At 73.4% G+C, this 114,618-nt stretch carries 98 protein-coding genes, 1 tRNA gene and 4 pseudogenes (1 of these 103 only partly in view); 53 read left to right on the top strand and 50 right to left on the bottom strand.

Going from position 1 to position 114,618, the window contains the following annotated elements:
* Positions 1-128: 128 nt before the first annotated feature.
* Together AC2RP6_RS36990 and AC2RP6_RS36985 are read right to left on the bottom strand one after the other, a co-directional pair.
* Positions 129-1,187, bottom strand: coding sequence for a tetratricopeptide repeat protein (locus tag AC2RP6_RS36990; RefSeq protein ID WP_486450191.1), 1,059 nt, complete (start codon positions 1,185-1,187; stop codon positions 129-131).
* 766 nt (positions 1,188-1,953) lie between these two features.
* Positions 1,954-2,412, bottom strand: a pseudogene (locus AC2RP6_RS36985) (AAA family ATPase); the annotation flags it as partial.
* 705 nt (positions 2,413-3,117) lie between these two features.
* Here AC2RP6_RS36985 and AC2RP6_RS36980 point away from each other — a divergent pair.
* On the top strand, positions 3,118-10,443 hold the full coding sequence (locus AC2RP6_RS36980; RefSeq protein ID WP_486450190.1) for a LamG domain-containing protein: 7,326 nt from the start codon (positions 3,118-3,120) through the stop codon (positions 10,441-10,443).
* A 302-nt stretch (positions 10,444-10,745) separates the two neighbouring features.
* Here AC2RP6_RS36980 and AC2RP6_RS36975 read toward each other — a convergent pair whose 3' ends face one another.
* On the bottom strand, positions 10,746-11,408 hold the full coding sequence (locus tag AC2RP6_RS36975; RefSeq protein WP_486450189.1) for a hypothetical protein: 663 nt from the start codon (positions 11,406-11,408) through the stop codon (positions 10,746-10,748).
* 244 nt (positions 11,409-11,652) lie between these two features.
* On the opposite strand from AC2RP6_RS36975, the gene AC2RP6_RS36970 reads away from it, so the two are divergent.
* A complete protein-coding gene (locus tag AC2RP6_RS36970) occupies positions 11,653-11,976 on the top strand; it encodes a DUF6191 domain-containing protein (RefSeq protein WP_486450188.1) in 324 nt (107 codons plus the stop codon).
* Positions 11,977-12,047: 71 nt separating this feature from the next.
* Positions 12,048-12,485, top strand: coding sequence for a DUF3995 domain-containing protein (locus tag AC2RP6_RS36965; protein WP_486450187.1), 438 nt, complete (start codon positions 12,048-12,050; stop codon positions 12,483-12,485).
* A 54-nt stretch (positions 12,486-12,539) separates the two neighbouring features.
* On the opposite strand, the gene AC2RP6_RS36960 is transcribed toward AC2RP6_RS36965, so the two are convergent.
* Positions 12,540-13,622 (bottom strand): DnaJ-like cysteine-rich domain-containing protein, encoded by a 1,083-nt coding sequence (locus AC2RP6_RS36960; RefSeq protein ID WP_486450186.1) that lies wholly within the window; start codon positions 13,620-13,622, stop codon positions 12,540-12,542.
* Between the two features lie 639 nt (positions 13,623-14,261).
* On the opposite strand from AC2RP6_RS36960, the gene AC2RP6_RS36955 reads away from it, so the two are divergent.
* The 4 genes from AC2RP6_RS36955 to AC2RP6_RS36940 all read left to right on the top strand — a co-directional run bounded on the left by AC2RP6_RS36955 (position 14,262) and on the right by AC2RP6_RS36940 (position 16,387).
* Positions 14,262-14,558, top strand: a complete 297-nt coding sequence (locus tag AC2RP6_RS36955; RefSeq protein ID WP_486450185.1) for a hypothetical protein — start codon at positions 14,262-14,264, stop codon at positions 14,556-14,558.
* Between the two features lie 1,020 nt (positions 14,559-15,578).
* The gene (locus tag AC2RP6_RS36950) at positions 15,579-15,806 is read left to right on the top strand and encodes a response regulator transcription factor (protein ID WP_486450184.1); all 228 of its coding nucleotides are present in this window, start codon (positions 15,579-15,581) and stop codon (positions 15,804-15,806) included.
* Between the two features lie 79 nt (positions 15,807-15,885).
* On the top strand, positions 15,886-16,140 hold the full coding sequence (locus tag AC2RP6_RS36945) for a DUF6400 family protein (protein WP_486450183.1): 255 nt from the start codon (positions 15,886-15,888) through the stop codon (positions 16,138-16,140).
* Positions 16,141-16,234: 94 nt separating this feature from the next.
* Positions 16,235-16,387 (top strand): hypothetical protein, encoded by a 153-nt coding sequence (locus tag AC2RP6_RS36940; protein WP_486450182.1) that lies wholly within the window; start codon positions 16,235-16,237, stop codon positions 16,385-16,387.
* An 11-nt stretch (positions 16,388-16,398) separates the two neighbouring features.
* Here the strand turns inward: AC2RP6_RS36940 and AC2RP6_RS36935 are convergent, their stop codons facing one another.
* On the bottom strand, positions 16,399-17,034 hold the full coding sequence (locus tag AC2RP6_RS36935; RefSeq protein WP_486450181.1) for a MerR family transcriptional regulator: 636 nt from the start codon (positions 17,032-17,034) through the stop codon (positions 16,399-16,401).
* 173 nt (positions 17,035-17,207) lie between these two features.
* Here AC2RP6_RS36935 and AC2RP6_RS36930 point away from each other — a divergent pair, with 173 nt between their 5' ends.
* Positions 17,208-18,569 (top strand): YhgE/Pip domain-containing protein, encoded by a 1,362-nt coding sequence (locus AC2RP6_RS36930; RefSeq protein ID WP_486450180.1) that lies wholly within the window; start codon positions 17,208-17,210, stop codon positions 18,567-18,569.
* A 90-nt stretch (positions 18,570-18,659) separates the two neighbouring features.
* Positions 18,660-20,822 (top strand): protein kinase domain-containing protein, encoded by a 2,163-nt coding sequence (locus AC2RP6_RS36925; protein WP_486450179.1) that lies wholly within the window; start codon positions 18,660-18,662, stop codon positions 20,820-20,822.
* A 51-nt stretch (positions 20,823-20,873) separates the two neighbouring features.
* Here AC2RP6_RS36925 and AC2RP6_RS36920 read toward each other — a convergent pair whose 3' ends face one another.
* Positions 20,874-21,365, bottom strand: a complete 492-nt coding sequence (locus AC2RP6_RS36920) for a DoxX family membrane protein (RefSeq protein ID WP_486450178.1) — start codon at positions 21,363-21,365, stop codon at positions 20,874-20,876.
* Between the two features lie 149 nt (positions 21,366-21,514).
* A complete protein-coding gene (locus AC2RP6_RS36915; RefSeq protein ID WP_486450578.1) occupies positions 21,515-21,823 on the bottom strand; it encodes a hypothetical protein in 309 nt (102 codons plus the stop codon).
* 204 nt (positions 21,824-22,027) lie between these two features.
* On the opposite strand from AC2RP6_RS36915, the gene AC2RP6_RS36910 reads away from it, so the two are divergent.
* Positions 22,028-22,297, top strand: coding sequence for a WhiB family transcriptional regulator (locus AC2RP6_RS36910; RefSeq protein ID WP_486450177.1), 270 nt, complete (start codon positions 22,028-22,030; stop codon positions 22,295-22,297).
* Positions 22,298-22,339: 42 nt separating this feature from the next.
* On the opposite strand, the pseudogene AC2RP6_RS36905 reads toward AC2RP6_RS36910, so the two are convergent.
* Positions 22,340-22,648: pseudogene (locus AC2RP6_RS36905) on the bottom strand (hypothetical protein); the annotation flags it as partial.
* Here AC2RP6_RS36905 and AC2RP6_RS36900 point away from each other — a divergent pair.
* The gene (locus AC2RP6_RS36900; protein WP_486450176.1) at positions 22,532-23,236 is read left to right on the top strand and encodes a 4'-phosphopantetheinyl transferase family protein; all 705 of its coding nucleotides are present in this window, start codon (positions 22,532-22,534) and stop codon (positions 23,234-23,236) included. The pseudogene AC2RP6_RS36905 and the gene AC2RP6_RS36900 sit on opposite strands and share 117 nt — an antisense overlap.
* A gap of 52 nt (positions 23,237-23,288) precedes the next feature.
* Here AC2RP6_RS36900 and AC2RP6_RS36895 read toward each other — a convergent pair whose 3' ends face one another.
* Positions 23,289-25,019: a BCCT family transporter gene (locus AC2RP6_RS36895; protein ID WP_486450577.1), complete on the bottom strand. Its 1,731-nt coding sequence runs from the start codon at positions 25,017-25,019 to the stop codon at positions 23,289-23,291.
* 255 nt (positions 25,020-25,274) lie between these two features.
* Positions 25,275-26,813, bottom strand: coding sequence for a hypothetical protein (locus AC2RP6_RS36890; protein WP_486450175.1), 1,539 nt, complete (start codon positions 26,811-26,813; stop codon positions 25,275-25,277).
* Between the two features lie 763 nt (positions 26,814-27,576).
* Here AC2RP6_RS36890 and AC2RP6_RS36885 point away from each other — a divergent pair.
* On the top strand, positions 27,577-29,148 hold the full coding sequence (locus AC2RP6_RS36885; RefSeq protein WP_486450174.1) for a S8 family peptidase: 1,572 nt from the start codon (positions 27,577-27,579) through the stop codon (positions 29,146-29,148).
* 363 nt (positions 29,149-29,511) lie between these two features.
* Here AC2RP6_RS36885 and AC2RP6_RS36880 read toward each other — a convergent pair.
* Both AC2RP6_RS36880 and AC2RP6_RS36875 read right to left on the bottom strand, forming a co-directional pair.
* Positions 29,512-30,497: pseudogene (locus AC2RP6_RS36880) on the bottom strand (sigma-70 family RNA polymerase sigma factor).
* 50 nt (positions 30,498-30,547) lie between these two features.
* On the bottom strand, positions 30,548-30,841 hold the full coding sequence (locus AC2RP6_RS36875) for a hypothetical protein (protein WP_486450173.1): 294 nt from the start codon (positions 30,839-30,841) through the stop codon (positions 30,548-30,550).
* A gap of 368 nt (positions 30,842-31,209) precedes the next feature.
* Between AC2RP6_RS36875 and AC2RP6_RS36870 the strand changes: the two genes are divergently transcribed.
* Complete coding sequence (locus AC2RP6_RS36870) at positions 31,210-31,629, top strand: SRPBCC family protein (RefSeq protein WP_486450172.1); 420 nt, start codon at positions 31,210-31,212, stop codon at positions 31,627-31,629.
* A 726-nt stretch (positions 31,630-32,355) separates the two neighbouring features.
* On the opposite strand, the gene AC2RP6_RS36865 is transcribed toward AC2RP6_RS36870, so the two are convergent.
* From AC2RP6_RS36865 to AC2RP6_RS36845, 5 genes are all read right to left on the bottom strand, one after another.
* Complete coding sequence (locus AC2RP6_RS36865; RefSeq protein WP_486450171.1) at positions 32,356-32,553, bottom strand: hypothetical protein; 198 nt, start codon at positions 32,551-32,553, stop codon at positions 32,356-32,358.
* A gap of 1,066 nt (positions 32,554-33,619) precedes the next feature.
* Positions 33,620-35,560, bottom strand: coding sequence for a hypothetical protein (locus AC2RP6_RS36860; RefSeq protein ID WP_486450170.1), 1,941 nt, complete (start codon positions 35,558-35,560; stop codon positions 33,620-33,622).
* A 118-nt stretch (positions 35,561-35,678) separates the two neighbouring features.
* Positions 35,679-36,101, bottom strand: a complete 423-nt coding sequence (locus tag AC2RP6_RS36855) for an STAS domain-containing protein (RefSeq protein ID WP_486450169.1) — start codon at positions 36,099-36,101, stop codon at positions 35,679-35,681.
* On the bottom strand, positions 36,098-37,108 hold the full coding sequence (locus AC2RP6_RS36850; protein WP_486450576.1) for a cobalamin B12-binding domain-containing protein: 1,011 nt from the start codon (positions 37,106-37,108) through the stop codon (positions 36,098-36,100). Before AC2RP6_RS36850 ends, AC2RP6_RS36855 begins: the two co-directional genes overlap by 4 nt.
* 134 nt (positions 37,109-37,242) lie before the next feature.
* Positions 37,243-38,829, bottom strand: coding sequence for a PP2C family protein-serine/threonine phosphatase (locus AC2RP6_RS36845; RefSeq protein WP_486450168.1), 1,587 nt, complete (start codon positions 38,827-38,829; stop codon positions 37,243-37,245).
* A gap of 310 nt (positions 38,830-39,139) precedes the next feature.
* Between AC2RP6_RS36845 and AC2RP6_RS36840 the strand changes: the two genes are divergently transcribed.
* The 5 genes from AC2RP6_RS36840 to AC2RP6_RS36820 all read left to right on the top strand — a co-directional run bounded on the left by AC2RP6_RS36840 (position 39,140) and on the right by AC2RP6_RS36820 (position 43,851).
* Positions 39,140-39,484: an STAS domain-containing protein gene (locus AC2RP6_RS36840; protein WP_486450167.1), complete on the top strand. Its 345-nt coding sequence runs from the start codon at positions 39,140-39,142 to the stop codon at positions 39,482-39,484.
* A 67-nt stretch (positions 39,485-39,551) separates the two neighbouring features.
* Entirely contained in the window at positions 39,552-39,983 is a 432-nt protein-coding gene (locus tag AC2RP6_RS36835) for an ATP-binding protein (RefSeq protein WP_486450166.1), read from the top strand.
* 240 nt (positions 39,984-40,223) lie between these two features.
* A complete protein-coding gene (locus AC2RP6_RS36830) occupies positions 40,224-41,987 on the top strand; it encodes a bifunctional phosphatase PAP2/diacylglycerol kinase family protein (RefSeq protein ID WP_486450165.1) in 1,764 nt (587 codons plus the stop codon).
* Positions 41,988-42,018: 31 nt separating this feature from the next.
* Positions 42,019-42,972: a YihY/virulence factor BrkB family protein gene (locus tag AC2RP6_RS36825; protein WP_486450164.1), complete on the top strand. Its 954-nt coding sequence runs from the start codon at positions 42,019-42,021 to the stop codon at positions 42,970-42,972.
* Between the two features lie 48 nt (positions 42,973-43,020).
* Complete coding sequence (locus AC2RP6_RS36820) at positions 43,021-43,851, top strand: phosphatase PAP2 family protein (RefSeq protein WP_486450163.1); 831 nt, start codon at positions 43,021-43,023, stop codon at positions 43,849-43,851.
* A 124-nt stretch (positions 43,852-43,975) separates the two neighbouring features.
* Here AC2RP6_RS36820 and AC2RP6_RS36815 read toward each other — a convergent pair whose 3' ends face one another.
* Positions 43,976-44,476 carry a MarR family winged helix-turn-helix transcriptional regulator gene (locus AC2RP6_RS36815; RefSeq protein ID WP_486450162.1) on the bottom strand — a complete coding sequence of 167 codons (501 nt, stop codon included), beginning with the start codon at positions 44,474-44,476 and terminating at the stop codon, positions 43,976-43,978.
* A 101-nt stretch (positions 44,477-44,577) separates the two neighbouring features.
* Here AC2RP6_RS36815 and AC2RP6_RS36810 point away from each other — a divergent pair, with 101 nt between their 5' ends.
* The 9 genes from AC2RP6_RS36810 (at position 44,578) to AC2RP6_RS36770 (ending at position 53,033) form a co-directional block, all read left to right on the top strand.
* Positions 44,578-45,792, top strand: coding sequence for a PP2C family protein-serine/threonine phosphatase (locus AC2RP6_RS36810; RefSeq protein ID WP_486450161.1), 1,215 nt, complete (start codon positions 44,578-44,580; stop codon positions 45,790-45,792).
* A gap of 52 nt (positions 45,793-45,844) precedes the next feature.
* A complete protein-coding gene (locus tag AC2RP6_RS36805; RefSeq protein ID WP_486450160.1) occupies positions 45,845-46,369 on the top strand; it encodes a MarR family winged helix-turn-helix transcriptional regulator in 525 nt (174 codons plus the stop codon).
* 202 nt (positions 46,370-46,571) lie between these two features.
* Positions 46,572-47,864: a PP2C family protein-serine/threonine phosphatase gene (locus tag AC2RP6_RS36800; RefSeq protein ID WP_486450159.1), complete on the top strand. Its 1,293-nt coding sequence runs from the start codon at positions 46,572-46,574 to the stop codon at positions 47,862-47,864.
* A 104-nt stretch (positions 47,865-47,968) separates the two neighbouring features.
* Positions 47,969-49,531, top strand: a complete 1,563-nt coding sequence (locus AC2RP6_RS36795; protein ID WP_486450575.1) for a sensor histidine kinase — start codon at positions 47,969-47,971, stop codon at positions 49,529-49,531.
* Positions 49,528-49,986 carry a response regulator gene (locus AC2RP6_RS36790; protein WP_486450158.1) on the top strand — a complete coding sequence of 153 codons (459 nt, stop codon included), beginning with the start codon at positions 49,528-49,530 and terminating at the stop codon, positions 49,984-49,986. The genes AC2RP6_RS36795 and AC2RP6_RS36790 overlap by 4 nt, the downstream gene beginning before the upstream one ends.
* Positions 49,987-50,065: 79 nt before the next feature.
* Complete coding sequence (locus tag AC2RP6_RS36785; RefSeq protein WP_486450574.1) at positions 50,066-50,428, top strand: STAS domain-containing protein; 363 nt, start codon at positions 50,066-50,068, stop codon at positions 50,426-50,428.
* Between the two features lie 26 nt (positions 50,429-50,454).
* Positions 50,455-50,925: an ATP-binding protein gene (locus AC2RP6_RS36780; protein ID WP_486450157.1), complete on the top strand. Its 471-nt coding sequence runs from the start codon at positions 50,455-50,457 to the stop codon at positions 50,923-50,925.
* A gap of 132 nt (positions 50,926-51,057) precedes the next feature.
* A complete protein-coding gene (locus AC2RP6_RS36775; RefSeq protein ID WP_486450156.1) occupies positions 51,058-51,828 on the top strand; it encodes a restriction endonuclease in 771 nt (256 codons plus the stop codon).
* Entirely contained in the window at positions 51,825-53,033 is a 1,209-nt protein-coding gene (locus tag AC2RP6_RS36770; protein WP_486450155.1) for a phospholipase D-like domain-containing protein, read from the top strand. Before AC2RP6_RS36775 ends, AC2RP6_RS36770 begins: the two co-directional genes overlap by 4 nt.
* Before the next feature lie 383 nt (positions 53,034-53,416).
* Here the strand turns inward: AC2RP6_RS36770 and AC2RP6_RS36765 are convergent, their stop codons facing one another.
* The 6 genes from AC2RP6_RS36765 to AC2RP6_RS36740 form a co-directional block, all read right to left on the bottom strand.
* Entirely contained in the window at positions 53,417-54,286 is an 870-nt protein-coding gene (locus AC2RP6_RS36765) for an ABC transporter permease (protein WP_486450154.1), read from the bottom strand.
* Entirely contained in the window at positions 54,283-55,338 is a 1,056-nt protein-coding gene (locus AC2RP6_RS36760; RefSeq protein ID WP_486450153.1) for an ATP-binding cassette domain-containing protein, read from the bottom strand. Before AC2RP6_RS36760 ends, AC2RP6_RS36765 begins: the two co-directional genes overlap by 4 nt.
* A gap of 162 nt (positions 55,339-55,500) precedes the next feature.
* Positions 55,501-55,656 (bottom strand): VenA family class IV lanthipeptide, encoded by a 156-nt coding sequence (locus AC2RP6_RS36755; RefSeq protein WP_167350579.1) that lies wholly within the window; start codon positions 55,654-55,656, stop codon positions 55,501-55,503.
* Between the two features lie 60 nt (positions 55,657-55,716).
* Entirely contained in the window at positions 55,717-58,377 is a 2,661-nt protein-coding gene (lanL, locus tag AC2RP6_RS36750; protein WP_486450152.1) for a class IV lanthionine synthetase LanL, read from the bottom strand.
* Positions 58,378-59,090: 713 nt separating this feature from the next.
* Positions 59,091-60,149 carry a DUF1152 domain-containing protein gene (locus tag AC2RP6_RS36745; protein ID WP_486450151.1) on the bottom strand — a complete coding sequence of 353 codons (1,059 nt, stop codon included), beginning with the start codon at positions 60,147-60,149 and terminating at the stop codon, positions 59,091-59,093.
* Positions 60,146-61,597: a coproporphyrinogen-III oxidase family protein gene (locus tag AC2RP6_RS36740; protein WP_486450150.1), complete on the bottom strand. Its 1,452-nt coding sequence runs from the start codon at positions 61,595-61,597 to the stop codon at positions 60,146-60,148. The genes AC2RP6_RS36745 and AC2RP6_RS36740 overlap by 4 nt, the downstream gene beginning before the upstream one ends.
* A gap of 256 nt (positions 61,598-61,853) precedes the next feature.
* Here AC2RP6_RS36740 and AC2RP6_RS36735 point away from each other — a divergent pair, with 256 nt between their 5' ends.
* From AC2RP6_RS36735 to AC2RP6_RS36700, 8 genes are all read left to right on the top strand, one after another.
* Positions 61,854-63,074: an ATP-grasp domain-containing protein gene (locus tag AC2RP6_RS36735; RefSeq protein WP_486450149.1), complete on the top strand. Its 1,221-nt coding sequence runs from the start codon at positions 61,854-61,856 to the stop codon at positions 63,072-63,074.
* A gap of 5 nt (positions 63,075-63,079) precedes the next feature.
* Entirely contained in the window at positions 63,080-64,402 is a 1,323-nt protein-coding gene (locus AC2RP6_RS36730; protein WP_486450148.1) for an ATP-grasp domain-containing protein, read from the top strand.
* The gene (locus AC2RP6_RS36725; RefSeq protein ID WP_486450147.1) at positions 64,399-65,655 is read left to right on the top strand and encodes an MFS transporter; all 1,257 of its coding nucleotides are present in this window, start codon (positions 64,399-64,401) and stop codon (positions 65,653-65,655) included. The genes AC2RP6_RS36730 and AC2RP6_RS36725 overlap by 4 nt, the downstream gene beginning before the upstream one ends.
* Positions 65,652-66,668, top strand: a complete 1,017-nt coding sequence (locus AC2RP6_RS36720; RefSeq protein WP_486450146.1) for a peptidogalycan biosysnthesis protein — start codon at positions 65,652-65,654, stop codon at positions 66,666-66,668. Before AC2RP6_RS36725 ends, AC2RP6_RS36720 begins: the two co-directional genes overlap by 4 nt.
* Before the next feature lie 51 nt (positions 66,669-66,719).
* Entirely contained in the window at positions 66,720-67,583 is an 864-nt protein-coding gene (locus AC2RP6_RS36715) for an MBL fold metallo-hydrolase (RefSeq protein ID WP_486450145.1), read from the top strand.
* A gap of 209 nt (positions 67,584-67,792) precedes the next feature.
* Entirely contained in the window at positions 67,793-68,326 is a 534-nt protein-coding gene (locus tag AC2RP6_RS36710) for a DUF4383 domain-containing protein (protein ID WP_486450144.1), read from the top strand.
* A gap of 3 nt (positions 68,327-68,329) precedes the next feature.
* A complete protein-coding gene (locus AC2RP6_RS36705) occupies positions 68,330-69,028 on the top strand; it encodes an SDR family NAD(P)-dependent oxidoreductase (RefSeq protein WP_486450143.1) in 699 nt (232 codons plus the stop codon).
* Between the two features lie 28 nt (positions 69,029-69,056).
* A complete protein-coding gene (locus AC2RP6_RS36700; protein WP_486450142.1) occupies positions 69,057-70,118 on the top strand; it encodes a MerR family transcriptional regulator in 1,062 nt (353 codons plus the stop codon).
* 172 nt (positions 70,119-70,290) lie between these two features.
* On the opposite strand, the gene AC2RP6_RS36695 is transcribed toward AC2RP6_RS36700, so the two are convergent.
* Complete coding sequence (locus AC2RP6_RS36695; protein ID WP_486450141.1) at positions 70,291-71,379, bottom strand: mechanosensitive ion channel family protein; 1,089 nt, start codon at positions 71,377-71,379, stop codon at positions 70,291-70,293.
* 195 nt (positions 71,380-71,574) lie between these two features.
* Positions 71,575-72,852, bottom strand: coding sequence for a pyroglutamyl peptidase (locus AC2RP6_RS36690; RefSeq protein WP_486450140.1), 1,278 nt, complete (start codon positions 72,850-72,852; stop codon positions 71,575-71,577).
* Positions 72,853-73,038: 186 nt separating this feature from the next.
* On the opposite strand from AC2RP6_RS36690, the pseudogene AC2RP6_RS36685 reads away from it, so the two are divergent.
* From AC2RP6_RS36685 to AC2RP6_RS36665, 5 genes and pseudogenes are all read left to right on the top strand, one after another.
* A pseudogene (locus AC2RP6_RS36685) lies at positions 73,039-73,111 on the top strand.
* An 88-nt stretch (positions 73,112-73,199) separates the two neighbouring features.
* A complete protein-coding gene (locus AC2RP6_RS36680; RefSeq protein ID WP_486450139.1) occupies positions 73,200-74,339 on the top strand; it encodes a leucine-rich repeat domain-containing protein in 1,140 nt (379 codons plus the stop codon).
* A complete protein-coding gene (locus AC2RP6_RS36675) occupies positions 74,336-76,096 on the top strand; it encodes an ankyrin repeat domain-containing protein (RefSeq protein WP_486450138.1) in 1,761 nt (586 codons plus the stop codon). The genes AC2RP6_RS36680 and AC2RP6_RS36675 overlap by 4 nt, the downstream gene beginning before the upstream one ends.
* Entirely contained in the window at positions 76,093-77,292 is a 1,200-nt protein-coding gene (locus AC2RP6_RS36670) for an AAA family ATPase (RefSeq protein ID WP_486450137.1), read from the top strand. Before AC2RP6_RS36675 ends, AC2RP6_RS36670 begins: the two co-directional genes overlap by 4 nt.
* A gap of 15 nt (positions 77,293-77,307) precedes the next feature.
* The gene (locus tag AC2RP6_RS36665) at positions 77,308-78,498 is read left to right on the top strand and encodes a vWA domain-containing protein (RefSeq protein WP_486450136.1); all 1,191 of its coding nucleotides are present in this window, start codon (positions 77,308-77,310) and stop codon (positions 78,496-78,498) included.
* A gap of 4 nt (positions 78,499-78,502) precedes the next feature.
* Here the strand turns inward: AC2RP6_RS36665 and AC2RP6_RS36660 are convergent, their stop codons facing one another.
* Positions 78,503-79,234 carry an alpha/beta fold hydrolase gene (locus AC2RP6_RS36660; RefSeq protein ID WP_486450135.1) on the bottom strand — a complete coding sequence of 244 codons (732 nt, stop codon included), beginning with the start codon at positions 79,232-79,234 and terminating at the stop codon, positions 78,503-78,505.
* A gap of 43 nt (positions 79,235-79,277) precedes the next feature.
* Positions 79,278-80,177 carry a hypothetical protein gene (locus AC2RP6_RS36655; protein WP_486450134.1) on the bottom strand — a complete coding sequence of 300 codons (900 nt, stop codon included), beginning with the start codon at positions 80,175-80,177 and terminating at the stop codon, positions 79,278-79,280.
* A gap of 832 nt (positions 80,178-81,009) precedes the next feature.
* Here AC2RP6_RS36655 and AC2RP6_RS36650 point away from each other — a divergent pair.
* The 3 genes from AC2RP6_RS36650 to AC2RP6_RS36640 are packed head-to-tail and all read left to right on the top strand — an operon-like array spanning position 81,010 to position 83,479.
* Positions 81,010-81,738, top strand: coding sequence for a VanZ family protein (locus AC2RP6_RS36650; RefSeq protein ID WP_486450133.1), 729 nt, complete (start codon positions 81,010-81,012; stop codon positions 81,736-81,738).
* 9 nt (positions 81,739-81,747) lie between these two features.
* Positions 81,748-82,407, top strand: a complete 660-nt coding sequence (locus AC2RP6_RS36645) for a response regulator transcription factor (RefSeq protein WP_486450132.1) — start codon at positions 81,748-81,750, stop codon at positions 82,405-82,407.
* Positions 82,400-83,479 (top strand): sensor histidine kinase, encoded by a 1,080-nt coding sequence (locus AC2RP6_RS36640; RefSeq protein WP_486450131.1) that lies wholly within the window; start codon positions 82,400-82,402, stop codon positions 83,477-83,479. Before AC2RP6_RS36645 ends, AC2RP6_RS36640 begins: the two co-directional genes overlap by 8 nt.
* Before the next feature lie 36 nt (positions 83,480-83,515).
* Here the strand turns inward: AC2RP6_RS36640 and AC2RP6_RS36635 are convergent, their stop codons facing one another.
* On the bottom strand, positions 83,516-83,923 hold the full coding sequence (locus tag AC2RP6_RS36635) for a PPOX class F420-dependent oxidoreductase (protein WP_486450130.1): 408 nt from the start codon (positions 83,921-83,923) through the stop codon (positions 83,516-83,518).
* A gap of 363 nt (positions 83,924-84,286) precedes the next feature.
* On the opposite strand from AC2RP6_RS36635, the gene AC2RP6_RS36630 reads away from it, so the two are divergent.
* Positions 84,287-85,504 (top strand): sensor histidine kinase, encoded by a 1,218-nt coding sequence (locus tag AC2RP6_RS36630; RefSeq protein ID WP_486450129.1) that lies wholly within the window; start codon positions 84,287-84,289, stop codon positions 85,502-85,504.
* A gap of 34 nt (positions 85,505-85,538) precedes the next feature.
* Entirely contained in the window at positions 85,539-86,231 is a 693-nt protein-coding gene (locus tag AC2RP6_RS36625; RefSeq protein ID WP_486450128.1) for a response regulator, read from the top strand.
* 96 nt (positions 86,232-86,327) lie between these two features.
* Here the strand turns inward: AC2RP6_RS36625 and AC2RP6_RS36620 are convergent, their stop codons facing one another.
* The 8 genes from AC2RP6_RS36620 to AC2RP6_RS36585 all read right to left on the bottom strand — a co-directional run bounded on the left by AC2RP6_RS36620 (position 86,328) and on the right by AC2RP6_RS36585 (position 92,401).
* Positions 86,328-86,711 carry a peptidoglycan-binding domain-containing protein gene (locus tag AC2RP6_RS36620; RefSeq protein WP_486450127.1) on the bottom strand — a complete coding sequence of 128 codons (384 nt, stop codon included), beginning with the start codon at positions 86,709-86,711 and terminating at the stop codon, positions 86,328-86,330.
* A gap of 461 nt (positions 86,712-87,172) precedes the next feature.
* On the bottom strand, positions 87,173-88,459 hold the full coding sequence (locus AC2RP6_RS36615; protein ID WP_486450126.1) for an MFS transporter: 1,287 nt from the start codon (positions 88,457-88,459) through the stop codon (positions 87,173-87,175).
* 228 nt (positions 88,460-88,687) lie between these two features.
* Positions 88,688-89,173 carry a hypothetical protein gene (locus AC2RP6_RS36610; protein WP_486450125.1) on the bottom strand — a complete coding sequence of 162 codons (486 nt, stop codon included), beginning with the start codon at positions 89,171-89,173 and terminating at the stop codon, positions 88,688-88,690.
* A gap of 204 nt (positions 89,174-89,377) precedes the next feature.
* Positions 89,378-89,809, bottom strand: coding sequence for a GNAT family N-acetyltransferase (locus AC2RP6_RS36605; protein ID WP_486450124.1), 432 nt, complete (start codon positions 89,807-89,809; stop codon positions 89,378-89,380).
* A 155-nt stretch (positions 89,810-89,964) separates the two neighbouring features.
* A complete protein-coding gene (locus AC2RP6_RS36600) occupies positions 89,965-90,612 on the bottom strand; it encodes a glyoxalase (protein ID WP_486450123.1) in 648 nt (215 codons plus the stop codon).
* A gap of 98 nt (positions 90,613-90,710) precedes the next feature.
* Positions 90,711-91,091 (bottom strand): toxin Doc, encoded by a 381-nt coding sequence (locus AC2RP6_RS36595; protein WP_486450122.1) that lies wholly within the window; start codon positions 91,089-91,091, stop codon positions 90,711-90,713.
* A 2-nt stretch (positions 91,092-91,093) separates the two neighbouring features.
* Entirely contained in the window at positions 91,094-91,339 is a 246-nt protein-coding gene (locus AC2RP6_RS36590; protein ID WP_486450121.1) for an antitoxin MazE7, read from the bottom strand.
* A 27-nt stretch (positions 91,340-91,366) separates the two neighbouring features.
* Positions 91,367-92,401 carry an ABC transporter permease gene (locus AC2RP6_RS36585; RefSeq protein ID WP_486450120.1) on the bottom strand — a complete coding sequence of 345 codons (1,035 nt, stop codon included), beginning with the start codon at positions 92,399-92,401 and terminating at the stop codon, positions 91,367-91,369.
* A 107-nt stretch (positions 92,402-92,508) separates the two neighbouring features.
* Between AC2RP6_RS36585 and AC2RP6_RS36580 the strand changes: the two genes are divergently transcribed.
* Positions 92,509-93,156: a TetR/AcrR family transcriptional regulator gene (locus AC2RP6_RS36580; protein WP_486450119.1), complete on the top strand. Its 648-nt coding sequence runs from the start codon at positions 92,509-92,511 to the stop codon at positions 93,154-93,156.
* Here AC2RP6_RS36580 and AC2RP6_RS36575 read toward each other — a convergent pair.
* From AC2RP6_RS36575 to AC2RP6_RS36560, 4 genes are all read right to left on the bottom strand, one after another.
* Positions 93,143-94,042 carry a CDP-diacylglycerol diphosphatase gene (locus AC2RP6_RS36575; RefSeq protein WP_486450118.1) on the bottom strand — a complete coding sequence of 300 codons (900 nt, stop codon included), beginning with the start codon at positions 94,040-94,042 and terminating at the stop codon, positions 93,143-93,145. The genes AC2RP6_RS36580 and AC2RP6_RS36575 overlap by 14 nt on opposite strands.
* A 256-nt stretch (positions 94,043-94,298) precedes the next feature.
* Positions 94,299-94,943, bottom strand: a complete 645-nt coding sequence (locus AC2RP6_RS36570) for a LuxR C-terminal-related transcriptional regulator (protein WP_486450117.1) — start codon at positions 94,941-94,943, stop codon at positions 94,299-94,301.
* The gene (locus AC2RP6_RS36565) at positions 94,895-96,223 is read right to left on the bottom strand and encodes a sensor histidine kinase (protein WP_486450116.1); all 1,329 of its coding nucleotides are present in this window, start codon (positions 96,221-96,223) and stop codon (positions 94,895-94,897) included. Before AC2RP6_RS36565 ends, AC2RP6_RS36570 begins: the two co-directional genes overlap by 49 nt.
* A 1-nt stretch (position 96,224) precedes the next feature.
* The gene (locus AC2RP6_RS36560) at positions 96,225-97,043 is read right to left on the bottom strand and encodes a CPBP family intramembrane glutamic endopeptidase (RefSeq protein ID WP_486450115.1); all 819 of its coding nucleotides are present in this window, start codon (positions 97,041-97,043) and stop codon (positions 96,225-96,227) included.
* Between the two features lie 357 nt (positions 97,044-97,400).
* Between AC2RP6_RS36560 and AC2RP6_RS36555 the strand changes: the two genes are divergently transcribed.
* Positions 97,401-97,547 (top strand): hypothetical protein, encoded by a 147-nt coding sequence (locus AC2RP6_RS36555; RefSeq protein WP_486450114.1) that lies wholly within the window; start codon positions 97,401-97,403, stop codon positions 97,545-97,547.
* Positions 97,548-97,590: 43 nt separating this feature from the next.
* Here AC2RP6_RS36555 and AC2RP6_RS36550 read toward each other — a convergent pair whose 3' ends face one another.
* Positions 97,591-98,028: a DUF5959 family protein gene (locus tag AC2RP6_RS36550; protein ID WP_486450113.1), complete on the bottom strand. Its 438-nt coding sequence runs from the start codon at positions 98,026-98,028 to the stop codon at positions 97,591-97,593.
* 156 nt (positions 98,029-98,184) lie between these two features.
* Between AC2RP6_RS36550 and AC2RP6_RS36545 the strand changes: the two genes are divergently transcribed.
* Positions 98,185-98,538 carry a DUF6332 family protein gene (locus AC2RP6_RS36545; RefSeq protein WP_486450112.1) on the top strand — a complete coding sequence of 118 codons (354 nt, stop codon included), beginning with the start codon at positions 98,185-98,187 and terminating at the stop codon, positions 98,536-98,538.
* Here AC2RP6_RS36545 and AC2RP6_RS36540 read toward each other — a convergent pair.
* From AC2RP6_RS36540 to AC2RP6_RS36530, 3 genes are all read right to left on the bottom strand, one after another.
* Positions 98,449-99,918, bottom strand: coding sequence for a DUF7824 domain-containing protein (locus AC2RP6_RS36540; protein ID WP_486450111.1), 1,470 nt, complete (start codon positions 99,916-99,918; stop codon positions 98,449-98,451). The two genes, AC2RP6_RS36545 and AC2RP6_RS36540, sit on opposite strands and share 90 nt — an antisense overlap.
* Positions 99,919-99,992: 74 nt before the next feature.
* On the bottom strand, positions 99,993-101,699 hold the full coding sequence (locus AC2RP6_RS36535) for a PKD domain-containing protein (RefSeq protein WP_486450110.1): 1,707 nt from the start codon (positions 101,697-101,699) through the stop codon (positions 99,993-99,995).
* A gap of 745 nt (positions 101,700-102,444) precedes the next feature.
* On the bottom strand, positions 102,445-103,614 hold the full coding sequence (locus AC2RP6_RS36530; protein ID WP_486450109.1) for a hypothetical protein: 1,170 nt from the start codon (positions 103,612-103,614) through the stop codon (positions 102,445-102,447).
* Positions 103,615-103,911: 297 nt separating this feature from the next.
* Between AC2RP6_RS36530 and AC2RP6_RS36525 the strand changes: the two genes are divergently transcribed.
* A complete protein-coding gene (locus tag AC2RP6_RS36525) occupies positions 103,912-105,423 on the top strand; it encodes an MFS transporter (protein WP_486450108.1) in 1,512 nt (503 codons plus the stop codon).
* Positions 105,424-105,465: 42 nt separating this feature from the next.
* Complete coding sequence (locus AC2RP6_RS36520; protein WP_486450107.1) at positions 105,466-106,242, top strand: TetR/AcrR family transcriptional regulator; 777 nt, start codon at positions 105,466-105,468, stop codon at positions 106,240-106,242.
* 59 nt (positions 106,243-106,301) lie between these two features.
* On the opposite strand, the gene AC2RP6_RS36515 is transcribed toward AC2RP6_RS36520, so the two are convergent.
* The 5 genes from AC2RP6_RS36515 to AC2RP6_RS36495 all read right to left on the bottom strand — a co-directional run bounded on the left by AC2RP6_RS36515 (position 106,302) and on the right by AC2RP6_RS36495 (position 111,280).
* Positions 106,302-106,421, bottom strand: a tRNA-OTHER gene (locus AC2RP6_RS36515).
* A 134-nt stretch (positions 106,422-106,555) separates the two neighbouring features.
* Positions 106,556-107,515: a ligand-gated ion channel gene (locus tag AC2RP6_RS36510; protein WP_486450106.1), complete on the bottom strand. Its 960-nt coding sequence runs from the start codon at positions 107,513-107,515 to the stop codon at positions 106,556-106,558.
* A 234-nt stretch (positions 107,516-107,749) separates the two neighbouring features.
* The gene (locus AC2RP6_RS36505) at positions 107,750-109,309 is read right to left on the bottom strand and encodes an FAD-dependent oxidoreductase (RefSeq protein ID WP_486450105.1); all 1,560 of its coding nucleotides are present in this window, start codon (positions 109,307-109,309) and stop codon (positions 107,750-107,752) included.
* Positions 109,306-110,025 carry a class I SAM-dependent methyltransferase gene (locus AC2RP6_RS36500; protein WP_486450104.1) on the bottom strand — a complete coding sequence of 240 codons (720 nt, stop codon included), beginning with the start codon at positions 110,023-110,025 and terminating at the stop codon, positions 109,306-109,308. The genes AC2RP6_RS36505 and AC2RP6_RS36500 overlap by 4 nt, the downstream gene beginning before the upstream one ends.
* Positions 110,026-110,074: 49 nt before the next feature.
* A complete protein-coding gene (locus AC2RP6_RS36495) occupies positions 110,075-111,280 on the bottom strand; it encodes a lycopene cyclase family protein (RefSeq protein ID WP_486450103.1) in 1,206 nt (401 codons plus the stop codon).
* A 214-nt stretch (positions 111,281-111,494) separates the two neighbouring features.
* Between AC2RP6_RS36495 and AC2RP6_RS36490 the strand changes: the two genes are divergently transcribed.
* The 3 genes in view from AC2RP6_RS36490 to AC2RP6_RS36480 are tightly spaced (each overlapping or abutting the next) and all read left to right on the top strand, a layout consistent with a single transcriptional unit that may run on beyond the window.
* Positions 111,495-112,817, top strand: coding sequence for a polyprenyl synthetase family protein (locus tag AC2RP6_RS36490; protein WP_486450102.1), 1,323 nt, complete (start codon positions 111,495-111,497; stop codon positions 112,815-112,817).
* Positions 112,814-114,334: a phytoene desaturase family protein gene (crtI, locus tag AC2RP6_RS36485; protein WP_486450101.1), complete on the top strand. Its 1,521-nt coding sequence runs from the start codon at positions 112,814-112,816 to the stop codon at positions 114,332-114,334. The genes AC2RP6_RS36490 and crtI overlap by 4 nt, the downstream gene beginning before the upstream one ends.
* A protein-coding gene (locus AC2RP6_RS36480) for a phytoene/squalene synthase family protein (RefSeq protein ID WP_486450100.1) crosses the window boundary here: on the top strand, positions 114,331-114,618 show its 5' portion. It continues 747 nt past the right edge of the window; only the first 288 of its 1,035 coding nucleotides appear in the window; the start codon lies at positions 114,331-114,333; its stop codon lies off the right edge, out of view. The genes crtI and AC2RP6_RS36480 overlap by 4 nt, the downstream gene beginning before the upstream one ends.

Raw genomic sequence — 114,618 nt, 5'->3', positions numbered from 1 at the left:
CCACGCCACGGTGGTGAGCCCCCTCTCAACAGGGCGGCCCGCGCCACCGGGAGGGAGGGCAACGGGCTGCCGGGTTCGGACGGCAATTGTTCATAAGGCCCGACCCGGCCCTCCCTCATGGAGGTCCCTCAGCCGTCGCCGGCTGCGGCGTTCCTGCGCCGCAGCCAGTTCCACCACGGGCTCTGCGACCGTTGGGTGGGCATGGCCAGTGCTGTCGCCAGCGCATTGCGGGTGCTCGAGGTGTGCGTGTGCTCCTCGCCCAGGATGCGGACGCGGTCGTCGAGGGTTCGGCGCAGCAGGCCTATCGCCTCGGTCTGCTCGCCCGTACTGGTCAGGGCGGAAGCGAGGTTGTGGCGACTGGCGAGGGTGTCCGGGTGCTCGGGGCCCAGGATGCGGGTGCGGTCTTCAAGGGTCTGCCGGTGCAGGCGCACTGCTTGTGCGTGCTCGCCCATCCCGTCCAGCGCGAGACCGAGGCTGTCCCGGCCGGCCAGCGTGTGCGGATGCTCGGGTCCCAGAATGCGGGCGTGGTCGTCGAGGGCCTGCCGCAGCAGCTGTATCGCTTCCATGTGCTCGCCTGCCCTGGCCAGGGCGCCGGCGAGGTTGTGGCGACTGAGGAGGGTGAGGTGGTGCTCAGGGCCCAGGACACGTGTGCGGTCTTCAAGGGCCCGCCCGAGCAGGCGCACTGCTTGTGCGTGCTCGCCCATCCCGTCCAGCGCGAGACCGAGGCTGTCCCGGCTGGCCAGGGTATGCGGATGGTCGGGTCCCAGGACGCGGGTACGGTCGTTGACGGTCTGCCGCAGCAGGCCCACCGCCTCGGCATGGTCGCCCGTCCCGTCCAACGCGCATGCGAGGTCATTGCGGCTGGTCAGGGTGTCGGGGTGCAGGGGGCCCAGGATGCGGGTGCGGTCCTCCAGGGTCTGCCGGAGCAGGCGTATCGCCTCGGCCGGCTCTCCCATTCCAAACAAGGCGTTGCCCAGGTCGTTGCGGCTGGTCAGGGTAGCGGGGTGTTCGGCGCCCAGCCTGCGGGTCTCGGCGTCGAGGAGTCGTTCGTGCAGCAGGCGTGCCGTACCGAAAGCGCCCGCCTTCTCCAGCACCTGCGCCAGGTGGTCGAGGGTGGTGCGGTGGTGTGTGGCGGTGCGCGGGTCCGCGTAGTCGAGCAGCAGCGGCAGGTGGGGGGCGAGGAGCACGGCTGCAGGCCAGCCGGCGCGCCCACGCCGGCCGGCTTCGTGTACGGCCTCGGTCAGCCGGTCGGCGAGGGCCCGGTGCCACGGGGCGAAGCTCGGGGGTCTCTGCCGTGAGGGCGACGGCGTTGATCTCCCGGACCAGGGGATGCAGCACCACCTGGGCACCCTCGCTGCTGCCCGGCGCCGGGCCGGTGCTGCCGGTTGAGGGGGGTGAGCCGAGGAGACCGTAGCGGTGCAGGCCGGCGAACGCGGCCTCCAGGGTCGCCGCGGTGACCTCGTGTCCGGTGACGACGGAGAGCAGGCCCGGGGTGATCAGGAACAGTGGGACGGGGGCTTGGGCCAGCAGGGCCAGTAGTCGCAGAAGGGGTCGGGTCACAGCGTGGCCCTCCCCGGCGAGCTGGTCCAACGACACCTCCCAGGTGTGCCGCACGACGGCGCGGGCCACCTGCGGATCGGAGGCATTCGGGTGCGCCGCTCCCAACAAGAACCGCATTTCCTGTTCCAGGGCCTGGTGGTAGGCGGCGAAGGTGCGGTAGCGGCTCGTGGGGCCGGCCAGATAGGTACCGGCCGCGTGCAACGCCAGTGGCAGCCCGCCCAGTCGCGCCGCCAGCTCCCGGGCCTGCGCGGCGGTTCCGGCTGCGGGAGCGGCGTCCAGCAGGACCTGCGCCGCGGACCGCACCGACAGCGGCTCGAGTGGCAGCAGCCGTGCGCACGGACCCCAGGTCTGCTCGCTGCCGTCCCGGCTGGTCACCACCAGCAGGCCCCGGCCGTGAGGTCGGATCCAGCCGCGGTACTCGGCCACCGGCTCCCCTGCCGGACCGATCTCGTGCGGCTCGTCGGCGTTGTCGACGACCAGCAGCCACCGCCGCACCCGGCCCAACTGTCGCCAGACCACGTCCGGCAGGCTCGCGTGCCCCGCTCGCGCGGCCTCCAGCTCCGCCTCTGGCAGACCGCAGGCCAGCGCTGCCTGGACCATCTGCTGCGCCAGCTCGGAACCGTCGCGCCAGCGCACCCAGAACACTCGCCAGCCCGCCGCCTCGGCCCGGGTGGCCAGTTGCGCGGCCACCGTTGTCTTGCCCATCCCGCCGGCCGCGCACAGCACCGCGAATCGGCCCTGTGGCCGCCGAAGCATGTCTGTCAGCACGGCCAGTTCGCCCTCACGCCCCCGTACGCGGTGAACATGCGGGGGGCACAACGAAGCCCGCTGGTCCCGGGCCAGTCGGCTCATCGGTGCGGGTCGCGCGGGGGGCCGTGCTGCTGCATCCAGGTGCCGGCCCCACAGCAGCAGCCCGACGCTGCTCGCCACCAGCACGGCGAACACCGTCCAGATCACCCACGCCCGCGCCGCCCAGTCAGGTACCGCGTCACTGGCGTAGTTGGTCACAGGTCCCAGCACGGCAGCCACCACGGCGGCTGCTCCCCCTACCGCCGACCCGGCCCACGCACGCCGTCCAGGCTCCAAGTCCGCCACCCCCGTCCGCCACGGCCGTCCGCCACGGCCGTCCGCCACGGCCGTCCGCCACCCCGTCCGCCACCCGTCCTCCACCGGAATGATCCCGCCTGGATCACGCCCGTGGAAGGCTGCGGACGGCCGCTCCGCGGGCGGCGGTGTGCTCCGGTGCGGCGGCCGGCCGCCGAGCCTGCTGCTGGGCAGCACCCGCTTCCGGTCAGGCAGATCCTCGCCCGAGCCGTCCGGGACGATCCGCACCGTCAGGTCCAGCCGGCGGGGCGCTGTACTTCTCGCGGAACAGCCCCGCCATCGAAGTTCGGCCAACTGTCGACTGATGACGTCATAGCGGAAAAGCCCTTTTTCGCATTCTCTTCACGGGATGTCCGCAGCTGCCAGACTGGCCGACGTCCCGCCAGGGGTCCGTCCATCGCCGCTCCGGGCGGGAGAGAGCGGGAGCGGCGTTCCGCGTGTGGGAGGGGAACAGTGGCACCTCAGGAATCCCTGCTGAAGGTCTACGGAGACCGGTCGTACCGGCATGTGACGATGGCCCGGCACCAGGGCACGACCATCGCGTTCGCGATGGACTCGGCCCGACGGATCGTCTACTCCGTGCTTGACCTGGCCGGCCGGCAGTCCAAGGGAGACGCGGACGCCGCGTACTGGAGCGACGATCCCGCCGAGCTGGTCCTGCCCCGGGAGCTGGCCGAGGTGGGGTTCGCCGTGGCCGGGGCGACGGCCATGCCGACGGTCAAGCGGGGCGGGGCCGAGGCGGCGGTCGACGAGCGGCCGCTGGACAGCGAGATCGACCCGTACCTGTCCACGACCGCGCGGTTGACCGCGGACGCGCCGTTCCACGTGGTGTCGGACGGCACGTACGTGGTGGTGCTGCGGCAGTCGATCGGCGAGACGCACCCCGACGCGGTGTACAAGCTGGCCGACGGCGGCTGCTCCGCGAACGCCTCCCGCACCGACTACGTACTGAGCGGCCCCAAGAAGGTGCCGCTGGTCCGCGACACCCTGCTGTGCGACCGCTTCCTCCTGGTCGACGGAAAGCTCAAGCCGGTACTGGAGGTGCGCTACAAGCGCAGCCGGCACGCCACCCGTCCCGCCTCGGCCAAGGACACCCTGGGCACCGAGGACATGGAGGGCCGGCCGTTCTACGAGCCGACCCAGGAGCTGTCGTTCGTCCGCAACCTGACCCGGGGCCGTTTCGCCGCGGTGCTGGTGCCCACCGCGGTCACCAGTGCGCGGCGCTGGCAGCTGTTCGCCCACAACGACGCCACCGGAAGGATCGACAGCTTCAGCGTCGAGCAGGGCGTCCAGGGGCTGTTCAACACCCAGGGCACGCGCTTCTACACCAGCCCGGACCCGCTCTACCGGGACGCGGTGTTCGAACGCAGCCCGGGGACCTGCCCGTTCACCAACCAGGACCTGGTGCCGGTGACCAGTACCGAGGGACACGCCGAGACGGCGCTGGGCCTCGGCGGTGCCAACGACGCGCACGTCGACCTGGGCGACCCGGCGGCGCTGCGCTTCGGCGGCAGGGCGTACTCGATCGAGGCGTGGGTCAAGCCGACCGCGTACGACCGCCCGGTGCTCTCCCGGGGCGGGGAGTACCGGCTCGGCCTGGACGCCGGCGGGTCGCTGCGCCTGGCCCACGAGGGGGCCGCGACGGCGGTCGTCTCCACCGAGACCGTCCCCAGGGACGTCTACACGCACGTCGCGGCCACCTTCGACGGGACGACCGCGAGGCTGTACGTCAACGGCAAGCTGTCCGGCAGCGGGGCGTTACCGTTCACGCCGGCCACGGGCGTGAACACCCTGATCGGCAAACAGGTCTCCGGCACCACCGCCGAGCTCTTCGAGGGCGACCTCGACGAGGTTCGGGTGTGGAGCCGGGTCCGGTCCGCCGCCGAGCTCGCGGACGACCTGAACCACAGGCTGGTCGGCAACGAGGCGGGCCTGGTCGCCTACTACCGGTTCGACGAGGGCTCCGGTGCCACCGCCTACGACCAGAGCGACCGGGCCCTGCACGGCACGCTCAAGGGCGACGCGAAGTGGACCGGCTCGGACGCGCCGGTGGGCGACCACCCCGGGGTGCGCCGCGACAGCTTCGTCCTCAAGGGGCGCACGGTCGAGTCCGGCATGTCCGCCGTGATCTACCACCAGCAGGAGAACGTCTCGGCCGGCTACCGGTCCGACCCCAAGCCCGCCAAGCGGCAGGCCCGGGTGATGCTGGCGTTCGCCGCCAAGTACGGCCAGGAGCCGGCCCTGGTGAGCCTGGACTTCGCCGTCGGCCGCGACGGCCGGCTCGCCCAGGTGCCCGACGTCCTGGACCCCGCGGTGCTCCGACGGCCGGTGAAGGGGCAGGACTCCGAACAGGTCAGCACCCTGCAGCAGTTGATCCGGCAGTTGGAGCCGGAGGTGGCCGCCCTGCCGGCGGAGATCACCCGGCTGGGCGCCACGGCCGGCCAGGTCGCCTACTGGCAGGGGGAGCACGACCGGCTGCTGCCGGGGTTCGAAAGGCTGGAGCGGCAGTACCTCGCCGAGAAGGACGTGCCGACCGCCTGGAACTACACCCTGGAGCCCAAGACCCCGCGCGAGGTCGACGGCCAGGTGCTGCGGTACTTCAACGCCCCCATCCACACGTCGACCATCGTCTCCCTCACCCCCTCCCGTTCGACCTGGCGGCTGGAGGCCACCGGTGAGAGCCAGAACGGCAAGCCGTTCTACTGGCTGATCGGCAACAACCTGAACAACCTCGACCTGCACGTCTACAGGAACGCGTCGGCGCAGAACACCATGCTGGACACGGTCGTCCGCGAGCCGGGCAACCCGTTCACCCAGTTCCAGCTGACGGCCGAGGGCGAGTACACCCGCGTCGTCAACCGTGGCAGCAAGCTCGCGCTGGGCCTGCCCGCCTCGTTCCAGGCCCCCGTCCCGGTCCAGTCGAGCGAGTGCCTCACCGGCGACTCGGGCCTGATCCGAATGGTGCGCGTCTCGCTGCGCTCGGGGGTGGACACTGCGTACCTGCAGGCCAAGCAGGAGATGGACACCGTCCGTGAGCGCCTCCAGGAGGCGAAGACGGCCGTGCAGCGCGTCAACGAACTGCAGCTCATCCTGACCGGGAAGCAGACGGCGCTCAAGGACGCCCAGGAGAAGCTGGCCCGCCTGTCGACCGCTCTCCAGGGTGACGACGACCTGACCGTGGCCATGCCGCTGATCTCCGTGGACACCACCGGGCTCAGCCTCTCCGGCGGCCTGCTCGAATTCGCCCGCGGCACCGACCGGCCCGCGCTGCTCGACAGCGGCACGGGCAGCATCGTGCTGTACTTCCGCGGCGCCAACGAGCAGTTCTGCGCCGTCTACTACGACACCGCCGTCACCCGCGGCACCCAGCGGCTGACCGGCAACGGCGGCACGCTCGGCTTCCTCGCCCGCGACCCGGGGGTTCTCCTGGACTCCTGCACCATCAAGGTGTCCGACGGAGACGCCCCCGGCCGGTGCGACCTGACGATCACCGTCGGCGGCGACACCGAGACCTGGCGCTCGCTGCCGCGCAGGGCCGAGCACATGGCCGCCGCACTGGCCGGGCAGTCCGGCCAGGCGGTCACGGTCGGCACCGTCGCCCAGGTGACCGGCAGCACCGTGGAGTTCACCGCGGCCACGACCGCCGCGGTCGCGGCCAGGGCCCACCTGCAGATCGGCACCACCGGGTACGCCGCGTCCGCCGAAGCCCCGGTCGGCGCCAAGACGCTGAGCCTCACCACCGCGGGCACTGCGATCAAGCCGGGCGACACGGTCACCGTGGTCGGCTACGACTGGGCCCGCGCCGAGTCCACCCGGGTGGGGGTCCTGCTCTCCGCGGGCTCCCGGCTGATCACCCTGAACACCGGCGGTGCCACCTCCGTGCCCAACGGCACGGCCGTACCGGTCACCGGCGGCCGCGGTTGCCGCTGGCGGGCCGAGATGCCCGGCCGCGCCTTCCTGTTCGACGGCAAGGACCAGTACCTGACGCTGCCGGCCGCCCAGCAGAAGAACGCCGTCCCCGCCGGCGACCTGACCCTGGAGGCCTGGGTCAACCCCGAGGCCGGACAGGGCCGGGTGATCCACGCCCAGACCGGCGGATCGGGGTACTCGCTGGCACTGGCCGCCGTCGACCTCCCGGCGCGCCAGTTCACCGGCACCACCAAGGTCGAGCTGACCAACGCGCTCGACCTCGCGGGCCGGGACTTCACCATCGAGCTGTGGGCCAAGCGCAACCAGGCCCGTGGCCGCCGCGAGCCGCTGCTCACCCACGGAGTGCTGACCGGCGCCAAGGGCCAGACCCTGTGCCTGTACTTCGAGCCGAACGACACCTTCGGCTTCGCCCTCTACGGTGACGATCTGACCACCCCCCAGCCCTACCCGGACCTGGGATGGCACCACTGGGCCGCCGTCTACAAGCACGCCACCCGCGAGCAGATCCTCTACCGGGACGGCAGCGAGGTCCACCGCCGCACCGCCACCGGCAACTACACCGGCAGCGGTCCGCTGATCCTCGGCCACCAGCCCTTCAGCGGCGACCACCTGGACGGGCAGATCGACGAGGTCCGGGTCTTCGGGCGGGCCCGCACCGCCCAGGAGATCTCCGCCGAGCGCAACCAGCGGCTGTCCGGCCGGGAGCCCGGGCTCCTCGGCCACTGGACCTTCAACGAACCGAACAGCCCGGCCTCGCCGATCAAGGGCTACCAGGTGGTCGCGCGGGTGGGCGACCAGGTGCTGCGGTCGGCCGACCGGTTCCCGTGCAACGAGTGGGCGCACCTCGCGGCGAGCTTCACCCAGGCCTGGGCGTTGCGCATGGACGGCGGCGAGGGCCTGTCGGTGGCCTCGCAGGACTCGCTGAACGTCCTGGAGGACCTCACCATCGAGGTGTTCGTCCAGGTCGACAAGGTGGGCGCGCCGATGGCGCTGGTCACCAAGGGCTCGGCCGTGGGCGGCGGCCGGGAGGGCGTCCCCTACCAGCTGGGCGTCCTGGCCGACGGCCGGGTGGAGTTCGCCTTCGCCGAAGCCGACGGGAACCCCGTCCGGTACGTCTCCGACCGGACCGTCAAGCCCGGCGCCTTCCAGCGGATCAGCGTGGTGCGGCAGCGTCGCAAGGCCGAAGTGTCAGCCGCCACCAGCACCCAGACGGCCACGGCCGGCCAGCCCGAGCAGGACATCCGCTTCTACCTCGACGGTGCGCTCGCCGGCACCTACGTCTACGGCGGCCCGGGCGCGCAGTCCAACAACAGCGACCTGGGGATCGGCCGCGGCCTGCGCGGCATCCTGTGCGAAGTGCGGCTGTGGAGCTCCGCACGGACGTTCCACCAGATCGGCCGGCCGGTCGCCGTGCGCGAGAAGGGGCTGCTGGCGCGCTGGCCCTTCAACGAGAACGCCGGCAACGCCACCCTGGACGCCTCCGGCTCCTTCCCCGCCAAGTTGCGGGGCGCCCGCTGGACCCGCGACGTCGATCCCGCCGCCAGTCCGCTGCGGCTGTACCGCAACGGCGAGCCGCTGCTCGCCACCACGACCCCGACCCCGGCGGACCTCCTCCCCTACGGTGACCCGCAACTCACCCTCGGCGCACGGCTGGAGGGGGGCAAGCCCACCGAGCTGCTGACCGGCACGCTGGAGGAGGTGCGGATCTGGCGCACCGTGCGCACCCGGGAGCAGATCCTGGACAACCTGTTCACCCGGCTGCGCGGCGACAAGCAGGACCTGCTCGGCTACTGGACGTTCGACCGGGACTCCACCGCCACCACCACTTCGGTGCGCGACGAGGGCTTGCGCGGGAACAGCCTGGCCTTCTCGACGAAGCGGCCGCGCATCCTGCTCTCCACCGCGCCGGTGTCCACCGACACCGCCCAGGTCCGCTCGGCGCTCGCCGACGTCCGCACCCCGTTCCACGACACCGTCTCCGGCGCTCCCGCCGCCTCCGAGTACGCCGACCTCCAGTTCGACGCCAAGGGCGAGACGCTGGGCGTGCTCAAGCGCTGTTACGGCTTCGTCCGCGACGGCCGCTGGCACCTGGTCACCGGCTACAAGGTGGGCGACCTGACGACCGAGTGGGTCGGCCAGGCCCAGTTCGACCCGCAGCTGATGGGCTACATCGAGGGCGCCCCGCCGGTGCCGTCGGAGAACCTCACGGACAAGCCCGACGGCTTCCCCGGCGCCTCCTCGGTGGAGTTCACCGAGGCGGACCAGGTGGTGCACAGCCTGTCCGCCAGCAAGACCCGCAGCACCAACACCGCCTTCAACGTCTCCTTCGGCCTCGAGACCGTCGCCGACGTCATGACGGTCGCCGCGCCCCTCGGCTTCGGCACCGCGAGCCCGCTGGCCGAAGGCCAGCTCAAGATGGCCGTGACGGCCGGCCTGGAGTTCTCCAACACCTGGAGCGAGGACACCACCGTCAGCCAGGGCAAGAACACCGCCCGCAAGACCAAGCTGGAGCTGACCGGGTACACCGAGGACGCCGCCGGCGTACTGAACTCCGAGATCGGAGCCCGGTACGTACCCGCCAACACCGGCATGGCGCTCGTGCAGTCGCAGACCGCCGACGTCTTCGCGCTGCGCCTGGCGCACACCGGCGCCCTCGTCGCCTACCGGATGCTGCCCAACCCGGACATCCCGCTGGACTGGAACATCGTCCACTTCCCGATCAACCCCCGCTACACCAAGCAGGGCACCCTCGACGGCGGGGTCGGTTTCGACGCCTCCGGCAAGGTCACCGACCCCGACTACCCCACCGCCACCGCCTACGGCGAGTACAGCTACTTCAAGCCGCGCGACGCGTACGCGCTCAAGCGCCGCATCACCCGCGACCAGCAGCGACTGCAAGCCCTCTACGAGTCGATCTCGACCGACGTCGGCCACAACGCGGGCACCGAACCGGCCGAGATCCAGGCCAAGGCGGTCCTGCGCTCGATGGGCATGTCCGCCGAGCAGCAGGACAGCGCCCGCTCCACCACCGGCAGCGCCGCCGCCACCGGCTTCTCCCACCGGGACCTGGTCAACACCTACGTCTGGACCGCCCAGGGTGGCTTCTTCGCCGAAACCACCGAGGCCACCGACGCCGTCAGCGAGACCACCTCCGGCTCGTACAGCTTCACCCACTCCTACGGCGGCAACTTCGACCTGAGCTTCGGCGCCCTCGGCCTCGGCTGGGCCTTCCACCTCGATGCCTCCCGCGGTGGCGGCTTCAGCACCACCCGGGCCAAGAGCAAGGAGTCCTCGCGCAGTTTCGGCCTCGACGTCCAGTGCGCACCCTCGAACGACCTGCAACGCCGGGACAGCAACGGCAAGCCCGTGTACGACGCCGCGGGCAAGCCGGTCCTCGTGCCGGGCAAGGTCGACGCCTACCGCTTCCTCACCTTCTACCTCGGCGAGACCAGCGCCAACTTCGACGACTTCTACCACAAGGTGGTCGACCCGACCTGGCTGTCGGGCAGCAACGCCCCCGACGCGGCCGCGCTGCGCCAGACCCGCCAGAGCTCCGCCAAGCCCCCGTGCTGGCGGGTCCTGCACCGCGTCACCTACATCAGCCGGGTCCTCGCCCCCGTCCCGCCGCCCGGAGCGCCGCCGCTGGAGAAGGCCATGCGCACCGAGAACATCGCCAGCAACTACGAGCTGATCAAACGCCTCGAACCCTACGTGCGACCCGCCGCCACCAGCTCGGCCGATCTCGCCGCCGCCACCCGCAACGCCCTCGCCGCCCAGCTTCCCGAACTTCTGCCCCACGCGGCCGAGATCACCGAATACCTCGGCCACTACTTCGGAATGGAGAACTGAGCTTCCGCGCGGCTCCCCGACGGGTCGGGGAGCCGCGCGGTCGCGACCGCCGGCCCGGGGGCACCTCCCAGCGGTAGCCGGGGGAGGGACCTTGACGACACGGCCTCGTCTCGTAAACCGGGAATTCTGGTCAGATGTACAGGCTTGTTGTCCTATGGTGCGGACGGGGCGGCCGACGGCCGAGTTGACACTGTCGCATGCGGAGCGGGCCGCACTCGAGGTGTGGGTGCGGCGTCGTTCCACGCCGCAGGCGTGAGCCTTGCGGTGCCGGATCATTCGGCAGTGACCAAGATGCCCTGCAGTCAGTCCTGCGGAGGCCGGCGAAGGCCCGCGCGCTCCAGGGACCTCAGCATCGCTTCCCGGTCTGCCGGTACGTACTCTTCGGCCGCGGCGGCCGCGTCCAGCAGCTCCTGGGCCTCCGACCCCGTGAGGCTGCGGGCCTCGGCTGCGGCCAGGAGGTCGTCGGCACGTCCGCGGGGCAGGCCGCGTTCCGAGGCGATCAGGTCGCCCAGCGCTTCCTCACGCACCGCGAAACGGCTCATCCCGCAGTCGAGGCCGTCGTCGTCCAGATCGGCGGGGTAGGGCGCGCGAGCCCAGGCACCGTTCTCGAACCAGTACACGCAGCCCAGTTCCCAGCCCGCCAGCATCTTCCGCAGACGCTCGAAAGGCAGCCAGTCCGGTGCCTGTGCCAGCATGTCGATCGTGGGTTCGTGCCATTTCACGGCACTGGACTCGTCCTGGCCGTACAGCAGGTAGCGGCCCTCGCCGAGCTGCTCGAACGTCCACCAGGTGCAGCCGCGGTCGTCGAGGTGCAGACCCTCCCCGTCGATCCACGTTCCACTGCGGCGGACGTCTTGCGCCTCTGCCTTCGCCGTGGCCTCCAACACGGCAACCAGAGCCCAGCGTGCCCACAGCACCTCGGCCGCCGGCAGGTCCTCCGGCCGTCCGGGCCTCTCGATCGCCATTGCGTCCCCCACTCCGCCCGGTTCGTCCAGTCCTCCTGCGGCGTCCCGTATGACCGCCGAACCGTGATCGTAGACCGCCGGCAGGCGCCGCAGCTCACAGTCCGTTTCGGGCCGCAGCGGGTGTGCCGCTGTGCGCGAGCGGTGGGAACGACATCGCCCCCCGCGCCGTTTCTTCGGGCGTCGGCTGTGTTGAGGCGAATGGGGGGCAGCTGTGGCGATGTGGGCTGCGTCGTTACCGGCGTTCGTGTGTCTGCTGGTGCCGTGCGCGCTGGTGGAGGGTACGTGGCGGTGGCTCACGGGGCTGGGTCTGCTGCCGTGGGTCCGCCGGCGTACGGGCCGGTCGTTGTCGAGCGTGGCCTTCGACGAGTTCACGGCGACGGTGAACGGCAACAAGACGGCGGAGCTGGAGCAGCGGCGGGTGGAGCTGCTGAGGCGGGACGACGAGAGTGACGGGGCGCCTCCGCGTTCCAGCATCGACCTGGCGAAGGGCACGGCGTTCATCGTGGTGCCGCAGGACCCGGACGACCCGCGCGGCGGCGGACGCGAGGCTCGGGAGGGCCAGCGGTGAAGCGCGAGCGGAAGGGCACGGACGGTCCCGCCCGGTCCACGCTGTGGGGGCGTATCGCATGCGGATGGGCGGTGGCCTTCGCAGTGCTGCACTTCTACTGGGGCCTGGGCGGTGATGTGGGGCTGAGCGTCTCCGCCGGGCCGCTGGCCAGCGAGCGTCCGCTGTGGTTCGTCGTCGCCGGACTGTGGGGCGTGGGCGGGCTCTGCGTCCTCGGCGCCGTCCTCGCCCGGTTGCTGATCCGCTCTGACCTCAAAGGAGGCCCCGCTGCGCTGGTGAGGTGGCTGGGGTGGGGCGCCGGCGTCGTCCTGCTGATGCGCGGGGTCGGCGTCGAAGTGATACTGCTGACCGGTGCTGCGCCGCTGGACGCTTCCGTGAGCGAGGGGCAGCGCTTCTGGACGCTGGCTCTCTGGAACCCCTGGTTCATAGCCGGAGGTCTGGCCTTCGGCCTCGCCGCCCTTCGCGCCGGCAGGCGCCCGGACGCGGAGCTCCCGCCCGCGTCCGGGCGTTGATCCCCCTGCTCCTCGTACAGCCTCCCCTCTGTCCGCCCGAGTCCCTTCCGACAGTCAGGCCAGGAGTCCGTTGACGAGGGTGAGGAGCACGATCACGAGGGCGGCGATTCCCGCGATCTGCCAGAGGCGCTTCGGCGAGGGACGCCCGACGACCATTGGCCGCCCGTCTGTGGGGAAGACGTAGTAGATCCTGTGCGGGTGCTCATGCACTGCCACCTTCGCGAACCGCACGTACGCGAGTTCTGTCCGGCGCGCTATCTCCTGGCCGTGTGTCCGCAGAAGCGGTTGCAGGGTTGCTCCGAAGTCCTTTTCGACGCGGGCGCGCTCAGGATCGTCGTCTGCCAGTGTCGTCGGTGTCCACGCCGCATGCTGATCGGCGAGTTTCCGCGCCCAGGAGAGTGGTCCGGACTCCGGAAGCCTGACCTCTTCGGTGCTGGGCGTTCGGGTGATGACGCCTTCCGTCCATTCGACGGTCCTGCCCGTGCCTGCGCAGTGTGTGTGGGTGACCGTGCCGTCCTGGGCGCAGTCGGGGCACGGCCTGGACCCTTCGCCCTGACAGGTGGTGCACGTGACGCGGCCGCGGCCGCGGCAGGTCACGCATGCGACACCGGGCTCGCCACACTCCATGCATCGGCCGCGGACGGTGGTATCCGCTGCGGTGTGCGCAGGGGGTGCGGCCTGTTTCCCGGCAGGTTCCAGGGCCGAGCGGCCGGCTCCGCCGCACAGCAGGCAGCACGTGGTGTCCCGGCAGCTGCGGCAGCGTTGGCGCGGCTCGCAGCGGATCGCGCCTTCGCCTTCACAGCGCCGGCAGCGGACGACGCCGTTGCCGCACTCGCACAAGCGGTCGTCGATCGACCCCCGACGTACCAGTGTCCGGCTGTACTGCTTGGCTGGATCCCGGGGAGGTGGCACGCGGTGGTCGCCGAGCGTGTCGTAGACCGGGCGTTCGGAGAGGTCGAGAGGTCCGCGGTGGAGGCGCTTCTTCTCCGAGCGGGACTCGATGCTTCGTACGATCTGCCCTTTCAGGAGCGAATGCCAGGTGATGGCGGAGGCGCCCGGCAAGGGACTTACCAGGGGTTTGCCTCGACTTTCGATGTGGCTCTGCACGGCCTTGAGGACTTCGTCGTCGCCCAGCACGTGTCTCCCAGCGTCCTGTGCACGGCCAGCGTGCGATCTTCGGCTGACGTGATCCAGCGGACCGAAGGGACAGTACCCAACTACCGGCCACGGCAACGGCTTTTCACGCGGAAGCCGACGGGACGAGCGCCGACCGAGGCTCGGGGTCCCTGGCATCGGTGCCGGGTGTGCGTGCGTGGTGCGGGGTGCGTGGCGCTGTCGCGTGCACACGGCTGCTCGACTTCGCTCACCGGGCGGGGGACCGACGGAAGCCGATGTCGGGGCCGGGTGCGATCCGGGGCCTCCCACGCGCGCCACAGCGCTGCCTTCGCTCGAAACGGGGGTGCCGCAGCCCGGCCCTCGGCCGGTCCCGGGGCGGGCTGACCAGCAAGATTCAGCTGGCCTGCGGCGCTGGGGCATCGCGCGCACCATCCCGGAGCGGTCCCTCGCAGGTTCCGGGCCGCCAGCTGGCACTCGTCCTGATCATCCGCGGGGTCGCGTTGTCCCACGCGATCACTCCGGGCGCGTGCGCACCTCCGACCGGTCGGTGTCCGTCTCGCCCGCCCGGCGCGGCACGCCGGATGCGGGGATCCCCCTGTACAGCCTGACCGCATGTTAGGGATATGTAGAAAAGATCCACTAATCAGGAGGTACGTCAGGATGCGTGCGACTCTTCTTCGTGCGGTGACCGTGCTGGGCAGCGCGGCAGTACTGGCCGCCGTCGGCGCCGGTGCGGCCTGCGCCGACGGGGTGGGCAGCTCGGGCATCGGCAACCAGGGCGTCGGGAACGCCGGTGTCTTCAACGACGGTGCGGGGAACGCCGGCGCCTTCAACAACGGCGTGGGTAACGCCGGTGTCGCCAACTGGGGCCTGGGCACCGCCGGCATCGCGAACACGGGCGTCGGCAGCCACGGCATCGGCAACTCGGGGGTCGGAACCGCCGGCATCGGCAACTGAGCCGGCGGGCGCGCGCCCGCACGACCGACTGGAGGGAGGCGCGCGGCCGACGGCCGGGCGCCTCCGTCCGCACCCGCGGGCATCGCCGCCCTGAGATGAGGGGACGGGCCGGGTCCCGTCCTGGGCCACCCGCCGCCCCGGCCCACCCCGCCGGTCCGGCGGGGCGGGGGGGTGGAGGCGGTTGCTGCCGTTGCGGCGGGATGCGCTTGCAGCCGGCGGCGAGACGTTTCCGGTCGCGGCGTCGGAACCTCTCCGTCCAGGGGGTCGACCCACCTGCCCCGGCATCGGATCGGCGCGGACCACAGGACCGCGACGGCCTGCGGCTGGTTGTGGACGCGGCGGGCCGGGGCCGCCATGGCGAGCAGGTACGGGACGCGGTCGCGCACGAGCGGTGGCCCGTGGCCCGCGGTGCGGCCGGCGCGGCGGACCGGGTGAAGACCCAGACGGCACCGGCGAAAATCCGCCACACGCCATGAACCGACATGCGCCGACAGTCCTCGCCGTGAGCTACGGGACGATCCCCGCCGGGTGGGCGCCGAGCCCCGGACGCTGCGCCTGGGCCCCGGGCCGTGGGCCCCTGCGGCACAGTCGGCCTACATCCGTCCCCAGATCGGGATCCCTGCCCTCTGCGGCCGGGACGGCCGGGCGCTGGAGGCGTCGACGCCGCTGGGGGCATGGGCCCCGCACCGTGCGAGCGGCGGCGGAGCCGCGGCCGGACCGAGCGTGCTCGCCGCAGGCCGACGCACTTGTCGTTGTCGCCCGGCGCACCCGGCCGCCCGGGCGCGGCGGCGACGGTCCGCAAGGGCGCCGGCCGGCGGTGCAGTGCCCGCTCGCGACGCCACCGGCCGGGACGCGTCAGCCCACGCCGCTGTCACACGGCTGTGACAGACGGCGGACAGGGGCGTGAAATGCGCCAGCCACGCTCTAACGAAAGGACAAAAGGGACATTCGAGCGAATGTCCCGACTGCTTCCGAGGACGCGAGCAGCGATGACCGAGCCACTCCGGCAAAGGAAATCCCATGACCGCCACACTCACCGCCCCCGCCACGGTCCCCGCAGCCGAGCTCGCCCCCCGTGAGCAGGAAGCCCTCCGTCACATCGCCGCCGGACGCACCTACCTGCAGACCGCCCGCCACATGGGCCTCTCCAAGCACACCGTCGACGCCTACCTGCGCCGCATCCGCGCCAAGCTCAACGTGAACACCACCGCCGAGATGACCCGCGTCGCCATCGCCCTCGGGCTGTGACACCGATGCGCCCGAGGGCGGCTGTGACACCCGACACCCCCTCTTGACCAGGGAAGAAAGGGTTACCTAACTTCGAGGTATGGCCCCCCACCACCCCGCCCCCGACGCACTCGTCGGATTCGACGTCGACCTCACGGCCCAGGAAGTGCTCCGGCGTGCGCACGTCATGGAAGCCCTCGGGCCCGACTGGGACCCCGTAGAGGTCCTGGAGGGCGAGGAAGCCGCCCACGACCTGCTGTACTCCGGTCTCGACGCCGAGCAGCAGCGCCTCTACGACGACCTCGTCGCCGCCGGCATCCTGCCCCCGCGCCCGGACCGCCATGCTGCCCCTTGATCCCCACGCCGACCCCGGCCGCCGGGCATGGCTCCCCTGCCCCCACTGCCCCACCCCTCCCAGTAGCCCTGCCAGCCCCGGGAGCCCCGGCGAGGTGCCGTGCCGGCACTGCGTCCAGCAGCGCACCTGCCCCACCCACTGGCAGTACCTCCTCAGCAACACCGGCACGCGTCTGCACCTCCAGTGCCCCGCCTGCACCCAGGTGTGGACCCACGAGAGCGACTTCCGCCACACCCGCCGACGCTAGCCGGACACCCCCTAAGGAGTGCCGTCCAGTGACCCGCCCTCGGCGGCGTCGCCGTCCACTGCCCGACGTCTGACCTGGTCTTCCTGGGCCATGCGGCGCAGGAGTTCGAACACGGGGGCGCTGATCGCGAGGACGACCACCGCCCGCTCCGCCAGCGATACCGGGTCGTCGATGCCGACCGCGCGTTCCAGGTCCAGGCGCGCCACCGACTCCGCCAGCCGCGCATAGGCCGCGAGCTCGCCCGGGGCGTACTGCGCGTCCAGCCTCCGCAGTTCCTTCATCGCCGCCGTGAGCCCTGTGACGTGCGGCGATGTCGCCGGAACCTGCCACTCCAGGTCTGCGACCAGCTCCGCCACCTCCGCGCCCGCGCCCTCGTCGCCCTCGGACGGCTCGTCGGGGCGCACTCCCGGTACCGGCAGGGCGTAGCTGACCGCCCCCAGGGCCGCCTCAACGCTGTGGGATTCGTCGACGGCGCCGAGTACGTCGCGGGTGGCGGCGATCGACAGGCCGCCAAGCGTGGTCAGCGCTTTGATCAGGCGCAGCCGCTGCGCGTGCTCCTCCCCGTACTCGGCCAGGGTCGCGGCCGTGGCGCGCCCGGCGGGCAGCAGACCCTGGCGCAGGAAGTACTTGATGCTGGCGACCGGCACGCCGGTCCGCCGGCTGAGCTTCCGAGATCTTCATGGCGGCTTCCCTGGTGGTCGTGCGGTCCGGTCCGGCACCTGGTGTCGGCGATTGGACACCACCACAAGATACTGCCAGTATCCAGTGGTTGGATACTCGAAGTATCCAGCGCAGCACACGCCGCCGCACCGGAGATTCGATGCCTCAGCCCACGCCGCCGCCCCCGTCCGTGCTCCGCCGACCCCAGTTGTGGATCGGCACGGGACTCATCGCCGCAGTGGTCTCGATGCTGTTCGCCCTGCTCTACGTCGGCGGCAACGTCAACCCGAAGGGCAATCTCCGCGATCTGCCCGTGGCCCTGGTCAACTCCGACCGCGGCGCCGACGCCGGGGGCGGCCGCCATGTCAACCTGGGCGAGCAGGTCGTCTCCGGGATCCAGCAGGGGTCCAAGGGCGACAAGAGCATCGACTGGCAGGTCGTGAGCCGCGCGGAGGCCGACAAGCGGCTGGGCAGGGGCAAGCTCTTCGGAGCCCTCGTCATCCCCGAGGACTTCTCCGCCACGGTGACCGGGCTCACGGCCCCGCAGCCCGCCCCCCAGGGCAAGGCCGCCCCGCCGACGCTGACCGTGCTGACCAACCAGGCCGCCGGCAGTATCGGTTCCTCCATGGCCTCGCAGGCCGCGCAGAAGGCCGCCCACGCCGCCTCCGCGCAGCTCGGCCAGGAGCTCCTGAAGCAGGCGGGGTCCCAGAAGACCCCGCTCCCGACGGCCGCCCAGCTCATGCTGGCCGACCCGGTGACCGTGACCGTGGCCGACGGCCATCCCGTCGGGCCCCGGAGCGCCATGGGCCTGAGCGCCTTCTACTACGCGCTGGTCCTGGTCGTCTGCGGCATGCTCGGCGCGAACGTCGTCAACTCCCAGGTCGACACCGCGCTCGGATACCTCCACACCGACTTCGGTCCCTTCCGCAAGCGCGAACCCGTCCAGCACACCAGCCGCGTCCGCACCCTGGCGATCGGCATGGCCCTCATGCTCGGCCTGTCCCTGGTCATGGGCACCCTGGTGGAGGTCGCGACGGTGGGCATCCTCGACATGGACGCCTCCCACCTGGGCCTGCTGTGGGTCTACTCGGTCGCCACCATCGCGGTCGTCGGCATCGGCAGCCTGGCCCTGTTCGCCGCCTTCGGCACCCCGGGCATGCTGCTGGCCACCATCGTCTTCGTCGCGATGGCCGTCCCCTCCTCCGGCGCCACCGTGCCCGTCCAGGCGCTGCCCGGCTTCTTCCGCGCCCTCGCCGAGTTCGAGCCGCTGCGCCAGATCACCGAGGGACTGCGCTCCCTGCTGTACTACGGCGCGCAGGCCGACGCGGGACTCACCCGGGCGTGGGCCTCCATGGGCGTCGCCCTCGTCGCCGCGCTGGTCTTCGGCTTCGCCGTCACCCGCCTCTACGACCGCCGGGGACTGCACCGCATCCCCCACCCCGAGACCGGGGCCGCGGGCACCGCCGAACACGCGGACGAGGACTCCGGGTCCGCGGAACCGGCCGCCGCGGCCACCGCCTGATCCGGCCCCGCGGGGGACGCGCTTGACTGGTGGACGGCCCGACAGGTAGGGAGAGGCTGTTCATTGCGCAAGGTGTGAAACGGGGGACATATGAAGCCGCTCGAATCGGGCGATCCCACTTCGCTCGGCGACGGCCGCTACCGACTGGTGGGACGGCTCGGTCAGGGTGGCATGGGAGTGGTCTACCTGGGCCGCTCCCAGTCCGGCCGCGCGGTCGCCGTCAAGGTCGTACGCCCCGAACTGAGCACCGAGCCCGGATTCAAGCGCAGGTTCGCCGACGAGGTCGCGGCGGCGCGCAGGGTCGGCGGCTTCCACACCGCGCCGGTGGTCGACGCCGACCCGGACGGGGATCCCGCCTGGCTGGTGACGGCGTTCGTGCCCGGGCCCACCCTGCAGTCGGTCCTCGCGCGCGTCGGATCGCTGCCCCTGGACACGCTGACCGTCCTGGCGGCCGGCCTGGCCGAGGCCCTCGAAGCGATCCACCGGGCGGGGGTCATCCACCGCGATCTGAAGCCCGCGAACATCATCGTCGCCGAGGACGGCCCGCGCGTCATCGACTTCGGCATCGCACGCGCCCTGGACGGGACGTCCCTGACGCAGACCGGCCTGCAGGTCGGTACGCCGGGTTTCCTGGCACCCGAACAGCTCACCGGCGGCGGTGCGGTCACCCCCGCGGTCGACATGTTCGCGCTGGGCGTGGTGCTCACCCAGGCGGCGGGCGGCACCCCCTTCGGCGACGGCCCGTCCGCGGCCCGGCACTACAAGGTGGTCTACGAGGAGCCGGACCTGACGGCGGTGCCCGGTGAACTCCGCGACGCCATCGGCGCGTGCCTGGCCAAGGACCCGGCGGCGCGGCCCACGCCGGCCGCTTTCCTCGCCACCCTCACCGTCCGGCACCCGGACGGCGACTCCTGGCTGCCCGACGCGGCGACGCAGCTCCTGCCACCGCCGGAACCGACCGTGCGTGCCACCACACCGGACGGCGCGCCGCGCAGCTCCCCCGGGACCACGCCCGACAGCCCGCCCGAGGGCGTACCCGCCGGGCCCTCCGAGCGCGCGCCGGACCTTCCGGCGGCGGCCCCGTCGGGCACCCCGGGGGCCTCTCCGGCGGCCGATGCGGCTGCGCCGGGCGCCGCGGAGCCGCGTACGGAACACGCGCGCACGGTGACGGGAGCCGCGGCGAAGCCCTCCCCCGTACCGGCGCACGGTGGGCCGCGGACGGTGGCGGCGGCTCCCGGGACGGAGAACTCCGCCGCGCGGCGGGCCCGACGTCGCCGCGCGGGGGTGGCTGCGGCGCTCGTGACGACCCTGGCAGCCGCCGGCCTGTTCGTGTGGCAGCCCTGGCACGACTCCGGCCAGGACAACGCCAAGGGCGGCGCCGTCACGCCGACCGAGTCCGCGGCCGACCCCTCCCCGGCCGCGTTCCCGACCGAACCGCTGCTGGTCCGGCAGGACACCGCCCCGGGATGGCCCGGTACGTGCCACGGCGTCATCGCCCGCCGGGACGCCTCGGCGGAGAAGGCCGTGCAGCTCGTCGCGGGGGGCGCGGGCGCCTGCGACACCCTGCCCCAGTGGTCCCCCGACCGCCGGTCGTTCGCGTTCACGCGCAGCACGCCCGAGGGCGCGGCCGTGTGGACCGCCAACGCCGACGGATCCAACGCGCGCCGGATCACCTCCATCGCCGGCGGCAGGGTCTCCTGGTCGCCCGACGGCCGCCGGCTCGCCGTGCTCCGCATGAAGGACGGCGTGCAGCAGCTGTTCGCGGTCACGGTCGCCGACGGCTCGGTCCGGCAGCTCACGTCGGGCAAGGGCCAGGTCGAGGACCCGGCGTGGGCGCCGGACGGCCGGAGCATCGCGGTCTGTCTGCAGACGGAGCCGGAGAACTGGCAGATCCACCTGGTCGACCCCGACGCCCCCGACCAGGCCCCCCGGCAGGTGACGCGGCTGCCGCACCCGGCGCTCGACCCGGTGTGGTCACCCGACGGCGCCACCTTCGCGTACACGGCCGGCGTCTACGGCACGGGGACCCAGGGCGACATCCGCCTCGTCGACGCCGACGGCAGTGACGACCGCGAACTGGTCGCCACCAGCGAGCACGAGATGGACCCCACCTGGTCCGTGGACGGCACCTGGGTGGCGTACGTCCGGGGCCCGTACGAGAAGCCCAGGGTCTGGGCCGTGCGCACGGACCAGACGGGCGAGCAGGAACTCACCGCCGGCGGCTCCGCCGAGGGCCACCCGGCCTGGCGCTGAGAGCGGGATTCGGGCCCCGGTGGGGCGGGTGCCCCACCGGGACGCGGGGGTTCACCGCCGCAGCGCGGCTGTGGTCCGGACCCGGAGGGCGTCGACCGGGGGCCGGCGGAGCGCGTGCCGGGACCGGTAGGCGAGCGAGGGCTTGCCGTGGGTGTCCGCGGCCGCGATCAGGAGGCCTCCCAGGGCGGAGAGGTCGGTGAGGAAGTGGGCGCGCTGCCGGGCGCGTTCCTCGGGGTCCTCCTCCGTCCAGTAGGCGTGCAGCGTGAGGGAGGTCGGCACCAGCGTGGCGGCGAGTGTGAGCGCGGCGAGGCGCGGTGCGCGCCCCGTCGCGAGCAGCAGGCCCGCTGTGGCCCGGATCGCGCCGGTGGCGCGCACCAGTTGCTGCGGGTCCACGGCGAGCGCCGGGATGCGGTCGCCCAGGGCCCGTACGACGGGCCGGGCGGCATGTGTCGAGCCGGTCTCGGGGCGGCGCAGGGTACGCAGGCCTCCGGTCACGAACGGGGCGGCGAGCAGGGGGCGGGCGAGTTTTCGTAGGACGGCCATGTCGCGCTGATGCCCGGAGCCCGTCGGTCCATCCGGGCCGGGAACCGTCTTTGGCGACGGGCGACGGACGACGGACGACGGGCGACGGGCGACGGGCGACGCGCACCGGACGGGACGGGGAGCCGACGGGCCAGTGAGCCGAGGGGGCGTCAGGCCTCGCCGTCGATGCCGGTGACCGCGGGCGGCCCCAGCGGGGCGTCCTCCTCCGGGAGGCCCAGTTCCTCCAGGGTGGCCGCCAGCAGGCGGACGGCGTCGCCCTCGGCCGCCGCCCGGTCGGGGGCGTCGACTTCGAGCCGGACGGAGAAGGTGCCGCCCTCGTGGACCGTGAGCAGTTCGACGTCCTCCGTCTCGCTCAGGTCGGTGTGGTGCGAAGCCAGCCTCTTCGTCAGCTCCGAGCGTGTCGCGTCGTCGATGTCACGCAGGAACGTGCCGGGCACGGTGATGACGTAGGTGGTCACTGCTGCCTCCTGTCGGTCGGCCGGGTTGAGTTGTGTGGATGCCCCGGTATCGGATTTCGAATCCCCGTGGCGCGCCGGGTCAGCCTGCCGGGTGTGGCGCCGGACGGCGGTGAACGGCGGCCGCGGCACTGCATGGAGCCGCCGGGACCGGCCAGGAGAGTACGTAGCGATACGTACGGAATCGAACCGGATGGAGGAACGACGATGAACTGGCGCCACGAGGCGGCCTGCCGGTGGGAAGACCCCGACCTCTTCTTCCCCGTGGGCTCCGGCGGCCCGGCACTCCTTCAGGTCGAGGAGGCCAAGGCCGTGTGCCACCGTTGCCCGGTCAGGGAGACCTGCCTCCAGTGGGCCCTCGACGCGGGCCAGGAGTTCGGTGTGTGCGGCGGTCTGAGCGAGGAGGAACGCCGCCGGACGACCCGGCGGCGCAAGGCCCGGGACCGGGCCGCCCGGTCCCGCCCGACCTCGCCCTGACCCGGCGGGGTGCGACAGCACGTGGCGTACGCGCACGCCCTCCTTGCCGGACGCGGCGAACTCCGGCCGGTAGGCGGCGACCGGCGCGTCCGGATCGAGATCCCCCGGTCGGCTGCGCTGCCCGCCGTCGCCGCGTACGGCCCGGGGTTGCCGGCGCCGACCCGGTCGGTGTCCGCCGACCCCATCGGGCTGCCGGGGCCCGCGCCCCGACTCGTCTCGACTACCCTCAAACACGTGATCGAGCACGTGAACCAACTCGGACCCACCGCGCCCGTGGCCGGCCCCGCGCCCACCCCCGCCGCCCCGGTGGTGTGGGCCCTCAACACGACCCTCGACGTCGTCGGCGGCCATCCCGTCACCGCCGCGAGTTCCGTCCTCGACGCGGAGGAACGCGACCGCGCCGCCCGCTTCCGCACCCCGGGCCTGACCCACCGGTACGTCGCCTCGCACCTCGCCCTGCGCACCCTCCTCGGCGTCTACCTCGACCGGCCGGCCCACACCGTCCGTCTCACCCGTGAGGACTGCCCCTGCTGCGGCGCCCCCCACGGCCGCCCCAACGTCCCGGGAAACCCCGTCCACTTCTCCCTCTCCCACAGCGGCGACCAGGCCTACATCGCCCTCGCGACCGCCCCCGTCGGCGTCGACATCGAGGAGCACCCCACCGCACGGACCCTCACCGACGTCCTGCACCTCCTGCATCCCACCGAGACGCAGGAGCTGACCGCTCTGCCCGACGCCGAACGCCTCACCGCTCTCGCGCGCTGCTGGGCCCGCAAGGAGGCCTGCCTCAAGGCCGCCGGTACAGGTCTGGCCAACGGCCTCGCCGACCCGTACGTCGGCACCCTCCCCCGCCCGGCCGCCCCGCCCGGCCACGACCTCTGCGACCTTGCCGCCCCGCCCGGCTACCAGGCCGCCCTCGCCGTCGTCACCACCCCCTGACACCGAACGCCGAACACCGACGAGCCGTGCCCACCGGCACTCCTGAGGGCCGTCAGGAGGGCGGCGGCGCGGCGCCGGGGTCCCCCCCGTCACCGTCGCCGTCGTCCCTCCTCTCCCCCGGTACCGCGTCCTGCGCCGGACCGATGCGGATCTCGAACCCGCCCGCGTACTTCTCGTGGCCCGCGATCACGGCTTCCTCGACGGCCTCCTCCGCCAGCTCGGTGCGGACGATCAGCGGGTCCTGGCGGAGGTCCCGCAGGAGGGCCCAGCACATGCCGATCATCACCAGCACGAACGGCGCCGCGACGAGGATCGTCAGGTGCTGCAGGCCCGCCAGGGCGTCGCCCTTGCCCTCGCCGACGAGCAGCATCACGGCCGCCACGCCACCGGTCACCACGCCCCAGAAGACGACGACGAACCGGGCGGGTTCGAAGGTGCCGCGCTGCGAGAGGGTGCCCATCACGATCGACGCCGCGTCGGCGCCGGACACGAAGAAGATGCCGACCAGGATCATCACGAGCAGGCTCATCACGCCCGCGATCGGGAACTCCTGGAGGACGCCGAAGAGCTGCGCCTCGGGGGTGGTCGCGCCGCCGAGCTCGCCCTGTTCCTTCAGGCGCATCGCGGTGCCGCCGAAGATGGCGAACCAGACCAGGCTCACCGTGCTGGGAACGAGGATGACGCCGCCCACGAACTGACGGATCGTACGGCCGCGGCTGATGCGGGCGATGAACATGCCGACGAACGGCGTCCAGGAGATCCACCAGGCCCAGTAGAAGACCGTCCAGCTGCTCAGCCACTCGGCGACGTCACCGCCGCCCGTGGACGCCTCGGTGCGGCCGACCAGCTGCGGCAGCTCCTCGAAGTAGGCGGCGAGGGAGGTGGGGATCAGGTCGAGGACCAGGATGGTGGGGCCGACGACGAACACGAAGGCCGCGAGGACGACGGCCAGCACCATGTTGATGTTGGACAGCCACTGGATGCCCTTCTCCACGCCCGAGACGGCCGAGAAGACGAAGCAGACGGTGAGCACGCAGATGACCGCGACGAGCAGGCCCGTCCCGGCCCGGTCGAGCCAGCCCACCTCGTGCATGCCGCTGCCGATCTGGAGCGCGCCGAGTCCCAGCGACGTCGCGGAGCCGAACAGCGTGGCGAAGATGGCCAGGATGTCGATCACCCGGCCGGGGGCGCCCTGGGCCCTGCGCTCCCCCAGCAGCGGGACGAAGACGGCACTGATCGTCTGCCGCCTGCGGCGCCGGAAGGTGCTGTAGGCGATGGCCAGGCCGACCACGGCGTAGATGGCCCAGGGGTGCAGCGTCCAGTGGAAGAGGGTGGTGGCGAGCGCCGTCTGCATGCGGTCCGCCGAGTCGGCGGGGTCGGTGCCGGGCGGCGGATCGGTGTAGTGCGCGAGTGGTTCACTGACGCCGTAGAACATCAGGCCGATACCCATGCCGGCGCTGAACATCATGGCGACCCAGGAGACGGTGCTGAACTCCGGCTTCTCGTGCTCCTGGCCCAGCTCGATCCGTCCGTACCGGCTGACGGCGAGCCACAGGGCGAAGACGACGAACCCGGAGGCGGCCAGGACGAACGCCCATCCGGCGTTGTGCATGAGGCCGTTCAGCAGGGTGTCGGAGACGCTCTCCAGCGAGCTGGTGGCCGTGACACCCCAGACGACGAAGCCCAGGGTGAGTACCGCCGTCACACCGAAGACCACCCGGTCGGTGACGGGTGACTCGTCCTCGTGGGGGTGGCGGCCGGGCAGGGCCGCCTTCACGGGCAGCCGCAGCCGCGCCCCCCGTTTGCGTTGCTCATGGGACACAGACGGCACACCTTTCGCGATCACGGCCGAGTCTTCTTGTATGCCGTACCACGTTGTGGGCGTATGTCCCGGTATCAACAGGCTTCGAGGGCGTCTCCGCTGTGCGCTGATAGGCCGTACGGGTGCGGGGGCGGCCCGCCCCCCGCCCCGTCACGGGCGCTCGCCGGCCGCCCCGCGGGCGTCCTCAGTCGCTCCTTGGCCGCCCCCCAACCGCGTTCAGCCGCTCTTCAGGCGGCGGACGAACTCGTCGCCCAAGCGGCGCTGGAGGTCGGCCAGTTGCTCGTCGGTCAGGCCCTTGAGGTCGCCCGGGTCCCCTCCGCCCTTCGCCGCGCCGTCCTGTTGCTTCTGCTGTTCGCGGCGTTTGAGCTCCTGCTCCTCGGGAGAGCCGGGCGCCGCGTACGCGCACCGGATGAGGGCGCCGTCGGCGGCTTTGAGGCAGGTGGCTTCGCGGCCGTCGACCGGCCCCCTCCCCTCGACGCGGTAGCGGATGTTCTGTTCGCTGCCCACGGTGGCCGTCCAGGTACTGCCGCCGGTGGGCACGATCTCGAACACCTCGTCGTCGTTGTAGCAGCAGACGTCCCGGTACTCGGCCTTGATCAGCGCCACGAGCGCCTTGGGCGAGGACCAGGCGGGATCGAGGCGGTAGACCGTCATGGGAGCGAGACCGCCGCCCTGGTGGCGCGTGGGCACGGTCGAGACGGCCACCACCGAGCTGGCGTCGCCCTGCGGGGTGAGCGGGGTGACGTAGGCGCTGCCCCCCGCCGCGGCGCCGCCGTAGCGGAGGGTGAACTCGGACTCGTTGCCCTCGTTGGCGCCGTCCTCGGAGGCGTCCCAGCCGCTGCGCTCGAACCACCAGTCGCCGAAGCCGCCCACCGCCGCCGTGCCCTCGCGCTGGCGCGCGGCGAGACTCAGCGGGTAGGAGGGGCCGGGCACGGCGGAGGTGTCGGCGGTCACCGTCAGCTTTCCGGTCCTGCCGTCGTAGAGGGCCGCGCCGGCGGGGCGTTCGGTCACGACGAAGAGGCCGGTCTGGCGCTTGAGGGGGACGACGACGACCGGGGTGCCGTTGGAGCAGGTCACGTAGGCGTCGTCGGCATCGAACCGGACCCAACGCTTCTCGGCTGAGATCTTCCGGCCGAGGTTGTGGGTGAACCAGCCGCTGATCCGGGCGTCCGCCTTCGCCACGTCGAACGGGCAGCGCTCCTGGCTGCGGCCGGTGCCGCCCAGTGGCACCTCCTGCACGAGGCCCACCTCGTACCCGGCGAGCCAGCCGCGCCGCTCGACCAGGGCCCCGAAGCGGTCGGAGTCCGGGAGGTAGGTGATGTCGGATATCTCGCCGGTGACGTCGCCCAGATGCGGGGCGGCCTGCGCCTTGCCCACCACGTACGGGGAGCGGGCGGACAGGGTGGGCACCGGATCGCTGACGATCTCCGCGGAGGCCATGTACGCCCGGTCCTGCAGGTAGGCGCCGTACACCAGCCAGCCGACGGCGAGGACGAGGAGGAAGGCCCCGCCGAACCAGCCGAGGACGATGGCCGCTGCGCCCCCGCCCCCGCCCCCGGTACGGCCGGTGCGCCGGCGGAGCCACCGCACGGCCAGACCGACCGCGATGCAGCACGCCACGGCCACGAGGGGCAGCGAGAACCACGAGAAGAGCTTGCGCAGTTCCCACACCATGATCGTCGTGTAGTAGGAGGCGTACCACAGCACGAACGCCGTCGCCACTGCCGTCAGTCCCCAACCCCATGCCCGTGCCATCGGCCGCTCCCCCCGTGCCCGGTCCGGGCCCCCGCCCGGCACCGCTGGCTCGATTCTGCACGCCCGGCCGCACCGTGTCAGCGTTCCGGCCCGGGGCCGGTGCGGGCGTGTGCACGAAAGTTTCACAACTCGGGCCCTGCGCGCGCCGGTGGGTGGTCGCCAGTGGGCGCGGCGCGCTCCCCCGGGCTCCGGGCCGGGCTTCGACGTCGCCCTTCGAACGGCCTCCACGGACCGCGCCGGACCCGCGCCCCGCGCGGCCGGAGCACTCCCCGGGGAAGCCTGGAGTGGCGTGAACCCGTCGGGTCCGCGGAGTTGGCGGAGCGTGTCGCTCCGCCCGGGTCGCGAGCAAGGGGCGCAGGCAGCGAAGGCGACGGACCGTCCGGCCGCACGGAGGCTTCCCCGCGGGGCCCTTCCGGTGCCGCACCCGCCCGCGGCGCGAATGCGAGCCTCCCGTGGACCGCAGCACCCGAAGACGCGCGGGCGGTGGGGTGACGCGTCCTGCCGCCCGCTCCCACCGCACCGGCGACACCGGCCGTGCCCGGGTCATGTGCGGCGCGTCTTTGCTCAATCATGGCCGGAGCATGGCAGGGATGTTACGCGTTCGCCGGACCCTTGTGGGCGGGCCGGGGGTGGGTCAACCTTTCGAAGGCGAAGCCGAATTGACGGGTTGTCATGTGCATGTCGCACGTCCATGCCTCCGGCCCGTCGACGCGCGCCTCCGCCCCGTCCCCGCAGTGCACCGCCTACCAGGAGGACCCCCCACATGTCCGTGATGCGTCACACCCGCCGGAGGTTCGCCGGCATCAGCGCGACCGCGGTCGCGGCCCTCGCGCTCGGAGCGGCCGCCGCCCTACCCGCTTCGGCGGCCGACAGCGGCGCGCAGGGCGTCATCGAGAACGCCGGAGCCGCCGGAACCATCTCCGGCAGCTACATCGTGACCCTGAAGGACTCCGCGGCCCGCTCCACCGCGGACAGCGGCAAGGCCGTGGCGAAGCGGTACGGCGCCCGGATCGACCGGACGTACACCGCGGCCCTCAACGGCTACTCCGTCAAGGTCTCCGAGGCCCAGGCCAAGAAGCTCGCCGCCGACCCGGCGGTCCGGTCGGTCGTGCAGGACCGCGTCTTCACCGTGGACGCGACCCAGCCGAACCCGCCGTCCTGGGGCCTGGACCGGATCGACCAGCGGGCGCTGCCGCTGAACCAGAGCTACACCTACCCGGACAAGGCCGGCGAGGGCGTCACCGCCTACGTCATCGACACCGGTGTCCGCATCACGCACCAGGACTTCGGCGGCCGTGCCTCGTACGGCTACGACGCGATCGACAACGACAACACCGCCCAGGACGGCCACGGCCACGGCACGCACGTCGCCGGCACCGTCGCGGGCACCTCGTACGGCGTGGCCAAGAAGGCCAAGATCGTCGGCGTCCGCGTCCTCGACAACAACGGCTCCGGCACGACCGCGCAGGTCGTCGCGGGCATCGACTGGGTGACCCGCAACGCCGTCAAGCCGGCCGTCGCCAACATGTCGCTCGGCGGCGGCGCCGACTCGGCGCTCGACACGGCCGTCCGCAACTCCATAGCCTCCGGCATCACCTACGGGGTCGCGGCGGGCAACGAGTCGACCAACGCCTCCACCAAGTCCCCGGCGCGCGTCGCCGAGGCCATCACCGTCGGCGCCACCACCAACACCGACGCCAAGGCCAGCTACTCCAACTACGGCAACGTCCTGGACCTCTTCGCCCCCGGTTCCTCCATCACCTCCTCGTGGGGCACCGGCGACACCGCCACCAACACCATCTCCGGCACCTCGATGGCCACGCCGCACGTGGTCGGTGCGGCGGCGCTCTACCTGGCGCAGAACCCGTCGAGCACCCCGGCGCAGGTCCGCGACGGCCTGGTGGCCGCCGCGACGCCGAACGTGGTCACCGGCCCCGGTACGGGCTCTCCGAACCTGCTTCTGAACGTGGGTGAGGGCGGCACCGTCCCGCCGGGCAAGCGCTTCGAGAACACCGCGGACTACGCGATCGGCGACAACGCGACCGTCGACTCCCCCGTCACCGTCAGCGGGGTCGCCGGCAACGCCCCGGCGTCACTGAGCGTCGCGGTCGACATCAAGCACACCTACATCGGCGACCTCAAGGTGGACCTGGTCGCGCCCGACGGCACCCTGTACAACCTGCACAACCGCTCGGGCGGCAGCGCGGACAACATCATCAGGACCGTGACCGTCAACGCCTCCTCCGAGGTGGCCAACGGCGTGTGGAAGCTCCGGGTGAACGACAACGCGAACCTCGACACCGGAAAGATCGACTCCTGGGCGCTGCAGTTCTGAGCGCACGGAGCAGCTCATGACTCCTGAGCCGCGATGAACGGGCGGGGGCGACCGCGGGACGGTCGCCCCCGCTGCCGTGTCCGCGTGGAGCGGCGCCGGGCACGAGGGGGGCGGCGTTCACGGTGTGCCCGCCGCCGGACGACCCGGAGCTGTGGCACCCCCGGGGCCGGTGACCACCTACGCCACCTACGCGCCACTCGGGGTGCTCACGCAAGCGCTCCAAGGCGCCTACGGGCAGAGGTTCGCTCCGGCACACCTGGTGGCGGCCGGTGCAGCGGCTCGCGGCCTCCGGACCGGGGAGCGAGGGGCCGTGCCGACTTCGTTGTCGCCGGCGTCCTCGCGGGGGGGGGCGAAGGCGGGCGGTCAGGCCTGTGCGCGGACTCGGGTGTCCTCGTCCACCTGGTCCGGCAGGCCGAAGAGCGGGAAGAGGCGTGCGGTGTCACGGAAGGCCGTGATGCCGGTGATGCGGCCCCCGGAGAAGTCGACGACCTGAAGGGCCCAGGGCACGTAGCCGGTGCCGTCCGGGTGGGGGCGGTACTGGCCGAAGCCCGCGGTGCCGTTCGCCACCGTCGGGATCAGCAGGGATCCGCGGCAGCCGACGGCCGGGCCGGTCAGCCACGCCTGGATGTCGCTGATGCCGCGCATCCACTTCGCGTACGGAGGCAGGCACAGGGTGGCATCGACATGGAGCAGCATGTTCAGCTCCTCCATGTCGTAGCGGGAGAAGGCGATGGCGTACCGCTCGGCCAGCACCCGGAGGGTGGCCTGGTTCGGCCGGGAGGAGCGCCTGCGGTGTCCTGGCCTCGATCGGCCAGCGTGGCCCGGGCCCGCTGCAACGCGCTGTTGGCCGAAGCGACGGTGGTGTCGTGGAGGTCGGCGACTTCCCTGGCCGTGAAGCCGAGGACGTCGCGGAGGATCAACGTGGCTCGCTGCCGGGGCGGCAAGTGCTGGAGGACGGCGACGAAGGCCAGGTGGACGGACTCACCGGCCGTGGCGCTCGCCTCCGGATCGCCACTGGGGAAGGGTTCCACCCACAGGCCTGCGTCCAGGGGAGCTCCGGGTGCCGCACCGCCTTCGCTCGGAGCGCCGAGGTCCATCGGCAGCGCCCGCCGCTTGGCCACGGCAAGGGTGTCCAGGCACACGTGCGTGGCGATGCGGTACACCCACGACCGCAGCGACGACCTGCCCTCGAACCGCCCGATGTTCCGCCAGGCCCGCACCAGGGTCTCCTGAGCGGCGTCCTCGGCCTCCGCGTACGCGCCCAGCATCCGGTAGCAGTAGCCCGTCAGCTCCCCCCGGTACGGCTCCAGCCGCTCCGCATCCGCATCCGCCGTCTCCCCGTGCCCCACGCCGCAACTACCCCTTCCAACAGCTGATCCCGCTTCTGTGGTCTGCGAGTTCACTGTAAGCGCGGAGCCGACGAGTTCGAGGGGTGTCCCGCCGCCGCAGGCCTTTCCGTCGGGGTGAGTCCGCCCTTGAGCGCACGTGCGACGAAGGCCGTGGTGCGGCCCGTGCGGTCGCGGGTGACGAAGCGGGAGTCGTTCATGGTGCCGCCGTAGTGCGGCCAGTCGAACATGCCGGTGGTGAACGTCGCGTACGCATCGCAGGGGTCGGCGAGGGCTTCGGTGGAGGTGATGCTTCCCTGGCGGCTCGGACGGAAGCGCGGAGTGCGGTGGACTTCCGGGCTGTGCATGTGCACTGGTCACCTCCGGCGAAGTACACGAACCCGGCGTTGCGGATGTCGGCGCCGGTGCTCACCACGCTCGGCGAAGACGCGCACCAGCGCATGCGACACGGAGAGGACACGGCCCGCCGACTGGGCCTGTACCAGCGCCCTGGTGCGGCCGCCGCACGCGGCACCCGGAGTGGCCGGCGAGCAATCGGCGAGCCGAGCAGTTGCCGGCGGCCTTCGACGGCTGCGTCCCGGCCCCGTCCGCCAACCACTCCGGCTCTGTGCCGCCCTGTGCCTGAGGGCCTCCCCCGGGCTCACCACTCTGCCAGTCGGGTGGGCTTCACCGCTTCGCTGCCTGGCGGCGACCAGCCCGGGGAACTTCGTTACCCATGGGTGACTACGACACTTCGATCACCGTGGCGGTTCCCGCGGCCACGCTCTTCGGATACCTCGCCGACGTGAAGAACCTGCCTGCCTACATGCCGCGCCTGACGTCCGCGAAGCCGCACGACGGCGACCGCGTCACCGTCACCGCGCACATCGACCCGCCCGGCGAACCGGAACAGGACGTCCGGAGCGAGGCCTGGATCCGCGTGCTGGAGGAAGGCAAGTCGCTGGAATGGGGCGCACCGGGCCCGCACGACTACCACGGCAAACTGCACGTCTCCGCCGGCAACGACGAAAATCACTCACTGCTGTCCGTGGAACTGCACACCGAACGGGTCGAGGGCGCTGAGGTCGACGACGGCCTGGCCGAAGCGCTACGAGGCATCAAGTCCGCGGTCGAGGCCGCCGAAGCCGGACGATAACCGACTGCCGCAGCCCCTTTCGTTCAGATCCCGGCCCCTTGCCCTGGGTGTGGAGCGATCTGGCGACCGTCGGGTGGCCGGCACTGTGACCGGGCGGGGCCCGTGCCCGGATCCGGGCGGAGCGTGAGCGGCACTTCGCGGAGGCCGGCACGGGGTGACCCGGTGGCGGGTCCCTCGGACCTGCCCGGCGCCGGACTGCTGAGGGCGGTGGAGCCGGTGCCCGCGGCACTCACGTTCCTCGACTCCCGCCCCGGAGCGTCCGGCTCCGCCGGAGAGCAGCCGCTCGGCGGACGACCGGCAGCACACCGAGGGCTGCGGCCGCGTGCCATCCTCTGCGCGGGGTAATGGCGAGACCATGTCACCGTTCATCACCGCCACCACCCTGCTCGCCCAGGGCAGTCGGCCGGACGGCCCTCCGTGGTTCAAGTGGGCGTTTCTCGCCGTGTGGGCAGCCCTTCTGCCCTGGGTGCTGTACAGACTCCACCAGAACGGCTACTTCAGAAGACGACGCTGACCATCCGTCGCGGTCGTCGGAGCGCCCGACGCCCCCACCGACGCCCCATCTGGTGACAGCGGCGCACGAGCAGACCACCGGTCGCGACCGGCACCTCAGCCACTGACGCGCTTCGGGGCACGTGAGCGCCTGGCCGCGGTGCAGGCGAGCGGTGCGGCCCGTCGGCGGCGGGCGCATGGTCGGGGCGTGGGGCGTTGCTGCAGGAGGGGGCGTCAGATCTCGTCGCCCTCGGGGGCCGGTTCGGCCTGCGGACCGGAAGCGAGCAGTCGTTCGACGGCGGCCGTGACATGGGCGGCGAGGTCGGCGGTATCCGTTTCCGCGGCACCGTCGAGGTAGTTCACGATCGCGGCTTCGATGACCGCGCGCAGGGCCTCGCTGTCGGGAGCGGTCGTGGGGGCGGGGTGGTTCATGGGCTGCTCCTTGGCGCGGGACAGGGCCGGGCGGGTCGGACGTCGCGTCGATTCTCCCGACGATGGGTGGGTCGGGGCCGCGTCGCCCTGGTTCGAGGTTCGACTCGCCGCTCCTGCCGTAGGCGACCCGGATCTGCCCGGTAGCCGCCGCGGTCCGCGACTGGCGCGGGCTACGGGTCGGACAACGGTCGCCCTGGTCGGATTCATGCGGTGCCCGAGGAGTGCGCTGAGACCCCTGGAGTCGCTGAACCTGACGGCCGACAGATCCAGGGCGAGTTTCTGGCCGCGCCCGCCGACGGCGTCGGCGGCCTTGGTGAGGTCAGGCACGGTATCCGTGTCGCGCTCGCCGCTGACCGTCAGGATCGTTCGGTGGGCCGCGAGACAACGACAAGATCAGGGGGTGCATGCTCTGACTGCCCCATCTCGAAATCGGAGCCCATGGCGGCCGGCTCCTCGATCACGCATGGCGTGGGGCGGCCGCCCCACCGGGCGCGGCATGGCGGCGGGGCTCGTGGCTACGGGTCGTCCGCAGACGGGACAGCCAGACGGAGGTGGTGGTCAGCAGGCCGGCAAAGACGGCCAGGAGCAGCAGGCAGACCCACATCTGCCGACTTCCGGGATATGACCGGCCCGACCAGGCCGCCGCGGCTACCCACAGCAGGACACCTGCCGCGTAGAAGGCGCGAATCCGACGCAACTGACGTACGGCCCGCAGGGACATGAGGGTTTCGCTCTTCGGTGCCATGCCGGCCCGTCTACCCCCGACGGACACGATCTACCGAAAGTCTCTCGTTCTGCGCCGCGCCGCGCCGTGAGGCAGCCGGTGGTACGGCCCCCGGCTCCATGCGGTCCCGCGGACTGTCCGCCTCGGGGCCCCGGGTGATGTCGGCCATGCGGGCCGACGGGGAATGCCGGGCCCGGTGGCCACCAGACAGGCCGCGGCCCGATCGACCCCGTTGCAGCCTGCTGGAAGGCCACCGGTCCGCATGCGCTGGTAGCGCCGCTCCGCGTGCGGTGCCGCCGGTGCGGGTGCCGGGCCGGGTCAGCCGGGCCCCCGCGCCCCCGGTCAGTCGCGGCCGCCTCCCGCTCCGTCGAGGGCGGTGACGGTGCCGCCGCCGGCCAGGGTTCCCCGCACGGAGACCGGGCCGTCGGGACCGGTCCAGGGGGCGGCGAGGGTGCGTTCGGTGGTGCCGGCCCGCACCGCACCGGTCGCCGTGATTCCGTTGACCTGCCTGCTCCCGGCGGCCAGCAGGTACCAGCGGCCGGCCGGGGAGCGCCAGCGGAAGCCCGCGAGGAGGTGCTGGCCGAACCGGCCGCAGGCGGCGGTGGAGCGGGCCCGAGCCACGTCCTGCGGCGTTCCCCCTGCCAGGCGCATCCGGACCACGACGTCGCCGGGTCCGGCCCAGCCGGAGGCGCGCGTGCACGACCAGACCGCGCGGCCGGCGCCGTCGGGAAGCTGGGCGGCGGCGAAGTCCCAGACGTTGACGGCCCGGTAGACGCCGGCGCGGAGTTCGCCGAGCCGGCAGGCCAGGGGTGCCCATGCCGCGCGGGCCTCGGGGCCGGTGGCTTCCCTCGGCTGTCGGGCGGGGGCCGCTGCGGGGCCGTCCGGCAGCGGCGTGTAGGTCAGGTGCACCGGGGACAGAGCGCCGAGGTCGGTGAGGACGAAGGAGTGCTTCTCGACGATGCGGGTCGAGGAGGTGAGTTCGAGGACGGGCCAGGAGGCGCAGTCTCCGCCGGCGGGAGGCACCGCCGCCGGGGCGGTGGCCCCGTCGCCGGCGACGGTGAGGGCGTGCGGCGCGTCGCCCGGGCGGAGCAGGTCGCGGGTGGCCGCCGTGGCGATCCACGGGGCGAGGAGGTAGCGGGCCGACGCCCCGCCGGGTGCCCGGGACAGGGTGAGGGCGGCCGCGGTGGTGACGCCCGCGTCGTCGGTGCGGGTGACGTCGAGCGTGCGGGCGCCCGGCCCGGTGGTGGGCTCGGCGTAGCGCACGACGCGGTCCTCGTCGCGCAGGAGCACCACCGCCCGGCCGTCCAGTTCGCCCGCGTAGAGCAGTTGGGGCGGTCGGGCGGGCGGTTCGGCCGTGCTGCCGGGCGTCGTGGTGACCGGGATCGTGCCCGGCGCGGCCCACGTGCGCAGGGCGCGGGCCAGCAGGTCGCGGTCGCCGGTCCGGGCGCCGCGGGCGGGCCAGGCGGTGAAGTCGACGCGGGCGGTGTCCGCCCACGCCTCGGCGGGGACGCGCTGGAGCCGGGCGGGGTCCAGCACCGCGGAGCCCGCGGGTCCGGCTGCCGGGCGGACGTCGGGGCCCGGGGCCGAGCCGTGGAGGGAGAGCGCGGTGAGGGCCAGCGCCAGGGTGGCGAGACCGGCCCAGCCGGCCCGGGCCCGCCGGCGGCGGCGCAGCAGGTCGGTGGGGCGGGCGCTGACCACGCTGGCGTCGAACTCCGGTCGGCGCAGGGCCTGGAGGAGCCCTTCACCGACGGGCAGCGCGAGGGCCTCGCGCACGGCTGCGGCGGGATCGGCGGCGCCGGCGCGGCCGAGGAGGCGTACGGTCTCGTCCTCGGCCAGGTCGTCGAGGTGGTGGAGGACGAACGCCGCCCGCACAGGGGCGGGGGCACCGCTCAGCGTCTGGGCGGCCTCGTCGATCCCGCCCGCGGGCGGCCACAGGCGCAGCCCCCACACGAAGGGCGGGACGGGCAGCCGGCCGATGCGGGCCCGGATGCCGCCCGCGGGTCCGGTGGGGGCGAGGGCGGCGCGCAGGACGCGGGTGCGGACCAGCGTGAGGTGCGGGTCCGGTTCGTCCGTGCCGCCCCCGGCGGGGGCCGGTTGCGCCGGGGTGCCGGGGCGGGGCAGGGCCCGTTGCACGGCCTTGTGGGCCAGCAGGACGCGGGCGTGCCGGCCCAGCGAGTCCGGGAGCGTCAGGTAGGCGAGCCGGACCAGTCGGGGGTACTGCTCGACAAGGACCGCCTCGGCGTGCTCGACGGAGGCCGAGCCGATTCTCTGAGAGGTGCTCACGCCCGCGTCAAACGAGTGAATCCTGGGATGGTCACACACCGGGCCCGCGACCTCCGCGGACGCCGAACGGCGACGGGCTGCCGGCCGGTGCGCCCGGTCGGCCGGTCACGGGGCTGGCTCAGGCGCGCGGTTCCGGGCCGGCGGAGGGGGCGGCCGGCAGGTTCTCCTCGGTCTTCTGGCCGCCGCGGCGCAGGGGCTGGGCGCCCGCGCTCGGTGCCGTGAGGTACTCCAGGGTGCAGGTGAGTTCCAGCAGTCGGTCCAGCTGCACGGTCCGGCCGTCGAGGTGCAGCCCCGCGCCCGCCTTGTCCGTGCGGCGCCGGACCATCAGGAGCGCCGACAGGCCGCTGGAGTCGACGGCGGACAGCCCGCTGCAGTCCAGGCGTAGGTCGCGCAGGCCGGGGTGCGCGGCGAGCAGGCGGTCCACGGCCTCGACGAGGAGGTCGGCGTGGCGGTGGTCGAGGTCGCCGCTCAGCTCGACGCGCACGGCCTCGTGCGAGGAGGAGTAGGACACCCCGAGCGGGGTGGAGGGCAGACTCGTCATACAGCGGTCCCGGTGAGAGGGGTGGCGGTCAGGCGGGCGGCTCCGGCCCGCAGGATGGCGGTGGCGCGGGGAAAGTCCTGCAGTTCCCGCTGCAGGAGTTCCAGGGTGGGCAGCAGCGAGGCGGCCGGAACGCCGCGGGCCTCCAGGACTCCGGCGGTCCACACCAGGAAGCCGCAGAAGAGGTCGTCGTCAGCGGTGTAGAGGGCGGCGGCGAGGAACTCGACGATGTGGGAGAGGTCTTCGGCGGTGCGCTCGCGCTGCGGGTCGGTGTAGGCGCGCATCGCCGGATAGGAGTGCTCCAGTTCGGTGAACACGGCCCGGACGAGCCGGGGGCGGCTGCGGGCGACCAGGGTGTACTCCTGGTCGTTCAGGTGGGGCAGGTCGTCGATGGCCTGGTGGCCGGGCCGGGGCCGCGGGAGCGGGCCGCGGGCCAGCTGGTCGGCGGCGGCCCGCGCGTCGGGGGCCCAGGAGTCGGCGCCGAGGAGGCGGGCGTAGCGGCCGCCGGGTCCGAAGGCGGCGCCGCCCACGATCACGGGGGTTCCGACGGCCTGGCAGGCGGTGATGGTCGCGTGGGCGGCGGGGAGCCGGGTCGCGAGGGAGCCGGAGAGGGCGACCGCGTCGGGGCCGGTGCGGTGCAGGTGCGCGACGAGGTGCGGGGCGGTGACCTGCGCGCCGAGGTAGTCGACGCGCCAGCCCCTGAACCGCAGTACCTCGGCCAGGAGGCGGGCGGGCAGGGCGTGCCACTCGCCGTCCACGCAGGCCACCGTGACCCGGCCGCGGGTGGGTGCGGTGGGCACGGAGGGGTGCAGGGCGACGGCGGCGATGGCGCGGTCGTTGATGGCGGTCGCGGCGTGCTCCTGGGCGACGGTGATGCTGTTCGCCGCCCACTCCTGGCCGACCCGTCCCTGTACGGAGGCGATCACGTCGAGCAGGAGGTCCTCGGCGGCCATGCCGTCGTCCAGTGCGCGCAGCACCGTGCCGACGGTGGCGGCCTCGTCGAAGGCCATCACCGATTCCCACACCTGCGCGCGGAGTTCCTCCGGTCCGGAGGCGCACGTCGTGTCGTGGGCCGCTGCCCGGACCGGGGCGGCTGCCGCTGTGGTTGCGGGCGCCGGGGCCGGGGCCATGGTCTCGGGGGCGCTCACGCGGTGAACCGCCCGCGGGTGTGGCCGTCCACGGCGCTGAGGTGGTTGGTGCGCGGGGCCGAGATCACCACGACGGCCATGTCGTCGTGGCGACCCGCCCCCACCCACTGGGAGGTGAGCATCTGCACGTGCTCGACCACCGCCTCGGCGGGCATCGCCGCGCACTCCGACAGGGCTCGACGCAGCCGCTCCTCCCCGAACATCGCACCGCCCATGGGTCCTCCTCGTGCCTCGCTGATCCCGTCGGTGTAGAGCACGCAGGTGTCTCCGGGTGCCAGCGTGACGCACGCCGTCTCCGTGGTGATCTCGGGCAGCGCACCCACCAGGGTTCCCTTCGTGCGGGCCTCCTCGACCCGGCCGTCGGAGCGCAGGATGAGCGGGGCGGGATGGCCGGCGCTCGTCAGGCGCAGCCGCACCGTGTTGCCGTCCCGGGCGGCGGAGGCCAGCACCATGGTGGCGAAGCGGGCGTTCTCGGAGTTCAGCAGTGAGGTGTTGAGGAGGCTGAGCATGCGGTGGTGGTCGTCGGCCATCGGCAGGAGCGCGTGCAGGGTGTTGCGGATCTTGCCGGTCATCACGGCCGCCTGCAGTCCCTTGCCGCACACGTCTCCCAGGACGACGAGGGAGGGTGCGCCTTCGTCGGCGGCGGGGTGTACGTCGTAGAAGTCGCCGCCGACCCGCTCGTGGTCCTTGGACGGCCGGTAGCCGCCGGCGTACTCCACCCCGGAGACCTGGTGCAGCAGCGGCGGGAGGAGTTCACGCATCAGGGTGTCGGTGATCGACGCCTGCTCCGCGTAGAGCCGGGCGGCCGACATCGCGGCGCCGGCACGGGCGGCGAACAGCCGCGCGAACACTTCTTCGCCCTCCGTGAACGCGCTCGCGCCGTCGGCGCGCAGCAGCACCAGGGCGCCCGCGGGCACGCCGTGCCCGGGCAGGGGCGTGATGACGATCGACCCCAGCGCGTCGAGGCCGTCCGGCACGAGCCAGGCCGGGGCGGCGGACGGGTCGAGCCACCGGGAGGGGACGGGCGGGAAGCCCTGGAGCGCCTCCGCCAGCCCGGGTACGTCCTCCGGGTCGACGACGGCGCGGGAGACGGACGGGCTGCCGCCGCGGACGCAGGAGACGATGGGGAGTTCGGGACCGTGCGCGGGGGCGATCACCAGCGCCGCGTCGGCGAGGTGGTCGGCCGCCATCTGGGCCGTGACGTCCATGCACCGGTCGAGGTTCAGGGACGAGAGCAGGAGGTTGGAGGAGCGGACCAGGAACTCGGTGCGTTCCCGTTCCGTCCACAGGGCCTCCCGGGCCAGCCGGTGGTCGGTGTCGTCGACGAGCCACCACACGACCGTGCCGTCGTCGCGGGGGGTCGGATGAGCCTCGTACGAGCGGTCGCCGACGGAGCCCTGGACGGTGCCGGACCCGGCGGACGGGCGCTGCGCGGGCAGGGGGGAGGTGTGGCGGGCGTGAGCCTCCGCCAGCCATGCGGGGACCGCGTCCGCCATCGCCGAGCCGGGGCGGGCGTCCGGGAACACCAGCCCTGCCGCCTCGTTGGCGTGGACCACGACCGCGCCGGCGTCGGCCACCAGCACCGGATAGGGGGCCTGACCCCATGACAGGCCCGGGGTGGGCGTGCTCGGCGTCGTTTCGGTGGAAGGTACCAAACGTTGAAGGCCCGCTGGGCGGACCCCTCACCTCATCGCGTTCGTCACGTCGGAAAAACCTCGAACCAAACAGTTGTCTTCCGGCAACCATCCTCCATGGGCCGTACACCGTGCAACCGCGCCACGGGGGGACGCGGTATCGAGGGCTCATTCCTGAGGGTGACGGAGTACGGAACCGCTTGCCTCTACGGGTACCCGGTCATCGGGCCCGCACGCGATGTAGGAGGATGTCCCGGTGATGGGAGAGGAACCGGTCGTCACCACGACCACAGCACGCGACGCGACCGTCATCAGCCTGCGCGGCGACGTCGACGAGGACCACGCACCGTTCCTGGCCGGCGCTCTGGCGCGGGCCGCGGTGAGCGGCCTGCCACGCACCGTGGTGGACCTGTCGGGCACCCCTTTCGTGGACTCGTCCGTGCTGCACGCGCTGCTCGACGCGCAGCGGGCCCACGCGGACGCAGGGTCGGTGCTCGTCCTCGCCGGCCCGCTGCACACCGCCGTCCGGCGACTGTTCGATGTCACCGGGGCCGCGGGTGCGTTCCGTATGGCGGACAGCCTGGGGACCGCGATGACATGCTGACCACCACCACCCGTCCCCGAACGGGTCGTCACGGTACGACCCGTGCGGCCATGGGCAGGCGATGAGTATGAACGCACCCCCGCCGTCCGAAGCCCCCCTGGGCTCGCAGCGGCACCACGAGGACGCCGAGGGCGACCGGTACGCCGCGCCGCCCGGTTCGGCGGCCGCGGCGCGCGAGCGCGTGCGCGAGCTGCTGGTCCTGGCGGGTGTCAGCCTCGACAGCGTCACCGCGGCGGACGTGCTGCTCGTCACCTCGGAGCTGGTCACCAACGCGATACGGCACGGTGACGGCGTCATCGCCTTCCATGCCGACATCGCGGGCGACGTCCTGCGGCTGTCCATCGCGGATGCCAACCCCCGCCTCCCCGCGGCCCGTACGGGCACGGTCGACCACCCCGGCGGTTACGGCTGGCCGCTCATCCAGCGCCTGGCGGAGCGCGTCGACTGCAGCACCCGCCCCGACGGCAAGACCATCACGACGGCGCTGCGCCTGAGCTGATCGCCCGCAGAGGCCCGCCCCGCGGCCGTGGGGCGGGCCTCTGCGGACAGGTGCGCCCATGGCCCGCGCTCACCCGGGCCGGGCACTGCCTTCCGTACGTGGCTCCGGGCACCGCCGTCCACCAGGTGCTCCGCGTCGTCCCGGAAGTTTTCGATCTTCATGAGGGAGCACCCTGTGCAGGGGGCTCCGGACAGCGCCCGTGGGCGCATCATCGGGGCGCGACGGGCAACAAGGGCCTTCATGACGACGGGAAACGGTGGGGCCGCGAGACGCTCGCGGCTGGTGTGGCTGGTGACGGCCCAGACGACCTTGATGGTGCTCCTGGGCCTGTGGGTGACCCGGGTGGCGGTCGGCCACTGGCCGCTGACCTGGGAGGACGGTCTGTCCCGGGACTTCGCGGCGCACCGGAGCCCGGTCGGCAACGCTGTCACCGAGGGGCTTTCGCTGCTGGCCAGTACGGAGGGCATCATCGGGGTGACGCTGCTCTGCGTCGCGGCGCTGCTGGCCCTGCCGCCCGCTCCGCGCTGGGCGGACGCCCTGTTCCTGGGGGCGTCGGTCGCCGTGCAGTCGGCGGTCTTCCTCGTCGTCACCTTCTTCGTGGAGCGGCCCCGCCCGGACGTGCCCCAATTGGACGGGGCTCCGCCCACGTCGAGTTTCCCGTCGGGGCACGTCGGCGCGTCCGTCGCCCTGTACGGAGGGCTCGCGGCCCTCGTGCTGCACCGGGTGCGCGGCCCCTGGCGGTACCTCGCGGCCGGCGTACTGCTGCTCGTGCCGCCGGCGGTCGGGCTGTCCCGGGTCTACCGGGGCATGCACCATCCGTCCGACGTGCTGGGCGGTCTGCTCAACGGCGCCGTGACGCTGCTCGTCCTGGGCTCCGTGTTCCTCTCCGGCCGAGGCGCCGCCGGCCGCCGGGCCCCGCACGGGGATCCGGGAGACGGGACCGTTGCGCCCGTACCCGCGCAGGCCGGCCGGTCCCGCGGCGCCGGCGGCAGGGCCGTCGTCGTCCGCCATCCCCACGGCTGCCCGGACGAGTTGGCCGCCGAGGTGCGCGCCCTGCTCGACCGCCACGGTTACACCGACCAGCGGTGGACGTCGACCACCGTGGACCGGCCCGGCGGGAGCCTCGCCGAGGAGTGCGCCGCGGGCGGCGCGGACCTGGTGGTGGCCTGCGGCGGTGACGGCACCGTACGGGTCTGCGCCGACGTCGTCGCCGGTACGGGGATCCCGCTGGCGCTCGTCCCGTGCGGCACCGGCAACCTGCTCGCCCGCAACCTGGACCTGCCGTCCGACCCGGCGGCCGCCCTCGACGAGGCCCTGGCGGGCGGCGACTTCGGCCTCGACGTCGGCCGGGTCGGGGGCGACGGCCTCCCGCCGACCCGGTTCGCGGTCATGGCGGGCGCGGGTTTCGACGCGGCCATGGTCCGCGACGCGTCCCCGGTCCTCAAGGCACGCCTGGGCTGGGCCGCGTACGCCCTGTCGGCGGCCCGGCACCTGCGCGATCCCCGCATGCGCCTGACCCTCCGCCTCGACGGGGGCCGCCGGATCCGGCGGCGGGCGCGGATGGTGGTCATCGGCAACGTCGGCGCGCTCCAGGGCGGCGTGGAACTGCTGCCGCGGGCCCGGCCGGACAGCGGCCGGATGGAGGTCGTGCTCTTCGACCCGCGCGGGGCGGCCGGCTGGCTCGCCGCGCTGGCCCACCTGGCCGCCCGGATCGTCCGCCGTCCGGCTCAGCCCTCGGCCCCGGCAGCCGGTGGGCCCGTGTCCGTCGCCGCCGGATCGCTGGAGTACTTCAGCGCCGCGCGGATCGAGGTCCGCTTCGCGCGGGCCCAGGCCCGCGAGGTGGACGGCGACACGATGTGCGAGGGCGCCCGGCTGACCGTGGACACGGAACCGGGGGCCCTGAGGATGCGGCTGCCCCGCGCACCGGGCGCCACCGCCGCGGCCACGGCCCGTACCGCATCGCCTGTCCGTACCGCATCCACCGCACCCACCGCGCAGCTCTGACCCGCGCACGTCAGGAGAGAGGAGACGAACGATGGGCACCGCCACCCGGGTACCGCAGCGCCGCGACGTGCGGGGCGAGGAGCTGTCCGGCGACGAGGCATGGGCGGCGCTGCGCCGCTACGGCAGCTGGCGCCTCGCCCGGGACTCCTTCGTACGCTTCCGCTACGCGGACGGTTTCAGCCATTCACGCGCCCTGGCCCTGCAGACCGTCCTGTCGATCGTGCCGCTGGCCATCGCCGCGATAGGCCTCTCCAGCGTGCTGCACACCGAGGACGTCGGGCGCGTGGCGGAGCTCACGATCAGCCGGATGACGAGCGGCCCCAGTCAGGACATGGTCGACGAGGCCCTGCGCGAGAGCCGTCGGCACGCCGGTGACGGCGGGCAGGCGGCGCTGTGGCTGGGCCTGTTGTTCTCCCTGGTCAACGTGACCACGAGCCTGTGCCAGGTCGAACGGGGCGCGAACCGGATCTACGGCAACGAACGCGACCGGCCGTTCCTGCGCAAGTACTCGCGCGGGCTGGCCATGGCCGTGCTCGCGGGACTCCCGCTCGGACTCAGCTTCGTCCTCATGGTCCTCGGCTCGCACCTGACCCATGCGTTCGCCGAGGTGTACCACCTCGGTCCCGCCACCATCCGTGCCTGGGACGTCCTGCGCTGGCCCGTCGGCGTGCTGCTGGCCGTACTCGCCACCAGTGCGATCTTCCGCCTCTCGCCGCGCCGCGCCCAACCCGGCTACACCTGGCTCGCCTTCGGCGCCGTCGTCCACCTGGCGCTGTGGCTCGGCGCGACGTGGGCGCTGAGCCTGTACGTGGGCGCCAGCAGCTCCTTCACCAGCGTGTACGGCCCCCTCAGCGCGATCATGTCGCTGCTGCTGTGGTCGTACCTCACCTCGATGGCCCTCTTCCTCGGGCTGTCCTTCGCGGCCCAGCTGGAAGCGGTGCGCGCGGGGACGAAGGAGCCGATCGCCCGGGACCCGGGCGTCTGAGACCGCACCCCACCCGACACCCCTCCCCCGAAGGCAGGTTCCACCGCCATGGCACAGCGCACGTCCCGTTCCCGCCGCCTGAGCACCCTGCGGGCGCTGGTCGCCCGGCATTCGGGGCCCGACGCGGCGTTCGGCCGCCGCATGGTGCTGGCGGTGACGGCCACGGCCGCGGTGGCGGTGCCGTTCGCCCTGGCCCTCGTCCTCGTGGAGTCCCAGTGGGCACCGCTGCACCGGCTGGACCGGACCACCGCCGAGCGGCTGCACCGGACGGCCCTGGAGCACCCGGCCTGGGTGCGGGTCCTGGACTTCTTCACCGGCGTGGTCTGGGACCCGGTGACGATGCGGCTGCTGGTGGCCGCCCTGGTGGTGTGGCTGCTGACCCGGCGGGCGTGGCGCCTGGCGACGTGGGCCGGTGTCACGGCGACGTCCGGGGCGCTGATCGGGTTCCTCGTCAAGAACGCGGTCGAGCGGGCCCGTCCGCACCTGCCGGAGCCCGTCGCCCACGCACCGGGATTCTCCTTCCCCTCCGGTCACGCCATGACGGCCGTGACCTCCTGCGCCGTCCTCCTGCTGGTCCTGCTCCCGCTGGTGCCGCGCGCCTGGCGGCCGGTGCCGTGGGTGCTGGCGGCGGCGGCCGTCCTGGGGGTCGGCTACACGCGGGTCGCGCTGGGCGTGCACTGGGTGAGCGACGTCATCGGGGGCTGGCTGCTCGGCATCGCCGTGGTCACGGCGACGACCCTGGTCTTCGAGGCCTGGCGGGCCGACACCGGCCGCCCGCGGACGACGGTGGGCGAGGGCCTGGAGCCGGAGATCACCTCAGCCGCCGACCCGGAGGCCCCGTCCGGCCCCACGGTCCCGTCCGCCGACGGGCGCCGTTGACGGACCGCCACGAGCGGGGTCGGGGCCGGACGGTCGTCTCCGCGGTCACGTCGTCCCCCGCGGCCGGCCCGCGCGGCAGGCGGACGGCGTTCTCGGCGGGCAGCAGCTGTCCGCCGCCCGCGCGTCAGGCCGTCCTGGTGGACAAGGAGTCCGGGGACGCCAGCCGCAGCGGCTCCGCGACCGCGGCGCAGAAGTCGGCGAGGCCCCTGGCCAGGGCGGCCCGGGACGCCTCCGGCATCGAGGCCATCGCCTCGGCCAGCACCTCCTGCCTGCGGGCGCGCAGCCGTTCGAGGTAGCTCCGGCCCGCCGCGGTCAGCCCGAGGAGCACCTCGCGGCGGTCGTCGGCGCCGGGATGCCGTTCCAGGAAGCCCACGGCCTGCAGGCGGTCGCACAGCCGGGTCACGGACGGCGGAGCCGCCTCCAGCAGCCGGCCGAGCTCGCGCAGGTTCAGCTGGTCGTTCGTCTCGACGAGGAACAGCACCCGGGCCTGCGCGGAGGAGACGGGCGCGGCGCTGGCCGTGTCCCGGCCCCGCTCCCAGACCACCTCCAGCAGCTCGATCAGCTCGCTCATCTCCGCCACCGCCGACACGGCGGGCCGCGGGGAGCCGATCGACCGCTGACTCATGTGACACTCCCTACCGGACGTACGCGCAGCCCTTCCCCGGCGGACCGGCGGCTTCGTCGTCCCCCATCTTGGCAGTTGCGAGAGAGACAGGTACGGGGCCGGTGACTGAAGGCGTACGTGGCGAGGGTGTCGGGGGCGGCGGGGGCGTCGAGCGCGTACTGCGCGGCGCCGCCCCGCACGCGCTGTTCGAGGAGGTACGGGGGCTCCTGGCCCGCGACCACGGGGCGGCCGGTGCCGAGCTGCTGATGGCGGACTACGCCGCGGCACGGCTCCAGCCCGTCACGGCGCAGCCGTTCACCGCCGAGTCGGTGTCGGCGTACAACAGTTCCGAGGGCCGGGCCTTCGGCGCCCAGGAGGCGCACGTGGTCCCCGGCGAGTCCGGGGTGACCGTGCACCTGCCGGTGACCGTGCGGGGGGACCGGCTCGGGGTCCTGAGCGTCCGCTACGCGGCCGGCGTCCCGGTGGGCAGACACATCGGCGCCCTGCAGGACATCGCCGACGCGCTGGCCCACGAGATCGTCGTCGCCGACCGCGACACCGACTTCTTCCTCCAGGCGCGCCGGGCCAAGAGGCTCACCCTGGCCGCCGAAATGCAGTGGCAGCTGCTGCCGGGGCGCTCGTGCGCCCGGCCCGAGTACGACCTCGGGGCCCAACTGGAGCCGGCGTACGCCATCTTCGGCGACAGCTTCGACTGGTCGGCCTCCGCCGACCACCTGACGCTGACCGTCAACAACGGCATGGGCGAGGGGATCGACGCGGCGCTGCTGACCAGCCTGGCCGTCAGCGCGCTGCGCAACGCCCGGCGGGCCGGTCTCGGTCTCGCCGATCAGGCGGCCCTGGCGGACCAGGCCCTCTACGGCCAGTACCAGGGGCGGCTGCACCTGGCGATGCTGCTGCTCCGCTTCGCCCTGGACACTGGCGAGGTCGAGGTCATCGACGCCGGGTCGCCCCGGGTCTGGCGGCTGCGCGGCGGCACCGTGGAGGCGTTCCGGCTGGAGGCGCAGCTGCCGCTCGGCATGTTCGAGGACACGGTCTACACGTCGCAGCGCTTCCAGGTGCTGCCCGGGGACCGGCTGTTCTTCCTGAGCGACGGCGTCTACGACGTCCTCTCCCCCGCGGGTGAGCGGTACAGCCTGCACGCCCTGACCCGGGCCATCATGAACACGCGGCTGCTGCCGCCCTCGCAGGTGCCGCGGGCCCTCCTGGAGGAGCTGCCGGGATACCGGGGCGGCGTGGACGCGACCGACGACGCGATGGTCGTCTGCCTGGACTGGCACGGCCGGCCCGGTGCGGGGGCCGCAGGCGACGAGCGGTGACCGGACGGGGGTGGACGCCCCCTGCCGCGCCGGACGGTGGCACAGTGGTGACATGCCCCGTCCCGGCCGCCCCGGCGCCCACGAGGACCCGGCCGCGGTGCTCGGCGCCGCGGCGGACCTCCTCGCGGTGCTGCACGCCAGGGGGCAGGATGGTCTCGAACCGGCCGTGTCGCCGTCGCAGCTGCGGGCGCTGCTCGCCGTGGAGGGCGCCGAGGGCATCAATCTGCGGTCCCTGGGGGACGTGCTCGGCTCCCGCCCGCCGTCGGTGACCCGGCTCTGCGACCGGTTGGAGGCGATGGGACTGCTGACCCGGTCGCCCCATCCGTCGCGGCGCCGCGAGGTGGAGGTACGGCTCACACCGCCGGGGCGGGCACTGCTGGACGAGCGCCGGGCGATCCGGGAGCGGGAGCTGTCCCGGGTGCTCGGGCGGATGGCGCCCGAGGCGGTGGAGGCGCTGGTGGCTGGCCTGGCGGCGTTCCGGGAGGCGGCCGCCGGCGGATACCCGGCCGATGGCCCGCCCGCGGACGCGGTACCTTCCCCGGCAGCGGCACCGGCCGCCGTCTCCGACAGTGCCTGAGGTCGGGGCCCCGGCTGCCGCTCCCCATCCGGAGGTGGTTCCCTGGGTCCGGGGGTGGTTTCCGGAGGGCCCGCGGGATGACAGAATCATTGAGTTCGTAAAATATTGCCTACCGGCAAATGATCACTCTAGGCTTATCCGACGCAACCACGCGTCCGTCGGGCGTCCGCCGTCCGAGATGAGAAGGGACAGACGCGACGCCATGGGGAGCATTCCCGGGCTCGGGGCCCAGCGCCCGGCCGCCCGCACACCACAGCAGCCGGTGTTCCGGCCCCGGCAGGCGTCCTCCGGCAGACCGGAGGACTCGCTGGCGCTGTGGAACGGCGTACCACCGTACGTCCTGCTCATCGAGGACGACGAGGGCGACGCCGTGCTCGTCGAGGAACTCGTGGAGGACAGCGGGATCGAGGTCCGCCTCGGCCGGGCCCGCAACCTCGCGGACGCCCTGAACCAGCTGGGGGCCGAAGCCCCTGAGTGCGTCCTGCTGGACCTGCACCTTCCCGATGCCCAGGGCCTGGACGGGCTGAAGAAGATCCTCGCCGTGTCCGCGGAGTCCGCGGTCGTCGTCCTGACGGGTCTGTCGGAGGAGGGGGCCGGACTGACCGCCGTCGCCGCCGGCGCGCAGGACTACCTGGTCAAGGGGCGTCTCGAAGCCGACGTGTTCATGCGGGCCATCCGCTACGCGATCCAGCGCAAGCGCACCGAGCTGGCGGCCGTCGCCCTCCAGGCGGGCAAACTGCGCGCCGAGGAGAACGCCCGCCTCGAACGCGGCCTGCTGCCCACGCCGCTGCTGCTCGACGACGCGGCCGACGCCGTCACCGTCTGCGCCCGCTACCAGCCCGGACGCGCCCAGACCCTGCTCGGCGGCGACTTCTACGACGTCGTCCAGACCCCCGACGGGGCCACGCACGCCGTCGTCGGTGACGTGTCCGGGCACGGCCCCAGCGAAGCGGCGCTCGGCGTGTGCCTGCGCGTGGCCTGGCGGTCGTTCGTCATGGCCGGAGCCCGCGACGCCGAACTGCTCGGGCTCCTGGAGCGGATCCTGCTGGCCGAACGGTCCGGCCCCGAGATCTTCGCCACACTCGTCTCCCTGACCCGTCCCGCGGGCAGCCGGGCCGTCTCCGTGCAGCGCGCCGGACACCCCGGCTTCCTGGTCCGTTCCGCGGCGGGCGTGGAGCTGCGCACCGTGCCCGGAGGGCCCGCGCTGGGCATACTGCCCGGCTGGAACGCCGGCTGGCCCGTCACCGAGGTGGCCCTGGAGGAGGGCGGCGCCGTGATGTTGTTCACGGACGGCCTGATCGAGGGGCGCATCGGCCCCGGCTCCGACCGCCTCGACGAGGCGGGCCTGCTGGAGATCGCCCGTAAGCACGCCGACCTGCCCGCAGAACCGTTCGTCGACACCCTCATCCAGACCGCGCAAGGCCTTGCCGCGGACTGGGGCGGTCTGGCCGACGATGTCGCCGTCCTTCACCTCGAATGGAACACCTCCACGTGAGCTCCCCCGCACAGCCCCCCGAAAGCCCCCGCGGAAGGGCCCCGGACCGCCCCGGGCCGAGCCTCCAGACCTGGCTGACCAGCGTGCTGGTGCTGCTCGCCCTCATGGTCGTCGGCACGGGCGCGCTCGGCGCGACCCTCCTGTCGCACACCACCACGGCCGGGAACCGGCTCGTCGACGGGATCCTGCCCGCCCAGCGCGACGCCCTGCGCCTGGAAACGGCCCTGCTGGACCAGGAGACCGGGGTCCGCGGCTACCTGCTGGCCGACGAGCCCGCGCTGCTGGAGCCGTACGAGCGCGGTCTGGCCAACGAGACCGCGGCCGCGCAGCGCCTGGCCTCGGTCGCCGACGTCGACGTGCGCGCCGACCTGGCGTCCGTCCAGGAGGCCGCCCGCACCTGGCGCGAGCAGTTCGCGGTGCCCGCCATCGCCTCGGTGGAGAACGGCACGACACCGCCGTCGCTCCAGGCCGGCAAGGACCGCTTCGACGAGGTCCGCCGCCGGATCGCGACCCAGCAGGAGCACCTGGACCGTATCCAGTCCGACGCCCGCACCACTTTCGGCGAGGCACGCACGCAGCGCGACCACATCCTGCTGGCGATCGTCGTTGCCTTCCTGCTGGCCGGCGCCGCCCTCGCCGTGCTGCTCCACGTGGGGGTGCTGCGACCGCTCGCCCTGGTGCGGAGCGCCTCCAGGCGCGTCGCCGAAGGGGCCTTCGAGGAGGAGATCCCGCTGCGGGGCCCGTCCGACCTGCGGGCCCTGGCCGGCGCGGTGGAGGCCATGCGGCACCGGACCGTGGCCGAGCTGAAGGCTTCCCGCCGGAACGCCGAGCGGCTCGACCGCATCGCCGTCGAACTGGACGCGCAGGCGGTGGAGCTGCGCCGTTCCAACGCGGAGCTGGAGCAGTTCGCGTACGTGGCCTCGCACGACCTTCAGGAGCCCCTGCGCAAGGTGGCCTCCTTCTGCCAGCTGCTGGAGAAGCGGTACGGGGACCAGCTCGACGAGCGCGGCGCCCAGTACATCGGGTTCGCGGTCGACGGTGCCAAGCGGATGCAGGTGCTCATCAACGACCTGCTGACCTTCTCCCGGGTGGGCCGGGTCCAGGACGCGCGCGAGACGGTCGCGATGGACGGCCCTCTGGACCGCGCGCTGCGCAACCTGGCCGCCTCCGTGGAGGAGAGCGGCGCGGAGATCATTCGGCCCGAGCGGCTGCCCGAGGTGGTGGGCGACCCGACGCTCCTGACGATGCTGTGGCAGAACCTGGTGGGCAACGCCGTCAAGTTCCGCTCGCCCGACCGCGCGCCGCGCGTCGAGGTGGCCGTGGCCGACGGTCCCGACGCGGAACCGGGCTTCCACACCTTCACCGTCACCGACAACGGGATCGGCGTACCGGCGGAGTTCGCCGAGAAGGTCTTCGTCATCTTCCAGCGGCTGCACGGCCGCGAGACCTACGGCGGCACCGGTATCGGCCTCTCGCTCTGCAAGAAGATCGTCGAGCACGCCGGCGGGCGCATCCGGATCGACACCGAGCACCAGGAGGGCACGCGGATCGTCTTCACCCTCCCCGTCGTCGCAGCTGGCCCCACCGCCTCCGACGCTCCCGCCTCCGACACCGCCGCCGGCGCCGAGCCGCTCGCCCCCGTACCCACCGAAGGAACCCTCCGATGAGCACTCCCGCAGACCGGCCCCAGGCCACCCCCGCCGAAGTCCTCCTGGTCGAGGACGACGCGGGCGACGAGCTGATGACCCGCGAGGCCTTCGAGGACAACAAGATCGGGAACGTCCTGCACGTCGTGCGCGACGGCCTGGAGGCCCTGGACTTCCTCTACCGCCGCGGCGAGCACGCCAACGCGCCGCGCCCGGACCTGATCCTGCTCGACCTGAACCTGCCGAAGTACGACGGACGGCAGGTGCTGGAGCAGATCAAGACGGATCCGGAGCTGAGCCACATCCCCGTGGTCGTGCTCACCACCTCGGCCGCCGAGGAGGACATCCTGCGCAGTTACAAGCTGCACGCGAACGCCTACGTGACGAAGCCGGTCGACCTCGACCAGTTCATCCGGGCGATCCAGCAGATCGACGACTTCTTCGTCACCGTGGTCAAGCTCCCCCGCGCGCGGTGAGGCCGCCGGCCGGGCCGGTGACGGGACGGAAGGGTTCGCGAATGGACACGGAAAAGTGGGGAAGACGGACGTGAGCAGCATGGACACGCACAACGCCGAGGCACGCAGTCGCGTCGAGACCCGTTCCGACGGGGACGTACGCATCATCGTGATGGCGGGTGAGTTCGACATGGACAACGTCGCCGATCTGCGGATCGCGATGGATCCCGCGGCGCCCGGTGTGGCCCGGTTCGTCCTGGACGTCGCCGGGGTGACGTTCGTGGACTCGACCGCGCTCAGCGTCATGCTGCAGCCCGCGCTGGACCGGCCGGTGGTCCTCGCGGGGACCGTGCCGAGCCGTCTGGCCCGGCTGCTGGAGCTCACCGGCGCAGACCTGGCCTTCGCCACCGCGTCCAGCGTGGCCGAGGGCACGGTCATGATCGTTCCGCCGCGACAGGGCTGAACGGCGTCCCCACGAGGAGGTGAACGGTGCTGTACTACGCCGACACGAGCGACATCATGACGCGCCCGGACACGCCGACCACCGCCATGCAGGCGCGTGACTGCGTCCGGGCCGTCCTGGAGTCCTCCGCGATCGTGCGCGGCAGCACCGCCGCCGAAGTGGAGGCGCTCCTCACCGACGCACTGCTGGTGACCTCGGAGCTGGTCACGAACGCCATCCGGCACGGTGGCGGGCTGCTCGGCTTCGACGCCTCCCTGTGCGCCGGCGGGGACGGGCTGCGGATCGCCGTCACGGACGCCGTCAGCGCCGCTCCCCCGTCCCCGCCGGTCCGTCCCGCCGGGGCGGCGACGGGTCGGGGCGGCTACGGGTGGCCGCTGGTGCACAGCCTCACCCGGAGCGTGCGGATCGTCCCTGCCGCCCACGGCGGCAAACGCATCGAGGTCGTCGTCCCGCTCGACGGCGCGGACGTCCCCCAGGGGGATTCCCGACCGGTGTGACGTCCCCGCCGGTTTGAGATCCGTAATTTCGGCCATACGGGCGTCGAACAGGCTTCGGCGTCCGCCGCGGTCCCCACCCGGCACCGGTCGGGGCGGGGACCGCGGTGTGCCGGGGCGAGAGGGGGAACTCGTATGACCACACCCGAGGAGGACGCGCCCGCGTCCGTACGCGGCATCGGGCCCGCGGGAAGCCCCGGCACGGGACGTCCGGGCCTGGGGCGCGACGCGGTACTCGCGCTCGGGCTGCTCGGCACCGCGGTCGCGGGCGTGGCAGCCTTCCTGAAGGCCGCCCCGGCGGGCGGGGTCAGGCTCCCGGTGACGCCCATCGCGGCCCTGGCCGTACTGCTGCTGGGCGCGCTCCTGGCGAAGTGGAGCTTCGCGCCGGTGCGGCGCGGGCCCCGTGCCCCGCGGCCCGTCGGGGGCATGGAGCCGACCGTGGAGCTGCCCGAGGTCGGCGGTGACGCCCTGGACCACTCCGCCGTCGATGCCGACGGCTTCGAGCACGCGGTGGCCGCCCTGTGCGCACGGGACGGCTGCACCTCGGTGGAGGTGGTGGGCGGCGCGGGCGATCTGGGCGCCGACGTCCTCGCGACGACGGCGGACGGGCGGCGGGTGGTGCTCCAGTGCAAGCACTACGCCGAGGACAACCGGGTCGGCTCGCAGGACCTCCAGCGCTTCGGCGGAACCTGTTTCGTGGTCCACGAGGCGGACGTCGCCGTCATCGTGACGACCAGCTCGTTCACCGCGCCCGCCGCCGAGTACGCCGACACCTGCGGGATAGTCCGGGTGGACGGCGAGGCCCTGGCCGCCTGGACCGATCAGCAGGCGCCTCCCCCGTGGGAGCCCGGCGCCGGCGCGCCCGCCACCGCCCCGTCCACCCCTGCCCGAGGAGCCACGCCGTGACCACCACCGACGACACCGTCACCACCGGGGCCGATGTCACCGACCGGGCCGAGGAGCGCATCCACCGCATCCGCCGCCGCCTCGAACGCCTCATCGGCATCGCGGCGACCGAGGGGAACTCCGTACGTCCGCTGCGCAACGGCGACGAGATCTTCGCCTCGATGCTCGACGCCATCTCCTCGGCCCGGCACACGGTCGACATGATGACCTTCGTCTACTGGAAGGGCGACATCGCCCGCCGGTTCGCCGAGGCCCTTGCCGAACGGGCCCGCAACGGCGTGCGCGTACGGCTGCTGCTGGACGGCTTCGGCAGCCGCCTCATCGAGGAGGACCTGCTGGACCGGATGAGCGCCGCCGGGGTGGACGTCGCCTGGTTCCGCAAACCCGTGCTGATCTCCCCGCTCAAGCAGAACCACCGCTGCCACCGCAAGGTCCTCGTCGTCGACGAACGGACCGCCTTCACGGGTGGCGTGGGCATAGCCGAGGAGTGGTGCGGCGACGCGCGCAACCCGCAGGAGTGGCGTGACACGCACGCCGAGGTCCGCGGGCCGGCCGTCGACGGGATCGCCGCGGCGTTCGCCCAGAACTGGGCGGAGTGCCATCCCGAACTCTTCGACGACCGCGACCGTTTCGTGAGTCACGAGCCGGCCGGCTCGGCTGTCGTCCAGGTGGTGCGCGGCTCGGCCGCCTTCGGGTGGCAGGACATGCAGACGCTGATGCGGGTGGTGCTGGAGTCGGCGGAGGAGCGCGTGCGCCTGGCGACCGCGTACTTCGCTCCCGACGACTACTTCGTCGAGCTGCTGTCCGCCACCGCCCGGCGGGGCGTGGCGGTGGAGATCCTGCTGCCCGGCCCGTACACCGACAAGCGGGTGTGCCAGCTGGCGGGGCAGCACCACTACGAGGCGCTCACCGCCGCCGGGGTGCGCATCCACCAGTACCAGCCGACGATGATGCACGCCAAGATCATGACGATGGACGGGGTGGTCTCGCTCATCGGCTCGTCGAACTTCAACCGCCGCTCCCTCGACCACGACGAGGAGGTCATGCTCGCCGTCATGGACCCGGCTGTCACCCGCACCCTGGACGAGCACTACGACGAGGACCTCCGGGCCAGCACGCTGATCGCCCCGGGACGCTGGCGCCGCCGCTCGCTGCTCCAGCGCGCCCGGGAGCTGTCGGTTATGCCGCTGCGCCGTTTCCTGTGAGGCGGCGGGGCGCGGCTCGGCGGATATCGGGAAAGCGGACGTCCCGGGAAATCGGGGGGCGCTCATTTCGACGCCACGTCGGACGCGGCGCATGGTGCCTGGAGCGCCCCGTCCGCACGCGGCTGGAATTCATCCGCGCGACATGCCGGAGCAGTCCGCGGAGCGGGTCGGCGCCGGGCGAGCGGCCCGCCGACAAGGCTGCTCCTGAATCCCGGGAAAGCAAACAGGTTCGCGACGTTGCGGGCACAGGGCGAACACCGAAGGGGACAGTTGCTCGAATGCGGACGGGAGCCATTCCGTCCGTGGGCGCGACGCCGGGAAGTCCGGGTCCGCCCCCTCGATGACGCTCTGTCACCAGGAGGCGGGCTTCGTTCCGGGCGGTGCTACTCGGGGCGCTTGAAGCGGTGGGCGGCCCAGAGGAGGGCGGCGGCGCCTGCCGCCAGGAGGGCGGCGGCTTCGAGAGCCATGGGGGGGCGGCTGCCGAACCACTCGATGCCCGCCGTGGTCGCCCCGTCCGGAAGGCGGAGGGTGATGGAGCGGCGGAGCAGGTCCACTCCGTAGGCGATCGGATTGACCGCGGCGAGGCAACGGGCCCAGCCCGGCAGGCTTTCGAGCGGGAAGAACCCGCCGGACAGGAACAGCAGGGGCATCATCACCACGCCGAGCAGCATGTGGAAGACCTCGGCCCGTCGGAGGCTCACCGCCAGCGCCAGGGACAGGGCGGTGAGGGTGAAGGAGGCCAGGACCATGCCGCCCATGAGCAGCGCCAGCAGCAGGGGGTCGTAGGGCAGGCCCACCGCGCCAGCCAGCGCGAGGAGTACCGCGCCCTGGACGGCGGCGACCGTGGTGCCGCCCGCGCAGCTGCCCAGGAGCAGGGTGGTGCGGCTGACCGGGGCCATGAGGAGTTCGCGGAGGTAGCCGCTCTGCCGGTCGGTGATCAGACGGATGCCCACCATGATGGCCGGGGTCTGGACCGTCATCATCAGCATGCCGGGGAAGAGGTACGTCCGGTAGCCGACGCCCAGGGTGGAGGTGGGGATCAGCGCGGCCAGCCCGCCTCCGAGGATGAAGAGGTACAGCACCGGCTGGAGCAGCATGAGGGCGGTGTGGGTGGGCTGCGAGGACAGGCGCAGCAGGTCGCGGTGGACCAGGCCGTGGACGGCGCGCAGTTCACGCCGCAGTCGGGTCGGTGCGCGGCCGCCGTCGGCGGCCGCCGCGGCTGTGTCGTGGTCGTCGAGCGCGGGTGCGGTCATGTGTCCCTCCCGGTTTCCGACGGCGGCTGCGGGGGCCGGGCCGTGGTGATGCTGCGGCCCGTGTGGTGGAAGAAGACGTCGTCGAGGGTGGGCGGGGTCGCGGAGGCGGCCCGTACGGGGATGCCGTGGTCGGCCAGGGCCGCGCACAGGCGCGGGATCCAGGCGCTGCCGTCGGGGACGCGCAGGCGGAGACCGTCGCCGTCCCGGGTGAGGGCGGCGCCCGGCGGTGCGGTCCTGCGTACGACCGCGAGCGCGCCCGCGTCGTCGCCGGTGTGCAGGTCCACCCGGTCGTCGCCGATGGCGGCCTTCAGGGCGGCGGGTGTGCCCCGGGCCACCAGGCGACCCGCGTCGATGATGGCGAGGCGGTCGCAGTGCTCCGCCTCCTCCAGGTAGTGCGTGGTGACGAAGAGCGTGGTGCCGTGCCGGTCGCGCAGGGCGCGCAGGTGCTCCCAGACCTGGGCGCGGGCGTGCGGGTCCAGTCCGGTGGTCGGTTCGTCGAGGAAGAGGATGCGGGGTTCGTGCAGGAGGCCCCGGGCCAGTTCCAGGCGCCGCCGCATGCCTCCCGACAGGGTGCGGACCAGTGATCGCCGCCGGTCGGTCAGGGCGACCGCTTCGAGGGTCTCGGTGACGCGGCGGCGGGCGTGGCGGCGGCTCATCCCGTAGAGGCGGGTGTGGATGTAGAGGTTCTGTTCGGCCGTCAGGTCGGGGTCCAGAGCGCTGTGCTGGAAGAGCATTCCCACGTGGCGTCGTACGCGGTCCGGTCTGCCGGCGACGTCCGTTCCGGCGACGACGGCCCGTCCGGCGGTGGGGCGGGCCAGGGCGCACAGCATGGCGATGGTGGTGGACTTGCCGGCTCCGTTGGGGCCGAGGAAGGCGAAGGTCTCGCCCTGCCGCACGTCGAGGTCCAGGCCGCGGACGGCGTGGACGACGGTGCCGTCCGGTCCCGGGTAGCTCTTGACGAGGCCGCGCGTGGTGATGGCGTGAGCCGGTTCGGGCGGGGGCGTCAGGAGGAGGGCCTGAGCTGGGGCGTCGTCACCGGCGGGTGGCTGCATGATCGGTCCTCGTCTGCGGGGTGTCGTCTGCGGGCCCGGGCCGTACGGCTGGTGGTGGTTCGGGGTGGTACTCCGGCCGGTGGCTGCTGCGGGGCAGCCACCGGCCGGAGGTCAGGGGGTCCTACGCGTGCCGTCGCCGGCGGCGCGGGCCCGTGGTCGGGGTCAGGCGCAGCTGATGCCCACACAGACGGTGTTGAGGAGCGTCAGCAGGCCGACGCACTCACAGGTCGCGGCGAACGGGGCTCCGTCGACGCCGACCGGGTCGGTCTCCGGAAGGGCGTGCAGGTGAGCCAGCAGTTCGAGGTCGCGGTTCTCCATGACTTTCTCCTTCTCTGTGACGTGGCGGCAGGGTCCCTGCCGCTCAAACCGGCTGCTGGCTCAGGTCATCCAGCGCCGGGGCTCTGTGTGACGGATCCGCAGGAGGAAGGCCAGGATTCCTGCGGATCCGTCGCTCCAGCTCGTCGAGACGTCCCCGTACTCGTTGGGGAAGACGACGTGGCGGGAGCGGTGGGCCCGTTCGGCGACGACGAGACGGGCCAGGTGTTCGGCCATGGCGCGGTACGACGGTTCCCCGGTGGCTTCGGCCATGTCGAGGAGGAAGTCGCCGTTGCCGGCCAGGCCGTGGCATTGGGTGAGGGCCGCGCGGGAGGCGCGTTCGACGACGGCGTGCGTCGCGCGGCGGGCGAGGTCGCCGAACCGGTCGTCGCCGGTGGCGCGCCAGAGCCGTACCAGGAAGGTGCCGATGCCGGCCGAGCCGTGGCACCAGTAGGGGGCCGTGGGCGGGTCGGTGGCCTGGGCCGGCCACTGGGCGGCCTCGCCGACGAGGACGGCGTGGGCGGCCAGCTGCTCGCCCGCCTCCACCGCCAGCTCGGTGTAGTCCCGGCGGTCCGTGACGGTCGCGGCGGCGAGGAGGAAGCAGCCGATGCCCGCGGTGCCGTGGGCGAAGCCCAGGTACCGTTTGCCGGCCTCTTCGGCGACGGCTTCGGCGGGTACCGGCCAGCTCACTCCGGGCGGTTCGCGCCGGGCGGCGGCAACCAGCCGGTCGGCGGCGTCGACGACCAGGTCCGCCAGGCGGGGGTCCCCGGTGCGGTGCCACAGGTGGGCCGCGGCGAGGCCGCTGCCCGCGGCGCCGTGGGTGATGTCGTGGCTGGGGCTCGGTGTCTGCGGTGCGAGGGTGAGGGCCAGCGCGTGGTCCGTCAGGGTGCGGTCGCCGAGGGCGTGGCCGGCGTCGTACAGCGCCCAGGCGGTGCCGCGGCCGCCGAAGTGCAGCCCGGGCCGTACGGAGTCCAGGTCGGTGCGGGCCGCGATCCAGTGGCCCGCGGTGGCCATCGGCTCGGGCAGGCGCGGGTCGCCGGTGCGCTCGAAGTACTGGGTCAGGACGGCCAGTACGCCGGCCGCGCCCTGTTGCACGGTGCACGGGTCGGTCTCCCCGGCCATGGTGGAGACGGGCCACAGGCGCTTGTCGTCGTGCGGGGTCATCGTGTCGAGGAGGTGGTTCACGATGCCCGCCACGGCGGTCTGCGTCAGGTCGTGGCCGGCTCGGGGGGGCTCGGCGGCGCGGGTGCGGTGGCGCGGGCGCGCGCCCCCGGTCCCGCGGAGTGCCGCGGCCGCCCTGGCGGGGTCCCAGCGCTCGGCGGGCTCGTCCCTCATCAGTCCGAGGATCATCTCCTGGAGTCCGTCGGGCAGGCCGAGCGTCGCGTCGCAGGCGGCCAGCCACTCCGCGAGCCGCTGCTCCGCGGGCCGGTCGGCGGGCTCCTCGGGCAGCAGGTTGGGGACCTTGCCGGCGAGGACGAAGCAGACGGTGGCGCCGAGGCTGTAGTAGTCGGCCGTCGGTGAGACGGGGGCGTCGCGCAGGCGCTCGGGCGCGCTGAATCCGGGGGTTCCGACGGTCGTGGGAAGGGCGGTGTCGCCCTTCATGACGGCGAGTTCGAGGTCGATGAGGCGCAGTGCGCCGTCCGGCCGGACCATGATGTTGCCGGGTGTGAAGTCCCGCAGGACGCAGCCGTTGGCGTGGGCGGCGGCGACGAGGTCGACGAGTCGGGCCGCCTGGGCGAGGGCGTCGGTACGGTAGCGCTCGCTGCCGGTGTCGCGGAAGTGCTCGGCGACCCAGTTGCGCAGGGGGACGCCCGGTATCTCCTCCTGGGCGAGGAACAGGTGTCCGGCGTGCTCGAACAGGGCGAGGGGCCGGGGTGCGAGGCCGGTGCCGTCGAGGCTCCGCAGGGTCCGGGCCTCGGCTCGCAGCCAGTCGCGTACGTCGTGGCCGGACGCGTCGGCCTCGACGTGCGGCCGGGTCTCCTTGATGACCACGGGTGCGCCGGAGGTGACGTCCGTACCCCGGTAGACGCCGCCCTTGTTGGTGTGGCGGATCGCTTCGCGGACCGAGAAGCGGCCGCCGAGCAGTACCGGGGTGCCGGCCGCCCCGCGGTCGCGCGGCGGCGCGGGGACCGAGGCGGGGAAGGGGCTGACGGCCCAGGACGGCGGGGAGTACTGGCCGGTGCGCTTGTCCTCGACCGGGTTGCCGTCGGGGTCCTCGATGTACCAGACGAGCAGGCCGTCGTCGGAGAGCCGGCGGCGGCCGACGAAGGCTCCGTAGCGGTAGTGCACCAGGCTGTTCGCGGCGTACGGCTGGTCCGACAGGATGCGGGGGCCGGCCAGCCCGGCCGTGGCCGTGTGCAGGGCGAGCGCGATGCGGGCCGCGTCGGTGTCGGAGCGCGGGTAGACGGTGATGAACTTGCCGGAGCTGCCCCGGGGGGTGGCCCGGGAGTTGAGCGCACCGACCTTCTCCAGGGAGCGGGCGAACTTGAACACCGACTCCTCCCGCAGCAGCACGTCCAGGGATCTCGCGAGGACCGCGGGTGCGGAGGCGGACGTCGCCGACACGTGCAGCTTCCATCCCTGGTCGCGCTGCGCGGCGGTCAGGGGGGTGAGGCGGCACCACATCTCGTCCGCGTCGGTGGTCCAACGCGGGCCCGCACCGGAGGAGTCCAGCGCCCGGCGGAGCAGCTCTTCGAGGTCGACTTCGGTTGCGTGGCTCGTCATGCCCGTCCCTCTCGACGGCGAGGACCGCGGGTGGAATATGCCTTCGGTAATGAAGAACGTATCGGCCGTTCCGGACGCACGTCACTGGCTGCGACGAGCGCACGGTGTCGTTGCGCCGCCGGTGGGTGTCAACCGGCGCAGAAAGGAAGCACGCGGGAGTGCGCGGGGGTGAGCGTCCCCGGGGGATCCGTTCCAAGGCGTTCGAATGGCGCACGATTCGGAGCGGGATGAGAGAAGGACAATGAAGCGGGAATGACACCGGAATACCGCCGGAATGGCACCGGAATGCAGCAGGAACGGCGCCGGAAGAGCGCTCTCATTTCATGATGATTTCTGCGTGGTACATGAACTGCGGTCACGGCGAACGCTATCGGCGGGGCGCTCACGACGAACAGCTTTCCTCGTGTTCGGCCCTTCGTAAAGGGCCTTATCGCGCCGCGGCGTCGACCAGCGCGTCAGGGCGGTCCGGCGCCCGCGAGCAGCTGGGGCCGTCCCCATGAGCTGCACCGTCAGGGAACGTGAACGGGCAACGACTACTGGGGTGTTCGTCCGGCATTGACCGAAAACAACGATCGGACCCGCTCCGTGCCGGTCGCGGAATTCACGACCCGTGAGGTCGCCGGTACGGCAGGGGTGAAAGGGCCCCGTTCACCGGCAGGGGCCCCGGCCGCAGGGTGATGCGGCCGGGACCCCCGGTACGGGATGGAGGGGAATCAGGCGAGCCGGAGCAGCGGGGTGTCGCTGCCGAGGAGCTCCCGGAGGGCCGGGATGTCGGTCCAGGCGAGCCCCAGGCAGCGGGCGGCGTACCGGAAGGTGAGGTGCTCCGCGCCGTCGGCCGCCTCGCGGAGCGCCTTCACGGCGACGTCGCGGTCCAGGAAGGCGCTCCCGCCGGCCGGCGGATCCTGCCGGGGCGTGCGGGCGCGCTCGGGCGCCAGGCCGTGGATGCCGGTGAGCCGGTGGGAGAGGCCGGCGGCCTCCTCCAGGGTCCCGGGGCGCTCGTCGATCAGGGCGCGCGCGACCGGGTTGTGGGCGACGGCCTCGTCCAGCCGCAGGTCGTACAGCTTCGGCGAGGCGTCGGTCAGCCGGGCGGTGTGGTTGACCGCCCGGACGGTGCCGCGGGCGCCGTGGACGGCGGCCGCCCACAGGGCGGAGGCCTCCGAGGGGTGCCAGGCCAGGGCCCGGGTGGCCGCCGATGCCGCTGCCGGCCCCGGGGTGAGGGGGTGGCGTGCGGGCAGGCGCGCGAGCAGGGTCCGCTCGTCGATCTCCCCGTCGAGGCCCGGCCCGGCGACGTGGACGGTGGTGGGGAGGCCGGTCAGGTGGCAGGCGGCCAGGGTGAGGGCGTCACCGAACGGGCTGCACAGGCCCGGCTCGTCCCCGTGGGTCAGGATGTCGCCGCCGATGTCGACGATGCGTATGCGCCCTCCCGCGGCTGCGGCCATGGCGCCGATCCGCCCGGCCAGCGCGGTGAGCCCGGCCGCGGGGTCGAGCAGGAGCAGCCGGGCCGGCAGGTCGGCGGCCAGGGCCGGCAGGGTGGATCCGGCGGGGGGCCGCGCCCTGGTGCCGGGGGTGAAGGCCGGGGCGCCGGCGGCGCCGCGGGCGAGCCCGGTGAAGTGGCGTTCGCCGAGCGGGCCCGTGGCCTCGCTGATCTCGGGGCGCTCCCATGCGTAGGTGGCGATGAGCGGCGGGTCGGGGGACGCGGAGAGGGTGCGTGCGGCGATCAGCGTGCCGAGGGGGTCCCCGCCACCGCCCGCCGCGACGTACAGGTCGCTCACGCCGCGCCCTCGCGCAGGTCGACACCGGTGATGCGCACGGGGGTGGCCCCCATGTTCTTGCGGGCGCGGGCGTTGGCCGCGTGCAGGTTCTCGTAGTACTCCCGGTCCAGGGCCTTGACCGGGTCGGAGTAGAACATCCAGGACAGCACGTCGCGGTACTTGAAGCCCTTGGGGGTGAGCTGGATGCGCCGGCCGAGCCGGTGGAGGAGGCCGTTGGCCTCGGCAGCGTCCAGGACGGGCTCGAACTCGGCGGCGTGCTTCTGGTAGCCGAAGCGGTCGAGTTCGGAGAGGTCGAGGTCGAAGGAGTCCAGGACGAGTCGCTTGCGGACGATCTCCTCGGCGGTCAGTTCGATGCCGGTGACCGGGATGATCTCGTGGCTGCCGGCCTTCTTGATGTAGTCGGCCACCTCGGCCGTCGAGGGTTTCACGCTGCCGGTCATGTAGTCCAGGACGCTGGTGTAGGAGCGCGCACCGACGCCGAGGCCCAGCAGGGGCACGCCGTGGAAGGTGAGCACCTTCTGGGCGTAGCCGCCGCGGCCGGGGATCTTGTAGCGGACCGATCCCTCCTGGACGTAGCCGTGGTCGAGGAAGACCTGGCGGGCGTAGTCGTAGCGGTCGTAGAGCTCGGGCTGCCACATGTACTGGTAGGCGCCGGTCTTGGAGAACCAGGCGTCGGGGCGCACGGTGAGGAAGTAGGTGCTGATGGTGGTGGGCTTCAGGGCGGCCAGTTCGTCGACGCTGTGCCGCCAGGTCTCGGGGGTCTGCCCGGCGAACCCCATGATCAGGTCGGTGGACAGGTCCGGGAGGCCGAGTTCGTGTGCGGTCCGGATCGCGCGGCGGATGACGTTCTCGTCCTCGCCGCCGCGGCCGGCCTCACGGATCTCGCGCGGGACGAGGGACTGGATGCCGACGTTGGCGCGGGTGAGGCCCATGTCGATGAGGGCCTTGAACTCGTGGGGCGCGTCCGCGATGGAGGACGGTGTGGCTTCCACGGCGACCTCCTCCACGGTGGAGCGCCAGTTGGGGTAGATCCGGGCCAGGGTGGTGAAGATCTGCTCGAAGTGGCGGGGCTTGAGCAGGGCCGGGGTGCCGCCTCCGATGTAGACCGTGCGCAGCCGGCGGGCCCGGATGATCTCGGCGTGGTCCTCGATCTGCGTACACAGGGCGTCGGTGTAGGCGTCGAAGACGTCCTCGTCGGTGCTGATGATCGTGTAGAGGTTGCAGAAGCCGCACTTGCGGTCGCAGAAGGGGACGTGGAGGTAGAGGTTGAGTTCGGGGACCTGGTAGTTGGCGAGGTCGGCGGCCCACACGTCGCGGATGTTCCACTTGCCCTCCGGGAGGGGCCGGTAGGTGGAGCGCGGCGGGTAGGAGTACTGGTAGGGCGGGATGACGCCCTGGGCGATCTGATCGGCGATCTGGTCGGTGAGCTGCTGGCGCGGGCTGGTCACGGTGCTCGTTCCCCGTTCGGGTCGCGGAAGCCGGTTTGGTGGCCTGGCGATCCGACCACGGGACGCTTGTGCGATTCCATGGGTGATGCGCACCAAATGCCTGGCTGTTACTGGCCAGTTGCTTGGGCTTTGCTCCAAGTCGACATGCTCTGCGGTGAGTTATTTTCGTTTGTCAGGCCGATAGCCGCCGCTTCCCACCTGCGGCTTTGCTGGACGAATGACTATCGGGGCGGGCCCGTGCGGCCCGGGAGTGCTGGTGATCGAGCCGATGGGGAACGCGGGGCGTTTCCTGGTGGAGGCCGCTGACCGGCTGGGACTGCGCCTGTACGCCGCGACCCACAAGGAGGTCCACGAAGGCTATCCGGAGCGGCTGCGCTCCGCCCTCGCGGGGGTGTGCGCGACGGACCTCACCGACACCGCGCGGGCCCTGGCCGACATGGAGGCCTTCTGCCGGCGCCACGAAGTGGCGGGTGTGGCGGCCTGCTTCGAGCTCTTCACGCCGCTCGCCGCACTCCTCGCCGAGCGGGTCGGCCTGCCCGGCAACGACCCACTGCTCGCGCGGGCCGCCCGGAACAAGGTCCTGATGGGCGAGGCCTTCGCGGCGGCCGGGGTTCCGGCACCCCGCTGGGCGGTGGCCCGGGACGCGGCGCAGGCCCGGCGGGTGGCGCAGCGGGGCGGGCTGGGATGGCCGCTGGTGGTCAAGCCCGCGGAGCAGGGCGGCTCGTGGGGCGTGTCCGTGGTGGACGGCCCCGGTGGCGACGCGCTCGACGCCGCCGTCGCCGCGGCCCGGCGGTTCACGCACGCCCTGCCGCACGGCTTGGCGCTGGACACCACGGTCCTGCTGCAGGAGTACGTACCGGGGGCGGAGTACTCCTGCGAGACGGTGGTCGTGGGCGGGGTGGCCCATCCGCTGCCGGTCGTGCGCAAGGACACCACGGGCGGGCGGTACCGCATCGAGACCGGGCACACCTGCCCGGCCGGCCTGGACGCGGAACTGACCGCGATCGTGCAGGACACGGCGGCCCGCGCGGCGCTCGCCGTGGGCGTCCGCAACGGCATGGCGCACACGGAACTGAAGATCCCCCCGGGGACGCGCACGCCGTACGTGATCGAGACCGGGGCCCGGCCGCCCGGGGACAACCTGTGCGAGGTCGTCGAGGCGGCCACGGGCGTCAGCGAAGCCGTCGCCCACCTGCAGGCGGTGCTCGGCCGGGTGCCCGACACGACCCCCACGGCCTCGGACGCCGCGTCGATCCGCTTCCTGCTCCCGGAGCGCGGCGGGGTGCTGCGCCGGGTGGACATCCCCGACGCCCCCGGCACGCACGGCGAGCTGCACCTGCGGCCGGGTGACACGGTGCCGGATCCGGCCGACTCCGCCTGCCGGATCGGACACGTCGTCGCCCGCGCGGCGACCGCGCACCGGGCGCGCGAGCTGGCGGCCGCGGTCGTGGACCGCTCCGTCGTGGAAGTGGGCTGACTGCCGTGCGGAAGATCGCGTTCCTGCGGTCGGTGCACATCCGGCGCGCCGACCCCTACATCCAGCGGGCCGTCCGCGGGCTCGCCGCCGAGGGGATCGAGGCGGGCCTGTTCCACACCAGCGGCGACCCCGGCGACGCCGACTTCCCCGGCCACCGGCAGCGGATCGACCGGGAGATCACACCCCGGGAGCTGGCCCGGGTGGTCGCCGCCTGGGGTGCGGACGCGGCGGTGTCGATCTCGCTGCCCTGCGAGAACGCGCTGCGCGACGCCGCGGCCGCCGCCCACCTGGAGGCGTCCGGCATCCCCACGGTCATCACCCCGCTCGCCTCGACCATGCTCCTGGTGGACAAGTGGGAGACCAAGCAGCTCTGCCGGCGTGCCGGGCTGGAGGTACCGGACGGCATCCGCGCCGACTCCGGTCTGCTGGCCGGCCGCGGGCTGCCGGTGCCCGGGTACCGGGACGCGCTGCGGGCGGAGGCCGCGCGGATCGGCTACCCGCTGATGGCGAAGCCGGTGTGGGACTCCACCAGCGCGGGCATCCGGACCCTGCGCTCCCCGGCGGACCTGGACGCCTGGCTCGTCGGCCCCCCGGAGGGGTCGGCGGTGCTGGAGGAGGTCGTCGAGGGCGACCTGTGCAGCGTGGACATCGTGGGCCGGCCCGGCGCCTACCGGGTCCTCCCCCTGTGCTGGACGGGACGGGCCGGCGCGGAGCCGGTGTTCACCTTCGGCGACCTGCGCTGGTGCGGGCCCCGCCCCGAGGCCGACGCGGCGTTCGCCGACGTGGCCCGCGCCCTGGTCGCGCTGTGCGGGGACCTGGGCGTGCACGGATCGGTGAACGTCGACATGGTCCACGCGGGCGGCCGCTTCGTGGTCCTGGAGGTGAACCCGCGCGTCGGTGGCGCGACCACCCTGTCGTGCGCCGCGTCGGACACGAACACCTTCGCCACGCTGGCCCGCATGGCGCGCGGCCTCCCGCCGGCCGGCGGGCCGGTACGACGCACCGGGTGGGCCGTGGAGTTCCTCGCCGGCGCAGGCGTCCCCGCGGTGGCGCTGGCCGGGCTGCGGGAGATCGTCACCGTGGTCACCGCGCACGAGCTGGTCGTGGACGGCGTCTCCCACGGCGACATCGTCGTCCTCACCCTCCCCGAGGGCGGGGAGGCCGCCACCGTGCAGGGCCTGGCGCGACTGCACGCGACCACCGGCTTCCCCGCGTCCGGGGTCCTGGACAAGATCACTGCGCTGCTGACGGGTGCCCGGTGGGCCGGACCGGGCCGATGCGGGGCGGCGGCGATGCCGGGACCGGGCCCGGGCCGGGGAGCGCGATGAGCACGGCTTCGGACACCCGCCGCCGTACCGGGGCCGCGGCGCGCCTGGGGCTGCCCGCGCTGCGGGGCCACGGCCGGTTCATCACCGGCAATCTGATCGACTCCGTCGGCAACGGCATGCTCCTGCCGCTCGGACTGCTGTACTTCACCGACGTACGGGGCCTGCCGGCCGCGCAGGTCGGCGTGGCGATGACGGTCGGCCAGGCCGCGGCCCTGCCCGTCACGTTCCTCGCGGGCCGTCTGATGGACCGTGTCGGGCCGCGGCCGGTCGTCGTCGCGGCGAACGTCCTGTCCGCCGTCGGGTTCACCCTGTTCCTGTTCGCGGACCGGCTGTGGCACGTCGCCGCCGTCCACGTCGTGGTGCAGGCCGGCATCAACATGTACTTCACCGCCCAGCGCACCCTGATCACACACGTCACCGGGGCCGGGGAGCGGCGCGCGTGGTTCGCGTTCACCGGCTCGCTGCGCAACATCGGCCTGGCCGCCGGCGCGGCCGCCGCCGCCGGATCCCTGGCGCTCTTCGGGAAGGGCTCACTGTGGTGGATGATCGCGGTCGACGCCGCGACCTACCTGCTGGCCGCCCTCTGCTTCGCCACGCTGCGGACCGCTCCGCCGGGGCGGGAGGAGACGCCGCCGGACGGGCCGGGGACACGGACGACCGGCCACACGCGCCGCTACCTGCTGCTCGTCGCGGTGAACCTGCCCTACGTCCTCGCCCAGGCCGCGCTGTCCGTCCTCGTCGCCCTCTACGCCACCCGTGCCCTGGGGCTGCCCGCCTCGGCGGCGAGCGTGCTGTTCGTCATCAACACCGTCCTCGTGTCGGGGTGTTCGACCGTGATCACCGCCCGTCTCGCACCGGAGGCACCTGCCCGTGCGGTGGCGGCCGGCTACCTCGTCATGGCCGCCGGGATGGGGGCGTTCGTGCTGCCCGCCCTGCCCTCCCTCGCCTTCACCGCATGGGTCGCCCTCATCGCCGCGATCACGCTGTTCAGCGTGGCGGAGATCCTCCTGGGCCCGGCGCTGAGCGAACTGTCGGTGACCCTCACGCCCGACGCCGCCGGCGGCTTCACCCAGGGCCTGTACCAGTTCTCGTGGGCCGTCGGCATGGTCGTCGCGCCCGCCCTGTTCACGCTGCTGCTGGAGGCCGGGCCCCTGCTGCCCTGGGGCGTCGAGGCCGTGGCCTGCCTGCTCGCCGTGGCCGCCGCCCCCGCCCTCAAGGGCCGTAGCCGTCACCGCCGGAGGAACCCCCGTTGATCACGACGCTCGTCGAGTCCGTGCACGCCGTCCCGGCCGCCGAGTGGGAGCGGCTGGCCGGACCGGCCGGCCTGTACCTCTCCCACCGTTGGCTCGCCGGGGAGGAGGCGGACCCCACCGCCACCGCCTCGTACGCGCTGGTCCGGGACGCGGACGGCACGCTGATCGCCGCCGCGCCCCTCTACCTGGTGCACGACGAGCCGAACGACGCCTACCGGCCGGCCGGGATCATGCCCGCGGGACCGCGGCCGGGCCCACGACCGCGCGTGATCGCCGGTGCCCGGCGCGGCTACCGCAACGCCCCGCTGACCGCGCCCGGCCTGGACCCCGTACGGCGCGACGCCTGCCTCGGCCTGCTGCGGGACGCGGCCCGCGCACTCGCCGACCGCCACGGCACCACGCACTGGTGGCCCTACCTCACGGCCGAGGCCGCCGCCCGGCTCGCCCCGCTCTACCCCGGGGACCCCGTCCATCTGGAGGACGACGCCCTCATCCCGCTGCCCGGCCAGGACGTCGAGGCGTACGTCGCCTCGCTCCCGTCGCGGCGTCGCGTGGGCGTGCGCCGCGAACGGCGGGAGTTCGCCGCCGCCGGCCTGGACGTACGGCAACCGGCACTGGCGGACTGCGCCGAGGACGCGGGGGTGCTGCTGGCGGGCCACCAGCAGGACCACGGCCACGACCGGGACGGCATCGACGCGATGACCGGCCTGCTCCGGCGCCAGGCGGTGTCGATGGGCGACGCGGCCCGGGTGGTGGCGGCCTACGACGGGCGGCGCATGGCGGGCTTCTGCCTCTACTACCACTACGCCGGCACGACGTGGATCCGCGCGGTCGCCGTGGACCGCACCCATCCGGCACCGCACCTCTACTTCAACCTCATGTACTACCTGCCCGTCCAGGACGCCTACGCCCACGGCACGACGGCCCTGCACGCGGGCATGACGACGATCGAGGCCAAACGCCGCCGCGGCGCCCGGGTGTCCCCCCTCTACGCCCTCCCCGACGCCCCGTGACGGCGTGCGGAAGCGTTTCCCGGTCGTGGGGAGGCCCAGTAGGTTGGGGGCGTGATCGACTTTCTCCGGGACGCCCCGGTCGCCGGCAGTCTTGACGTCGTCTGGCACGCGGGGTGGCCCTCGCCGAAGCACGATCCGGCGCCCGAGATCCAGGTGCACGCCTACTCGGAGCACACGGTGATCCTGCGCCAGAACAAGTCCGTGCACTACGAGGCCCCGTTCCTCTTCCTCCTCTTCGGTGCCGACCGAGCCCTGCTCCTCGACACCGGCGCCACGGCCGACCCGGCCCACTTCCCCCTGCGGGACACGGTCGACCGGCTCGTCGCGCAGTGGCTGGAGCGGCACCCGAGGCCCGGCTACTCGCTGCTGGTCGCCCACACCCACGGACACGGCGACCACGTCGCGGCGGACGAGCAGTTCACGGACCGGCCCGGCACCACCGTCGTGGGGCTGGGGCGGGACGAGGTCACCGCCGCCTTCGGCCTCACCGACTGGCCGCACCGCACCGGCACGCTGGACCTGGGCGGTGGCCGGATCCTCGACCTGATCCCGGGCCCCGGCCACCACCGGGACGCGGTGATCTACTACGACCGCCACACGGGCCTGCTGCTGACCGGGGACTCCGTCTACCCGGGCCGGCTCTACGTCGAGGACCGGGCGGCCTACTCCGCCACGGTCGACCGGCTGCTGCAGTTCTGCGCCACCCGGCCGGTCCGCCACGTGCTCGGCTGTCACATCGAGATGACCACCACCGCGGACGAGGACTACCCCCGCGGCACGACGCACCAGCCGGACGAGCCGCCGCTGCAGCTGAGCGCGGGCCACCTGCGCACGCTGCGCCGGGCCCTCGACGAGACGGCCGACCGCCGCGGCTCACACCCGTACGGGGACTTCGTCCTCGTCTACCAGGACTGACCGGCCACCGCACGCCCCCTGCGGGTTCGCGCGGTCCGGCGGCGCCGGACCGGGCCGTCACCCACCGTGTTCTGTCGCTCCTCCGTCCGCGAGCGTCCGACGGATTCGTTGGATTCGTTGCAGAAACACTGCAACTTTCCTCATCTGCACCTTTCGGCCACTCTTTCGTTATCGGACACCGCGGGTCGCAGTGACGGACAGGAGTGACCATGAACCTGCGCGACGAACTTCCGGTCGACCACCCCCTCAGCCGCGTCTACCGCGTCGGCGCCGCGCTGTGCGGGCTCCTCCTGCTCACCTTCGGGTGCCTGGGCTTCGCCGACAGCCTCTCCGCATTCGACACGGCCGGGCAGAGCATCATGGGGATGTCCACGAACGGGCTGCTGAGCGGCATCTCCGTGCTCTTCGGCCTGCTCCTCTTCGCCGCGGCTCTGGTCGGCGGCAACCTCGCTTCGAGCGTCAACATCGCGGTGGGGGTGCTGTTCGTGCTGAGCGGCTTCGTCCATCTGTTCCTCATCGGACGCCCGGGCAACATCCTCGACTTCGGCATGACGAATGTGATCTTCAGCTTCCTGATGGGACTGCTCGTCATGACCTTCGGCATGTACGGTCGCGTCAGCGGGGGTCTTCCCCACGACAACCCCTACTGGCAGCAACGCCATGCGGGCGCCGTGGCCGCCGCGGCCCGCGCCCCCCGGAACCGGGTCGACGGTTCCGTCCGCCCGCAGCTGCCCGGACGGTGAGTCGTGGACGGGACACCGGCCCGGGTCCTGGTGGTCGGAGCGACGGGTGAGCTGGGCACCCGTGCCGTCGACGGCCTGCTGAACCGCGGGGCGCGGCCCGCAGTGGCCGGGCGCGACGTCGGGCGGCTGGAGGCCCTCGCCGCCCGCACCGGTTGCCCGGCCCTCGCGATCGACGCCTACGACGTGGACGGCTGCGCCCGGTCGGCTCCGTGGGCGGCTGCGGCCCTCGGGGGGCTCGACGGAGTGCTGGTCGCCGTCGGTGTTCCCGCGTTCGGGACCGTGGAACTCGTTTCGGACGCCGTCGCCGAGCACCTCATGACCGTCAACGCGCTGTGCCCGATGGCCGTGCTGCGGGGCGCGGTCCCGGTGGTCGGCGACGGCGGGTTCCTCGCAGCGATCACCGGCGCCGTCGTCGAGACGCCGCTCACGGGAACGGCCGACTACGCGGCCGCCAAGTCGGCGCTGTCCTGCTGGCTCGCGGTGGTCTCCCGTGAAGTGCGTCGCCGGGACGTACGCGTCGTCGATGCGAGACTGCCCCACATGGCCACGGGCTTCACGTCCCGCGCCGTCGTCGGCAGCCCACCGCGCCTCCCGCCCGCCGCTGATCCCGGCGCGGAGGTGGCGGCGCTGCTCGACCTCCTCCTGGCACCCCTCTCGTCCGATCACCGGCAGCCTCGCAACCGCCGGACCGGCACCGGATGAACCGCCGCATCACGTATCGGAGGCTCCCTTGACCACCTCCAGGCCCCGCAATCCGCCCGCCCTCCGGGATGCCACGACGGCCTCCCCGGCCGACGACAGCGGCGATGCCTCCTTCGGCATCTCGACCGGCGCGGTGGCTCGGCGTCTGGGAGTCTCTCCCACGACGGTGCGTTCCTGGGAGCACCGCTACGGAATCGCTCCCGCCCGCAGGCAAGGCGGCAAGCACAGGCGCTGGGCGCCCCAGGACGTCGCGATGCTCGACGAGATGTGCCGTCTGACCGCATCGGGGATTCCGCCCGCCGAGGCCGCCCGCGCGGCCATGTCGCAGCGCGACCCGCAGGCCGGCACCCACCCCGTACAGGGACCGACGCGCACGACTCCGGCGGCGTCCCCGCGGCAACCCGTGCCGGGTGGCGGCCTGCCCCTGGGGACCGCCCGACCCGAGTGCCGCGGACTCGCGCGCGCTGCCCTCCGGCTGGACGGCACGGCCATGGAAGCCCTGCTCAGGAACGCCGTGGACGAGCACGGCCTGGTGACGGCGTGGGAGGAGGTGATGGCTCCCACCCTCCACGCGGTGGGCCGCAAGTGGGAGACGACGGACGAGCGTTACGTGGAGGTCGAACACCTGCTGTCGTGGCACGTGTCGACCGCGCTGCGCAAGGCGACGGTGGCGCGAACCCCCGCACGCTTCGAAGGCCCGCCTGTGGTCCTGGCCTGCACGCCGGCCGAACAGCACACGCTCCCCCTGGAAGCCTTCGCCGCGGGCATCGCCGAGCAGGGCTGGCCGCTGAGGATGTTCGGCGCTGCGGTACCCGCGGTCGCGTTGGAGGCGGCAGTGCGCCGGCTCGGCCCCGCGGCCGTGGCGCTGTGGTCGCAGTCCCGCTCCACCGCTGACACGGCACTGGCACGGCAGCTGGCCCACACCGGTTTCGGGCTCCGCGGGGCACGGACGGCCCCGCTGATGCTGCTGCTGGGTCCCGGCTGGCCGGCGTCTTCGATCGGAAGGAACACGGCACGGCCACACGGCCTGCGCGAAGCGATCAGCGCCGTCTCCCTCCTGTACGTGACGCCGTCCGCCCGCACTCCCTGAACCGTGCGACGAGCCGGCCCCGCGAGGCGCGAAACCCTGAGGACGCCTGTGCACGCGCGCGCCGCCGGACCGGTGCCGCCGGCCCGGTGCCGCCGCACCGGTGCCGCCGGACCGGTGCCGCCGGACCGGCGGCGCGCGGCAGGGCGCTCCGCGGCACCGGGCCCGGCGCGCGCTACAGGGGGGACGACCCGCGCTGGTGGGGTACCGCGGCGGTCGGGGACGCCGCCGGGAGGTCGTCGCGCTGGAGGGCGATCGTGTGGGTCGGGGCCGGGATCGAGATGCCCTCCGCCCGGAAGCGCCGGTGCAGGCGCTTCACGAACTCGTGCTTGATCCGGTACTGGTCGCTGAACTCACCGACGCCCAGGATCACGGTGAAGTTGATGCGGGAGTCCGCGAACGTGTGGAAGCGGACGGCCCCTTCGTGGTCGGGGACGGCTCCGTTGATGTCCGCCATCACGCCGTCGACGACTTCCAGCGTCACCTTCTCGACGTGCTCCAGGTCGCTCTCGTAGCCCACTCCCACCTGCACCAGGATCGAGAACTGCTGTTCCGGCTGGGTGTAGTTGGTCATGTTGGTGCGTGCCAGACGGGCGTTGGGGATGATGACCAGGTTGTTCGACAGGTTGCGCACCACCGTGTTGCGCCAGTTGATGTCGACGACGTAGCCCTCCTCGCCGCTGGTGAGCCGGATGTAGTCCCCCGGCTGCACCGTCTTCGACGCGAGGATGTGCACGCCGGCGAAGAGGTTGGCGAGGGTGTCCTGGAGGGCCAGCGCGACCGCCAGACCGCCCACGCCGAGGGCGGTGACCAGGGGTGCGATCGACACGCCGAGGGTCTCCAGGGCGACGAGCACGCCCATCACGAGGACCACGATGCGCGTGATGTTGACGAAGATGGACGCCGACGCGGCCACTCCGGTGCGCGTGCCCGCCACGGACTGGACGAGGCCCGCGACGACCCGCGCCGTGCTGAGCGTGGCGATGAGGATGAGCAGCGCGGTCAGTGACTGGTTCACGAAGCCCGAGACGCGGGCGGTGAGCGGCAGGGTCGTGGCAGCCACCGCCGCGCCGGCGATCAGCGCGGCGCCGGGGGCGATGGTGCGCAGCGCGTCGACGATGATGTCGTCGCCGCGCCAGCGGGTGCGTTCGGCGTGCCGGCCCAGCCAGCGCAGGAGGGTGCGCAGCAGCAGTCCGGCCGCGGCGCCCGCCGCCAGGGCGATACCCGCGACGAGCCAGTCGTGCAGGACGAGGTCCCGGTTCAACGGACCCCCTCGGCTGCGCGGCGTCGGCCCGTGGCTGTGGCGGTGGGCGCCGCCGGCCGTCGTATGAGGTGTGTCGTCACCTTGTCACCTGTCAGTTCGTCGTGCTGTGGGCCGCGTTCGGGCGTGTGCACGCATCCGGAACGGGCTGCCATCCTGCCGCATGGCGGGGTGACGCACCGCAGGCGGGTGCGGTGACTACCGCCGTATGGCGGCGTGTTCGAGGACGGCGCGGACCTCCGCGGTGATCGCGCTCTCGTTGCGCTCGAACTCGGGGCCGGTCAGCAGCCGGGGGTCGGCCGGCAGGCCGGTGAGCACCGGGGTGTGGAGGTGGCCGCCGGGCAGGTGCGGGGCCAGTTCGGCGCGCAGCCGGTTGGAGCGGTAGGCGACCTCGTTGGACAGGTAGCCGCCACCGCCGCCCGCCACGGCCCGCGAGCCGGGGGTGGGGCCGTCGGAACGGTCGACGGGTGCCGTGCCGCCGGCCGGGATCTCGGTGACGTCGCCGTTGAGGAGGACGGGGTAGGGGGTCTGCACGGCAGAGGTCACCGCGTCGGCGGGCAGCGTGGTGCGGATGAACTCCGGGCCGGGGCCGAGGCCGGGGGCCGTCACCGGGTGTTCGCGGGTGCCGCCGGAGAGGGCGCGCGCGTTGTCGGGGTACGGGTCGGCGGACCGGGCCCGCCCGGCCCAGTCCTCCAGGGTGAAGATGCCGGGGTAGCCCTGGCTGACGGTGGTGATGATGTCGGCCGCCGCGGGGCCCGCGGTGAGGTGCGGGGCGAAGGCCCGTTCGACCATTCCGGCGTCGAAGTCGGCGTAGCGGACGGGCAGGACGACGGCGCGGATCTCGGCCGGGCTGCCGTCGGCGAGGGTCACGCGCCGCCCGTTGAGTTGGAGGGCGGCGGATCCGGACGGGTTGGCGCGGCGTATCTCGGCGTCGAGCCCGAACGGGTCGAACCCGCTGATGAAGATCCTCCGTACGCCGGGGGCCGTGCGGAAGGCGTTGTCGGTGAGGCCGCGGGAGGCGTCTTCGAAGCGGGCGCGCAGCGCGGCCCGGTCGACGGTGAACTCCGGCTGCCAGCGGGCGAGTGCGGCGGTCATGCCGAGCCGCGCCCAGTACAGCGGCCGGTCGTCCCCGGCGGCGAGGTCGCCGCCGGGGCGCTGTCCCTGGGCGCGCCGTACGGAGGCCTGCCAGACGGCCTCGCCCCAGGCGTCGAGGAGCCGTCCGGCCTCGGCGGGATCGCGCGTCGTGCACAGGGCCGCGGGGAAGCGGCGTACGAAGTCGCCGAGTCCGCCGCGCTCGACGAGGGCGGTGGTCCGGGCGTCCGCGAGCCGGGACTGCTCGGCGTCGAGCGGGACCGACGCCGGGTGACGACAGCCGGGCGCCCCGTCGGCGGCGGCGTGGGCGGGGGAGGCGATCGCCAGGGGGAGGACGGTGGCGAGGAGGGCGGCGGCCGATGCCGCACGACGTAAGAGCATCATGCGATGTGACATTACATAGCACCCGGCACCCCCACCAGGCACACCGGCCGCACCACCGAGGACTGGCTCAACTCCGCCGCGAACGCGGCCGGTTCACCGTCCGGCCCGGCTCAGACAGCCTCGACCGCACCCACCCAGAACTGGTGATCGATTTTCGGCCGCCCGGTGGGTATGATCACCGGCAGCAAGGCCGTAGCGCAGAGGTCGTCGCGCCCACGCATCGAGCTGGAGGACGTCGGTTCGAATCCGACCGGTCTTGCGTATTCTTCCGCAGTCCTGCGGTAGCAGTACACGTCTCACGTCGTGACGGACGCCGGGCACCGGCGAAGGAAACCGGTGGAGTGGTGATGACACAGCCGACACACGTACGGTGCCCCGCGATCGAGCACCCCGACCTGCCGCCGGCCGACCCGGCCGGCCTCGACCCGCTGCTCGCCCGGCTCGCCGCGGACCGTCCCGTCGACGCCGACGAGACCTTCCCGCTCGGCACCCTGCGCGCGGACGGCCGCGTCGACCTCTGCAAGCAGGGTCTCGGCCCGGCCGGGGCCGCCCGGCTGCTGCCGGCCGCGGCCGCCTCCGCGCACGCCACCCACCTGCTCCTCGGCACCAACGTCATCGGCGACACGGGCGCCGCCGCCCTGGCCGACGCCCTCACCGCCGACGGCCACGGGCTGCACACCCTCTACCTCGGCTGCAACCGGATCGGCCCCGACGGGGTGGACTCCCTCGCCGGTGCGCTCGCCGAGGACACCACCGTCCGCGCGCTCTGGCTCAAGCGCAACCCGCTCTTCGAGGACGGCGCCCGCACGCTCGCCGCGCTGCTGCGCCGCAACACCGCCCTGCGGACCCTCGACCTGGTCAACACCGGAATCGGCGCCGACGGGGTCCGTCTCCTGCTCGACGCCCTCCTGGAGCGCGAACACCCCCTGGAGCGGCTCTTCCTCGGCGGCAACGGCCTCGGCGCCGACGCCGCCCCGCTCCTGGCCGCCCTCGTCCGGGACGCGGGGGTGCGCGAGCTGTACGTCCCCGCCAACCATCTCGGCGACGTGGGCGCCGCGGTCCTCGCCTCCGCCGCGGACGACTCCGCACACCCCGTCCGCCTGGGGCTCGGCGGCAACGGCATCGGCGCCGCCGGAGCGCGTGCGCTGGCCGCCTCCCTCGGCGGCATCGAGGCGCTCGACCTCGGGCGGACCCTGTCCGAGCGCAGTCTCGGGGCGCCCGGCAACCTGCCCGGTGACGAAGGGGCGTACGCCCTGGCCGCCGCCCTCCCCGGCAGTCCCCTGCGCCGGCTGGAGCTGCGCCACACCGGCCTGACCGGGCGCGGCGCGAAGTGCCTGCTCGCCGCGGTGCCCGACGACACGCCCCTGGAGTACGTCGGGCTGGGCCCCGGACTCCCCCGCCGCGTGAAGCGCTCCTTCACCGAACGGCTCCGCCCGGCCCGCGGTGCCCACCCCGACGTGCGCGCCATCGGCAGCGTGTACCGGTGAGCGCGGCCGGCGCCGGACCGCACGGCGGTTTCCGGCAGGAGGACGGCAGCGCATGGCAGCGGATCCGCCGGTACGCCGTGCCCGGCTGGATGATCGAGCGGGCCACCGCGCACCGGTTGGCCGGTGACTGGCGGGCGGCCTGCGCGGCAGCCGCCGTCGACGTCGCCTTCGAGCTGCCCGATCTCGAAGCCCGGTACGGCGCGGACGTGGCCGAGGCCGTGGCGGGGGACCTGCTCCACCTCGCGCCCGACCTGCTGCGCTGGCACCTGCCCCGGCTCCTGGGCGGGCGTACCACCCTCCTGCCCGACCGGCGGATCGTGCTGGCCTCGTACGGCGGGCCCGGCGGGCCCGCCCTGTCGGTCACCACGCCCGTCCTGACCGAGGGTTCGCAGCGGCTGCTCCTGCACTGCGCGCCCGTCGTCATCGAGCGGAACGCGTACACGGGACGCGGTTTCGTCCCTGAGCACTGGACGGCCATGCGGCCCTTCTGGGACGCCCGCCACGCCGGTGACCTGGGTGCGCGCTTCGCCGACCCGGACGGCCTCGCCGAGCGGATCGCGGAGCTGCGGGCCGCCGGGGACACGCTCGGCGCCTACCGGGCCGCGGGCATCACCTGCGACCTGACGGTGGCCCCGCCGGACCACGCGTACCAGCGCCCGGTGGACCCGGAGACGCTGCTCGCACAGGTGCCGTCCGATCTCGCGCGGATCGCCCCGGAGGTGACGCGGCTCGTGGCGGCCGGTTCGGGCGACCGGTACCGGCTCCCGGCCACCTGGCCCTACTCCCTCGTCCTGGAGCACACCGGTCCCGACGCCGTCCTGGCCCGCATCGTCCCGCAGGCCCAGGCGACCTCCCTGCCGGGTCTCCCCCAATACGCCTGGCAACTGCTGCCCGACCTCGAACTGGTCCGCACCGGGCGGACCCCGCCGCGCGAGCTGCACCCGCTCGTCGCCGCCGCGCTGTTCCCCGACGCCGGCCCGGCGGTGGGCCCGCCCGGCCCCGACGAGGACAGCGGGCCGGTCCGGGTGCGATGCCGCGGTGGATGGCACGAGGTGCGCTCACGCGGAGGCGTGCTCGACGTGCCGCACACCCCCGAGGAGCAGCAACGGGAGCGCGCGATGCGGGCGTTCGGCGGCGCGGTCTCCGGGTGCTTCGCCGTGCAGCAGTCCTGGACCACGGGCGAGGGACGGCTGCCGCGCGGCCTGCGCGCGCAGCGGCGGGCGTTCTTCCTGCGCGTCCAGCACGGCGACACCCCCGGTGTCGTGGCCATGCTCGACGCGGGCGTGGACCCCCGGATCCGCGACGGCCGTCACCGCGGGCTGCTGCACGCGCTCCACCTGCTCGACCACGAGGTGCTGCTGCCGCGGCTGCTGGCGGCCGGTCTGGACCTGGAGGCGCGGGACAAGGAGTACCGCACCCCGCTGCTGTCGGCCGTTCACTGGGGTGGCTCGGTGGACCTCGTCAAGGCCCTGCTGGCGGCGGGTGCCCGGATCGACGTCATGGACGAGATGGACCTGTCCGTGGCCCAGGAGATCCTGCGCTACAAGCGCACCGACCTCACCTTCCTGCGGGAACGCGTCGAGGCGGAATTCCCGGACGTCGGCGCGGACTGGTTCGACGAGCACATGGAGTACTGGGACGACGAGGAAGAAGAGGACGACGAGGACGAAGGCGAAGGCGAAGGCGACGGCGAAGGCGACGGCGAAAGCGACGGCGACGGCGACGGCGACGAGAGCGGAGAGGACGACGACGCATGAATGCCACCCGACCGCAGCCCGCCCGGGCGCTGGCCGCCGCCGACGCACTCGGCGCCCGGCTCGGCGCCACCCGTACCGAGTCCGCCGCCAACCCGCAACTGGAGGCGCTGGCACTGGCCGTGACGGCCAATCAGCCGGTGCTGCTGTGGGGTGAGCCGGGGATCGGCAAGTCCGCCGGCATGGAGCAGCTCGCCACCGCGCTCGGGGTCCCGCTGGAGACCGTGATCGCCAGCGTCCACGAGCCGTCCGACTTCGCCGGTCTGCCGATCGTCGGCGACGACCCCGCCACCACCGGTGTCCCCATGGCCCCGCCGGACTGGGCGGTCCGCCTGGCTCGCACCGGCCACGGGCTGCTGTTCTTCGACGAGTTGTCCTCCGCCCCGCCCGCCGTCCAGGCGGCGCTGCTGCGCGTGGTCCTGGAACGCCGGGTCGGCAGCCTGCAACTCCCCCCTGCCGTAAGGATCGTGGCCGCGGCGAATCCGCCCGCCAGCGCCGCGGACGGCTGGCACCTCAGCCCGCCGCTCGCCAACCGCTTCGTCCACCTCGACTGGACGCACAACCCGCGCACCGTGGCTCGCGGCATGGCGGGCACCTGGCCCGAGGTGGCGATCCCCACGGTCGATCCCGCCAGGGCGTCCGGGGCGGTCGCCCGCGCCCGCGGCGCCGTCTCCGGTTTCCTGACCGCCCGGCCCGGGCTGGTCCACCACATGCCGTCCGAGGCCGCGGGACGCGGTCGCGGCTGGCCCTCCCCCCGCACCTGGGAGATGGCCCTGCGGCTGCTGGCCACCGGATACGCGGCCTCCACGGGCCGGGAGGCACTGGCCGCCGCGCTCACCGGGGCCGTCGGGGAGGCCGCCGGGATCGAGCTGCTCTCGTACCTCGAACACCTCGACCTGCCCGACCCGGACCGGGTGCTGGCCGACCCGGACGCCTTCGCGCTGCCCGAACGCGGCGACCGGCAGCTGGCGTTCCTGATCGCCGTGGTCGCGGCCGTGCAGAGCGAGCTCACCCGGCCCCGGTGGGAGGCGGGCTGGGCGGTACTGGCCAAGGCCGTGGACGCGGGCGTACCGGACGTCGCGGCCCGTGCCGCCGCCGACCTCGCCGCGATGCGGGACCTGGACTGGCCGGTGCCCGCGGGCATCGACGCGTTCGTGGAGCTGCTCCAGCTGTCCGGTTCGCTGCCCGGCAGCGGCTGAGGCCCGGTGCCGGACGTGGAGCGGCGCCTGGACCGCGCGAAGCTGCTGGCCGCCCGCTACCGGGCGGCCGAGGCCCGCCCGTACCTCGCCTCCGCGCTGTACGCGCTGACCGTGGTCTCCTCGGCCGGGGTGCGCACCATGGGCGTCGACCGCCACTGGCGGTGCTACGTCTCCCCCGCCTTCGTGGAGGCGACGCCGGTCGCCGAGCTGGCCGGGGTGTGGGTCCACGAGGTGGCGCACCTGCTGCGCGACCACCACGGCCGGGCCGAGCGCCTGCCGGCCGCCGACCAGCGCGACCACGTCCGGATCAACATCGCCCAGGACTGCGAGATCAACGACGACCTGCTCGCGGACGGGCTCGCGCTGCCCGAGGGCCGGGTGGAGCCGAGGCTCTACGGCCTGCCCACGGGCGGGCTGTTCGAGACCTATCTGCCGGACATTCCTCCGACGCCCCACGGGCCGGACTGCGGTTCCGGCGCGCACGGCACGCCCATGCCCTGGGAGCTGGGCGAGGACGGCGTTCCCGCGCGGGTCGGCCCGGTGGAGGCGGAGGCACTGCGCCGGCAGACCGCGCAGGCCGTCCGCGCGCACCAGCGCACCCGGGGCCGGGTGCCGCAGGGCTGGGCCCGGTGGGCGGAGGAGCTGCTGGAGCCTTCCGTCGACTGGCGCCAGGCCCTGGCGGGAGCGGTCCGCGAGGCCGCCGCCTGGGCGGCGGGGGCGGTGGACTACACCTACCGCCGTCCCTCGCGCCGCACGCCGGCCCTCGCCGGGCGGGTGGTGCTGCCGAGCCTGCGCAGGCCGCTGCCGCGAGTGGCCGTCATCGTCGACACCTCGGGGTCGATGGGCCCCGACGACCTCGCTGTAGCGCTCGCGGAGATCACCGGCGTCCTGCGGGAGGTGGGCGTCGGCGGAAACCGGGTGACCGTCCTCGCGTGCGATGCCGACGTGCAGGCGGTGACGCGGGTGCGCAGCGCGGGCGAGGTGACCCTGGCCGGCGGCGGGGGCACGGACATGCGGGTCGGCATCAGCGCGGCACTGGCCGTGCCCGACCGCCCGAACGTCGTGATCGTGCTGACCGATGGATACACGCCGTGGCCGGACGAGACCCCGTCCTGCCGGCTGATCGCCGCCCTGATCGGCGAGACCCCGCCCGCTCCCCCGGCCTGGGTGGAGACGGTACGGATCGGTGACCACGGCGGGGCTTGAGGCGTCACGGGCGCGGGGGCAGGTGCAGGGCGAATCGGCGAACGGCATCGGTGAAGGCCACGGGGTCGTCGAAGTTCGCGAGGTGCCGGGCCCGTGGGACCAGTTCGATGCGGGCGTCCGGGTGGGCACGGGCGAACTCCCGCTCGCCGGAGCGGAAGGCGGTGTCCTTCTCGCCGTTCAGGATGAGCACCGGGGCATCCACATGGCGCATCGCGCGCGCGTCGAAGCGGCCCAGTACCTCGCCCCAGGCCGCCGGGAGCGTGTGGAAGGCGTAGCCGGCGCGGATCGTCGCCTCGACCACCTCCGGGGGATGGAGGCGGCGCAGGAGCCGGTCGTTCCACCGGGTCAGCCGGTCGGCCGGTATGCGCGGGACGAGCCCGGCGACCAAGCGGTACGGGGCCGCCCACGCTCCGCGCGTCGACAGGCTGGCCCCGGCGAGGACCAGCCCGCGCAGCAGTCCGGGGCGGCGGCGCGCGAACTCCAGGGCCGCGTAGCCGCCGAGCGAGTGCCCGACGACGAGAGCGGGCCCGCGGCCGAGCGAGTCCACCGCGGAGGCGATGACCTCAGTCGCCGCCTCCAGGCTCCAGGGCTCGGCCGCCCGGGCGCCGTGACCCGGCAGGTCGACGGCGGTCACCGGGAAGTCCGGCCGGAGCGCCGTGACTTGAGGGCTCCACTGGCCCGCGCTGAACCTCGTACCGTGTACGAAGACGATGGGCGGTGCATCCACGGCCGTCACGGGTCCCCCTGATCCACATCGGCGTTCTGCTCTCGAACCCACCCTACGGGTGCGGTCGTTCGGGGCGGGCCGAGGCGGGTCGGCGGGGCAGTGACGCCCGGTCCAGCAGGGCGTGCAGGCGTGCGGCCGGCAGGCCCGGGTTGGCGGCCGCGCCCTCGGCCGTCGCCGGATCGTGGAGCAGCGCCTCCAGCGTCTCCCCGGCGAAGAGCGGGTTGGCCGCGACGGCACGGCGGACCCGGTCGTCCGGGTCCGCCAGGAGTTCCACGGGGGCCCGCCCGAGGCTGGGATCGGCGGCGGCGAGCGCCCGTACCTCCGGGTCCTCGTGATCGAGGAGGTGGCCCAGTCCGGTCCGCGGCACCTTGTTCTGCAGGAGCAGGTAGGAGCGTTGCGCGGGCCTGGCGACGAAGGCCGCGAGGACGGTCTCGGCCGGGGCCAGCGGGTGCCGTACGGCCAGCCGGTGGCGCACCTCCTCGTGCGGGTCCCGCGCCAGCCGTGCCACGAGGTCGGCGGGAAGCTCCGGCCAGGCCGCGGCCACCAGGCGCAGCACCACTTCCCCGGACTCGGCGCAGGCGCGGTACCAGGCCGGGTCCGGCTGCGGGAACGGCTCCAATAGCAGGCACTCACAGTCGTGGGCGCCTTCGTCCATCTCGTGGCCGACCAACCAGCACTGCGCCTGGGTGCGGGGCAGTGGCTGCACCCGGACGCGCGTACGCACCTGCTGATGGGGATCCTCCAGGAGTTCGGCCCATACGGCCGGATCCAGGTCGGCCCGCGCTGCGACGCGCAGGCGCACCTCGGCGTCGGCGTCACGGGCGAGCCGGGCGACGGCGTCGGCCGGCGTGTACGGGTTGCCGGCCAGGCACCACCGGCTGTCCGGATCGGCCATGGCCGCTTCGACGACGGCATCCGGTACCGCCTCGTTGCAGAGGATCTGCCACCGCACGCGGCCGGGGTCCGGGAAGCTCCGTCATCTGCGCATCCGGCTGTCCCGCGCGGGCGCGGCCTTCGGCACGTCCCCGCACGTCCGGGTGGGGATCGGCCAGCAGAGCCTCCCGCTGCTCGGTGGTGAGCGCGTGCCACACGTCCACGGCGAGGGCCCGCACCGCGGGGTGCTCGTGCCCGCACATGCGGTACCGGAAGGAAGCGGAGACCTGCCAGGAGGACAACAGCTCACTCACGATCTCGTGGACCGTGACCCGTTGGGGTTCACGCTCCTCCTCCGCGGTCAGCAGGGTGATGACGACGTCGTCCGGCAGCGGCAGGGGCCGGCGCGGGCGCGGGCGGGGTCCACCGGCGACCGTCGCCCGCACCAGGTCGTGGGGGTCCGCGACGAGACGGCCGCGCTGGGCCGGCGGGACATGGGGGTTGCCGGCGAAGGCCCGGCGCACCTTGGCCTCCGGGTGCGCGACGACCGCCTCCACCACCTCGTCCGGCAGGGTGCGCCCCGCGCACAGGAGTTCCCGGGCCTCCCCCGCCGCCGGGTCGAGCAGGCGCAGCAGGACGTCGGCCGGGGCTGCGGTGTTGGCCGCGACCCCGCGCAGCCACAGGTCGGTGAGGGAGGGCGAGGGGACGTCGGAGGAGATGATCATCCGTACATCGTCCCAGCCGCCCGCGCGGGCCGTTCCCCGGCACCGGCTGCTCGGCGCGCTCGTCCTGCCCGTGTTGCCCGTCTTGCTCGTCTTGCTCGTCCTGCTCGTATTGCCCGGCCCCGTATATCGCGGGCGTATCGAAAACCGCATACGCCGCGGCAACCGCACCACGTGTCGAATGGGGGCATGATCCACGACGCATCCCTCTCAGCGCCGCCCCGACCCCGCCGTCGTACGGGCGGGACCGTGCTCCTCGGCCTGGCGCTCCTGGGACTGGCGGGCGCCCTCTTCGTGCTGCGCAGACCGCTCATGATGTCCGCTCCGACGTGCATGGCCGGGCGGTGGCACGGATGCTTCGACACGTTCAACGGCGTCGTGCTCATGACCTTGGTGACGCTGCCGGTGGCGGTGCTGCTGGCCTGGGCCGTGGCGCGCCTGCGGCGTGCCGCCGGTGTCCCGTCGGCGTGGCGGCTGTCGCTGGCCGAGGTGGGCATGGTGCACGGGACGGTGCCGTTCGTGTGGATGATCCTGATGCCGGGCTCCGGGGCCGGCGTCGTTCCCGGCCGGGTGAGCCTCTTACCACTGCGGGACCTGATCACGATGGGGCCGCTCGGAATCGGCGGCAACCTCCTCGTCTTCGCGTCGCTGGGCTTCTTCGCCCCGGTCAGGTTCGCGGCCCTGGCATCCGTGCCACGGGTCCTGGCGCTGGGGGCGGGCTGCTCGGTCCTGGTGGAGACGGCACAGTACGTGTTCCGGCTGGACCGGGTCTCGTCCGTGGACGACGTACTCGTCAACGCGGTCGGCGCCGCGCTGGCCGGGCTGGCGTCGCGCCGCTGGTGGCGCGGCGTCCCGTCCGGAGAAGGCGCCGGTGCGCGCGGCCCCGCGCACGCGCTGCCGGCAGGACGCGGCGCCTAGGCTTCCGGTATGCGCGTACTGATCGTGGAGGACGAGCCCTACCTGGCCGAGGCCGTCCGTGACGGACTGAGGCTGGAGGCGATCGCCGCCGACATCGCGGGCGACGGCGACTCCGCCCTGGAACTGCTCAGCGTCAACTCCTACGACCTCGCGGTCCTGGACCGCGACATCCCCGGCCCCTCCGGCGACGAGGTCGCCCGTCGCATCGTCGCCTCCGGCAGCGGCATGCCGATCCTCATGCTGACCGCCGCCGACCGGATCGACGACAAGGCCTCCGGCTTCGGGCTGGGCGCCGACGACTACCTCACGAAGCCCTTCGAGCTGCGCGAGCTGGTACTGCGCCTGAGGGCGCTCGACCGCAGGCGCGCGCACGCCCGGCCCCCGGTCCGCGAGCTCGCGGGCCTGCGGGTCGACCCCTTCCGGCGGGAGGTGTTCCGCGACGGACGGTACGTCGCGCTCACGCGCAAACAGTTCGCCGTACTGGAGGTGCTCGTCGCCGCCGAGGGCGGAGTCGTGAGTGCGGAGGAATTGCTGGAACGGGCCTGGGACGAGAACGTCGACCCCCTCACCAACGCCGTACGCATCACCGTCTCCGCCCTGCGCAAACGGCTCGGCGAGCCCTGGCTCATCGCCACGGTACCGGGCGTGGGCTACCGGATCGATGCGTAGGCGCCGGGGGCTCAGTGCCCGTATGAAACTGGCCCTGAGCTACGCCGGCTTCCTCTTCGTCGCCGGCTCCCTCCTGCTGGCGGTGGTGTGGGGGTACCTGCTGCGGTACGTGCCCGACAATTCCCAGGGCCTGCTGGGGATCTCGCCCAACCGCTACCTGCTCGTCCACACCTTCGCGCCCGCCGCGGCCGTGGCGATGGCCTTCCTGCTCGTGTTCGGCCTGGTGGGCGGCTGGCTCCTGGCGGGCCGCATGCTGGCTCCCCTCACGCGGATCACGGCGGCGGCGCGCACGGCCGGCCAGGGGTCGCTGTCCCACCGGATCCGGATGGAGGGCCGTCAGGACGAGTTCCGCGAACTGTCGGACGCCTTCGACTCGATGCTCGAACAGCTGGAGTCCCACGTCGCCGAGCAGCAGCGGTTCGCGGCGAACGCCTCCCACGAACTGCGCACCCCGCTGGCGATCTCCCGGACGCTGCTCGACATCGCACGCAAGGACCCCGCGCGGGACCGGACCGAGATCATCGAACGGCTGCACACCGTGAACACCCGCGCGATCGACCTCACGGAGGCCCTCCTGCTGCTCGGCCGCGGCGACGGCGGCGCTTTCAGCCGCGAGTGCGTCGACCTCTCCCTCCTCGCCGAGGAGGCCGCCGAGACGCTGCTGCCCCTCGCCGAACGGCGCCGGACCACCCTCGACGTCACCGGTGACGCCGCCTTGGTGAGGGGCTCCGCGGAACTCCTGCTGCGGATGGTGACGAACCTCGTCCAGAACGCCGTCGTCCACAACCTCCCCGACGGCGGCACGGTGACGGTCCACACCGGGACGTACGGCGACACGAGCGTGCTGCGCGTCGAGAACACGGGCCGCCCGCTCCCACCGGACCTGGTGCCGACCCTCACCGAGCCGTTCCAGCGGGGGTCGGAGCGCGTGCGCACGGACGAACACGCCGGCGTCGGCCTCGGTCTGGCCATCGTGCACAGCGTCGTCCGCGCCCATGACGGAGCGCTCGACCTGTCCCCCCGCCCCGGCGGCGGCCTCGTGGTCTCGGTCCGCCTCCCGACCGCGCCGTGACCACGTCCCCGGCCCGGTGCGGGGCGCCCGTCCTCGCTAGATCGAGCCGACGACCTTGCGCGGTACGACCCGGACGACGACGCGCGGCGCGTCGTCGACGGAGGCGGGGTTGAAGTCCCGGTAGTCCTTGCCGGTGTACTTGCGCGAGAGTTCGTTGATCAGCTCCTGCCCGCCCTCCTCGCTCAGCTCGGCCGTGCCGCGCACCTCGGCGTAGGTGTACGGCGCGTCGTGCGGGTTGATCATCACGGTGATCCGGGGGTCCCGGCGGAGGTTCTGTTCCTTCCTGCGGCCCACGGTGGTGGAGATGAGCAGCTGGTCGCCGTCGCGCCGGAGCCAGGTCACGGTCAGCTGCGGGCTGCCGTCGGGCTGGATGGTCGCCACCGTCGCGAACACGGGGGAATCGTCGATGAGACGCTTCAGATCATCGGAGAGTGCAGCAGACACGGGCGCAGGCCTTTCCGGGGGAACGTCCCGTGCGCACGGCACGGAACCCGACACTTTCTCACCGGGTGTCACCATAGCCCCGACGCCGCCACCCACCGTGACGAATCTCCGCCGGACGCTCGACCGGACGCCCGTCGCGTTCCGGGCCGGCTTCGAAGGTCTTCCACTGCCGTGACAGGTCACCGCCGGGGCGCGGGGTGTGGGGCGCGGGGTGTGGGGCGTCATACCTACGGTGTACGCCGCGGGGTGCGGCGCCTCGGCCCGCGCGGGGGCAGTCCCGCGACCCCGCAGGCGACTCCGCGGGCCCGTGCCCTCAACCCCCGGGTGGACGACGCCTCGGGCGGGCGCCCCTACGCTGCGGGGATGCAGGCAGGCAGAGGGCGGATGCATGTCGACCCGCTGGTGATCGACAGCTTGCTCGGGGGTGTCCTGGCCGTCGTGACCGTCGCGTACGGACGGCAGGCCTACACCGCCCAGTACCAGGCCGAAGGCCGACCCTTCTTCGGCCTGTTCGCCGTCGTGCTCTGCCTCGCCGCGAACCTTCCTCTGGCGGTGCGGGGACGAGCACCCCGGGTGGCCTTCGGAATCTCCTGCGCCGCTCTGGTCGTCTACACGGCCGCCGGTTTCCAGCCGTCGACGAACCTGTGGGCGCCGCTGCTGGCCTGCTACACGGTGATCGTGCGCCATCCCCCGCGCCGCGCGGTGTGGGCCGCGGCCACGACCGCGACGGCGTGGGTGGCCGCCGGCCTGGAGGCCCGCCTGCCGGCAGAGCTGTCCGTGGCACAGGCCGCGATCGGGGTCGGGGTCGTCTGGGCGTGGGCCACCGGCAGCCGCCGCCTGGCGCGGCGCAACGCCCGACTCGCCGAACTGACCGAGCAGTTGCGCCGCGAGCAGGAGCTGAGGGCCCAGCACGCCCTCGCGCGGGAGAGGCTGCGCATCGCCCGCGAACTCCACGACGTCGTCGCCCACCATCTGTCGGCGCTCGCGGTGCAGGCGGGGCTGGCCGAGTACGTGTTCGCCTCGGACCCGGTGGCGGCCCGTCAGGCGGTGGTGTCCATGGGTTCGAGCAGTCGCCAGGCACTGGAGGAGATGCGCAGCCTGCTCGGCGTACTGCGTACCGGTACGGAGGGCCCCGGCCCCGACCCCGACGAGGGTGGCCTGTACCGGTCCGCGCCCGGTCTGGCGGCGCTGGACGATCTGGCGGAACGGACCCGGGCTTCGGGCCTGGAGGTCACCTTGTCGGTGGCGGGACTCCGGCGCCCGTTGCCGTCGGGCGCGGACCTGTGCGCGTACCGGATCGTCCAGGAGGCCCTGACCAACTCCGTGAAGCACGCCGGCCGCGGCGCACGGGTCCGCGTCGACGTCCACTTCGACGCCGAGATGCTGACCTGTGAGGTGACCAGCCGGGGCGGTACCCCGCCGACGGCCGCCCTGCCTTCGGGCGGACTCGGGTTGCTCGGCATGCGGGAACGGGCGAGACTCTACGGCGGGTCACTGCGGGCCGGACCGAGAGCCGAGGGAGGGTTCGAGGTCCTCTTCACCCTCCCGCTGGCCCCGCTCGACACGGCCGGGGGCGCGTGACACTCCCCCGCACACACGGGGGGAGACGGCGGCGATGACACGGCTGCTGATCGTGGACGACCAGGTCCTGATACGGGCCGGGCTGGCGGCACTGGCCGCCGCGGCGCCCGGCCTGGAGGTCGTGGGGCAGGCGGCGACCGGCGAGGAGGCGGTCGAACTCGCGGCGGAGCTGCGGCCGGACGTCGTCCTCATGGACATCCGCCTGCCGGGGATGAGCGGCATCACGGCTCTCCAGCACATCCTCGAACAGGCGCCCCGGCCCCAGCCGAAAGTCGTCATGCTCACGGTCTTCGATCTGGACGAGTACGTGTACGCCGCGCTGCGGGCCGGCGCCAGCGGCTTCCTGCTCAAGGACACTCCGCCCGAGCGACTGCTGGCCGCCGTGTCCCTGATCGCCGAGGGCGAGATGCTGTTCGCTCCCACGGTCACGCGACGGCTCGTCGAGACCTTCGCCCACCAGCCGGAGGCTCGCCGGGCCCAGCCCGCCAGTCTCGCCGACCTGACCGACCGCGAGACGGACGTCCTGCACCTGGTCGGGCAGGGCCTCACGAACGAGCAGATCGCCCGAGGACTCGTGGTCAGCATCGCGACCGTCAAGACCCACCTGAACCGCATCATGTCCAAGCTCGGTCTGCAGAGCCGGGCGCAGGCCGTGGTCGTCGCCTACGAGAGCGGCCTGCTGTTGCCGGGCCCGGCGGGTGCGCACCGGCCCACCGGCGGGGCCTGACGCCGCTCGGCGGAGTGCCGGCCCGCCGGGGCGGGCCGGCACGTCACGGCTGTCCGGGGTCGCTCGCGCTCACCCGTCCCGGCCGGCCGGTCGCTGTCACTGGCCCCGCAGCTTGCGCCAGGTGTTGGGGCCGACCTTGCCGTCGACCGCGATACCCCGGCTGCGCTGGAAGGCCTTCACCGCGTCTTCCGTGGCCTTGCCGAAGTCCCCGTCGACACCGGTCCTGCCGATGTTGAAGCCCCAGACGTCCCGCAGGAGGCACTGCACCTCGCGCACCTTGTCGCCGCGGTCGCCCCGGTCGGTGTAGGGCGTGCCGTCCTCGTAGCCGCAGTACCAGCCGGAGGCCGCCGTCGTGGCGGCGGTGGCGGCCGCCCCCGCTCCCGCCGGGGCGGCCGAGGCGACACCGGCGGTGCCCATCAGGAGGGCGGCGGCCAGAGCGCCGCCGGACAGCAGTACTGCGGACCTCTTGGTGGTGATCATCTGTCTCCCCTTCGTGACATGACAGGTCGTCGGAACCGCCCGGCCGGGCACGCCCTTCAAGGGCGCGGGCCGGCAACGGTCCCCGTGGCGCAGGGTGTCGCCCCGTCCCGGGCACCGGGTGCGACAGACAGGAACGCTATGCGGGTGGCCGGTGCCCGCTCGTCGCCCGCCGGGTTGATCCCCTGTCTCCACCCCTCGGCCCAGACCTTCCGCCCGTGCAACCACGGCGTGAGACCGGACGCGTGGTCCCTACAACCACGGCCGCAGCGCCAATCGGCCGGCGGGCCCCGCGGAGCAGGCCACGGCTCGATGCGTCTCGAACATGGCCGGGAACGAGTCGCCGGCCGGCACGCCGAGCTCACGTCCGCCGCTCGACGACCGCCGGAGGCCGCGGCCGTGGCGGCCGCCCCCGCTCCCGCCGGGCGGCCGAGGCGACACCGGGTCGGTGCGGCCGGGCCGCTTCACGGCAGGCTGGGCTCCGAGGCGGGGTGGACGCCGTCACTGCCGCTCGGCGTGGCCGGGGCCTGCGCCGGGAGGCGTCGTACGTCGGGGACGCAGAGAAGTGCCAGGGCGGCGGGGACCGCGATGACCGTCATCGCGTACAAAGTGGGCCGTACGCCCAGGGATTCGGACACCGGACCGGCGAGCGTCAGGCCGACCGGCATCAGTCCGGTCGACAGCAGGTGATCGTAGGAGCTCACGCGGGACAGGGCGTGTTCGGGCACGTGCGTCTGCAGCGCCGTCTCCCACAGGACGAAGAAGAGCGAGACGGCAACGCCGGTGACGGCCTCCAGCGCCGCGACCAGGGCGAGCGATCCACCGGATCCGATGATGACCGCCTGACACGAGGCCACGGCCAGCGCCGCAGCGGCCAGCGTCATGGGCCGCGCGATCGTGAGCCGGTAGGCGCACACGTCGCCGACGATCGCCCCGATGCCGAACGCCGCCACCACCACCGACCAGCCTGCCGCACCGCCCCACTCGTGTTCGGCGAGGACGGGCCCCAGTACGAAGACCGACGGCAGCACGACGACGTGGTAGACCGCCATGGCGGCCAGGCCGGACACCACCCAGGTCCGGCTGCGCACCTGGACCCAGCCGGCGCGCAGTTCCGCGAGGAACGTCCCGCCGGCGGCGTCCCGCACCGGCTCGGACACCGTCTCGCGGGGCCTGAGCCGGGCCAGGAACGCGGCGCTGACGAGGAAGGTGAGGGCGTCGAGGGCCAGGGCTCCGCCGGGGCCGGCCAGGGCGACCAGTCCGCCGGCCAGGGCCGGACCGAGCACCAGCCCGGACGACTGGACGAACCCGCGCAGGGCGTTGGCCTCGCGCAGCCGGTCCGCCGCGACCACCAGCGGCACCAGCCCCGTGGAGGCGGGCATGAAGAACGCGTCCGCCGTGCCGAACAGGACCATCAGCAGGGCCAGATGCCGCACTTCGGCGACACCGGTCAGCAGCAGTACGGCAATGAGCCCCTGCACGGCGAACCGCACCAGGTCGGAGACCAGCATGATGCGGTGCCGCTTGAAGCGGTCCGCCCACACCCCGCCCACCAGGGTGAAGAGCAGCATGGGCACCAGCCCTGCCGCCGCCACCAGGCCGACGTCGGTTGCGGACCCGCCCACCGAGAGAACGGCGAAGGGCACGGCCACGAACGACACGCGGTCGCCCAGCACTGACAGGGACTGCCCTGTGAACAGGCGGGCGAACTGCGGTTCGTCACGCAGCACGCCGGGGATCAAAGACTTCATGGTGTGACCGTTCAGCGGCAGGAGGGCAGTGTGCGCAGCTGCCGATCCTAGGAGGGCCGTCCTGCCCGGTCACCTGGATTTCCTCGACGTGTTCCGCTGGAAGTCGCCGCGGGCGGCCGGAGGATCAGCCCCCTCGACCAGTTGGAGACGACAACGGTGTGCCTACGGAACCCGGCTGCCAGGGGTGGCGCCATAGAGGTCCCGGCCGCACGGGCCGTTGCAGCGGGGTTACGCGGACGCGGGGCGTTCCGGCAGGGGGGTGCCGCAGCCCGCGCAGAAGCGGGCGTCCGCTTCGATCGCGTGGCGGTGGCAGCGGGGGCAGACCGTGTGGAGGGGGCACGGCTCGGGGGCGGTGGCGGGGGTGCTCCGGCCGATGCTCATTCCCCGCCGCCGGTGGTGCGCCGTCAGGACGAGCAGGCCCTCGGGGCCGGCCAGCAGGGCCCGGGTGGTGCCGCGCGGGAGCAGGCCGATGAAGCCCGGGGTCAGGCGGGACGTGGTGCCGTCCAGGGTGAGGGTGCCGCCGCCCGCGACGACGACGACCAGGACGTCGACCTCGTCCTCGGTGTACGCGGCCCCACCGGTCCCCGGCAGGTGGCGCACCAGGTTCGCGTCCAGCTGCCGGTCGACCCCCGCGAGCCGCCACAGCGCGCCGCTCTCCCCCTCTGCAACCGCCGCGACCAGCCCCGCGACCGTTACGAACTCCGCCTCCCGCACAGCTTGCCTGTCCTTCGCACCCGAGCCGAACCTCACTGCACCACACCATCATGATCCCCCACCCGTGACGAACGGGCGGACCGACAACATTCGGCGGCTCAGGCTGTCGACCTCCCACCGCCGACCGGCGGACCCCGCCCGCCGCGGGGCGCGTTCGCGGGCGGATCGCGCCGGTCGGCGCAGCCGTGGTCGGGCAGCGACGGGTCACTGGCTGCCGAGGGTCATCCACCGCTCGGGCGCCTCCAGCGGGGCGAAGCCGATCTTGGCGTAGACCGCGTGCGCGTCCGCGGTCGCCAGCAGGACGCGCCGCAGGTCGTACGGGGCGAGGTGGTCGCGTACCGCGGTGACGAGCGCGGTGCCAATGCCCTTGCCCCGCACCTGCGGGGAGACGTACACGTCGCAGAGCCAGGCGAAGTCGGCGAGGTCGGTCACCACGCGGGCATAGCCGACCTGCGCACCGGAAGCCCGCTCGTAGACACCGAAGTTGAGGGAACCGGCGATGGCACGGTCCTGCTTCTCCCGGGACCGGTCCCGGGCCCAGTAGGCGTCCTGCGACAGCCACCGGTGGACCAGGGCGTTGTCGATCCGTGCGGTGTCGGCGGATATCTCGTACTCGGCGGGAAGGAGTGAGGTCATGGCTGCATCCAAGCAGTTCCGGTCACTCCCGCACCGCTGGTTTTCTCATTCCCGTGATCATGGAACGAGGAGTACGGCGCCCTGTGCCTGTACGTCGACGATGCGCGCGCGGTGTCGGGCACGTCGGCCCGCGCCCGACCCCTCGACGGTGCGGGTCAGGACCCGTCGGGGGCTTCCCAGGCGAAGCCGTCCAGGTCGGTGAAGGCGTCGGCGGTGCCGCCGAGGACGATGCGGTGCGAGCCGGCCCCGTCTACGGGGACGCCGAGGTCCTTGGCCAGGGCGCGGCGCTTGTAGAGCGCGAGCTTGAGGTGAGCGGCCTCACCGGCGGCGAACTCGGCGTACTTGCCGCCGAAGCTCTTGCCCACGGTCAGGCCGCGGGCGACGTAGAACTGCTTGGTCGCCTTGACGTCCTCGACGCCGATCAGCAGGACCATCTCGTCGATGTCGCGGGTGGCGGGGCCGGTGTCCTTCCGCGCCGAGGTCGCGATCTTCCAGATCGTGCCGTCGGGGGCCTGGACGACGCCGCCGTAGCCCCACAGTGACTTCGCGGCGGGCTTCAGGACCGTGGCGCCGGCGTCCACGGCGGCGGTGACGAAGCCGTCGACGGTGGCCGGTCCGGCCACGGTGAGGGCCAGGGTGAAGCCGCGGAATCCGGTGGAGTGCGCTGCGCCGGCCGCCCGCAGGCGGACGTAGGCGTCCACGCCGAAGGCGGTGTAGAAGCGTCGGGCGGCTTCGAGGTCGGTCACCTCGATGGTGACGGACGCGAGGGACGTGGGGGCCGGGGTGTGCGTGGTGGTTGCCATGTCCCTCACGCTAGGGGCCGGAGGGCCGCGGAGGCTTCTCCATTCCTGATCGGTCTGCGGCGGAGCGCGGGCGGCGGTGCCCGCGGTGCGGCGTCCGGTCAGGCGGCGGGGTCCATGGCGCGCAGCCGGCCGGCCACGTCGTACACGGTGAGGCGCAGGGCGCGGATGTCGGTGATCAGGTCGCGCCACGGTTCGAAGGCGGTGCCCACGTCCTGGCCGGATGCCCTGATGTAGGCCACGGCGACGCCGTACGCGAAGTACTCGTTCCTGGCGGGCAGCGGGCGCAGCAGCACGATCTGCTCCAGCAGGGCCGCTGCCCGCCAGTGGGCGTCGGGCGGGGCGGCCGCCAGTGCCGGGGTGTTCACGCGGTGCCGGGCGACGGCGGCGACCAGGCCCGAGTAGTCCCGTACTCCCAGGTCGTTGCCGAGCAGTTCCTCCTGCCGGGCCAGGAGCCACCGGATGTCGACGTGCAGGTCCAAGGTCAGGCCGCCCGGTGCGGGCGGGTGGACGCGGGCGGCCCGCCGAACTCGCGGTCGAACGCCTCCGCGATGCCCGGTCGGCCGACGACCTCGCGGAACACGGCGGTCGCCCGGCCCAGTGCGAGCTGGTTCTCCTCCTCGACGGCGAGCTCCGCGAGGTAGGCGCGGACGCTCATGCCGCGGGCGGCGGCCACCGCGGCGAACCGGTCCCGCGTCGCCGAGTCGATCTTCACTGTCGTGTCAGCCATGACCCGAGTATGCACCCGTGCATACCTTTATGAATACGTCCTGGCGGAAGCCGGGGCCGGAACCGGCGCGGGGCCGGAGGGCACCTGGGCGTCCGGCGCCTCACGGCGGCCGGCGAGGGCGACGGCGGTCAGCCCCAGCACGGCCCAGAGCGACAGGACCAACGCGGGGCCGGCCGCACCGGCTCCGTCGAAGAAGGCGACCGAGCGGAGCAGTGAGCCGCCCGCGCCCGGCGGCAGCCACTGACCGATCAGCCCCGCGGGTTCGGGCAGCAGCTGCGGCGCGCCCGCGGCGCCGGAGAACGGGTTGCCGAGGAGGACGATCAGGAAGGCGCCGAGGCCGATACCGGGCTTGCCTAGGAGTGCGTGCAGTCCTGCGACACCCGCGGCGACGGCGGCCACGGTCAGGGCCAGCACTCCCGCCGCGGCCCACCAGTTGCCGGTGAGGACGCCCAGCCAGCTGTGGGCGAGGGCGGCCCCGGCCAGGCCGACGAGAGCCGCGGCGCCGGCCACGGCGGTGACGGCGCGCCCGCCGCGGAGTCCGGCGAGGGAGACGAGGGCGCCGGCCGCCACACCGGCGAGGGCGAGGGGCAGGACGCTCGCGCCGAAGCCGGCACCGCGGACATCGGCGACGGGCGCGGGCACCACGTCGGTGACGGGCACCGGCTGGCCCGAGGACGGCGCCTGGGCGGCGACGGCCTGCGTCAGGAGCTGCGCGACGACGGGGCTCGCGGCGGACGCGGTGAGCAGGTGCGGGCCCTGCGGGGTCACGACGACCGCGCCGTACACCTCGCGGTTCCGCACGGCGGTGCGGGCGGCGGCCTCGTCGGCGTACCGGTGTATCTCGAAGGCCCCTTCGTGGGAGACGAGCCGCTGCTCCAGCGGAGCGGCCGCGGCGGCGGGTCCGGCGACGCCGAGGGGCAGGTCGCGCGGGGCCGTCCGGGTGGCCGGCCAGGCGAAGGCCCAGAGGGCCAGCGACGCGAGGAGCGGGACCATGACCAGTACGGCCAGGACGCGGCGCGAGGCCGGCACCGCATGGGGCGCAGGGGGTGTCACAGGGGGCATGACGGCACTCGATTCAAAGAGAAGGATCGTTCGTTTTACGGCCAGCACCCACTGTGGGACGGCCTTGCCACCTTGTCAAGAATGAATGTTCGTTTTAGCGTGGGGCCATGGCACGTGTATCCCAGGCGCACCTCGACGCCCGCCGCCGGCAGATCCTCGACGGCGCCACCCGCTGCTTCACGCGCAACGGCTTCCACGCCACGTCCATGCAGGACGTGCTGAAGGAGGCGGACCTGTCCGCCGGCGCCGTCTACCGCTACTTCCGCAGCAAGGAGGAACTGATCGTCGCGATCGCCGAGGAGACCTTCGTGCTGATCCGCGGCGCGTTCGAGGCGGCGGCGGAGCAGAACCCGCCACCCGGACCGGACCTGCTGATCGCCGAGGTGCTGGAGACGATCCTGGAGGTGCGCGCCGGTGAGCCCGGGGCCGACCCCCGGGACTTCCCCCGCCTGATGCTCCAGGTCTGGACCGAGACGCTGCGCAACGAGGACCTCGCCGCACTGCTGCGCCGCGGGTACGAGGAGATCAGCGGGGCGTGGATCGGGCTCGTGGAGAGCTACCGCGAGGCGGGCATGCTCCCCGCCGGCGTGCCCGCCGAACACATCTCGCGCACGCTCATCGCGGCGGCCCAGGGGTACATCACGCAGCAGGCGCTCTTCGGCGGGATCGACCCGGGGATGCTCCGCGACGGCCTGCGCGGGCTGATGTCGATGGGCGGCGCGGCCACCGGGGGCCGGGAGGTCAGCCGTAGATGAGCAGGTGGTCGCAGGTGTTCGTCCCGGAGGGGAGGGAGGAGTCGCTGTTGAGGACGTAGAAGCTGCCCGCGAAGCCCGTGCCCGTCATCCTGGGTACGACGATCAGCGTCTGGCCCGCCATGTCCAGACCGAACCGCCGCACCACGTTCACGTTCAGCAGCTCGAAGAGGTTCTGCGTGAGGGCGTCGAGCCGCAGGATCCGGTACGTGCGGTCGCCCGATCCCTGCTTCCCCGTCACCAGCGCCTGGTACTGCGGGTCTCCCCACTGCGACGGCTGCGGGGCGACGCGTCCCGTCGCCTCCAGGTCCTGCAGCCGCCGTTGCGTGCTGCCCTGGACGCCGGCCATGTGGATGTGCAGCTGGTTGAGCTGCCGGGCGGCCTGCGAGTTGATCCCCAGGCCCATGAAACGGGCCCGGACGGGGACGTCTCCCCCCGGGCGGCCGGTCTCCCAGGCCTCGTGCCAGTAGTTCGCGACGTTCGGCGTCACGATGAAGGGGCACTCGATGCCCGTGATCCGGCAGCTGGGCAGGAGGAGGTAGTTCTGCAGGGTCTCCGGCTGGCCGTGCAGCACCACGTAGTTGGGCATCGTCTTCAGGCAGGCGGGACGGTGACCGGACGGCGGGACGATGCCCTGCGTGCAGTACTGCACGTCCTGCCACAGCGGGTCGGTGTCGGTGGGACTGCCGCACAGGCCCTGGAGTTGCGCGGGAGGGCACGGAGCCTGTCCGGCCCCGGGCGGATTCGGGTCCGTGGGGCAGGGGCAGCACGCCGGGCCGCCCGCGGCGGTGCCCCGGCCCGCCGCCGCGGACGCGCTGCCGGCCGTACCGCCGATCAGTGCCCCGGCGCCCAGGGCGCCGGAGAGTGCCACGAAGTGACGCCGACGCATGTCGTCCGTCCTGCCGGTGTCGTTCACTGGTGCGCGCTCCGATGGTCGACGGCCGCTGGTCCGCCCACACGGTAGGCGGTGGACCGCTCCTTTCCCGGGAGGGAGGGGAAGGCGCGGCCGGTGTTACGCCGGACGGCGGTCAGGCCCGTCGGCCCGGACCACCGCCGAGGCGCGTCGCCGTCATCGCCCTCGACCTGCTGGGCACGCTCCGGACGGAACGGGCGGCCGACGGCCGACGGAACTCCGACGACACGACCTACCGCTTGAGGTAGGCGAGGACCGCGAGCACGCGGCGGTTGTCGTCAGCGGACGGTTCGATCCGCAGCTTGGTGAAGATGGCCGCGGTGTGCTTGGCGACGGCGCTCTCACTGATGAACAGGGCTTGCGCGACCGCCGCGTTGGACCGGCCCTCGGCCATGAGGCGCAGGACGTCCAGCTCGCGCGGCGTCAGCTCCGCCGTGGTGCCGCGGGCGTCGCTGCGGGCCAGCAGCCGTGCGACGACCTGCGGGTCCATGACCGTACCGCCCGTGGCGACGGTGCGTACCGCGTCGACGAACTGGGTGGTGTGGGTGATCCGGTCCTTGAGGAGGTAGCCGATGGCCCCCTGGCCCCCGGCGAGCAGCTCATGGGCGTAGAGCTGGTCGACGTACTGGGACAGTACGAGGACCGGCAGGGCGGGGCGGATCCGTCGCGCCGCCAGAGCCGCCTGGAGGCCCTCGTCGGTGAAGGTGGGCGGCAGCCGGATGTCGACCACGGCGACGTCGGGGGCGTCGTCGAGGAGGCTTCTGAGGAGGGCCGGGCCGTTGTCGACGGCGGCGACGACCTCGAAGCCGTGGTCCTGGAGGGTGCGCGTCAGCCCGTCCCGGAGGAGGAAGAGGTCTTCGGCGAGGACGACGCGCACGGTATCTCCAGGGTCGCGGTGGTCGGTCCGCCCAGCGGGCTGTGCAGGACGAGGGTTCCGTCGAGGGGTTCCAGGCGGCGCCGCAGACCCCGCAGTCCGCTCCCGTCCGGGTCCGCGCCGCCGCGGCCCCCGTCGGCGACGGTGACGCGCAGCAGGCCGTCCGCGTGGCACAGGCGGATACGGACCTCGGGGGCGCCGGAGTGCTTGGCGGCGTTGGCGAGCAGCTCGGCGACGGCGAAGTAGCCTGCGGACTCGACCGGGGCGGGGAGCCGGCCCGGCAGGACCGCCTCCACGTGCACGTCGAGATGGCTGTCGAGGGCCAGCGAGCGCACGGCGTCGCCGAGGCCGCGGTCGGCGAGCACGGGCGGCAGTACGCCGTGGACCAGCTCGCGCAGGTCCTGGAGCGCCCGCTCGGAGGTGGCCCGTACCTCGTGCAGCAGGGCGCGGGCGGCCGGCGGGTCGTGGTCGAGGAGGCGGGTGGCCTCGTCCAGGGTCATGCCCAGGGAGACGAGCCGGGCCTGCGCCCCGTCGTGCAGGTCCCGTTCGATGCGGCGCAGTTCGGCGGCCTGGACGTCGAGGACGTCGGCGCGGGATCCGGCGAGGTGCTCGATGCGGCGAACGAGTTCGGTGGTGTAGGGGGCGGCCAGCAGGCGCCGGCTCCAGCGTGCGTGGAGCCGCAGGACGGCGGGGGCCAGCCGCAGTCCCGCGGCCAGGAACGCGAGCCCGAGCACGAGCGCGGCGAGCATCGACGGCGTGGACCGGACCAGGACGAAGCCGTACCAGTTGCCGTCGCCCAGGAGCCGCCAGACGAAGGGCTGGACCGCGGCGCCGAAGATCCCGTACACGACGAGGGACTGCGGAACGGCGGCGAGCAGGGCGCCCGTCCACGGCTCCGCCCAGGCCCAGCGCAGGTCGTGCCAGAAACCCGCGTCACCGAGGATGGCGAGGGAGCGGCGGTAGCGGCCGGCCGGGCCGCCGCCGGGCGGCGTGCGCCCCGGGGGCAGCGCCCGCGGCGGGCTGATGACGGTCCCCGTCCAGCGGGCGGCCCAGGTGCGGTAGCGGTCCGACATGCGGCGCAGGGCGGTCGCGGCGGACGGCAGCAGGAGGAAGCCGACGCCGACCGGCAGGAGGAGCAGGGCCCCGATGACGAGCCCGCCGGCGCCGGCCACGGCGAACGCGGCCAGGGACAGCAGTTGGCAGCGGCCGATGTCGGCCGGCGCGCCCCCTGTGCCGGGCCGCTCGCCCCCGTACGCCGCCATGCCCACCCGTCGTCCTGTCATGTCAGCGCGTTCCGGGCGCTGTTGCGACGGTGATCCTATCCGGCGCCGCGTGCGGCGCCCGGCGGGCGGTGGCGATCCACGGGACCGCCGCGACCAGGGCGGCGGTCCCGAGGAACAGCATCGGCGCCGTCGTCGCCGCCTCCTCGTCCGTCACGTACAGCATGCCGAGGTTGACGAGGGTGTGGAAACCGCCCGCGAGCAGCAGCCGGTTGCTCCGTACGCCTTCCAGGGCCAGGCCGAGGATCACGGACATCGCGGTGGTGGCGAGCAGGAACCCGGCCGCGTAGGCCGGTTCCCGCGCGAAGACCGGGACGTGCCACAGGCCCCACAGCAGACCGACCACGACGGAGGCGGTGATCGGGCCGAAGCGGGTGCGCAGGAGCGGCTGGAGGTGGCAGCGCCAGCCGATCTCCTCGACGCAGGCACCGAGGAGTTGGGCGGCCACGACCAGGGCGAGGGGGTGGGTCAGGGCCCGGGGAGCGGTGACGGGGAACGAGCCGGTGGCGAGCAGGATGCCGCCGGCGCACAGAGCGATGATCAGGACGGGGGTGAGCAGGAGGAACCCTGCCCGGCGGACACGGGCGCGGGCCGCCGTACGGGCGCGGGCGGCGCCCCTGCGGGTGCCCGTCCGGGTGCGTGTCCGGATGGGGAGGGTGCCCGCGAGCCGGTCCCTGGTCCGTCCCGGCCACAGCAGGGCCACGGCGGCCACGGCCAGGGCGGGCCCGAACTGGGTCAGTTGCAGCACCTCGGGCGGGATGCCGGTGGCGGGCTGGGCCGCTCCGCAGGCACCCGCCGCGACGAAGGCGACCGCGAGGAACACCCCCGCTTCCGCCGCCCATCCCGTCCGCGGGGTCCGTGGCCGCTTTCCCTGCTCGTTCTCGTATGCGTATGCGTGTGCGCATTCGTGTTCGTGTTCGTGTTCACGTACGCGTTCCGGCATGGCGTCGGTCTCCCCGTGGTCCGCTCAGGCGTGTCGGTCACGCCCGACTCCGACTCTGCCGGTGCGGGGCCCGCCGGTCGTTGTACGTGGATACCGAAGGGGGGTGTACTCAGGTACACCCCTCCCCTCGCGGCGCTCGTGCGGGCGCGGCCGAACCGGCCGTCCACGACGGCGGTTTCGGCGGGCCGTGCCCGGGCACACGACGTAGCGTCACCCACCGACCGCACAGGAGGACTCGTGTCCGGGCTACTGCGCAAGATCAAACAGTTCAGCCGCAGCCCGCAGGGGCAGCGGACGATCGCTTCGGCGCGTCGGGCGGCTTCCGACCCGCGCAAGCGCGAGCAGGTGCGCGTGCTGTTCGGCCGTCTGCGCGGGAGGCGTTGACGGCGCCGGGGCCGGATCGGCCCGCCCGTGGGCCCGACTCCCCTCAGCCGCCGTCGCCGAGCGCGGCGCGCAGGCGGGCGAGTCGGGCGGCGGCGCGGGCGGCCCAGCCGTTCGGGAGGTTCAGCGGCACGCTCACCGTCACCCCGCTCTGTACGGGATCGCGTACCTCCACCACGAACGGGTCGGCGACGCGCAGGCGCAGACAGGCACTGCGTCCGGCCGCCGGCCAATCGCTGACCGACCCGTCCGGGACGGCACCCTCCTCCTCGGCGACGGCCAGAGCGGCGAGGAACGCGGTGAGGTCGGCCAGGTCGGCGTCCGTGCAGTGCAGCGGCAGGCGCGCGTTGACGCATCCGGTCTCGATCACGATCTCGGCGTCGTGGCGACCGCCGTGGCGGCCACCGCCCGCCGGGTGGTCCAGCACCACCGACACGCTCCGCGACCGGTCGGCGAACCTGACCACGGTGCCCGACTCCCCCACCTGAAGCCCTCCTTGCCCTTCTCCCGCGGCCGACGGCACCCGGGACTCACCGCATCCTGCCAAAAGCCGCTGACAACGCCTGCGGCCACCCCGTTCACCTCGTTCACCTCGTTCACCTCGTGGACCGGGTGCCGACCGGGGTGCGACCCTTCACTCATGACGACGACACGCCGAAGCCAGGCCGAACGAGACGCCATCCCGGTCGAGATCGGCTATGCCCTGCTGAGCGCATGCCTCCTCGGCGCCCTGGTCTTCGGGGCGATCGCAGGACCGACGGCCGTGTGGGACCTCCCCGCAGGGCTGGAGAGCCTCCTCCGGATCGGCGGGCTCTGGGTCGCCGGAGTGCTGGCGGTGGTCCGCGTGGTCCACGTCCTGTGGCGTTACGGCCGGCGCGGCAGCCGGCAGGCGCCCGCCCGGGGGTCAGACAGCGGTGGGGGCGGCACTGAGAGCGGCGCTGAGGCGGCGGGCCTCGGTGGCCACGGCGGAGGAGCCGCGGCGGGCCGCGGCTGACGCCACCTCGTGGGGGACCGGGCCGGTGGCTCCGCAGTGCTCGGCGCAGGAGGCCGCTACGGCCAGGAGTTCACCCGCGCCGCGTACCGAGGGCAGCACGGCCGGCAGCACCTCGGCGAGCACGGTCCAGACGGTCGCGTGCGCGCCCGCCGCCGCGGCGCAACGGGCCGCGTCCGCGAGTCGGTTGGGTTTGACCGTGCCCAAGGCCGTCATGGCGGCGAGCTCGCGGCCCAGCAGCCGGGCGTCGAGGTCACCGCGGGCCGCCAGGATCAGCAGCGCCTCCACCGCCGGACGGCGGGTCTCCACGGCGCTGCCCCCCAGGCCCGCCGCCACGGCGGCGTGCAGGGCCGGGCCCGCGGGTCCGCCGAGGCGGACGAGGTGGGGCAGCATCCACGAGCTGCCGTGATCGCCGGCCGTCGCCGCCAGCGTCAGCTGCGGCAGGAGCCACGCGGCCTGGGTCTCGCGGTCCTCGGGCAGCACCGACGCGCGGACCGGGTGGCCTTCGTACCAGTGGTAGCACTGGGTGAACCCCGCGTGCGGACGGCCCAGCCAGTGGAACGGCTCCGGGAACTCCCTGCACAGGAAGTCCCGCTGCCCGCTGGGGAAGACGACCTGCGCGAGCGTGGCTCCGTTCCGCTGCCAGGCCTTGTGGGCCGACGGGTCCGGCTCGACGACGCGTCGGAGCGCCTCGGCCGGTGCCCCGGCGGGGCCGAGCCAGGCGGCGAGCCGGACGCCCTCGGCGGTGCCGAGGCGGGACGCGGCCTCGACGGCGGCGGGCCCGCTCCCCCCGGCCCCCGCGTCGTCGCGTCGTACGCGCAGCAGGGCCTGCCCGAAGTCGGCCGGGCCGGGCCGGATGCCGAGTCGGCCGTACTCGGTGAGCCGTTCCACCAGGTCGGCGGCCTCCAGCGCGCCCGTGTCCCAGGTCGGCGTGGACAACAGGAACGGCAGCGGCTCCTTGGACATGAGCCGGTGGGAGACCTCGCGCAGCCGCGCGGTGAGCACCAGCTCCAGGCCGCCCTGCGCGCACTCCTCGTGCCCCCGGTCGCGGCGCACGTACTCCGGCTTGAGGCTGTAGCCGGGCACCCGCCACAGCAGGGCGGCGACCACGACGTTCACCCCGCCCAGTCGTCGTGCCTCGACCTCCTCGGGGTGGCGGTCCCCCAGCGCGTCGGCGAGCGCCCGCGCGAGCCGGTGGCGGTCGCGGTGTGCGTGCCGTACCAGCCCGTCGAGGGAGCGTTCGAAGTCCGCCACGGTGTGCGCGCGGGACACCACATGGGCCGCCGTGAGCCCGACGGCCTCGGCGAGCCCCTCGGGTGCCGGGTCGAGGCGCCGGACGGGGGGCACGGGCGGGAGGACGTCCTGCGTGGCGGTCCAGATCATGCGACAACGCTAGAGGAGCCCACCGACAACCCCTGAGGGGTGGTGCCGCCCCGGGGCGGCACCACCCCCTGGGGTCACTTCGTCTGGTAGACGCCGAAGACGTCGAGCACCAGGTCGGCGTCCTCGTGGCCCTGGTTCCAGAAGGTGATGACGCCGTGGTCGCCGTCGCCGGCCTGGACCAGGTTGGGGACGGTCTCTCCGGTCGTCCAGTTGAGGGTGGAGGAGACCGGGCGCGGTCCCGCGGGCGGTGCCGGCTCGCCGTCCGCGGGCAGTGCGTAGGGGCTCGGGGCGACCGAGAGGAATCCGGTCCCGCGGGTCTCGGTGACGGTGGCGTTCAGCACGTAGGCCTCGACACCCGCGGCCGCCTCGGGCGTGAACCCCTGGGAGATGAACTCCCGCGCCCTGAACCGGCCTCCGGGCCAGCCGTACGCCTCCTGGCGCGTGTCGAGCGTACGGAACGGGGTGAAGGGCAGGAAGGCGGCCTTGCTGTCCGGGCTGTAGTAGCCGACGACGTCGACGACGACGTGGGTCGGCGACCACGCCCCGTTGAAGATCTTGATCGTGCCGTCGGCCGCGACCGGCACGATCACCGCGTTGGCCACGGTCTGGCCGGGGACGAAGTTCAGGTTCGACGCCGTCGGGACGGGCCCGGTGCCGGAGTAGGCGGTCAGGTGGCCGGGCCCCTCGGGCTCGGTCACCGTGACGTTGAGCGCCACGGCGGTGACGTTCTGGGGCACCCCCTGGAGGCCGCCGATGCGGGTGGTGAACGCGCTGCGGGAAGCGAGCTTCCCGCGGGCCGCGCCGACGCCCTCACGGGTGTCGACGAACCGGGCCGGCGTCATCGAGGTGTAGCCGTTCGCCGAGGCCCGGGTGAAGTAGCCGGTGACGTCGGCGATCAGGTCGACCGGCTGCCAGCCGCCGTTGAAGAGTTCCACGTACCCGTCCTCGCCGACGGGCACGATCACCATGTTCGGGACGGACCGGCCGGCCGTGTAGTTCAGGTTCGACGTGTTCGGGCGGTCGTAGCCGGCTCCGGGCCACACGGTCACGTGGCCGCTGTCGACGGTCTCCGTGACGGTGACGTTCAGGGCGACGGCGGTGACGCCGGCCGGTACGGAGGCGTTGCCGGCCACCTTGACACGGACGGAGCCCTGGCCGGCGACCTTGCCGGCCGCCGCTGCTCCGGTGCCGTCGCGGGTGTCGAGGAGCCGGGTCGGGGCGTGCGGGGTGAAGTCGGCGCCCGGGGTGAGGAAGGCACCGCCGTTGGTGGCCTGGACGGCGTTGGCGGTGTCGGTCACCTTGACCTGCACCTGGTACTCGCCGGACTTGTCGTAGGTGTGCGACGCGTGCAGTTCGTGGGCACCCTGGGCGGTGAACGTGTCGGTCTTGCCGTCGCCCCAGTCGACGGCGATGTCGAGGGCGAAGTCGGCACTGGTGATCAGGGCGGTGAGCTCGATGCCGTGCGCGGTGTAGCTGGTGCCGCTGACGTCGACGGCGAGGGTCGGGTTGGCCCCGGCGTCGAGTGCGGCCTGGTCGGCCGGTGCGGCCGGTGCGGCCTGTAGGGCCTGTGGTGCGGCGGTTTTGGCGTTCGGCTTGGCCTTCCCCTCGGTGGCGGTGGGCAGGGTCGTACGGATCGTGCGATCCGCGGGGCTGTGGAAGCCCTCGGACGTGGACGCCTCGGCGATCGCCTCGGCCACGCCGGCCGCGACGGGTACGGGATCGGCCGCCTGCGCGATGCCCGGGATGATGCCGAGACCGGCCGCCACGAAGGCAGCGGTCATTACGAGTCGGTGGTTGCGCACCGGCCCCCCAGTTGTGGTGATGAGCGAAGAGGGGCCACCGTATGAAAGGTTCCGGCCAAGGGTCACGGGATTACGGCCCGATTCACCCCCTGGGGGGCAACGCTTTACCGGCTGTGCGGTTTGCGATCGACCGCGGTGCGGAACGCCTCGGGCCCGTCCGCGTGCAGTCAGCGCCGCGAAGGCCGGGGGCCGACTCGTCCCGCGCCGGCCGATCGTGGCCACGCCGGAGGTCGGCCGAGGCCGTCCGTGGCCGGCGGGGGCAGGTTCGCCGGACGGGAGACCCCTGCCGCCCGCACGCGCGGCACGTGCCATGGGCTCGGTGTCGTCCCGTGGCGCCGGAGTCGGGCGGGCAGGGTGGGCGGCACGGCAGAGACGTACGACCACACCGGTCCTGCGGGCGCGGCGACCGCCGGGTGGTGGAACACCTCCTCGGCCACCCCCTGAGCCGGACTTCGCCGGCGGGCGTCCTGGCACCGGGGAGCCGCGTCAGGGTGCGCTTCCGCCGGCGCGCGAGGGGGAGTTGACGTACGGGGTCGCCTTCGACACGCCGCAGCGTGACAGCGCGGCTGGCGGCCCCTAGGCCCGGATCCGGGACCGCTCCCTGGTGGCCGGGCCCCCGGGTGCGGATCGCCCGACGGAAGGCCGCGGGGCCGCCACCCGAGAGGGTGACGGCCCCGCGGCGTGTTCCGGTGCACAGCGGTCCGGCACGCAGGATCCGACCGGGTCAGGCCTTCGCCCCGGCGCGCCGCATACGGGCGGCGAGCAGCAGGCCGGCGCCCGCGACGAGCACCGTGCCCGCGCCGCCGGCGATCATGGTGGTGCCGTCGCCGACGCCGGTGGCGGCGAGGGGAGCCCCGTTGCCGCCCTGGGCGGTGACGGCGGTGTTGCCGGAGCCGCCGCCGGTCGACGACGTACCGCCCGAGCCGGAGCCGGAACCGGAGCCCTTCCCCTCGCCGTCCTTGCCGTCCTTGTCCGGGGCGGGCTTGTCGTTGTTCTTGGCCGCCTCGTCCTTGGCCCGGGCCTCGTGCTGCCCCGTCTTGAGGAACTCGACCCGGTCGGCGGGCGTGCCCTTCAGCGCGGCGCGCCCGGCCTTGACGAGTTCCGGGCCGCCGTGGGCGATGATCTGGGCGATGGTGACGCTGTTGTCCTGGTCGCGCAGCTCGTGCTGGGTCACCTCCAGGAAGTGACGCAGCTCCGCCGGAGTCGTCGACCCGTTGAGGAGCTTGCTGATCGCCTCGCTCAGGATCGGGCCGTCCCAGCCCTGGTCGATACGGGCCAGCTCGACGCGGTCGTCCTCCGCCTGGGCGAGGAACCGGCCCGTCTTGAGGAAGGCGATGCGGTCGGCGGGAGTGCCGTCGAGGGCCTTCCGGCCGTCCTCCTTGACCGCCTTGCCGCCGGTGCCGATCAGCTTGAGGATCTCGACGCGGTTGTCGACGTCGCGCAGCTCGTGCTGGGTCACGTCGTAGAAGTGACGCAGCTGCTCGATGGTCTTGCCCTTGTCGAGGATGGCGTTGATGCCTTCCGTGAGGCTGGGACCGGCCTCGTGGCTCAGGCGGACGATCGCCACCCGGTAGTCGTCGAGGCGGATCCTGTGCTGGTCGACCTCGATGAACGTGCGCATGGCCTGCGGGCCGTCGGCGATGGCCTTGAGGCCGGCCTTCTTCATGTACTCGCTGGCCATCGGGTGAGCGATGATCGCGAGGATGGTCTTGCGGTCCTCTTCGGCCCGGTCGGGCCCGGACGGGTCCGGCGTGGCCTGGTCCGGCGTGGTCGGAGCCGGCTGGTTGCCGGCGGCCGGGGCGTCCGAACCGGCGGCGAACGCCGGTGACGCGATGAGGACGGCCGGAGCAAGAGCGGCAGTGGTGACCGCTGCGGCGATCCGGGACAACTTCACAGACAAAACCCCCTGGAAACGTTTCTTCGCCGCAGAAGACGCGCGACCTGCGCAGATGGTTGTACGAGGACATCAACGTCCCGCCCGCCGACGCCGCACGTCCGCGACGCACACCGCGGCCGAGCACCGCGCGACCCGAGCCGCCTGCCGCCGCGGGGGTGCGATCGGGAAGCCTTCGACGTGCCGGGCAACGCGCCTCCGCCTGGGCGGCCCCACCGGATCTACTCGCTGTACAGCGTAAGAGAGAGCCTTGTACGGTGTACGAGACCTCGTCCGTACACCGTACAAGGGGGAACCATGACGGCGACGACCGCCGCCTCCTCACCCTCCACCACCGGTGGGCACCCGCAGCGCTGGCTGATCCTCGGCGTCATCTGCCTCGCCCAGCTCACCGTGCTGCTCGACAACACCGTCCTGAGCGTCGCGATCCCGTCGCTGACCTCCGAACTCCACGCGTCCACCACCGACATCCAGTGGATGATCAACGCGTACTCGCTCGTCCAGTCCGGCCTCCTGCTCACCGCGGGCAATGCCGCCGACCGCTACGGCCGCAAGAAGCTGCTGGCCGTCGGCCTCGCGCTGTTCGGCCTCGGCTCGCTCGCCGCCGGACTCGCCGGCTCCACCGAGCAGCTCATCGCCGCACGGGCCGGCATGGGCGTCGGCGGCGCACTGCTCATGACCACCACGCTCGCCGTCGTCATGCAGATCTTCGACGACTCCGAGCGGGTCAAGGCCATCGCGCTCTGGTCCACCGTCAGCTCGCTCGGCTTCGCCGGCGGCCCGCTGATCGGCGGCGCCATCCTGAACCACTTCTGGTGGGGAATGATCTTCCTCATCAACATCCCGGTGGCACTGATAGGCCTGGCCGCCGTCCTCAAGCTCGTACCGGAGTCGAAGAACCCGCAGGGCGAGCGCCCCGACCTGCTCGGCGCACTGCTGTCCACGATCGGTATGACCGCCCTCGTATACGCGATCATCACCGGTCCTGAGCACGGCTGGACCTCCGCCGAGGTACTGCTTCCGGCCGCCGTCGGCGCCACCGTCCTCGGCGCTTTCGCCCTGTGGGAGCTGCGCACCCCGTACCCGATGCTCGACATGCACTTCTTCCGCAACCAGAAGTTCGTCGGAGCCGTCGGCGGTTCGCTCCTCGTCGTCTTCGGCATGGGCGGCTCGCTCTTCCTGCTCACCCAGCACCTGCAGTTCGTCCTCGGGTACGAGCCGCTGGAGGCCGGCCTGCGGATGGCGCCGCTCGCGCTGACGATCGTGGGCCTCAACCTGACCGGCCTGGGCCCGAAGCTCGTGATGCGGATCGGTACTCCGCCCGCGGTCCTCATCGGCATGACGCTCGTCTCCGGCGGCCTCACCTCGATCGCCGTACTCGGCGGCGGCACGGACGGCAGCTACGGGGGCATGCTCCTGGGCCTGGTCCTGATGGGCGCGGGAATCGCCGTCTCGTCGCCCGCCATGGCCAACGCCATCATGAGCTCGATCCCGCCCGAGAAGGCGGGTGTGGGCGCCGGAATCAACGGCACCCTCGCCGAGTTCGGGAACGGACTGGGCGTCGCCGTCCTCGGCGCCGTCCTCAACGCACGGTTCGCCGCCCTGGTCGCCGTCACCGCGACCTCGCTGCCCGCGGCCCTCGCGGCGGCCGGGAGCGAGGGCGAACGGGCGGAGATCTCCGGCGCCTTCGCCTCCGGGCTCCAGACCAGCCAGCTGGTCGGAGCGGTCGCCGTCTTCGCAGGTGGTCTCGTCGCCGCGGCGCTGCTGCGCAGGGCGGAGCGGTCCGGGAAGGGGAGTGCGGCTGCTTAGCATGGAGGCGACCCCTGACAGGTGAGCGCACGGAGGAACGCAATGGTGAAGGCCGCCGACCGGGCCAAGAACCCGGCGGGTTCCAGCGTGTGGCTCGAACAGCGGGCCCCGCGCAGTGGAGGAGGCCCGGCCGGCCTCGACCGCGTACGGATCGTGGCGACCGCGATCCGGATGCTGGACGAGGACGGGCTGGGCGGTCTCTCCATGCGCAAGCTCGCCACCGAGCTGGGCGTCACGGCGATGTCGCTCTACTGGTACGTGGACACCAAGGACGACATCATCGAGTACGCCGTCGACTCGGTCTACGGGGAGATCGACCTCGACGCGGTGGACGCCGCCGGGGGCTGGCAGGACCGGGTGCGCGTCCTGGCGCTGGACTACCGGCGGATGCTGGTGCGTCACCCGTGGATGTCACCCAGCGCAGGGCGGTACCTGAACATCGGACCGCACGCGATCGCCGTCGGCGCCAAGATCCAGGAGGCGGTCGGGGACACCGGTCTGCCCATGCACAGGCAGCCGAGCGCGATGTCGGCCGTCTTCCAGTTCGTCTACGGCTACGGCACGATCGAGTCGCAGTTCGAGCGCCGGGCGGCCGAGGCGGGTATGTCCCAGGACGACTTCTACGGCGAATCGATCAAGGCCTACCGGGACGATCCGCAGTTCACCCAGGTCCTCGAACCGATCGCGGAACTCCTCGACGAACGCGCCTCGCACGGCAGCGTCACCGCCATCTGGGAACGGGACTTCGCGTACGCCCTCGACATCCTCGTCGCGGGCATCGAGGTCATGGTCGCCCGCGAGCGCGCCGGCTCCGCGTGATCCCACAGGACGGAGAAGGGGGCGCGGACCGCTGTCCGCACCCCCTTCGGTTCCGGGCGCGGTGCCGACGGGATTCGAACCCGCGAGACGGCTGGGGGCAGGTCCGCCCCTTCCCCATCACTCGCCGCGGGAGGGACCTCGCCCGCGGCGATCGCATTGGACCGCTCTGCCACAGCACCACGACCTACGGGAACGCGCGCGCTCCCGCTGCCGCCCAGAGTAAGGACGGCGTGCCCCGCGGACGAACGCTTTTCCGCGACACCTCCAGGGCGTGACCGGCACGGCGGACAGGCTCGTGCGGGAAGGGCGGAGGCTACGTGACCGCGAGGCCGATGCTGACGGCGTTGGCGATCAGGAAGGCGGCCGTCGTCGACAGGGCGACGACGGTGTTGGTCCGCCGGACCGCGGCCCGTTCCCCGGGGTCGGACCACCTGTAGAGGATGTAGCAGGTGCAACCGACGCCGACCAGGGTGTAGAGCAAGGTGGCCAGGTGGATCTGGTCGACGAGGGTCACCCCGAAGGAGGTGCCCGTCAGACTGGCGGCGCGCATGCTGACGACGACGCTGAAGAGGGACGCTCCGAGGATGCCGAAGCGCGCCCCCACGACGGTGATGAAGTCGGCCGCCCAGATCCAGTACGAGATGAAGGAGATGAGGAACGCCACGTAGGCGGGCCATGCCTGCCTGATGAAGCCGGCCAGGTCGTCCCGCTCCAGTTCGAGGTCGATGACGAACTGGCTGTACCGGCTGCTCCGGCCGTGTGCGATGCGCGGATCCCCGAAGGACGTCCGGTAGGTGTGGTCCACCACGGCGACGCCGAAGTCCCTGATCTTGAACCCGCCGAGGCTGATGGCGTGGTCGTAGCCGGAGTCGGTGGGGTCGGCCACGTAGGTGAACTGGGACGCGTCGTATTCGGAGTCCTCGATCTGGATCTTCACGCCCTGCTTGTCGAACGGGTACTCGCTCAGGTCGAAGTGCTGCCGGAAGGTGCCGGACACCTTCACCTGGGACCAGAACGCGTCACCGACCTTCACCACGGACCTGTCGCTCTCGGTGACGCCCGTCGCGTTGACGAACTCCAGGCGCCGGGTCGCGTCGAGGGCCTCGTCCGGGCACACGCTCCACAGCCAGAAGTCCGCCTTGATGGTCCGCGGCGACACGTCCAGCCCGTAGAGGTCCGTGACATAGGCCCCGATCCGGCAACTGGGGGTCGCCGCCGCACCCGCCGGGGCCGGGACACCCAGGACGGCGAGGAATCCCATCGTGCACAGCACCAGGGAGATCGCCCTCCGGCGTACCCGGCCCCCGGACCCGCCGCTGCGCGATCCTCCGCCGGGTCGGCGGCCGGGGCACGGACGATGAGGCTTACCCATGATCGGAAGCTACCGGAGCCCGCCGGGGCCCTTTCCGGTCGACACACCGTCAGAGGCCCGGCCCGTCCCGCCCACCCCGCCCGGGCAGCCGGTCGGCGGCAGGTCAGCCGACGACCGGGGGCCGATCGGCGGCCGTCAGCGGGCGGCCCACGCGGCGGCCTTGCGCAGGAGGGCGGCTCGGCCGCGGTGCGGGACGGTCCACAGGGTCTGGCCCCGGACGCCCCAGCCTTCCAGGAGGGCGTTCGCGGCGAGGAAGCCGGTCGTGGCCGCCCGTTCCATCAGTGCGACCGGGAGGTCGGTACGGACGCAGTCGCCGGCCACCATCAGCCCGGGGACGGAGGTCCGGACGGTGGGGCGGTCGGCGTAGCCGCCCACCGGGAACATCGGGCAGTCCTCCCGCCATTCGTGCCGGGCGTCGACGACCGTGGCCTCGCGGGTCTCCGGGTACACGCGGTGCAGCTGCTCCACGAGCCCCCGCTGCTCCACGGTGCGCGCGGCGCGCGGGTCCACCGCGTAGGCGTGCAGTTCCACGACGGAACCGCCGGTGCGTGCCGCCCAGCGGGCCGCCTCGTCCTCCCAGCGGTCCAGCACGCTGATGTTGTCGAGGCCCCCGAATCCGCTGGTCCCCAGGAAGCCGGGACGGTCGCGGGCGACGGGCCGGTCCAGCCACAGCCGGGTGACCAGAAAGGGCGGGGCCGGGCGCAGGCGCGCCACGCGCCGGCGCCAGGCGGGATCGCCCATCCGGTCCGAACGGGCGGCCAGGGAGCGCAGCCCGGTGGCGTCCAGAGCGAGGACCACGGCGTCGTAGCGGTGCTCGTCGCGGCCCGCGGCGACCTCGAACCCGCCGCCGCGGGCGGGTACGACCTGCTCGACGGGACTGTCCGTACGCACCTCGGCGCCGTGTCGCTCCAGATAGCCGGCCAGTGGATCCCACAGCGCCTGCGGATACGCCGAGCGCGGTACGTCGAACAGCAGGCCTTCGGCGGAGCCGAGGAAGTAAATGTGGAACATCAGGGCCATCTCCGCCGCCGACAAGTGGCGCGGGTCCGCGAAGAAGCTCCGGGAGAACACCTCGAAGGCCAGGTGGCGGGCCTGCGCCGGGAAGCGGATGGCTTCCAGGAAGTCGTGGGCGCTGGTGTCGTCGAGGCGGTGGTACACGTCGGGGACGCGCACGTCGAGCAGCGGCAGGGCGCGCACCGGGTCCATGGCGGGCAGGTCGCGCATCCGGAAGGAGGGGCTGAGGGCCGCGAAGCCGAGCGCGCTCCACGGCGGGGTGCGCGGTACGCGCCGGAAGCTGTCGCGCAGCCCGTCGGCGTGCAGCAGGGGGTAGTCGGGAAGTCCGGCGAGGCGGGCCAGGGCGGGGTCGGTCCGCCGCAGCAGGCCGCGCAGGTTGTAGTACTGCCGGAAGAACGCGTGGAAGCCGCGGCTCATCGTCACGGTGGTGCCGTCGCGCAGGCGGGTCGGCCAGCCGCCCGCGCGGCCGCCGAGGTAGGACTCGCGCTCGTACAGGGTGACCGCCACTCCGCGTTCGGCGAGGGCGGTCGCGGCGGCGAGGCCGGCGATCCCGCCGCCGATCACGGCGACCGTGTGCCGTCCGGTGTCGTGCCGGGCTCCCGGGTGCGCCGGCAGGATGCGGGCCCTGCGGTCCCGGCCGCGGCGCGCCGCCCCGGACCGGTCACGTGCGGGGCGGCTCATCGGGGGTCCTGCCCTCGGGAGGCGACGAAGGTGTGGGTGATGCCCGTCTGCCAGCCGGGCAGGGGCAGGGCGCGCACCCGGTCGAAGCCCGCCGCGCCGATGCGGTCGGCGAAGCGGCCCGCCTGGTCGAAGCGGACCACGCTGTGCCACAGGTGGCGGTACAGCGGCCCGTCGCCCAGCAGGGTCGCGGCGGGCTGGACGATGCCGCGGCACACCATCGTCCAGACCGCCCGGTCGGCGCGGCGGCCGCTGAGGCTGTACTCGTGGACCCCGAGGCGTCCGTGCGGCCGCAGCACGCCGCGGACGGAGCGCAGGACGGCGTCGGGATCGGAGACGTTGCGGAAGAGGTAGGCGGCGAACACCGCGTCGTACGGCCCGTCCACGCCCGCCTCGGCCAGGTGTTCGGCCGGCGCGTGGACGAAGTGCACGCCGTCGGACCAGGGTTTGGCGGCCGCCCGGGCCAGCATGCCCGCCGAGGCGTCGACGGCCGTGACGGCGGCGCCCGGCAGGACGGCGCGGATCGCGGCCGTCGAGGCGCCGGTGCCGCAGCCGAGGTCCAGGACGCGCAGGCCCTCGCCGCGGCCGGGGAGGCCGAGGCGGCGCACGGAGCGCCGCAGGTGGGCGTGGTAGCCGGGGTTCGCGGCCACCAGGGCGTCGTAACTGCGGGACGCGTGGTCGAAGGCGGCGGCGAGGTCCTCGTCGCGCAGCAGGGTCATACGGTCTCCAAAGCAGGGGTGGCGGGCGGGCGGACGGATCCGGCGGGGGTCAGGTGGCGGCGCGGCGGGGCAGTCCGGGCAGCTCGACGACGGTGCGCAGCATGGGGCCGACGGGTGCGTGGCGGCCGACGGCCAGGTCCTCGAACAGGTTCGTGCGCCCGTCGAGGAAGCGCAGCAGGCGGGCGGCCGGTACGCGGCTGAACAGCCGGCAGAACAGATCGGGGCCGTCGACGCGGCCGCTGTCCAGGGCGCGCAGGAGTACGGCGTCCATGGCGCGGGCGCGCGCGGAGTGCGCGGCCGGGGGTTCGGGCCTGCGGCCCTGGCGGAGCGCGGCGGCGACGGCCCGTGTCTGGCGCTGGAGTCCGGCGAAGGTGTAGCCGGTGGACGGGCGGGTTGCTCCGCCGGCGGCGCCGATCCGGAACACCGACGTACCGACCCGTCGTGGCAGGGGGGCGTCCGTCATGGGGATCACGCCGGTTTCGGTCGCGACGATCTCCATGCCGGCGAGGGGGAGGGAGAGGACGTCCGTGGCGTAGTGGCGCAGCGCCTCCTCGTAGCCGCTCGCCGTGAGGACGCGCGGGGAGAACTCCGTGTACTCCAGGAGGGCTTCGTGGCGGCTGGTGGGCAGGACGTAGCCGAAGGAGAGTCCGGAGGCCGGCTGGGGTGTCCGGAAGTCCATCAGTTCGGCGGAGCCCGGGTCGAACACCGGGTCGGCCGCGCGCACGAACCAGCCGTGGAAGTGCTGCAGCAGGGTGGTACGGGCGGCCGGGAGGCTGCCCAGGGGCCGTGAGTCGAACACCCAGCGCGCCTCCAGGCTGCGGGCCGGGCCGGCCGGCGGGATCAGCCGGACGTGGGCCCCGCCGCCGGGGGTCTCCTCGACGGCGTCCACGGTCGCTTGCAGGCGGCGGACGTTGGGGCTGTGGGCGAGGTCCCGCGACACCAGGGATTCGAAGTCGTCGGAGCGGATCATCTTGTACCGCAGCGGTGCGATGTCGGCCTCGACGGCGGGGCCGGTGGGCGGCCGTACCCTCAGGTGCCGCCATTGCGAGCGCACCGCGGCATCGAAGCGGCCGCGGCCGGCCTCCCAGAAGCACCAGGTGCGCGGGCCCGGGCGCAGCGGGCCGGGTGGGGCGTCGACGAGAAGCACGGACGGGGTACGGGCCCCGGCCGCCCCGGGCGGCTGTCCGCTCAGCCGGTGGGCCAGCGACAGCCCGGCGGCTCCCGCCCCGATCACCGCCACGTCCGCCTTCAGCACGGCCGCTCCCTCCATCCGGTTCCGCGGGCACTCCCCCGGGATTCCTGCCCCGGCGCCGGATCGGATGCGGTCTTTTCCCGCGGGTCACCTGGTCAGCCGCATCCGCATGAGGCATTCATGCATGAATCGGGCATCTGCGCCGCACCGCATCCGTATCACGGGAAGGGACCGAAGACCCGAGACAGCGATCACAGCCACGACGAAAGGAACCGGGATGCGCCCGATTCAGGCGAAGGACCCCTCCGCGGCCCCGCCGTCGCCCGTCCCCCGCCTGACGGCTCCCCCGCAATCCGCACCACGTCCGGGCCGGCCGGACCAGCCGCCCCCGGCGGACCCGGCGGACCCGGTGGCCCCCGCGGCCGAGGCCGTCGACGCGGACGTGCCCGCCGCGGTCGGGAACGCACTGGAGGTGGTCCTCGCCGACCGGCTCGCACGGGCCGGGGCGCTGGACGCCCTGTTCGCCGCGGAACTGGCCGGGCGCGTCGCGCGCTTCACCCGGGAGGGCGGCAAGCGCACCCGCTCGCAGCTCCTGTGGTGGTCGATGCGCGCCTGCGGCGGCGGCGACGAGCCGACCGTCGCCGCGACCCTGCGCATCGGGGCGGCGCTCGAACTGCTCCAGACCTGCGCCCTGGTCCACGACGACATGATGGACGGTTCGGCCCTGCGGCGCGGCCGGCCGACCCTGCACGCGGATCTGCAGGACCAGTACGCCGGTGCCGCGCCCGCGCCCCGCACCGCCCGCTTCGGGGAGTCCTCCGCCGTGCTCGCCGGGGACCTGGCACTGGCCTGGGCGGACGACGTCGTGGTGGAGACGGCGCTCGACCCCGCGTCGATGACGGCGACGGCCGCGGCCCTGGTGCGCACGGTGTGGAGCGACATGCGCACCGAGATGGTGGCGGGCCAGTTCCTCGACCTCCAGGGACAGCTGACGAGATCACGCTCGCAGCCGCAGGCCCTGCGCGCCGCCCACCTCAAGAGCGGCCTGTACTCGGTGCAGCGGCCCCTCGCGCTCGGCGCGGCCATGGCGGGCGCGGACGGCCGCACCACACGGGCGCTGGGCTCCGCGGGACGCTGCGTCGGGATGGCCTTCCAGTTGCGCGACGACCTCGACGACGTCTTCGGCGATCCCCTCCGGACCGGCAAGAGCTGCGGGGACGACATCCGCACCGGGAAGCCCACCTATCTGGCGGCGCTGGCCCTGGCGCGCGCCGAGGCCACGGCCGACCGGCCGGCCCTGGCCGTACTCGAACGGGCGCTCGGCGACGAGGAGCTGAAGCCCGCCGACCTCGACGAGGTGCGCGACGTGCTGGAACGGACCGGCGCCCGGCAGGCGGTCGAGACGAAGATCGCCCGCCTGTCGGCCCGGGGGCTGCGCCACTTCGACGGCGCCCTGCCCGACACCGCGGCCAAGGCCCGCCTGCGCGGGCTGCTGACCGCGGCGACGGCGTCGCGAGCCGTGGACGGCCCGCCCGGCCGCGTACGCCCCGGGCCCACCTCGCCCCCGGAGGGCTCGACCGGGCCGGAGGCCCGCCGATGACCCGCACCGTGCGCGGACGCACCGACCACGTGGTCGTCGTCGGAGCCGGTCTGGCCGGCCTGTCGGCGGCCCTCCACCTGCTGGGCGCGGGCCGCCGGGTGACCGTCGTGGAACGGGCCGACCTGCCCGGCGGGCGGGCGGGGCGCCTCGATCTGAACGGCTACCGGATCGACACCGGCCCCACCGTGCTGACCATGCCCGACCTGGCGGACGAGGCCTTCGCGGCGGTCGGCGACAGTCTGTACCGGCGGGTGGACCTGGTTGCGCTGCACCCGGCGTACCGGGCGTCCTTCGCGGACGGCAGCACCCTGGACGTGCACACCGACGGCGAGGCGATGGCCGCGGAGGTCCAGCGGTTCGCCGGTGCGGGTGAGGCGGCCGGCTATCTGCGGCTGCGCGCCTGGCTGGAGCGGATCTACCGGGCCCAGATGCGCCGCTTCATCGACGCGAACTTCGACTCCCCCCTGAGCCTGCTCACCGGTGACCTCGCCCGGCTGGCCGCGCTCGGCGGCTTCGGCCGCCTGGACCGGCGCATCGGTGGATTCCTGGACGACGAGCGGCTTCGCCGGGTCTTCACCTTCCAGGCCCTCTACGCGGGGGTGCCGCCGGCCCGTGCGCTCGCCGCGTACGCCGTCATCGCGTACATGGACACGGTGGCCGGGGTGTACTTCCCGCGCGGCGGCATGCACGCCCTGCCCCGGGCCATGGCGGATGCCGCCGCCGACGCGGGCGCCGAGCTGAGGTTCGGCGAGCCGGTGACCCGGCTGGAACGCTCCGGCGAACGGATCACCGCCGTCGTCACCGCGAAGGACCGCATCCCGTGCGACGCGGTCGTCCTCACGCCCGACCTGCCCGTCGCCTACCGGCTCCTCGGCCGCCGCCCGACCCGGCCGGTGCGGCTGCGGCACTCCCCGTCCGCCGTCGTGCTGCACGCGGGCACGGACCGCACCTGGCCGCTCCTCGCCCACCACACGATCTCGTTCGGCGCCGCGTGGCGCACCACCTTCGACGAACTCACCCGGCACGGGCGCCTGATGAGCGATCCGTCCCTGCTCATCACCCGGCCCACGGCGAGCGACCCGTCACTGGCCCCACCGGGCCGTCACCTGCACTACATCCTCGCGCCCTGCCCCAACACCCGCATCGGGCCGCGCGGTTCCGCCTGGGGTGAACTCGGGCCGCGCTACCGGGCCGAGCTCCTGGGCGAGCTGGAGCGACGCGGTCTCGACGGCATCGAGGGGGCCATCGAGGACGAGTCCCTGGTCACCCCCGCGCAGTGGCTGGATGACGGTCATGCCGCGGGCACCCCCTTCTCGGTGTCCCACACCTTCCTGCAGACGGGTCCGTTCCGGCCCCGCAACCTGGTCCGCGGCACCGAGAACGCCGTCCTCGCCGGCTGCGGCACGACCCCCGGAGTGGGCGTGCCCACCGTTCTGGTGTCGGGGAAGCTCGCGGCGGCCCGGATCACCGGCCCGGCCCGACGCCCCGCCCTCCACCCGAAGGGGGTGACCCGGTGACCGCACGCGAACTCGACGCCGCCGGCATCACCGACCCGCTGCTCCGCGCCGCGTACCTCCGGTGCCGGGAACTGAACGCGGCGCACGGCAAGACCTACTTCCTGGCGACCCGTCTGCTCCCCGCCGAGCACCGTCCCGCCGTGCACGCCCTGTACGGCTTCGCGCGATGGGCCGACGACATCGTCGACGCGACCGACCCCGGCATCGACGACGGCCTCCGCGAGGTGCACCTGGCCGTGCTGCAGGAGCGCATGCGCCGCGGCCTGCGAGAGCTGGACAGCAGC

The sequence above is a fragment of the Streptomyces sp. WAC03905 genome (assembly GCF_057371075.1).
Note: the sequence above shows the minus strand (reverse complement) of the source record. Positions and strands in the feature narration are given on the sequence as shown.

Coding starts and splice junctions, on each gene's coding strand:
- AC2RP6_RS36930 (WP_486450180.1), top strand. CDS start 17,208: ATGCCTCAGCCCACGCCGCCGCCCCCGTCCGTGCTCCGCCGACCCCAG.
- AC2RP6_RS36865 (WP_486450171.1), bottom strand. CDS start 32,553: ATGAACCACCCCGCCCCCACGACCGCTCCCGACAGCGAGGCCCTGCGC.
- AC2RP6_RS36785 (WP_486450574.1), top strand. CDS start 50,066: ATGGACACGCACAACGCCGAGGCACGCAGTCGCGTCGAGACCCGTTCC.
- AC2RP6_RS36800 (WP_486450159.1), top strand. CDS start 46,572: ATGGGGAGCATTCCCGGGCTCGGGGCCCAGCGCCCGGCCGCCCGCACA.
- AC2RP6_RS36535 (WP_486450110.1), bottom strand. CDS start 101,699: ATGACCGCTGCCTTCGTGGCGGCCGGTCTCGGCATCATCCCGGGCATC.
- AC2RP6_RS36490 (WP_486450102.1), top strand. CDS start 111,495: ATGCGCCCGATTCAGGCGAAGGACCCCTCCGCGGCCCCGCCGTCGCCC.
- AC2RP6_RS36540 (WP_486450111.1), bottom strand. CDS start 99,918: ATGATCTGGACCGCCACGCAGGACGTCCTCCCGCCCGTGCCCCCCGTC.
- AC2RP6_RS36520 (WP_486450107.1), top strand. CDS start 105,466: ATGGTGAAGGCCGCCGACCGGGCCAAGAACCCGGCGGGTTCCAGCGTG.
- AC2RP6_RS36650 (WP_486450133.1), top strand. CDS start 81,010: ATGATCCACGACGCATCCCTCTCAGCGCCGCCCCGACCCCGCCGTCGT.
- AC2RP6_RS36625 (WP_486450128.1), top strand. CDS start 85,539: ATGACACGGCTGCTGATCGTGGACGACCAGGTCCTGATACGGGCCGGG.
- AC2RP6_RS36870 (WP_486450172.1), top strand. CDS start 31,210: ATGGGTGACTACGACACTTCGATCACCGTGGCGGTTCCCGCGGCCACG.
- AC2RP6_RS36725 (WP_486450147.1), top strand. CDS start 64,399: ATGAGCACGGCTTCGGACACCCGCCGCCGTACCGGGGCCGCGGCGCGC.
- AC2RP6_RS36670 (WP_486450137.1), top strand. CDS start 76,093: ATGAATGCCACCCGACCGCAGCCCGCCCGGGCGCTGGCCGCCGCCGAC.
- AC2RP6_RS36835 (WP_486450166.1), top strand. CDS start 39,552: ATGAACGCACCCCCGCCGTCCGAAGCCCCCCTGGGCTCGCAGCGGCAC.
- lanL (WP_486450152.1), bottom strand. CDS start 58,377: ATGACGAGCCACGCAACCGAAGTCGACCTCGAAGAGCTGCTCCGCCGG.
- AC2RP6_RS36830 (WP_486450165.1), top strand. CDS start 40,224: ATGACGACGGGAAACGGTGGGGCCGCGAGACGCTCGCGGCTGGTGTGG.
- AC2RP6_RS36765 (WP_486450154.1), bottom strand. CDS start 54,286: ATGACCGCACCCGCGCTCGACGACCACGACACAGCCGCGGCGGCCGCC.
- AC2RP6_RS36525 (WP_486450108.1), top strand. CDS start 103,912: ATGACGGCGACGACCGCCGCCTCCTCACCCTCCACCACCGGTGGGCAC.
- AC2RP6_RS36500 (WP_486450104.1), bottom strand. CDS start 110,025: ATGACCCTGCTGCGCGACGAGGACCTCGCCGCCGCCTTCGACCACGCG.
- AC2RP6_RS36775 (WP_486450156.1), top strand. CDS start 51,058: ATGACCACACCCGAGGAGGACGCGCCCGCGTCCGTACGCGGCATCGGG.
- AC2RP6_RS36975 (WP_486450189.1), bottom strand. CDS start 11,408: ATGGCGATCGAGAGGCCCGGACGGCCGGAGGACCTGCCGGCGGCCGAG.
- AC2RP6_RS36885 (WP_486450174.1), top strand. CDS start 27,577: ATGTCCGTGATGCGTCACACCCGCCGGAGGTTCGCCGGCATCAGCGCG.
- AC2RP6_RS36585 (WP_486450120.1), bottom strand. CDS start 92,401: ATGCCCCCTGTGACACCCCCTGCGCCCCATGCGGTGCCGGCCTCGCGC.
- AC2RP6_RS36690 (WP_486450140.1), bottom strand. CDS start 72,852: ATGATGCTCTTACGTCGTGCGGCATCGGCCGCCGCCCTCCTCGCCACC.
- AC2RP6_RS36590 (WP_486450121.1), bottom strand. CDS start 91,339: ATGGCTGACACGACAGTGAAGATCGACTCGGCGACGCGGGACCGGTTC.
- AC2RP6_RS36955 (WP_486450185.1), top strand. CDS start 14,262: ATGCGTGCGACTCTTCTTCGTGCGGTGACCGTGCTGGGCAGCGCGGCA.
- AC2RP6_RS36795 (WP_486450575.1), top strand. CDS start 47,969: ATGGTCGTCGGCACGGGCGCGCTCGGCGCGACCCTCCTGTCGCACACC.
- AC2RP6_RS36875 (WP_486450173.1), bottom strand. CDS start 30,841: ATGCACAGCCCGGAAGTCCACCGCACTCCGCGCTTCCGTCCGAGCCGC.
- AC2RP6_RS36825 (WP_486450164.1), top strand. CDS start 42,019: ATGGGCACCGCCACCCGGGTACCGCAGCGCCGCGACGTGCGGGGCGAG.
- AC2RP6_RS36755 (WP_167350579.1), bottom strand. CDS start 55,656: ATGGAGAACCGCGACCTCGAACTGCTGGCTCACCTGCACGCCCTTCCG.
- AC2RP6_RS36640 (WP_486450131.1), top strand. CDS start 82,400: ATGCGTAGGCGCCGGGGGCTCAGTGCCCGTATGAAACTGGCCCTGAGC.
- AC2RP6_RS36855 (WP_486450169.1), bottom strand. CDS start 36,101: ATGACGAGTCTGCCCTCCACCCCGCTCGGGGTGTCCTACTCCTCCTCG.
- AC2RP6_RS36580 (WP_486450119.1), top strand. CDS start 92,509: ATGGCACGTGTATCCCAGGCGCACCTCGACGCCCGCCGCCGGCAGATC.
- AC2RP6_RS36600 (WP_486450123.1), bottom strand. CDS start 90,612: ATGGCAACCACCACGCACACCCCGGCCCCCACGTCCCTCGCGTCCGTC.
- AC2RP6_RS36840 (WP_486450167.1), top strand. CDS start 39,140: ATGGGAGAGGAACCGGTCGTCACCACGACCACAGCACGCGACGCGACC.
- AC2RP6_RS36630 (WP_486450129.1), top strand. CDS start 84,287: ATGCAGGCAGGCAGAGGGCGGATGCATGTCGACCCGCTGGTGATCGAC.
- AC2RP6_RS36805 (WP_486450160.1), top strand. CDS start 45,845: ATGCCCCGTCCCGGCCGCCCCGGCGCCCACGAGGACCCGGCCGCGGTG.
- AC2RP6_RS36890 (WP_486450175.1), bottom strand. CDS start 26,813: ATGGCACGGGCATGGGGTTGGGGACTGACGGCAGTGGCGACGGCGTTC.
- AC2RP6_RS36850 (WP_486450576.1), bottom strand. CDS start 37,108: ATGGCCTTCGACGAGGCCGCCACCGTCGGCACGGTGCTGCGCGCACTG.
- AC2RP6_RS36575 (WP_486450118.1), bottom strand. CDS start 94,042: ATGCGTCGGCGTCACTTCGTGGCACTCTCCGGCGCCCTGGGCGCCGGG.
- AC2RP6_RS36820 (WP_486450163.1), top strand. CDS start 43,021: ATGGCACAGCGCACGTCCCGTTCCCGCCGCCTGAGCACCCTGCGGGCG.
- AC2RP6_RS36545 (WP_486450112.1), top strand. CDS start 98,185: ATGACGACGACACGCCGAAGCCAGGCCGAACGAGACGCCATCCCGGTC.
- AC2RP6_RS36790 (WP_486450158.1), top strand. CDS start 49,528: ATGAGCACTCCCGCAGACCGGCCCCAGGCCACCCCCGCCGAAGTCCTC.
- AC2RP6_RS36925 (WP_486450179.1), top strand. CDS start 18,660: ATGAAGCCGCTCGAATCGGGCGATCCCACTTCGCTCGGCGACGGCCGC.
- AC2RP6_RS36815 (WP_486450162.1), bottom strand. CDS start 44,476: ATGAGTCAGCGGTCGATCGGCTCCCCGCGGCCCGCCGTGTCGGCGGTG.
- AC2RP6_RS36920 (WP_486450178.1), bottom strand. CDS start 21,365: ATGGCCGTCCTACGAAAACTCGCCCGCCCCCTGCTCGCCGCCCCGTTC.
- AC2RP6_RS36620 (WP_486450127.1), bottom strand. CDS start 86,711: ATGATCACCACCAAGAGGTCCGCAGTACTGCTGTCCGGCGGCGCTCTG.
- AC2RP6_RS36950 (WP_486450184.1), top strand. CDS start 15,579: ATGACCGCCACACTCACCGCCCCCGCCACGGTCCCCGCAGCCGAGCTC.
- AC2RP6_RS36680 (WP_486450139.1), top strand. CDS start 73,200: ATGACACAGCCGACACACGTACGGTGCCCCGCGATCGAGCACCCCGAC.
- AC2RP6_RS36615 (WP_486450126.1), bottom strand. CDS start 88,459: ATGAAGTCTTTGATCCCCGGCGTGCTGCGTGACGAACCGCAGTTCGCC.
- AC2RP6_RS36710 (WP_486450144.1), top strand. CDS start 67,793: ATGAACCTGCGCGACGAACTTCCGGTCGACCACCCCCTCAGCCGCGTC.
- AC2RP6_RS36945 (WP_486450183.1), top strand. CDS start 15,886: ATGGCCCCCCACCACCCCGCCCCCGACGCACTCGTCGGATTCGACGTC.
- AC2RP6_RS36645 (WP_486450132.1), top strand. CDS start 81,748: ATGCGCGTACTGATCGTGGAGGACGAGCCCTACCTGGCCGAGGCCGTC.
- AC2RP6_RS36910 (WP_486450177.1), top strand. CDS start 22,028: ATGAACTGGCGCCACGAGGCGGCCTGCCGGTGGGAAGACCCCGACCTC.
- crtI (WP_486450101.1), top strand. CDS start 112,814: ATGACCCGCACCGTGCGCGGACGCACCGACCACGTGGTCGTCGTCGGA.
- AC2RP6_RS36505 (WP_486450105.1), bottom strand. CDS start 109,309: ATGAGCCGCCCCGCACGTGACCGGTCCGGGGCGGCGCGCCGCGGCCGG.
- AC2RP6_RS36565 (WP_486450116.1), bottom strand. CDS start 96,223: ATGACAGGACGACGGGTGGGCATGGCGGCGTACGGGGGCGAGCGGCCC.
- AC2RP6_RS36605 (WP_486450124.1), bottom strand. CDS start 89,809: ATGACCTCACTCCTTCCCGCCGAGTACGAGATATCCGCCGACACCGCA.
- AC2RP6_RS36760 (WP_486450153.1), bottom strand. CDS start 55,338: ATGCAGCCACCCGCCGGTGACGACGCCCCAGCTCAGGCCCTCCTCCTG.